This is a genomic window from Streptomyces sp. M-16, from assembly GCF_052114405.1.
Taxonomy (GTDB): domain Bacteria; phylum Actinomycetota; class Actinomycetes; order Streptomycetales; family Streptomycetaceae; genus Streptomyces.
This window is the reverse complement of sequence record NZ_JBFRER010000013.1, coordinates 1-94,290: the sequence shown is the minus strand read 5'-3', so window position 1 is coordinate 94,290 and position 94,290 is coordinate 1. Positions and strand designations below refer to the sequence as shown.

72 protein-coding genes, 1 tRNA gene and 2 pseudogenes are annotated in these 94,290 nt (G+C 73.7%); 41 read left to right on the top strand and 34 right to left on the bottom strand.

Annotated elements, in window-relative coordinates:
• The first annotated feature begins 184 nt into the window (after nt 1-184).
• Nucleotides 185-1,144: a hypothetical protein gene (locus AB4039_RS09050; RefSeq protein WP_266839042.1), complete on the top strand. Its 960-nt coding sequence runs from the start codon at nt 185-187 to the stop codon at nt 1,142-1,144.
• On the opposite strand, the gene AB4039_RS09045 is transcribed toward AB4039_RS09050, so the two are convergent.
• Nucleotides 1,120-2,019 carry a pyridoxamine 5'-phosphate oxidase family protein gene (locus AB4039_RS09045; RefSeq protein WP_442270454.1) on the bottom strand — a complete coding sequence of 300 codons (900 nt, stop codon included), beginning with the start codon at nt 2,017-2,019 and terminating at the stop codon, nt 1,120-1,122. The genes AB4039_RS09050 and AB4039_RS09045 overlap by 25 nt on opposite strands.
• Nucleotides 2,020-2,042: 23 nt before the next feature.
• Entirely contained in the window at nt 2,043-2,504 is a 462-nt protein-coding gene (locus AB4039_RS09040; RefSeq protein ID WP_351030820.1) for a VOC family protein, read from the bottom strand.
• A 109-nt stretch (nt 2,505-2,613) separates the two neighbouring features.
• Here AB4039_RS09040 and AB4039_RS09035 point away from each other — a divergent pair, with 109 nt between their 5' ends.
• On the top strand, nt 2,614-3,183 hold the full coding sequence (locus AB4039_RS09035) for a CGNR zinc finger domain-containing protein (protein WP_030229604.1): 570 nt from the start codon (nt 2,614-2,616) through the stop codon (nt 3,181-3,183).
• Between the two features lie 274 nt (nt 3,184-3,457).
• On the top strand, nt 3,458-6,790 hold the full coding sequence (locus AB4039_RS09030) for a S8 family serine peptidase (RefSeq protein ID WP_442270453.1): 3,333 nt from the start codon (nt 3,458-3,460) through the stop codon (nt 6,788-6,790).
• 93 nt (nt 6,791-6,883) lie between these two features.
• Here AB4039_RS09030 and AB4039_RS09025 read toward each other — a convergent pair whose 3' ends face one another.
• Nucleotides 6,884-8,383, bottom strand: a complete 1,500-nt coding sequence (locus tag AB4039_RS09025; protein WP_442270452.1) for a M28 family metallopeptidase — start codon at nt 8,381-8,383, stop codon at nt 6,884-6,886.
• Between the two features lie 259 nt (nt 8,384-8,642).
• Between AB4039_RS09025 and AB4039_RS09020 the strand changes: the two genes are divergently transcribed.
• A complete protein-coding gene (locus AB4039_RS09020; protein ID WP_266839047.1) occupies nt 8,643-9,674 on the top strand; it encodes an aspartate-semialdehyde dehydrogenase in 1,032 nt (343 codons plus the stop codon).
• A 57-nt stretch (nt 9,675-9,731) separates the two neighbouring features.
• On the opposite strand, the gene AB4039_RS09015 is transcribed toward AB4039_RS09020, so the two are convergent.
• Complete coding sequence (locus AB4039_RS09015) at nt 9,732-10,262, bottom strand: DUF1203 domain-containing protein (RefSeq protein WP_266839049.1); 531 nt, start codon at nt 10,260-10,262, stop codon at nt 9,732-9,734.
• Nucleotides 10,263-10,401: 139 nt separating this feature from the next.
• On the opposite strand from AB4039_RS09015, the gene pepN reads away from it, so the two are divergent.
• On the top strand, nt 10,402-12,981 hold the full coding sequence (pepN, locus tag AB4039_RS09010) for an aminopeptidase N (RefSeq protein ID WP_442270451.1): 2,580 nt from the start codon (nt 10,402-10,404) through the stop codon (nt 12,979-12,981).
• Between the two features lie 550 nt (nt 12,982-13,531).
• Here the strand turns inward: pepN and AB4039_RS09005 are convergent.
• From AB4039_RS09005 to AB4039_RS08995, 3 genes are read right to left on the bottom strand one after another with little or no spacing between them, the layout of a single operon-like run.
• Nucleotides 13,532-14,425 (bottom strand): LysR family transcriptional regulator, encoded by an 894-nt coding sequence (locus tag AB4039_RS09005; RefSeq protein ID WP_442270450.1) that lies wholly within the window; start codon nt 14,423-14,425, stop codon nt 13,532-13,534.
• Between the two features lie 10 nt (nt 14,426-14,435).
• Nucleotides 14,436-15,377, bottom strand: coding sequence for a DMT family transporter (locus AB4039_RS09000; RefSeq protein WP_266839052.1), 942 nt, complete (start codon nt 15,375-15,377; stop codon nt 14,436-14,438).
• A 43-nt stretch (nt 15,378-15,420) separates the two neighbouring features.
• Nucleotides 15,421-16,386 (bottom strand): EamA family transporter, encoded by a 966-nt coding sequence (locus tag AB4039_RS08995; RefSeq protein ID WP_442270449.1) that lies wholly within the window; start codon nt 16,384-16,386, stop codon nt 15,421-15,423.
• Nucleotides 16,387-16,519: 133 nt separating this feature from the next.
• On the opposite strand from AB4039_RS08995, the gene AB4039_RS08990 reads away from it, so the two are divergent.
• Nucleotides 16,520-17,038 (top strand): MarR family transcriptional regulator, encoded by a 519-nt coding sequence (locus AB4039_RS08990; protein ID WP_266839054.1) that lies wholly within the window; start codon nt 16,520-16,522, stop codon nt 17,036-17,038.
• A gap of 155 nt (nt 17,039-17,193) precedes the next feature.
• Here AB4039_RS08990 and AB4039_RS08985 read toward each other — a convergent pair whose 3' ends face one another.
• Genes AB4039_RS08985 through AB4039_RS08975 form a run of 3 tightly spaced genes read right to left on the bottom strand, consistent with a single transcriptional unit; the run spans nt 17,194 to nt 19,720 of the window.
• A complete protein-coding gene (locus AB4039_RS08985; protein ID WP_266839055.1) occupies nt 17,194-17,424 on the bottom strand; it encodes a hypothetical protein in 231 nt (76 codons plus the stop codon).
• 20 nt (nt 17,425-17,444) lie between these two features.
• A complete protein-coding gene (locus AB4039_RS08980) occupies nt 17,445-19,439 on the bottom strand; it encodes a 4-alpha-glucanotransferase (protein ID WP_266839057.1) in 1,995 nt (664 codons plus the stop codon).
• Nucleotides 19,440-19,480: 41 nt separating this feature from the next.
• The gene (locus AB4039_RS08975) at nt 19,481-19,720 is read right to left on the bottom strand and encodes a hypothetical protein (protein ID WP_442270448.1); all 240 of its coding nucleotides are present in this window, start codon (nt 19,718-19,720) and stop codon (nt 19,481-19,483) included.
• 200 nt (nt 19,721-19,920) lie between these two features.
• Between AB4039_RS08975 and AB4039_RS08970 the strand changes: the two genes are divergently transcribed.
• Nucleotides 19,921-22,911, top strand: a complete 2,991-nt coding sequence (locus AB4039_RS08970) for a beta-N-acetylglucosaminidase domain-containing protein (RefSeq protein WP_442270447.1) — start codon at nt 19,921-19,923, stop codon at nt 22,909-22,911.
• 14 nt (nt 22,912-22,925) lie between these two features.
• On the opposite strand, the gene AB4039_RS08965 is transcribed toward AB4039_RS08970, so the two are convergent.
• Complete coding sequence (locus AB4039_RS08965; protein ID WP_266839061.1) at nt 22,926-23,462, bottom strand: HNH endonuclease; 537 nt, start codon at nt 23,460-23,462, stop codon at nt 22,926-22,928.
• 263 nt (nt 23,463-23,725) lie between these two features.
• Here AB4039_RS08965 and AB4039_RS08960 point away from each other — a divergent pair, with 263 nt between their 5' ends.
• From AB4039_RS08960 to AB4039_RS08895, 14 genes are all read left to right on the top strand, one after another.
• On the top strand, nt 23,726-24,796 hold the full coding sequence (locus AB4039_RS08960; RefSeq protein ID WP_442270446.1) for a mechanosensitive ion channel domain-containing protein: 1,071 nt from the start codon (nt 23,726-23,728) through the stop codon (nt 24,794-24,796).
• Nucleotides 24,797-25,001: 205 nt separating this feature from the next.
• Nucleotides 25,002-26,234, top strand: coding sequence for an ROK family transcriptional regulator (locus tag AB4039_RS08955; RefSeq protein ID WP_266839063.1), 1,233 nt, complete (start codon nt 25,002-25,004; stop codon nt 26,232-26,234).
• 80 nt (nt 26,235-26,314) lie between these two features.
• A complete protein-coding gene (locus tag AB4039_RS08950) occupies nt 26,315-27,652 on the top strand; it encodes an extracellular solute-binding protein (RefSeq protein WP_266839064.1) in 1,338 nt (445 codons plus the stop codon).
• 64 nt (nt 27,653-27,716) lie between these two features.
• Nucleotides 27,717-28,598, top strand: a complete 882-nt coding sequence (locus tag AB4039_RS08945; protein ID WP_442270457.1) for a carbohydrate ABC transporter permease — start codon at nt 27,717-27,719, stop codon at nt 28,596-28,598.
• 1 nt (nt 28,599) lies between these two features.
• Nucleotides 28,600-29,499 carry a carbohydrate ABC transporter permease gene (locus AB4039_RS08940; protein ID WP_266841627.1) on the top strand — a complete coding sequence of 300 codons (900 nt, stop codon included), beginning with the start codon at nt 28,600-28,602 and terminating at the stop codon, nt 29,497-29,499.
• A gap of 5 nt (nt 29,500-29,504) precedes the next feature.
• Nucleotides 29,505-30,770, top strand: a complete 1,266-nt coding sequence (locus tag AB4039_RS08935) for a 6-phospho-beta-glucosidase (protein WP_442270445.1) — start codon at nt 29,505-29,507, stop codon at nt 30,768-30,770.
• Nucleotides 30,761-31,777: an N-acetylglucosamine kinase gene (locus tag AB4039_RS08930; protein ID WP_442270444.1), complete on the top strand. Its 1,017-nt coding sequence runs from the start codon at nt 30,761-30,763 to the stop codon at nt 31,775-31,777. The genes AB4039_RS08935 and AB4039_RS08930 overlap by 10 nt, the downstream gene beginning before the upstream one ends.
• Before the next feature lie 197 nt (nt 31,778-31,974).
• Complete coding sequence (locus AB4039_RS08925; protein ID WP_442270443.1) at nt 31,975-33,390, top strand: hypothetical protein; 1,416 nt, start codon at nt 31,975-31,977, stop codon at nt 33,388-33,390.
• Nucleotides 33,391-33,395: 5 nt separating this feature from the next.
• Entirely contained in the window at nt 33,396-34,469 is a 1,074-nt protein-coding gene (locus AB4039_RS08920) for a glutamate ABC transporter substrate-binding protein (RefSeq protein WP_442270442.1), read from the top strand.
• 56 nt (nt 34,470-34,525) lie between these two features.
• Nucleotides 34,526-35,800: a hypothetical protein gene (locus AB4039_RS08915; protein WP_266839071.1), complete on the top strand. Its 1,275-nt coding sequence runs from the start codon at nt 34,526-34,528 to the stop codon at nt 35,798-35,800.
• Between the two features lie 5 nt (nt 35,801-35,805).
• Nucleotides 35,806-38,586, top strand: a complete 2,781-nt coding sequence (locus AB4039_RS08910; protein ID WP_442270456.1) for a tetratricopeptide repeat protein — start codon at nt 35,806-35,808, stop codon at nt 38,584-38,586.
• A gap of 3 nt (nt 38,587-38,589) precedes the next feature.
• Entirely contained in the window at nt 38,590-40,077 is a 1,488-nt protein-coding gene (locus tag AB4039_RS08905; RefSeq protein WP_442270441.1) for a PP2C family protein-serine/threonine phosphatase, read from the top strand.
• Nucleotides 40,078-40,114: 37 nt separating this feature from the next.
• On the top strand, nt 40,115-41,434 hold the full coding sequence (locus AB4039_RS08900) for a VWA domain-containing protein (RefSeq protein WP_266839074.1): 1,320 nt from the start codon (nt 40,115-40,117) through the stop codon (nt 41,432-41,434).
• Nucleotides 41,435-41,478: 44 nt separating this feature from the next.
• A complete protein-coding gene (locus tag AB4039_RS08895) occupies nt 41,479-42,591 on the top strand; it encodes an FHA domain-containing protein (protein ID WP_442270440.1) in 1,113 nt (370 codons plus the stop codon).
• A gap of 3 nt (nt 42,592-42,594) precedes the next feature.
• Here the strand turns inward: AB4039_RS08895 and AB4039_RS08890 are convergent, their stop codons facing one another.
• Nucleotides 42,595-43,650: a methyltransferase domain-containing protein gene (locus AB4039_RS08890; protein WP_442270439.1), complete on the bottom strand. Its 1,056-nt coding sequence runs from the start codon at nt 43,648-43,650 to the stop codon at nt 42,595-42,597.
• A gap of 111 nt (nt 43,651-43,761) precedes the next feature.
• Between AB4039_RS08890 and AB4039_RS08885 the strand changes: the two genes are divergently transcribed.
• Nucleotides 43,762-44,166 carry a globin gene (locus AB4039_RS08885; protein ID WP_266839076.1) on the top strand — a complete coding sequence of 135 codons (405 nt, stop codon included), beginning with the start codon at nt 43,762-43,764 and terminating at the stop codon, nt 44,164-44,166.
• Nucleotides 44,167-44,197: 31 nt separating this feature from the next.
• On the opposite strand, the gene AB4039_RS08880 is transcribed toward AB4039_RS08885, so the two are convergent.
• From AB4039_RS08880 to ettA, 3 genes are read right to left on the bottom strand one after another with little or no spacing between them, the layout of a single operon-like run.
• Nucleotides 44,198-44,917 (bottom strand): hypothetical protein, encoded by a 720-nt coding sequence (locus AB4039_RS08880; protein WP_266839078.1) that lies wholly within the window; start codon nt 44,915-44,917, stop codon nt 44,198-44,200.
• Entirely contained in the window at nt 44,914-45,369 is a 456-nt protein-coding gene (locus AB4039_RS08875; RefSeq protein WP_266839080.1) for an acyl-CoA thioesterase, read from the bottom strand. The genes AB4039_RS08880 and AB4039_RS08875 overlap by 4 nt, the downstream gene beginning before the upstream one ends.
• Before the next feature lie 9 nt (nt 45,370-45,378).
• Entirely contained in the window at nt 45,379-47,043 is a 1,665-nt protein-coding gene (ettA, locus tag AB4039_RS08870; protein ID WP_266839082.1) for an energy-dependent translational throttle protein EttA, read from the bottom strand.
• A gap of 309 nt (nt 47,044-47,352) precedes the next feature.
• Here ettA and AB4039_RS08865 point away from each other — a divergent pair, with 309 nt between their 5' ends.
• Nucleotides 47,353-48,018, top strand: a complete 666-nt coding sequence (locus tag AB4039_RS08865) for a hypothetical protein (protein WP_266839084.1) — start codon at nt 47,353-47,355, stop codon at nt 48,016-48,018.
• Here the strand turns inward: AB4039_RS08865 and AB4039_RS08860 are convergent.
• The 5 genes from AB4039_RS08860 to AB4039_RS08840 all read right to left on the bottom strand — a co-directional run bounded on the left by AB4039_RS08860 (nt 48,003) and on the right by AB4039_RS08840 (nt 55,126).
• The gene (locus AB4039_RS08860; protein ID WP_266839086.1) at nt 48,003-49,487 is read right to left on the bottom strand and encodes a bifunctional phosphatase PAP2/diacylglycerol kinase family protein; all 1,485 of its coding nucleotides are present in this window, start codon (nt 49,485-49,487) and stop codon (nt 48,003-48,005) included. The genes AB4039_RS08865 and AB4039_RS08860 overlap by 16 nt on opposite strands.
• Nucleotides 49,488-49,520: 33 nt before the next feature.
• A complete protein-coding gene (locus AB4039_RS08855; RefSeq protein ID WP_442270438.1) occupies nt 49,521-50,723 on the bottom strand; it encodes a TQXA domain-containing protein in 1,203 nt (400 codons plus the stop codon).
• Between the two features lie 317 nt (nt 50,724-51,040).
• Nucleotides 51,041-51,448, bottom strand: coding sequence for a single-stranded DNA-binding protein (locus tag AB4039_RS08850; RefSeq protein ID WP_266839090.1), 408 nt, complete (start codon nt 51,446-51,448; stop codon nt 51,041-51,043).
• 95 nt (nt 51,449-51,543) lie between these two features.
• Nucleotides 51,544-53,508 (bottom strand): GTPase, encoded by a 1,965-nt coding sequence (locus AB4039_RS08845; protein ID WP_266839092.1) that lies wholly within the window; start codon nt 53,506-53,508, stop codon nt 51,544-51,546.
• Between the two features lie 4 nt (nt 53,509-53,512).
• Nucleotides 53,513-55,126, bottom strand: coding sequence for a dynamin family protein (locus AB4039_RS08840; protein WP_442270437.1), 1,614 nt, complete (start codon nt 55,124-55,126; stop codon nt 53,513-53,515).
• Between the two features lie 332 nt (nt 55,127-55,458).
• On the opposite strand from AB4039_RS08840, the gene AB4039_RS08835 reads away from it, so the two are divergent.
• Nucleotides 55,459-55,531 (top strand) — tRNA-Arg (locus tag AB4039_RS08835).
• Between the two features lie 169 nt (nt 55,532-55,700).
• Here AB4039_RS08835 and AB4039_RS08830 read toward each other — a convergent pair.
• Nucleotides 55,701-56,174 (bottom strand): phospholipase, encoded by a 474-nt coding sequence (locus AB4039_RS08830; RefSeq protein WP_266839095.1) that lies wholly within the window; start codon nt 56,172-56,174, stop codon nt 55,701-55,703.
• A gap of 345 nt (nt 56,175-56,519) precedes the next feature.
• On the opposite strand from AB4039_RS08830, the gene AB4039_RS08825 reads away from it, so the two are divergent.
• The gene (locus AB4039_RS08825; RefSeq protein WP_442270436.1) at nt 56,520-57,056 is read left to right on the top strand and encodes a hypothetical protein; all 537 of its coding nucleotides are present in this window, start codon (nt 56,520-56,522) and stop codon (nt 57,054-57,056) included.
• A gap of 49 nt (nt 57,057-57,105) precedes the next feature.
• On the opposite strand, the gene AB4039_RS08820 is transcribed toward AB4039_RS08825, so the two are convergent.
• Nucleotides 57,106-57,882 (bottom strand): alpha/beta fold hydrolase, encoded by a 777-nt coding sequence (locus tag AB4039_RS08820; RefSeq protein ID WP_442270435.1) that lies wholly within the window; start codon nt 57,880-57,882, stop codon nt 57,106-57,108.
• 81 nt (nt 57,883-57,963) lie between these two features.
• On the opposite strand from AB4039_RS08820, the gene AB4039_RS08815 reads away from it, so the two are divergent.
• The 5 genes from AB4039_RS08815 (at nt 57,964) to AB4039_RS08795 (ending at nt 63,643) form a co-directional block, all read left to right on the top strand.
• Nucleotides 57,964-58,665 carry a 4'-phosphopantetheinyl transferase superfamily protein gene (locus AB4039_RS08815; protein WP_266839101.1) on the top strand — a complete coding sequence of 234 codons (702 nt, stop codon included), beginning with the start codon at nt 57,964-57,966 and terminating at the stop codon, nt 58,663-58,665.
• 488 nt (nt 58,666-59,153) lie between these two features.
• Nucleotides 59,154-59,564, top strand: coding sequence for a GNAT family N-acetyltransferase (locus AB4039_RS08810; protein ID WP_266839103.1), 411 nt, complete (start codon nt 59,154-59,156; stop codon nt 59,562-59,564).
• Between the two features lie 88 nt (nt 59,565-59,652).
• The gene (locus AB4039_RS08805) at nt 59,653-61,014 is read left to right on the top strand and encodes a S8 family peptidase (protein WP_442270434.1); all 1,362 of its coding nucleotides are present in this window, start codon (nt 59,653-59,655) and stop codon (nt 61,012-61,014) included.
• Between the two features lie 219 nt (nt 61,015-61,233).
• Nucleotides 61,234-62,526 carry a hypothetical protein gene (locus AB4039_RS08800; protein ID WP_442270433.1) on the top strand — a complete coding sequence of 431 codons (1,293 nt, stop codon included), beginning with the start codon at nt 61,234-61,236 and terminating at the stop codon, nt 62,524-62,526.
• An 85-nt stretch (nt 62,527-62,611) separates the two neighbouring features.
• A complete protein-coding gene (locus AB4039_RS08795; protein WP_442270432.1) occupies nt 62,612-63,643 on the top strand; it encodes a WxL protein peptidoglycan domain-containing protein in 1,032 nt (343 codons plus the stop codon).
• 213 nt (nt 63,644-63,856) lie between these two features.
• Here AB4039_RS08795 and AB4039_RS08790 read toward each other — a convergent pair whose 3' ends face one another.
• The 4 genes and pseudogenes from AB4039_RS08790 to iolC form a co-directional block, all read right to left on the bottom strand.
• On the bottom strand, nt 63,857-65,356 hold the full coding sequence (locus AB4039_RS08790; protein ID WP_266839111.1) for a CoA-acylating methylmalonate-semialdehyde dehydrogenase: 1,500 nt from the start codon (nt 65,354-65,356) through the stop codon (nt 63,857-63,859).
• Nucleotides 65,357-65,366: 10 nt separating this feature from the next.
• Complete coding sequence (gene iolD, locus AB4039_RS08785) at nt 65,367-67,343, bottom strand: 3D-(3,5/4)-trihydroxycyclohexane-1,2-dione acylhydrolase (decyclizing) (protein ID WP_442270431.1); 1,977 nt, start codon at nt 67,341-67,343, stop codon at nt 65,367-65,369.
• Nucleotides 67,238-67,912, bottom strand: a pseudogene (gene iolB / locus AB4039_RS08780) (5-deoxy-glucuronate isomerase); the annotation flags it as partial. The gene iolD and the pseudogene iolB, both read right to left, overlap by 106 nt.
• 595 nt (nt 67,913-68,507) lie before the next feature.
• Complete coding sequence (gene iolC, locus AB4039_RS08775; RefSeq protein ID WP_442270430.1) at nt 68,508-69,479, bottom strand: 5-dehydro-2-deoxygluconokinase; 972 nt, start codon at nt 69,477-69,479, stop codon at nt 68,508-68,510.
• 105 nt (nt 69,480-69,584) lie between these two features.
• Between iolC and AB4039_RS08770 the strand changes: the two genes are divergently transcribed.
• The 5 genes from AB4039_RS08770 (at nt 69,585) to AB4039_RS08750 (ending at nt 74,798) form a co-directional block, all read left to right on the top strand.
• Nucleotides 69,585-70,499 (top strand): sugar phosphate isomerase/epimerase family protein, encoded by a 915-nt coding sequence (locus AB4039_RS08770; protein ID WP_266839115.1) that lies wholly within the window; start codon nt 69,585-69,587, stop codon nt 70,497-70,499.
• A gap of 19 nt (nt 70,500-70,518) precedes the next feature.
• Nucleotides 70,519-71,544, top strand: coding sequence for a Gfo/Idh/MocA family protein (locus AB4039_RS08765; protein ID WP_266839117.1), 1,026 nt, complete (start codon nt 70,519-70,521; stop codon nt 71,542-71,544).
• A 262-nt stretch (nt 71,545-71,806) separates the two neighbouring features.
• A complete protein-coding gene (locus AB4039_RS08760; RefSeq protein WP_266839119.1) occupies nt 71,807-72,007 on the top strand; it encodes a MarR family transcriptional regulator in 201 nt (66 codons plus the stop codon).
• A 186-nt stretch (nt 72,008-72,193) separates the two neighbouring features.
• On the top strand, nt 72,194-72,427 hold the full coding sequence (locus AB4039_RS08755; RefSeq protein ID WP_266839120.1) for a cation transporter: 234 nt from the start codon (nt 72,194-72,196) through the stop codon (nt 72,425-72,427).
• Nucleotides 72,428-72,521: 94 nt separating this feature from the next.
• Complete coding sequence (locus AB4039_RS08750) at nt 72,522-74,798, top strand: heavy metal translocating P-type ATPase (protein ID WP_266839121.1); 2,277 nt, start codon at nt 72,522-72,524, stop codon at nt 74,796-74,798.
• A gap of 356 nt (nt 74,799-75,154) precedes the next feature.
• On the opposite strand, the gene AB4039_RS08745 is transcribed toward AB4039_RS08750, so the two are convergent.
• Both AB4039_RS08745 and recD2 read right to left on the bottom strand, forming a co-directional pair.
• On the bottom strand, nt 75,155-76,444 hold the full coding sequence (locus AB4039_RS08745) for a citrate synthase (RefSeq protein ID WP_266839123.1): 1,290 nt from the start codon (nt 76,442-76,444) through the stop codon (nt 75,155-75,157).
• A 182-nt stretch (nt 76,445-76,626) separates the two neighbouring features.
• Nucleotides 76,627-78,873 (bottom strand): SF1B family DNA helicase RecD2, encoded by a 2,247-nt coding sequence (gene recD2, locus AB4039_RS08740; protein ID WP_442270429.1) that lies wholly within the window; start codon nt 78,871-78,873, stop codon nt 76,627-76,629.
• Between the two features lie 266 nt (nt 78,874-79,139).
• Between recD2 and AB4039_RS08735 the strand changes: the two genes are divergently transcribed.
• Nucleotides 79,140-79,685 (top strand): DUF937 domain-containing protein, encoded by a 546-nt coding sequence (locus AB4039_RS08735; protein ID WP_266839125.1) that lies wholly within the window; start codon nt 79,140-79,142, stop codon nt 79,683-79,685.
• Nucleotides 79,643-80,332 (top strand): annotated as a pseudogene (locus AB4039_RS08730) (GNAT family N-acetyltransferase); the annotation flags it as partial. The gene AB4039_RS08735 and the pseudogene AB4039_RS08730, both read left to right, overlap by 43 nt.
• On the opposite strand, the gene AB4039_RS08725 reads toward AB4039_RS08730, so the two are convergent.
• On the bottom strand, nt 80,283-81,206 hold the full coding sequence (locus AB4039_RS08725) for an EamA family transporter (protein ID WP_266839127.1): 924 nt from the start codon (nt 81,204-81,206) through the stop codon (nt 80,283-80,285). The pseudogene AB4039_RS08730 and the gene AB4039_RS08725 overlap by 50 nt on opposite strands.
• Nucleotides 81,207-81,288: 82 nt before the next feature.
• On the opposite strand from AB4039_RS08725, the gene AB4039_RS08720 reads away from it, so the two are divergent.
• Nucleotides 81,289-82,245, top strand: coding sequence for a LysR family transcriptional regulator (locus tag AB4039_RS08720; RefSeq protein ID WP_266839129.1), 957 nt, complete (start codon nt 81,289-81,291; stop codon nt 82,243-82,245).
• A gap of 55 nt (nt 82,246-82,300) precedes the next feature.
• Entirely contained in the window at nt 82,301-84,082 is a 1,782-nt protein-coding gene (locus tag AB4039_RS08715; RefSeq protein WP_266841637.1) for a glycoside hydrolase family 3 protein, read from the top strand.
• Nucleotides 84,083-84,108: 26 nt separating this feature from the next.
• Here the strand turns inward: AB4039_RS08715 and AB4039_RS08710 are convergent, their stop codons facing one another.
• Both AB4039_RS08710 and AB4039_RS08705 read right to left on the bottom strand, forming a co-directional pair.
• A complete protein-coding gene (locus tag AB4039_RS08710; RefSeq protein WP_266839131.1) occupies nt 84,109-85,545 on the bottom strand; it encodes a S28 family serine protease in 1,437 nt (478 codons plus the stop codon).
• Nucleotides 85,546-85,629: 84 nt separating this feature from the next.
• On the bottom strand, nt 85,630-85,995 hold the full coding sequence (locus AB4039_RS08705) for a hypothetical protein (protein WP_266839133.1): 366 nt from the start codon (nt 85,993-85,995) through the stop codon (nt 85,630-85,632).
• A gap of 304 nt (nt 85,996-86,299) precedes the next feature.
• Between AB4039_RS08705 and AB4039_RS08700 the strand changes: the two genes are divergently transcribed.
• Nucleotides 86,300-86,854: an EF-hand domain-containing protein gene (locus tag AB4039_RS08700; RefSeq protein WP_266839135.1), complete on the top strand. Its 555-nt coding sequence runs from the start codon at nt 86,300-86,302 to the stop codon at nt 86,852-86,854.
• Between the two features lie 10 nt (nt 86,855-86,864).
• On the opposite strand, the gene AB4039_RS08695 is transcribed toward AB4039_RS08700, so the two are convergent.
• The 3 genes from AB4039_RS08695 to speB form a co-directional block, all read right to left on the bottom strand.
• Nucleotides 86,865-90,731, bottom strand: coding sequence for an ABC transporter ATP-binding protein (locus tag AB4039_RS08695; protein ID WP_442270455.1), 3,867 nt, complete (start codon nt 90,729-90,731; stop codon nt 86,865-86,867).
• 144 nt (nt 90,732-90,875) lie between these two features.
• Entirely contained in the window at nt 90,876-92,543 is a 1,668-nt protein-coding gene (locus tag AB4039_RS08690; RefSeq protein ID WP_266839138.1) for a thiamine pyrophosphate-binding protein, read from the bottom strand.
• Nucleotides 92,544-92,582: 39 nt separating this feature from the next.
• The gene (gene speB / locus AB4039_RS08685) at nt 92,583-93,548 is read right to left on the bottom strand and encodes an agmatinase (protein ID WP_266839139.1); all 966 of its coding nucleotides are present in this window, start codon (nt 93,546-93,548) and stop codon (nt 92,583-92,585) included.
• Between the two features lie 116 nt (nt 93,549-93,664).
• Between speB and AB4039_RS08680 the strand changes: the two genes are divergently transcribed.
• The coding region (locus AB4039_RS08680) for a PucR family transcriptional regulator ligand-binding domain-containing protein (protein WP_442270428.1) at nt 93,665-94,290 on the top strand (626 nt) is incomplete at its 3' end.

The window sequence follows — 94,290 nt, the reverse complement described above, 5'->3', positions numbered from 1 at the left end:
TCCGGCCCCGCCGACGCGGCGACGCTGCGACGCGCGACAGGCGACAGGCGACAGGCGACAGACGACAGGCGAGGGCACGTCATCGGCACTCGAACGCCCGTACTTTAGCCCCAGCTTGTCCGGATTTGTCGACGAACGTGTAACAGGCGTTAGCAAGGCCATGGCCTGAGGGAATCACCGCGTCATGAACCAGAACGCACCCCTCCCCCTGGCCCACCTCACCGCCAGCCGCCCCCGCGTGCTGACCCTCGCGCAGCTGCGCGAGCACGGCGTCAGCGCCGCCGAGGCCGCCGGGCGCCCCTGGCAGCAGGTGCTGCCAGGGGTGTTCCTCCTGCACTCCGGCCCCGCGACGAGCGAGGAGCGGCTGCACGCCGCCCTGCTGTACGCGGGCCGGCGCGGCGGCGAGGTCATGATCACCGGGCTGGCGGCGCTCGCGCTCTACCGGTTCTCCGCCGCCCCCGCCCTGCTCGGCCTCTCGCACATCGACGTCCTCGTGCCCGGCACGCGCCGGCTGCGTTCCACCGGCGACGTCCGGATCGTCCGCGCCCACACCCCGCCCCGGCCGCTGGAGGTGACGGGCCTGCCCGTGGCCCCGGTGGCGCGGGCCGTCGCCGACGCCATCGCCCAGCTCTCCGACGCCGACGCCGTACGCCGCCTGCTGAGCGAGGCCGTCCGCGCCGGCCACTGCGAACCGGCGGCCGTCGTACGGGAGCTGACGGTCGCCCGGCTGCTGAACCGGCCGCACGTGGTGGACGCCGTGGAGGCCCTGCTCGCCGAGGGCCGGGCCATCGCCGAGGACCGGCTGTACCAGCTCGTCCGGGGCTACGAACTCCCCGAGCCCGTCTGGAACGTGGACCTGCGGCTGCCCGGCGGCCCGCACCTCGGCGGCGTGGACGCCTACTGGCCCGAGCAGGCCGTCGCCATCGAGATCGACACCCGCGCACCCCGCCAGGGCGAGGACGAGGACTGGGCCGAGGCCGTCCGCAAGCGGGAGACCCTGGAGCGCCTCGGGGTGACCATGCTGCACCTGACCCCGCGCAAGCTGCGCGACTGGCCCGAGCAGCAGGCCGCGGTCGTCCGGACCGCCCTGACGGCCTCCGCCGACCGCGAGCCCGCCGCCTACCTGGTCGTACTGCCCCGGTGAACGGGCGGGTTGGCCGGAGAGTACTCCGGGGCGCTCCAGCGCAGCCGCCCCGGATGCAGGCCCTCCACCACCGCTTCGACCGTGAACCGCACCCGGCGCTCCCCGGCGCCGCCGAACTCGGTCCGGGCCCGCCCGCTGAGCTGGAGCAGCGCGCCGCTCTCCCAGTGGGGGAAGAGCAGCCCGGCCCGGTCGTCGGCGAGGAGGTTGCCCAGGGTCAGGAACATCGCGTTCCCCGGATAGTCCGGCCAGGCCAGCTCGGTCGGCGAGAGCACCTCCACGAAGCCCGGCATACCGCCCCGGTGGCTCGCGTCGGCCCCCTCCGCCCCCGCGGTGGTGGCGATGAAGAAGGTGTCGGCCGCGCGGACCGCCCGCTGCTGGCCGGGGGTGAGCGCCGGCCCGCGCCACAGGACCCCGGGCCCTTCGGCCACCAGCTCCAGCGGCTGTCGCTTCTGGAGGTACTTCGGGCAGTTGGAGAAGACCCGCTCGGCCTCGACCGCGAACCCGCCGGCCGTCACGGCCAGGGACCCGCCCAGCCGCATCCGGCGCCGGGTGCGCGGATCGAGCGCGATGGTGCCGACCCGGGTGCCGGCCACGGCCAGCGCCCCGGCCAGCGGATCCCCGTCGGGCAGGCCGCCCGAGACGGTGATCCGGCCGCGCCCCTCGGCCCGTACGAAACCGGGCGGCCCGGTGAGCATCGAGGCCCACACCCGGCCCTCGCCGTCGGCCGCGCCGGCCACGAGGTGGGGCTGCCCGGCGAGGAAGGCCGCGGCGACGTCCCGGATACCGCTGCCGATCGAGCGGCCGACGTGGTCGGCGAGGTCGCGCACGCCGACCCGTTCCTGCACGGCCAGCGAGCCCCGGTGGTACCGGTCCATGGCGGCTCCCCTTCCTTGAGGGCCTAGAAGAACCCGCAGGTCGGAGCACCTGCGGTCGGGGCGGGTGCGCCCTCGGCGCCGGTCGGCACGGAGATCTCCAGCCGGGTGCCGTCCGGGTCGTGGAAGAAGATCCCGCCGGAGGTGGCGCCCTCGCGGTGGGCGACGACGCCCTCGTAGGCGAAGTCGACGCCCAGGCCGCGCAGCCGCTCCTCGTACGCCCGGACCTCCTCGATCGCGCCGGCGGAGAAGGCCAGGTGGTGCAGTCCGGCCGCCTGAGGGGCGTACCGGTCCTGCGCCTGCTGCCAGAGGGTGAGGACGAGCTCCCCGTCGCGGCCCAGGAAGGCGAAGCGGCGGCCGTCCTCCTTGCCCTCGCCGAGGAGCTCGAAGCCCAGGGCGTCGCGGTAGAAGGCGAGCGAGCGGTCCAGGTCGGTGACGTTGAGGCCCACGTGGCCCGTGCGGAGCGTGCCGACGGCGGTGGCGGTCATGACGGTTCCCTTCAGTGATTCTAACCTTCTAAATTGAGATTAGAGGTTAGAGATCCGGGCGTCAACCGGCCACGTACCCTTGAGGGGTTAGCGGAGCGAGGAGGCGGACATGACGGCAGTACCGACGACGGACCCCCGCCCGCTCATCGGGGAGCCGCTCGCCCTCGACCTGGTGAACACGCGCTGGATGCCGGAGGGCGTGCCCACCGACCTCTTCGCCGGGGCCTTCGGCCTGAGCCGGCTGGAGGGGCTGGCCCTCTGGCTGCGGAGCACGGGGCTGGACGGCCGCTTCCGCGCCGACAAGTCGACCCTGGTCCACCTGCTGACCGCGCGCGAGGCCCTCGCCCGCGCCGTTACGGACCCGGCCGACACCGGCGCCCGCGAGCTGATCGACGCCGTACTGGAGCACGGCCGCATCCGGGCCACCCTCACGGCCGAAGGTCCGGGCGAGCGAGCGGAGTTCGACGACCCTTCCTGGGGACCCGCATGGACCGCGGCCCGCGACTACCTGGAACTGCTGCGGTCGGCGCCCGACCGGATCCGCAAGTGCGCCTCGGAGACGTGCATCCTGCACTTCCACGACACCTCGCGCAACGGCACCCGGCGCTGGTGCTCGATGGCCGTCTGCGGCAACCGCGCCAAGGCCTCGCGGCACTACGCGCGCACGCGCGAGCGCTGAACGGTCGGAATCTGTCACACCCGTCATGAGACGGAGGCCCGCACCCCACCCGGCGCGAGGCTGGTAAGTCGATAAATCAACTCGCATACCGCTGCGAGTCGCCCCGCCTTGCCCCGACATGTCCCTACTGGCGGGTAGTACGCACTGGCGAGAGTCCGCCATGTCAGGTCTCGGTCAATAACAACCCTCCCCAAACAGCTGTCACTTGCGCAAAGCTGACCGGTCATCCGGCACCGAATTCCGGACCGTATCTTTCACTTAGCCAGGGATGCTGATGACCCTCGACTCCCCCAGCTCCACCACCGGGCCCATACCCGGCGCGCGGCGTGCCGCTCGCGTCGCGGCAGCCGCGGGCCTGGTGGCAGCCCTCTGCGCCACCGGCGCCGTCCCCGCCTTCGCGGCGGCCGGCGACGACCCGCGGAACGCCCCGCCGGTCAAGTCCGCCGACCAGAAGCTCGGTTCGGTCGACGCCGAGCTGCTCCAAGAGGCCAAGGCCAAGGGTGACGCGACCGTCACCGTCATGGTCGCCACCGCTCCCGGGCAGACCAAGCAGGTGACCGACCAGCTCGACGCCGTCCACGGCGCCTCGGTGGGCCAGACGTACGACAAGCTCGGCTACGTCCGCGCGACCCTGCCGACCGACAAGGCCGAGGCCGCGCTCAAGGCCGCCGCCAAGCTCGAATCCGTACACGGCATGGACCTGCGGCAGGAGATCCAGCTGCCGGACCCGCGCCCCGACGCGGGCAAGGACGCCGGCTCGGCCAAGAAGACCGCCGACGGGTCCTTCCCGGGGCCGGACAAGAACACCCCGGCGAAGAACCCGTACAACCCGTCCTTCGAGACCGGCGCGGTGGACTTCGTCCAGAAGAACCCGCAGGCCGACGGCCGCGGCGTCACCATCGGCATCCTGGACTCGGGCGTCGACGTCGCGCACCCGGCCCTCCAGAAGACCACCACCGGCGAGCGCAAGATCGTCGACTGGGTCACCGCGACCGACCCGATCCTGGACAACGACGCCACCTGGCGCCCCCAGGTCACCCCGGTCACCGCCACCGGCGGCTCCTTCACCGCGGGCGGCCAGAGCTGGAAGGCGCCCGAGGGCACCTTCCAGTGGAGCCGCTTCAGCGAGTCGATCACCGCCACCGGTGACATGAAGGGCGACGTCAACCGCGACGGCGACACCACCGACAAGTTCGGCATGCTGTACGACCCGGTGGCCGGCACCGTCCGCGTCGACACCGACCAGGACGGCGACTTCACCAACAACGAGCCGATGAAGCCGTACAAGGACGGCTACCAGGTCGGCTACTTCGGCACGGACAACCCGGCGACCGACGTCGCCGAGCGCATCCCGTTCGTGATCCAGATCCGCAAGGACGTCCCGATGGACCCCTTCGGCGGGGACTGGGTGGGCAAGAAGGCCGACTTCGTCAACATCGGCATCATCGAGTCGGAGCACGGCACGCACGTCGCCGGCATCACGGCCGCCAACAGCCTCTTCGGCGGCAAGATGAACGGTGAGGCGCCCGGCGCCAAGCTCGTCTCCTCGCGCGCCTGCTCCTGGTCCGGCGGCTGCACCAACATCGCGCTGACCGAGGGCATGATCGACCTCGTCGTCAACCGCGGCGTGGACATCGTCAACATGTCCATCGGTGGTCTCCCGGCCCTGAACGACGGCAACAACGCCCGTTCGGAGCTGTACAAGAACCTCATCGACACCTACGGCGTGCAGCTCGTCATCTCGGCGGGCAACGAGGGCCCCGGCGTCAACACCATCGGTGACCCCGGCCTCGCGGACAAGGTCATCTCCGTGGGCGCGGCGGTCTCCAAGGACACCTGGGCGGCCAACTACGGCTCCGGCGTGTCGAAGAAGTACAACATGTTCCCCTTCTCCTCGCGCGGTCCGCGTGAGGACGGCGGGTTCACGCCGACCATCACCGCCCCCGGCGCGGCGATCAACACCACCCAGACCTGGCTGCCCGGCAGCCCGGTCAAGGAGGCCGGCTACAGCCTGCCGGCCGGTTACTCGATGCTCCAGGGCACCTCGATGTCCTCGCCGCAGGCGACGGGCGCCAGCGCCCTGCTGATCTCGGCCGCCAAGCAGCAGAAGATCGCGCTGACCCCGGCGAACCTGCGCGTGGCGCTGACCAGCACCGCGAAGAAGATCGACGACGTCCCGGCGCACGCCCAGGGTGCCGGTCTCATCAACATCGTCGACGCCTGGGAGTCCATCCAGCGCGGCGCGAAGGCCGAAGAGTTCACCGTCAAGGCCCCGGTCGACACCGCGCTCGACCAGTTCCTGAAGACCCCGGGCTTCGGCACCGGCCTGTACGACCGCGAGGGCGGCCTCAAGGTCGGCCAGAAGAAGGTCTACGACGTCGTCGTCACCCGCACCACGGGCGTCAAGTACGGCACCCGGCACAACCTGAGCTGGCGCAACAACGACGGCACCTTCAAGGTCGTCGGCGGCTACGACTACGTCACGCTCCCGCTGAACAAGCCCGTCACCATCAAGGTCGAGGCCAACGTCAAGTCGGCCGGCGTGCACAGCGGCATCCTGCAGCTCGACGACCCGACCACCGAGGGCATCGACAAGCAGGTCCTGGCCACGGTCGTCGCCTCCACCCCGCTGGCGAAGCCGTCGTTCACGCTGTCGGACACCTCCTCCGTGCAGCGCAACAGCCACAAGTCGTACTTCGTGACCGTCCCGCAGGGCGCCAAGACCCTTGAGGTCGCCCTCGGCGGTCTGAAGCCGGGCAGCCAGACCCGCTTCATCTCGATCCACCCGTACGGCACGGGCGTCGAGGACAGCGCGACCACCCAGTGCTACCCGAACTACGACAACCCGGCGAACACCTGCCGCCCCGACCTGCGCTCGTACGCCGACCCGCAGCCGGGCGTCTGGGAGATCGAGGTCGAGTCGCGCCGCACGTCGCCGCTGCTCGACAACCCGTTCAAGCTGGACGTCTCGGTCCTCGGCGCGGGCTTCGACCCGGCCGTCAAGGTCCTCCCCGAGGTCAAGCAGGGCACCCCGGCGCCGGTCCAGTGGACCGTGAAGAACGACGGCGCGGCCATCTCCAGCGGCACGCTCCAGGGCGGCCCGCTCGGCTCCGCGAAGGTCGCCAAGCCGACCATCGCGGCCGGTGAGACGCAGACCACCGAGGTCACCGTCGGCGAGGGCGTCTCCCGCCTCGACGTCGCCATCGGCAAGACCTCCGACACCGCCGCGGACCTCGACCTGGAGGTCTACAAGGACGGCGTCAAGGTCGCTTCCTCCGCCGACGGCGACTCCGAGGAGGCCGTGAGCCTGGCCAAGCCCGCCGCCGGTACCTACACCATCAAGGTGATCGGCTACGCGGTCCCGTCCGGCTCCACCACGTACGACTACCGCGACGTGTACTTCTCCTCCGCCCTGGGCTCCGTCCAGGTCGACGAGGCCGCCAAGGTGAACCTCGCCACCGGCGCCTCGGCGAACGTCTCGGCGAACGTCCTGGTCAGCAGCGCGGCCCCCGAGGGCCGTCAGTTCTTCGGCCAGGTCCAGCTGCTCAACGCCCGCGGCACCGCCGCCGGCCTCGGCAGCGTGCAGATCGAGAAGGTCCTCCCGTAACTCCCCCCGGGGTGTGACGGCATGASGGAGGGGCGGGCGCCCGCATCGGGCGCCCGCCCCTTCGCCGTACCCGCCCCCCTGGGCCGGGCCGCGCTACCTGCCGATCGAGCTCAGGTCCTGCGCGTAGGTGCCCACCGCGTGGGCGATGACGTCCAGGTTGGTGTCGAAGGCCTTGAGGTCCAGGTTCTTCAGGGTGTCGCCGGCCCCGTGGTAGTTCGGGTCGTACGGGGCCCCGGCCGTGCCGCCGTAGCGCTTGGCCTGCTCCGCCGTCTTGACGCCCTCGGCTCCGGTGAAGGTGCCGCCCGCCGGGATGCCGTTCGCGATGAACGGGCCGTAGTCGGAGCGGCCGTCGAAGTCACTGCCCTCGTGCGGCTTGCCCTTCCTGTCGAGGAAGCCGTTGATCAGCGCCTCGATCTGCGCCGAGCCGGCCGGGCCCGCGCCCTCGCCGGTCCTGTCCGAGTCGTCGCCGTCGTAGACGAACTGCGCCGGGTTCGGCGAGGCGATCATGTCGAAGTTCAGGTAGAGGGCGATGTCCTTCTTCTGCCGCGCGGACAGCTGCGCCACGTAGTGCTCGGATCCGAGCAGGCCCAGCTCCTCCGCCGACCACCAGGCGAAGCGCACCTTGTTCGCGGTCGCCCCGCCCTTCTTGTTGGCGCCCTCGTCCGCGAGCTTCAGGGCCACCTCCAGCAGACCCGCCGAACCCGAGCCGTTGTCGTTGATCCCGGGGCCCTCGGGAACCGAGTCCAGGTGGGAGCCGAGGGTCACCACGCGGTCGGCGCGGCCGCCCTTCGTCTCCGCGATCACGTTGCGGGTGGTCTTCTTCACGTGCTCCTGGTCCAGGTCCAGGCGCACCTTCACCTCGCCCCGGGCGGCGGCCGCGGTCAGCGCCTCGCCGTCGGCCAGGGTGATGCCCGCGCTCGGGATGACCCCCTCGGCCGGGGAGGAGAAGCCGCCGCGCACCGGCGTGGTGCCGCTGTGGTTGTAGACGATCACGCCGAGGGCGCCCGCCGCGGCGGCGGCCCTCTGCTTCTCCACGAACGTGCAGGCACCCCGCTTGACCAGGGCGATCTTCCCGGCGAAGGCGCCGACCGGGTAGTCGTCGGCGGTGCAGCCGGGGGTCTCGTCGACCCGGGCGAGGGCGAGCGGGGCGACGAGGCCGCCGGCCGGGGTGGACGCGGTGAAGGTGAAGGCGGCGGTCGCCAGCTCGCGCCCGCCCTCGCCGAGGACGGTGGTCTTCTCCGTCCTGGTGTGCGCTTCGTAGATGTCGAAGTCCTGGTACGAGACGTCGTACCCGGCCTTCTTCAGGGTGTCGTGCACGTAGGCGGCGGAGGCCGCRTGGCCGGGGGTGCCCGCGGCGCGGTTGCCGCCGTTGGCGTCGGCGATCTGCTGGAACTTCGCGAGGTGGCGGTAGGCCCCGCGGGCGGTGACCTCCTCCACGAGCTCCTTGGCCAGCTTGGCCCCGCGCCGGTCCCGGTGGTCGTTGTCGTGGGCCGACGCCGGGGCGGCGGCGATCAGGAGCGGCGCGGCGACGGCGGCGGCCGCGAGGGCGGCGAGGGCCGGTATCGACCGGCGGCGGTGGCGGATGTCCCGCACGGTGTTCTCCCCGAGGTGAGCGTTCCGATGTCTGGTACGCCGTGTCCGGATAACGGGCACGGCAGACCGGACGCTAACCGGCCTTGACCAGGCAAAACGGATGTTCGGGGGGCCTGCAACACGCCCGCCACGGACTCGCCACACAGGTTCACATCCCGGACACCGTCCGCGTCTCGGACAATGGATTGGACAATCCTCGTGGGGTCGAACGCATGATGGCCTCACGCGCGCCCGCGCCTACGTACCAAGAGGAGTCACCGTGAGGGTCGGAATCGTCGGAGCCACCGGACAGGTCGGCGGAGTCATGCGCGGCATCCTGGCCGAGCGCAAGTTCCCGGTGGACGAGCTGCGGCTGTTCGCCTCGGCCCGTTCGGCGGGCTCGACCCTGGAGTGGGAGGGCCGCGAGATCACCATCGAGGACGCCTCCACGGCCGACTACTCCGGCCTGGACATCGTGCTCTTCTCCGCCGGCGGCTCCACCTCCCGGGCCCTGGCCGAGAAGGTCGCCGCCCAGGGCGCCGTCGTGATCGACAACTCCTCCGCCTGGCGCGGCGACCCCGAGGTCCCGCTCGTCGTCTCCGAGGTCAACCCGCACGCGATCAAGAACCGTCCCAAGGGCATCATCGCGAACCCGAACTGCACCACGATGGCCGCGATGCCCGTGCTGCGCCCGCTCCACGACGAGGCCGGCCTGACCGCGCTGGTCGCCACCACCTACCAGGCCGTCTCCGGCTCGGGCCTGGCCGGCGTGGCCGAGCTCAAGGGCCAGGCCTGCGCGGTCTCCGAGGCCGCCGACCAGCTGACCTTCGACGGCGGCGCGGTGGACTTCCCGGAGCCCGCCGTCTACAAGCGCCCGATCGCCTACAACGTGGTCCCGCTCGCGGGCAACCTGGTCGACGACGGCTCCTTCGAGACCGACGAGGAGCAGAAGCTCCGCAACGAGTCCCGCAAGATCCTGGAGATCCCGGAGCTCAAGGTCTCCGGCACCTGCGTGCGCGTCCCCGTCTTCTCGGGTCACTCCCTGCAGGTCAACGCCCGCTTCGCCCGCCCGCTGAGCGTCGAGCGCGCCTACGAGCTGCTGGGGGACGCCCCCGGCGTCGAGCTGTCCGAGATCCCGACCCCCCTCCAGGCGGCCGGCAAGGACGCCTCGTACGTGGGCCGCATCCGCGTCGACGAGACGGTGGACAACGGCATCGCGCTGTTCCTGTCGAACGACAACCTGCGCAAGGGCGCCGCGCTGAACGCCGTCCAGATCGCCGAGCTCGTGGCCGAGGAGCTGCGCCAGGGCTGATCCGGGCCCCGGGCGCGGGAGGGCCGGGTGCCGTACGGCGCCCGCCCCTCCCCCGTTTCACGGCCGCCGCACCTCGTAGAGGAAGCAGCCGTACTCCGCCGCGCGGACGTGCACGAGGGCGACCTCCGGGTCGGAGAAGGCCTCGGCCAGCGCCTGCCGGACGACCGCGTCGGGCTCCTCGCCGAGGTCCAGTACGCGCCCGCCGAGGATCCGGCCGCCCGCGTCGTAGCGCCGGGCGACGCGCAGAGCCCCCGGCGTCCCGAACGGCAGGCGGCCGTCCCGCGGCGGACCCGCGCAGGGGCCGGCGTGCACGAACACCGGCCCCTGCTCGTCGTACGCCCCCGGATCGGCGCCGGCCCCGGCCGCCCAGCGGCGCAGCGGCGCGTAGGAGACCAGGGCGATGCGCTCGCCCGCCCGGCTGCGGCGCAGGCAGCAGCGCAGCGGGGCCCCGCCCTCCGGGTCCTCGTACGGCAGGCAGGGCCGGCCCGCATCGTCGCGCCGGCGCAGCTCGGCGAGGGCGTCGGGGGCGAGGGGGCGGGGCAGGACGGCGGAAGGGGTTCCGGCGGCGCGGACGGTGGAGGAGGTCATGACTGCGATCGTGCCCCGCCCGGTCCGCCGGGGCCGGCGGGAATCGGACCGCGCGTTCGCCCGTGGATTAGTCCGGCGCGGTGACGCGGAGCGCGTGGAAGGATGGCGGGGCAACGTCACCATCAAAGGAGATGACCGCGTGCCTGGCACGAATCTCACCCGTGAAGAGGCTCAGCAGCGGGCGAAGCTGCTCACCGTCGACTCGTACGAGGTCGAACTGGATCTCAGCGGTGCGCAGGAGGGCGGCACCTTCCCGTCCGTGACCACCGTGCGCTTCGAGTCGGCCGAGGCCGGCGCCGAGACCTTCATCGACCTGGTCGCGCCGGCCGTGCACGAGGTCGTCCTGAACGGCGAGGCGCTGGACGCCGCCGCCGTCTTCCACGACTCGCGGATCGCCCTGTCCGGGCTCGCCGCCGGGGCCAACGAGCTCCGCGTGGTCGCCGACTGCGCCTACACCAACACCGGCGAGGGCCTGCACCGCTTCGTCGACCCGGTCGACCAGCAGGCCTACCTGTACACCCAGTTCGAGGTGCCGGACGCGCGGCGGGTCTTCGCCAGCTTCGAGCAGCCCGACCTGAAGGCGACGTTCCGGTTCACCGTGACGGCCCCGGAGGGCTGGACGGTCATCTCGAACTCCCCGACGCCGGAGCCGAAGGACCGGGTGTGGGCCTTCGAGCCGACCCCGCGGATCTCCTCGTACATCACCGCGCTGATCGTCGGCCCGTACCACGCCGTCCACAGCTCGTACGAGGGCAAGGACGGGCAGTCCGTCCCGCTCGGCATCTACTGCCGCCCCTCGCTCGCCGAGTTCCTCGACGCGGACGCGATCTTCGACGTGACCCGGCAGGGCTTCGACTGGTTCCAGGAGAAGTTCGCCTACGACTACCCCTTCGCCAAGTACGACCAGCTCTTCGTCCCCGAGTTCAACGCGGGCGCGATGGAGAACGCCGGTGCGGTCACCATCCGCGACCAGTACGTCTTCCGTTCCAAGGTGACGGACGCGGCGTACGAGGTCCGCGCGGAGACGATCCTCCACGAGCTCGCGCACATGTGGTTCGGCGACCTGGTCACCATGGAGTGGTGGAACGACCTGTGGCTGAACGAGTCGTTCGCGACGTACACCTCCATCGCCTGTCAGGCGTACGCGGAGGGCTCGAAGTGGCCGCACGCCTGGACCACCTTCGCCAACTCCATGAAGACCTGGGCGTACCGCCAGGACCAGCTGCCGTCGACGCACCCGATCATGGCGGACATCCGTGACCTGGACGACGTCCTGGTCAACTTCGACGGGATCACGTACGCCAAGGGCGCCTCGGTCCTCAAGCAGCTCGTCGCCTACGTCGGCATGGACGCCTTCTTCAAGGGCGTGCAGGCCTACTTCAAGGCGCACGCGTTCGGCAACACCCGGCTGTCCGACCTGCTGGGCGCGCTGGAGGAGACCTCCGGCCGCGACCTGACCGCATGGTCGAAGGCGTGGCTGGAGACGGCGGGCATCAACATCCTGCGCCCGGAGGTCGAGACGGACGGGAACGGCGTCATCACCGCCTTCGCCGTCCGCCAGGAGGCCCCGGCCCTGCCCGCGGGCGCCAAGGGCGAGCCGGTGCTGCGCCCGCACCGCATCGCGGTCGGCCTGTACGAGCTCCAGGACGGCAAGCTGGTCCGCACGGACCGCGTCGAGCTGGACATCGACGGCGAGCGGACGGCGGTGCCGGAGCTGGTGGGCCGCGCCCGTCCGGCCGTGGTGCTGCTCAACGACGACGACCTGTCCTACGCCAAGGTCCGCCTGGACGAGGTGTCGCTGGCCAACGTCACCGCGCACCTGGGCGACTTCACCGAGTCGCTGCCGCGCGCCCTGTGCTGGGCCTCCGCCTGGGACATGACCCGCGACGGCGAGCTCGCCGCCCGCGACTACCTGGCGCTGGTCCTGTCGGGCATCGGCAAGGAGTCCGACATCGGCGTCGTGCAGTCCCTGCACCGCCAGGTGAAGCTGGCCGTGGACCTGTACGCCGACCCGGCGTGGCGGGAGCAGGGCCTGGCGACCTGGACCGAGGCCACGCGGGAGCACCTGCGGACGGCCGAGGCGGGCAGCGACCACCAGCTGGCGTGGGCACGGGCCTTCGCGGCGACGGCCCGTACCGAGGAGCAGCTCGCGTACCTGGCGGCGCTGCTGGACGGTTCCGAGACCGTCGAGGGCCTGGTCGTGGACACCGAGCTGCGGTGGGCGTTCCTGGAGCGCCTGGTCGCCACCGGCGTCGCGGACGAGCCGGCCATCGCGGCCGAGCTGGAGCGGGACGCGACGGCGGCGGGCGAGCGCCACGCGGCGACGGCCCGTGCCGCGCGGCCGACGGCCGCCGCCAAGGCGGAGACGTGGGCGTCGGTGATCGACTCCGCGGACCTGCCGAACGCGGTGCAGGAGGCCGTGATCGGCGGCTTCGTCCAGAGCGACCAGCGGGAGCTGCTCGCGCCGTTCGCGCAGAAGTACTTCGCCGTGGTCAAGGAGATCTGGGACACCCGCAGCCACGAGATCGCCCAGCAGATCGCGGTGGGTCTGTACCCGTCGTTGCAGGTCTCGCAGGAGACGCTCGACGCGACCGACGCGTGGCTGGCCTCGGCCGAGCCGAACGCGGGGCTGCGGCGGCTGGTGTCGGAGTCCCGGGCGGGGGTCGAGCGTGCCCTGAAGGCCCAGGCCGCCGACGCGGCCGCCGCCACCCAGGGCTGACGCCCCCGGCTGACGCCCCCGGCTGACGCCCCCGGCCCCGCCCGCCCCTTCGCGGGGCCGGGCGGGGCCGTTCCGCGTCCGGAGCTTCGCCCCGGTGCCGGCGTGGCCGGGCCGGGTGCGGGTGGGTTGCCGCTGCGCGGGGCTGGTCCCCTACCCGCCCTTCCACCGTTCCCCGGGCTCCGCCCGGACCCTTCGGGGGCTCCGCCCCCGGACCCCCGCGCCTCAAACGCCGGCGGGGCTGGATTTGGCCGGCCCGATTGCCCGCCCCGCTGGATTGGCCGCCCGGCTGGATGCCCCCGCGCTGGATTCCCCACCCGGCTGGTTTTCCGGCCGGTGGACACTCTGCCCGGTGGGTGCCCCGCCCGGCTGGATTGCCCGCAGGGCAATTCCAGCCCCGCCGGCGATTGAGGCGCGGGCGCGGAGCGCCGTGTCGGGAGCCGCACCCGGCACGGGCACGGGTCGCGCCCGTGTCTTCAGCCGCGCCGGCGTCTGAGGCGGGAACGGAGGAAGGGCGGGTAGGGGACGGCCCCGCGCAGCGGCGGCGCCCCGGTCAGACGGCCGCGGACTGGAGGGCCGTCAGGACGCGGGCCAGGGCGGGGGCCGATTCCGAGCCCCGCCGCAGGGCGGCGATCACGTGCCGCGTGGGCAGGTCCTGGTGYAGGACCCGCACCGCGACCCCCTCCGCCCGCCCCGACACCATCCGCGGTACGAGCGCGACCCCCATCCCCGCCTCCACCATCGCCAGGATCGCCGTCCACCCGGACGCCGAGTGCGCCTGCTCCGGTAGGAACCCCGCCGCCTCGCACGCGCTGCGGGTGATCTCCGACCAGGGTCCGCTGCCCCCGTAGATCCACCGCTCCCCGGCCAGGTCGGCCAGCCGCAGGCCCCGCGCCGCGGCCAGCGGATGGCCGGGCGGCAGCGCGATGTCCAGGGGGTCCTCCAGCAGGGTGACCCGGGTGAAGCGGGGGTCACCGGCGCCCGGGGCGTGGGCGGCGAGGGACAGCGCGAGGTCGACGACCCCGGCGGAGAGGAGTTCGTAGGACTCGGCGGCCTCGGTCTCCCGGATCCGGACCTCGATCCCGGGGTGGCTGCGCCGCAGGGCCGCGACGGCGGGGACGACGAGCACCGGTACGGCGGTCGAGAAGGCGCCGATCCGGACCTCCCCGGTCTCCCCGGCCAGGTACCCGGTGAGTTCGGCGTCTGCCCGCTCCAGCTGGGCGAAGACGTCCTCGGTGTGACGCAGCACCAGGTGGGCGGCGTCGGTGAGCCGGACCCGGCGCCCCTGGGCCTCCAGCAGCGGGACCCCCAGCTGCCGGGCGAGGTTGGTCAGCTGCTGCGAAACGGCCGAGGGCGTCATGTGCAGCGCCTCGGCCGTCGCGGTGACGGTCCCCCGGTGGGCCAGCGTCCGCAGGATCCGCAGCTTCTTGATGTCCCACTCGATCACGCCCCCGAACCTACCTCCGGGTGACACTCGCCAGCCCGACTCCGCCGAGGATCAGCACCATGCTGAGCAGTTCGGCCGGGCCGGTGCGCTCGCCGAGGAGCAGCAGGCCCAGGCCCGCCACGCAGACCGGCTGGAGGTAGTAGACGACCCCCGCGCGGGCGGCGCCGATGATCGAGATGGCCTTGTTCCAGGCGAAGAAGGCGACGGCGGAGGAGAACACGCCGACGTAGAGCAGCGGTCCGACCGTCCCGGCGGTGGCCTCGAAGCCGCCCTGCACGTGGAGGGAGACGGCGTAGGCGGGGGCCAGCATCAGCGCGCCGAGCACGAAGGTGGTGATCAGGAAGGCGAGGCCGCCGATCTCGGCGGGCTTGCGCTTCAGGAGCGCGCTGTAGGTGGCGAAGGAGAGCGCGGCGGCGAACATCCACAGGTCGCCGGCGGTGAAGTCGAAGCCGAGCGATCCGTCTCCGACGAGGAGCAGGACCCCGAAGGCCGCGAGCAGCATCCCGAAGGTCCGCCGGATGCCGAGCCGTTCGCCGCCGAGGCGGGCGTAGAGAGCCATGATGACCGGCGAAGCAGCCATGATCATGCCCATGTTGGAGGCGGAGGTGGTCAGGCCGGCCTGGTGGACGAGGGTGTTGTAGAGGGTGACGCCGAAGAGGGTGGCGAGGCCGACGTAGCCGAGGTGCTTGCGGATCAGGGCCCGCTGCTGCCAGGCCTGCCGGGCCGCGAAGGGGGCGACCGCGAGGGCGGCGATGATCCAGCGCCAGAAGACGGCCTGGACGGGCGGGACGGACCCGGCCATGCCCCGGGTGGCCACGAAGCTGCCGGACCAGACGACCGTCGCGAGCAGGGCGAGGAGGACGCCGACCCCGGCGGCCCCCTTCTTCCCGCGTCCGCTGTCGGACTGCTGCTGTTCCTGCGAAACGGTTCGGGCGCGGTCGGTGACGGCCACCTGGGTGTCTCCCCCTCGGTTCTGGAGCCGGTCTGGATGTGCCCTACCGTCGCATCTCCGCATTGCTCAGGTCCATCGAAACATTTCGATCGGTTGCTTCAGGAGAACTGAACGGTTCCTCGGGTGTCGCGACCGCCCGGGCCGCGGAGGCGCGGTCGGCGCGGCCCGGGAGCTGCCCGAAGACGGTGGCTCCGAAGGCGATCGCCATGCCCACCAGCTGGATCGGGGTCAGCGCCTGGCCCAGCGCGGCCCAGCCGATGACGGCGGCTGTGAGCGGGGAGAGCGGGCCGAGCAGGGTGACGGAGGTGGCGGAGAGCTTGCCGATGCCGCGGAACCAGAGGACGTACGCGGCTCCGGTGTTGATCAGCATCATGTAGCCGTAGCCGAGGAAGGCCTTGCCGTCGAGGGCGGGCGGGGCCCCTTCGACGAGGGCGGCGATGGGGATGATGACGAGTCCGCCCGCGGTGAGCTGCCAGCCGGTCACGGCCAGCGGGCCGACGCCCTCGGGGCGCCCCCAACGCTTGGTCATCACGGTGCCGGCGCCCATGGAGGCGGAGGAGACGATGCCGGCGATGACGCCGATGAGGTCGAGCTCCGCCTCCGCGGTCAGCACCACCATGCTCACGCCGAACGCGGCGACCACGGCGGCGAGCACGTGGCGCAGCCTGGCCCGTTCCCCCAGGAGGAGGGCCGCGAGGCCCACGACGAACAGCGGGCCCGCGGCGCCCAGTACGGCGGCGACACCGCCGGGCAGCCGGTAGGCGGCGAGGAAGAGGAGGGGGAAGAAGGCCCCGATGTTCAGGGTGCCGAGGACGGCGGACTTCCACCACCAGGCGCCCTTGGGGAGGGTCCTGGAGAGGGCTATCAGCAGCAGTCCGGCGGGCAGGGCCCGCATGGCCCCGGTGAAGAGCGGCCGGTCGGGCGGCAGTAGCTCGCTGGCGACGACGTACGTGGAGCCCCAGGAGATGGGGGCCAGCGCGGTCAGTGCGATGGTGGCGACGCGGTTCACGGCGACTCCTCGGCGGCGGCGACCGGGAGCCCGCTGCCCCCAACTAGATCGCTCGTAAGTAGCTTACTACTAAGCTAGTTTTCCGCAAGCTACTTCCTTGCGAACGAGGAAGCGGAACTTGGATACTTCGGACATGAACCAGGCCATCAGGGAAGAAACCAGCAAGGACGCCGTCGACGCGATCACCGCACAGTGGTTCGCGGTACGACCGGACCTGGACACCGCCCCCATGAGCGTCTTCGGCCGGATCTACCGGATCGCCCGGGCCATGGGCGACGCGATGGAGCGGGTCTACAACCGCTACGGGATCTCCACCGGGGAGTTCGACGTCGTCGCCACGCTGCGGCGCTCCGGGGCCCCGTACACGCTCTCGCCCCGCCAGCTGTCGGCCACGCTCATGCTCACCACCGGCGGCATGACCGGGCGCCTGGACAAGCTGGAGAAGGCCGGACTGCTCACGCGCAGCCCGGACCCGCACGACCGCCGCGGCCTCCAGGTCACCATCACCGAGCGCGGACTCGCGCTCATCGACGAGGCGGTCGGGGCCGGCCTGGAGACGCAGGCCGCCGCCCTCAAGGGGTTCGACGCCGAGGAGGTCGACGTCCTGACGGGACTGCTCCGCAAGCTGCTGGCCGACGTCCCGCAGCCCTAGGTGCACCGGACCGTCCCTTCCGGGCGGCCGCGGACACGACGGGGCGCCGGAGGTCCGCCCGCGCCGGGCCGGAGCCGGGCGGGTGGACCTCCGGCGCCCCGGAAGTCTTCAGGAGTGGCGCCGCCCCGTCGGGCCGGCCCACGTCCGTTCTGGTGTTACTGCTGCTTGCGCGACTTGTCGCCGACCATCACGAGACCCGCGATGACCAGGAACAGCACGATCGGCAGGGCCACGTAGAGGCCGAGCGTCTCGCCAATGCTCAGGCCCGGACCCGGGTCGTCGCCGTCGTCGCGGGTGAGCGCGAGGGCGGGAGACGTCATCAGCAGCATCATCAGCGTCGATCCGGCCGTGACGGCGCCGGCGCGCAGAGCGTTCTTCTTGTCCACGGTGCCAAAGTAGCGAACACCTAAAGCGGGCGCGCGCCCGGGGGTGCCGTACGGGTCCCCGCCCCCTCCCGCACCGCGCTCAGCAGGGCGTTCGCCCGGGGCGAGGCCGTCAGTGCCTCCAGGGTCAGCGGACGGCCCGCCTCGTCCGCGACCGGCAGCCGCCAGTTGGGGTACTGGTCCCAGGTGCCCGGCAGGTTCTGCGGCCGCCGGTCCCCCACCGCGTCCGGCAGCCACACGCCGACCAGCCGGGCGGGAGTGCGCAGCAGGAAGGCGTACAGGGCCTGCACGGCGGCCTCTTCGCCCTTGGTATCCAGCCCGAGCCCGTCCAGTACCCGCAGCCACTGCGCGGTGTCGGCGGCGTCCTCGGCCCGCTCCCGCTCCGGCGGGCGGGTCAGCAGACCGAGCCGGTCGCGCAGTTCGACGTGCGCCCCGGCCAGCTTCGCCGCGCTGGGCGGCAGGTCGTGGGTGGTGGCGGTGGCCAGGCAGTCCTCCCGCCAGGCCCCGGGCGGCAGCGGATCGCCGTCGCCGGACCAGTCCCGCTCGAACCACAGCACGGAGGTGCCCAGGATCCCGCGCCGGGCCAGCGCGCGGCGCACCCGCGGCTCCACCGTCCCCAGGTCCTCCCCGACCACCGGCGCCCCGGCCCGATGGGCCTCCAGCACCAGGACGGCCAGCATCGCCTCGCCGTCGTAGGAGACGTACGTGCCCTCGGCGGGCGGGGCTCCCTCGGGGATCCACCAGAGCCGGAACAGGCCCATGACGTGGTCGACGCGCACCGCGCCCGCGTAGCGGAACACACCGCGCAGCAGGTCCCGGAAGGGCGCGTACGCGGACTCCTCCAGGACGTCGGGGCGCCAGGGCGGCAGCCCCCAGTCCTGGCCCCGCGCGTTGAAGGCGTCCGGCGGCGCGCCCACCGAGACGTGCCGGGCGTGGAAGGGCCCGGTCCGGGCGTCGGAGCCCTCGGGGTGCACTCCCACCGCGAGGTCGTGCACGATCCCGACCGCCATCCCGGCCTCCCGGGCGGCCCGCTGGGCGGCCGTGAGCTGCTCGTCCGTCAGCCACACCAGCCAGGCGTGGAAGTCGGCGCGCTCCGCCGGATCCTCCCCCGCGGCCGCCGCGCACCAGGCGGCGTGCCGCTCCAGCGGGGCGCCCTGCCCGGCGCGGAACTCCTCGTAGGCGGCCTGCCGTACGGGGGAACGCGGTACGGCGTACAGCAGTTCCAGGGCGGCGCGCTTGAGGTCCCAGACGGCGTCCCGGTCGATCAGGGCGCCCTTCTCCAGCACCTCCCGGCGCAGCCGCCCGCCCCGGGAGGCCAGTTCGTCGAGTGCGGCCCGCTCCGGGCAGTGCGCGTACTCGGGGACGTCTTCGACCCGCAGGTACACCGGGTCGGGGAAGCGGCGCGAGGCCGGCCGGTACGGGGAGGGGTCGGTCGGCGTGCCGGGAACGGCCGCGTGCACCGGGTTGACCTGGACGAACCCGGCGCCGTGGGTGCGGGCCGCCCAGCGGGCCAGCTCCGCCAGGTCCCCGAGGTCGCCCATGCCCCAGGAGCGCTCCGAGAGCAGCGAGTACAGCTGGACCAGGAGCCCGTGGGCCCGGCCGGGGGTGGCCGGCGCCCGGTCCGGGGCCACGATCAGGGTGGCCCCGGCGGTGCGCCCGTCGGGGGCCCGCGCGGTGAGCCGGTGGACCCCGAGGGGCAGCTCCGCGTCCCAGTCCCGCTGCGCCGCCCCGTCCTCGGGGGCCACCCGCAGCCGGGTGCCGGGCGGCAGCGCGGCCAGGGCGGCCGGGACGGCCTCCCCGCGCCACTGCACGACGGTCGCCGGCAGCAGCCGCGCGGCCCGCTCCCGTTCGGCGGAGTCGGCCAGGCCCCGGACGTCCCCGGCGGTGTCGACCGGTACCCCGATCAGCCCGAGGACGGCCCGGACCGTGGCCTCGGGGACGTCGACGGTGACGTCCTCGGCGGGCTGGTAGCGGGTGGCGACGCCGTGCAGGGCCGCGAGCCGGGCGAGGTCGTCCATGGAGCTCCCTTGTCGTGGGGTGGGGCGGTCCGCCCGGTGCCCTAGAGGCCCGCGGCGGACGGTGCGGGGGTGGTCGGCTCGCTCGTGAGCGGGGCCTCCTCCAGCAGCGGGGGTTCGCTGGTCAGCGGCGCGTACGCGGAGCCGGCCAGCGGGGGCTCGCTGGTGAGGGGGCCCTGCGCCGGCCCGGACGGGGCGGGCAGGTGGGCGAGCGGGGCGTGGGCACGGGCGGTGGTGCGGACGGCGGTTCGGGCGGCGGTTCGGGCGGCGGTTCGGGCGTTCATGGGAGCACTCCTTCGTGCGGGTCCGTCGGACGCGCCCATGCAACACCCCCGGTGAACACCGCAGCCATACCCAGTCGGGGGCATCGCATTCCTGGCGGATCCAGGTCAGATCACCCGCCCCGATTGACACTTCAGCCGCGTGGGTGGTGGGCTCTGGCTCGTTCGTACGAGCGGGGGACGACTCGGGACGGGGAGGCTCCGTGCAGCTCAGGGGCAGGAAGCGGAGCACCGCGGCGGCGGTCGCCGTCATCGGGAGCCTGCTCGGCGGGGCGGTCGCCGCGACCCCGCAGGGCATCACCGCCTCGCCGAAGACCTCCGGTACGCCGCGTCCCGACGGCGGCTCGGCCGCCGCTTCCGCCGCGGTCCCCGTACCGTTGCTCGACCCGGGCTCCGATCCCCCGCGAACCGCCGCCGAGGGGCCCGCCGTGTGGCCCCGGCCGCAGTCGGCCGTCGCCGATCCGGGACGGGAGCTGCCGGTGGGGGCGGAGGCCGTGCTGGTCGCGCCGCACGACGTGGACCCGTACGCCGCCGAGGTGGTGCGCACCGCCCTGCGCGGGGCGGGCGTACGGACCCTGCACGAGCGGACCCCCGGGGCCGCGCTGCCCGAACGGGCCCTCGTCGTACGGCTCCAGGGCCCCGACGCCGAGGCCGCGCTGCGCTCCCTCGGCGCGGCCGCGGCCGGCGACCTGCCCGACGGCGGATACCGGCTGGCGGTGGGCCGCACCGGCGGCCGGGACACGGTCGCGCTGGCCGGGGTGGGCGAGGACGGGTTGTTCCACGCCGCGCAGACGCTGCGTCAACTGCTGGCGGCCGGGCCCGGGAAGGTGCCCGGGATGCTGGTGCGCGACTGGCCGATCGCCCCCGTGCGCGGGGTCACCGAGGGGTTCTACGGGCAGCCCTGGTCGCGGGAGCAGCGGCTCGCCCAGATCGACTTCCTGGGCCGCACCAAGCAGAACCGCCTGCTGCTGGCCCCCGGCGACGACCCGTACCGCACGACGGGCTGGCGCGACCCCTACCCGCCGGAGCGGCAGGAGGAGTTCCGGGCCCTGACGGAACGGGCCCGCGCCAACCGGGTGGTCCTCGCCTGGGCGGTGTCACCGGGGCAGTCCATGTGCCTGGCCTCGGCGGACGAACGGGCGGCGCTGCTGCGCAAGGTGGACGCCATGTGGGAGCTGGGCTTCCGGGCCTTCCAGCTGCAGTTCCAGGACGTCAGCTACACGGAGTGGGGCTGCCGGGCCGACCGGGTCCGGTACGGCACGGGTCCCGCGGCGGCGGCGAAGGCGCACGCGGAGGTCGCGGGCGAACTGGCGGCGCACCTGGCCGCCCGGCACCCGGGGTCCGCCCCGCTGTCGCTGCTGCCGACCGAGTACTTCCAGGACGGCGCCACCACCTACCGGACGGCGCTGGCCGGCGCGCTGGACCCCCGGGTGGAGGTGGCCTGGACGGGCGTGGGCGTGGTGCCGCGCACCATCACGGGCAAGGAGCTGGCCGGAGCCCGGTCCGCGCTCGGGCACCCGCTGGTCACCATGGACAACTACCCGGTCAACGACTGGGACCCGGGCCGCATCTTCCTCGGCCCCTACGCGGGCCGCGACCCGGCGGTGGCCGGAGGCTCGGCCGGGGTGCTGGCCAACGCCATGGAACAGGGCACCCTGTCGCGGATCCCGCTGTTCACGGCGGCGGACTACGCCTGGAACCCGCGCGGCTACCGGGCCGGGGAGTCCTGGGCCGCGGCGGTGCGCGAACTGGCGGGCCCCGACCGGCGCACCCGCGAGGCGCTGGCCGCCCTGGCCGGCAACACCGCCTCCTCGGGGCTCAAGCTGGAGGAGTCCGCGTACCTGAAGCCGCTGGTGGAGGAGTTCTGGCGGGCCCGCGCCACCGGTGACCCCAAGGCGGGCGAGCGGCTGCGGGCGGCCTTCACCGTGCTGCGGGAAGCCCCGGCCCGGCTGCCCTCGTACGCCGCCGAGGCGGGCCCCTGGCTGGAGCGGCTCTCGCGCTACGGGGCCGCGGGCGAGCTGGCCGTGGACCTGCTGCGGGCCGAGGCCCGCGGCGACGGGGCCGCCGCCTGGCGGGCCTCGCGGGAACTGGACGCGGCACGGCGGGCCCTGGCCGAGAAGGGCGGGGCCCGGGTGGACACCTCCGTGCTGGACCCCTTCCTGAAGAGGGCGGCCGAGGAGTCCGACGCCTGGACGGGCGCGGCCCGCCAGGAGGGCACCGTGGAGCACGCTCCCGGCTCCTGGACGGTCCGGCTGGACTCCGCGCGCCCGCTGTCCGCGGTCACCGTCATGACGGACCCGCCGGCCGCCGACGCGCGGGGCGCGGTGGTGGAGGTGCGGGTACCGGGCGAGGGCTGGCGCCGGATCGGCGAGGCGACCGTCTCCGGGTGGACCCAGGCCGACGCGGCCGGGGTGCGCGCCGACGCCGTGCGGCTGTCGTGGACGGGCGCCGACCCGGTGGTCCACGCGGTGGTGCCGTGGTTCGCGGACGGGCCGCGGGTCCGCCTCGACCTGGCCGACGGGGCGCCGGCCGACGTGGAGATCGGTGGCGGCCCGCGGACGGTGACCGCGCAGTTGTCGGCCCTGGGGCCGGGCGAGGTGCGCGGCCCGTTCACGGCGGCCCCGCCGGCCGGGGTGGGCGTCCGGGTGCCGGGAGACGTGGTGGTGCCGCGCGGCACGCGGGTGTCCGTCCCGCTGGAGGTGACCGTGCCGGCGGGCACCCCGGCCGGGACCTACGCCGTCCCCGTGGCCTTCGCCGGGGAGACGCGCACCCTGACCGTGCGGGCCGTGCCGCGCACCGGCGGGCCGGACCTGCTGCGCGGCGCGCGGGCCTCCTCCTCGGCGGACGAGGGTCCGGGCTTCCCGGCGTCGGCGGCGGTGGACGGTTCGGACGCCACCCGGTGGTCCTCGCCGGCGGTGGACGGCGCCTGGTGGCGGGCGGAACTGGCGGCCCCGGCCCGGATCGGGCTGCTGCGCCTGCACTGGCAGGAGGCGTACCCCTCCGCCTACCGGGTCGAGACGTCCGCCGACGGCGTGAGCTGGCGCCCGGCCGTCGCGGTGACCTCGCGGGGCGGTGTGGACACCGTCCGGCTGGACGCTCCGGACACCCGGTTCGTCCGCGTCACCTGCGACCGCCGGGCGACCCGCTTCGGCTGCAGCCTCTGGTCGGCCTCGGCCTTCTCGGTGGTCCCGTAGTCGGGTACGCGCCCCTATGACGCGGCGACCCCGATGCGCTCCAGCGCGTCGTCCGCACCGTACGGCTGGAGGTACGGCATCCAGCGGGGATCCCGGTGGCCCGTTCCGATGATCCGCCAGGCCAGGCCGGACGGCGGGGCGGGCTGGTGGCGCAGCCGCCAGCCGAGCTCCAGCAGGTGCCGGTCGGCCTTGACGTGGTTGCAGCGGCGGCACGCGGCGACGACGTTGTCCCAGACGTGCTGGCCGCCCCGGCTGCGCGGGATGACGTGGTCGACGCTGGTGGCGACGGCCCCGCAGTACATGCAGCGGCCACCGTCGCGGGCGAAGAGCGCGCGGCGGGTGAGTGGAACGGGCCCCCGGTAGGGGACCCGCACGAAGCGCTTGAGCCGGACCACGCTGGGAGCGGGGACGGCTCTCGTCGCGCTGTGCAGAAAGGCGCCCGATTCTTCCAGGGAGACCGCTTTGTTCTCCAGGACGAGGACGAGCGCGCGGCGGAGCGGTACGACGCCGAGGGGCTCGTACGACGCGTTGAGGACCAGGACGTGCGGCACGGACTGCCTCCTTGTACGCCGGCGGCGCGTGGCTCGCGCCGGGACGATCTGCTCTCCAGTTTCCCCTTACGGCTGGTCGAAGCGCCACCACGCGCCCGTAACGGGTCCGAGGTGTTTTCGACCACACCCCCTGTCATCCCCCGGCGAGTCGGGGCTCTCCCTCGAACACGACAACGGCGTCGGGCCCGTGCCCCGTTAGTGTGGTTGGTCTGTCCCGCACCCACGTCCCGCGGGCAGACCGCTATGCCTGGAGGTTCCCCGCCGTGCCCTCGCCCGCCACCCTGCTCCCGTTGGCAGCGAACACCACCGACGACGCCGCCGAGAGCGTGACCAACGCCGCGAGCTTCATCGAGGAGAACTGGGCCACCTGGCTGAGCATCGGCCTGCGCATTCTGCTGATCGTCGTGATAGCGGCGCTGCTGCGTTCGGTGGTCCGCAAGGCCCTGACCAAGCTCATAAGCCGGATGAACACCAGCGCCGAGGCCGTCGAGGGCACCGCGCTGGGCGGGCTGCTGGTCAATGCCGAGCGGCGGCGCCAGCGGTCCGAGGCGATCGGTTCGGTACTGCGGTCGGTGGCCTCGTTCCTGATCCTCGGCACGGCGGCGCTGATGGTACTGGCCGCCCTGAAGATCGACCTGGCCCCGCTGCTGGCGAGCGCCGGTGTGGCGGGTGTCGCGATCGGTTTCGGTGCCCGCAACCTGGTGACGGACTTCCTCTCCGGCGTGTTCATGATCATGGAGGACCAGTACGGCGTCGGCGACAAGATCGACGCCGGGGTGGCCTCCGGCGAGGTGATCGAGGTCGGACTGCGCGTGACGAAGCTGCGCGGCGACAACGGTGAGATCTGGTACGTCCGCAACGGCGAGATCAAGCGGATCGGCAACCTCAGCCAGGGCTGGGCCACCGCCGGCGTGGCCGTGCAGGTCAAGCCCACGGAGAACCTCGCGCACATCCGCCGGGTGGTCCAGGGTGTCGCGGACTCCCTGGCGAAGGAGTCCCCGTGGGACGAGCGCTTGTGGGGGCCGGTGGAGGTGCTGGGCCTGGACGAGGTGCTGCTGGCCTCGATGACGGTGAAGGTGTCGGCGAAGACCATGCCGGGCCAGCAGTTCGCCGTGGAGCGCGAGCTGCGCTGGCGGATCAAGGAGGCCTTCGACGCCGCGGGCATCCGGATCATCGGCGGTCTGCCGGACTCCTCCGAGCCGGAGGAGAGCCCGGACCCGGCCGCCTCCGTCGCCCCGCCCTCGGCGCTGGCCAACCCCTCCTCCCCGCAGTCCATGGCCACCACCCCGATCCCGGCGCCGGCCTCGCCCGGCAACCCCCGGATCTCCAAGTAGCCCCGGAGGCCCCTCGCGCTCCACCCGCTGCCCCGCCGGTCCCCACCGGCGGGGCAGCGGCGTCTGCACCCCCCGGTCCGGCACACCCCCCTGCACCGCCCCCCGCACGGCCCGCTGCACCGCACCCGGCACCGCCATTGACACGGCTCAGACGCCAATAGGAAACTTACCTAACAGTTCACCTCGGTGAGGGAGACCCAGCCCCATGCCCGCCGCCACGCCCGGAACCCCCAGCCTGCTGCGCGCCATGAACGACCGCGCCGCCCTGGAGCTGCTGCTGACGCACGGCCCGCTCTCCCGGACCCGGATCGGGCACCTGACCGGCCTGTCCAAGCCCACCGCCTCGCAGTTGCTCGCCCGTCTGGAGGCCGCCGGGCTGGTCGTGGCCACCGGCACCGACGGCGGCCGCCCCGGGCCGAACGCCCAGCTCTACGCCCTCAACGCCCGCGCCGCCCACGTCGGCGGGCTCGACGTGACCCCCGAGGGGGTGGTCGCGGCCGTCGCCGATCTGAGCGGCACCGTCGTCGGCTGCTTCGAGCTGCCCTACGCCGAGGGCGCCGAAGCCGTCGCACAGGTCACCGCGGCCCTCGACGGAGCCGTCGCGGCCGCCGGACTCCACCGCGAGGACCTGCACCGCCTCGTCATCGCCACCCCGGGCGCCTTCGACCCGCAGACCGGCCGGCTGCGCTACGCCAGCCACCTCCCCGGCTGGCACTCCCCCACCCTGCTCGACGAACTGGCCGCGGCCCTGCCCATGCCGGTCGAGTACGAGAACGACGTGAACCTCGCCGCCGTCGCCGAGCAGCGCCTCGGCGCGGCCCGCGGCCACGAGGACTTCGTCCTGCTCTGGAACGAGGAGGGCCTCGGCGCCGCCCTGGTGCTCGGCGGCCGGCTGCACCGCGGCTGGACCGGAGGCGCCGGCGAGGTCGGCTTCCTGCCCGTCCCCGGACACCCCCTGGTCCGGCAGGTCACCCGGGTCAACTCCGGTGGCTACCAGGAGCTGGCCGGTGCCCAGGTACTGCCCCGCCTCGCCCGCGAACACGGCGTCGCGGTCCCCGAGGTGCCCGGCGCGGGGACCGGAACCGGCCCCGCCGCGCCGGGACCGCAGGTGGCCGCCGCGGTGGCCCTGCTGCGGCGGGCCGCCGCCGAACCCGAGGGGCCCCACCTGGACTTCCTGCGGTCCTACGCGACCGTCCTCGCCACCGGACTCGCCTCGATGGTCGCCGTCCTCGACCCGGAGCTCGTGGTCCTGTCCGGGGCCGCGATCAGCGCGGGCGGCGACCCCCTGCGCACCCTCCTGCGGGACGAGCTCGCCGAACTCGCCCCCTCCCGGCCCCGGCTGGTCGCCGGCGAGGTGCACGAACGGCCCGTCCTGCGCGGCGCGCTGGAGAGCGCCCTGGCCGCCACCCGCGAGGAAGTCTTCGACACCTCCCGCTGACCCCGCACCCGCACCCGCCCCCGCACCCCCCTCACCGGCAATCCCACCGGAAGTTCCTCCCCCAGAGAGCGAGCACCGTCATGCCCAGAACCGGACGACGACTGACCACCGCGGCCACCGCCCTGGCCGCCCTCTCCGTACTCGCCACCTCCTGTACGGGACAGAGCGCCGGCACCGCCTCCGACGACCCGAAGGCGGACGTCACCCTGAAGTTCTGGCACGGCTGGGCCGCGCCCTCCGAGGTGAAGGCGATCGAGGAGAACATCGCCCGCTTCGAGAAGGCGCACCCGAACATCAAGGTCGAGGTCACCGGCGACATGACCGACGACAAGGTCAACCAGGCGCTGCGCGCGGGCGGGGACAAGTCCCCCGACGTGGTCTCCTCCTTCAGCACCGACAGCGTCGGCAAGTTCTGCAACTCCGGCGCCTTCGCCGACCTGAACCCCTTCCTCGACAAGTCCGGCGTCGACAAGACGAAGGTCTTCCCCAAGATCCTGCTGGAATACACCCAGTTCAAGGGCAACCAGTGCGCGCTCCCGCTGCTGCACGACGCCTACGGCCTCGTCTACAACAAGACCGCCTTCGCGGACGCGGGGATCACCGCCCCCCCGGTGACCTGGAGCCAGTTCGTCGAGGACGCCCGGAAGCTGACCAAGCCCAACGGGGACTCCTACGACCAGCTCGGCGTGATGCCCACCTTCCACGGCTACGAGACCACCCCGATGCGCCTGGCCGCGCAGTGGAGCCCCACCTACTTCGCCGCCGACGGCAGCTCCAACCTCGCGAAGGACCCGGCCTTCGCGAAGATGCTGACCGCCCAGAAGGACCTGATCGCCCAGCTCGGGGGCTACGAGAAGCTGGAGAGGTTCCGCGCCGGCTTCGGTGACGAATGGAGCACCGCACACCCCTTCAACAAGGGCCAGGTGGCCATGCAGATCGACGGCGAATGGCGCGCCGCCATGGCCAAGGAGGCCGGGGTCGGCTTCGAGATCGGCACCGCCCCGCTGCCCGTACCGGACGACCAGGTGGGCGACTACGGCAAGGGCTACCTCTCCGGCACGATCATGGGCATCTCCTCGGCGAGCCGCAAGCAGAACGCCGCCTGGGAGCTGGTGAAGTACATGACCACCGACACCGCGGCCGTCGTCGCCTTCGCCAACTCCATCCACAACCTGCCCTCCACGCTGGCCGCCCTGCAGTCCCCGGACCTCAAGGTGACCCCCGAGCTGAAGACCTTCCTCGACATCGCCGGGAACTCGAAGTCGAACACCACCCCGGCCCAGCCGGACGGCGGCACCTACCAGCTGACCCTCCAGGACTTCGCGTACCGGTTCGAGAAGGGCGACGTGCCCGACCTCCAGGCCGGTCTCGCCGCCACCGACCGGCAGATCGACACCGACATCGCGAAGGCGAAGTAGCCCGGTGGCCCCGTACACCCCGCGGGCCAAGCGGCGCCGGGCGGCCCTGCGGACCGCCGCGTTCATGTCGCCCTGGCTGATCGGCTTCGCCGTCTTCTTCGCCTACCCGCTGCTGTCGACCGTGTACTTCTCCTTCACCCGCTACGACGGCTTCCGCCCGCCCGTCTTCAACGGCCTGGCCAACTGGAGCTACGTCTTCACCGACTATCCGCTCTTCTGGCCGGCCATGCGCAACACGCTCTGGCTGGTGGTCGTCATGGTGAGCTGCCGGGTCGTCTTCGGCCTCGGCGTCGGCCTGCTCATCACGAAGATCAAGACCGGGGCGGGGATCTTCCGCACCCTGTTCTACCTGCCCTACCTGGCCCCGCCGGTGGCCGCGACCCTCGCCTTCGTCTTCCTCCTCAACCCCGGCACCGGCCCCGTCAACACCCTGCTCGACGGCATGGGGCTGCCGACGCCCGGCTGGTTCACCGACGCCTCCTGGTCCAAGCCCGCGCTCACCGCCCTCGCGCTGTGGGGGGTCGGCGACCTGATGGTGATCTTCATGGCCGCGCTGCTCGACGTACCGAAGGAGCAGTACGAGGCCGCCGAGCTCGACGGGGCCGGCGCCTGGGCCCGCTTCCGGCACATCACCCTGCCGAACATCTCCCCGATCGTCCTGTTCGCCGTGGTCACCGGGGTCATCCAGGCCATGCAGTACTACACGCAGCCGCTGGTCGCCGGAAAGGTGGCCGCCGGTGTCATCGGCGGCTCGGGCCAGCAGTTCGAACCGGGCTACCCCGACAAGTCCACCCTGACCCTGCCCCAGCTCGTCTACAACGTCGGCTTCCAGCGCTTCGACTACGGAGCCGCCTGCGTCGTCGCCCTGGTGCTGTTCGCCCTCTCCATGGCCTTCACCGCGCTCCTGATGCGCCGCCGTGGCGGACTGATCGGAGCCGGTGACTGAGATGACCCTGACCGAGAAGGCCCCCCGCACCCGGCCGCCCGCCGACGAGCCGGCGCCGCCGGCCCGGCCGCAGACCCGCAGGGCCGTCCTGAACTGGATCGCCGTCCACGCCCTCGGCGTGGCCGCCGCCCTGTTCTTCGTCCTCCCCTTCGTCTTCCTCTTCCTCACCTCCCTGATGAGCGACCACCAGACGCTCACCCGCGACCTGTGGCCGCGCACCTGGGAGTGGGGCAACTACGCCAAGGTCTGGAACACCCCCGGGTTCCTCACCTGGTGGCGCAACACCCTCCTGTACGCGGGCCTGGGCACCCTGCTCACCGTGGTCTCCTCGCTGCCCGTCGCCTACGCCCTCGCCAAGTTCCGCTTCCGCGGCAGGCGGCTCGCGCTGCTGCTGGTGATCGCCATGATGATGCTGCCGCCGCAGGTGGTCGTCATCCCGATGTACCTCTTCTGGGCCAGGCAGCTCGACCTCACCGGCACCCTGTGGCCGCTGATCGTCCCGATGGCCTTCGGCGACGCCTTCTCCATCTTCCTGCTCCGCCAGTTCCTGCTCACCATCCCCGACGAATACCTCGACGCCGCCCGGGTCGACGGCTGCGGCGAGCTGCGCACCCTGCTGCGCGTGGTGCTGCCCATGGCCAAGCCGGGCATCGCCGCCGTCGCGCTGTTCCAGTTCTTCTACGCCTGGAACGACTACTTCGGCCCGCAGATCTACGCCTCCGACAACCCGGCCGCCTGGACCCTCAGCTACGGCCTGGAGTCCTTCAAGGGCGCGCACCAGACCAACTGGAACCTCACCATGGCGGCGACCGTGCTCGTCATGGCCCCGGTGATCGTCCTCTTCTTCTTCGCCCAGAAGGCGTTCGTCGAAGGCGTCACCCTGACCGGAGTGAAAGGCTAGGCCCGATGAAACTCGCAGTGGTGGGCGGCGGTTCCACCTACACGCCCGAACTGATCGACGGCTTCGCGCGCATGCGCGACACCCTGCCGGTCACCGAACTGGTGCTCATCGACCCCGCCACCGAACGACTGGAGCTGATCGGCGGCCTGGCCCGGCGGATCCTCGCCCGCCAGGGCCACCCGGGCGTCGTCACCACCACCTGCGACCTCGACGCCGGGGTCGCCGGGGCCGACGCGGTCCTGCTGCAACTGCGCGTCGGCGGGCAGGCCGCCCGGCTCCGGGACGAGACCTGGCCGCTGGAGTGCGGCTGCGTCGGCCAGGAGACCACCGGCGCCGGCGGCCTGGCCAAGGCCCTGCGCACCGTCCCCGTGGTGCTGGACATCGCCGAACGGGTCCGCCGGAGCGCCCCCGACGCCTGGATCATCGACTTCACCAACCCCGTCGGGATCGTCACCCGGGCCCTGCTCGGGGCCGGCCACAAGGCGGTCGGACTGTGCAACGTCGCCATCGGTCTCCAGCGGAAGTTCGCCGCGCTGCTGGACGTGGCCCCCGCCGAGGTCCACCTCGACCACGTCGGGCTCAACCACCTCACCTGGGAGACGGGGGTGCGCCTCGGCGGCCCCGACGGCACCGACGTGCTGCCCCGGCTGCTGGCCGCGCACGGCGACGCGGTCGCCGCCGACCTGCGCCTGCCGCGCGCCCTCCTGGACCGGCTCGGCGTCGTGCCCTCGTACTACCTGCGCTACTTCTACGCCCACGACGAGGTGGTCCGGGAACTGGGCGAGAAGCCCTCCCGGGCCGCCGAGGTCGCCGCGATGGAGAAGGAACTCCTCGCCCTGTACGGGGACCCCGCGCTCGACGAGAAGCCCGCGCTGCTGGCCAAGCGGGGCGGCGCGTTCTACTCGGAGGCCGCCGTGGACCTGGCCGCGGCCCTGCTGGGCGACGGCGGCCCGTCCGTGCAGGTGGTCAACACCCGCAACGACGGCACCCTGCCCTTCCTGCCCGACGACGCCGTCATCGAGGTCCAGGCCCGCGTCGACGGCTCCGGTCCCGCGCCGCTGCCGGTGCCCCGCCCGGACCCCCTGTTCGCCGGACTGACCGCGCACGTGAGCGCGTACGAGGACCTCGCGCTCGACGCGGCGCTGCGCGGCGGACGCGAACGGGTCTTCAAGGCGCTCCTCGCGCATCCGCTGGTCGGGCAGTACGACCTCGCCGAGGGGCTGACCGACCGGCTGCTCGCACACAACAAGGAGCACCTGCCATGGGCGTGACCGGCGCGACCGGCGCGACCGGCCCCTCGGCGGCCGTCCTCGCCATCGACGCGGGCAACAGCAAGACCGACGTGGCCCTGATCGGCGCCGACGGCACCGTCCTCGGCACCGGGCGCGCGGGGGGCTTCCAGCCGCCCCGGGTCGGGATCGAGGCGGCCGTGGACGTGCTCGCGCAGGCCGTCGCGGAGGCCGCCGGGGCCGCCGGGCTGCGGCCCGGCGCGCCCTGCGCCGACCTCGTCTCGGCCTGCCTGGCCAACGCCGACCTCCCGGTGGAGGAACGGCAGCTCACCGCCGCGGTCGGCGCGCGGGGCTGGGGCAGGCGGACCGAGGTGCGCAACGACACCTTCGCGATCCTGCGGGCGGGACTGTCCGGCGCGGACCTGCCGCGCGGGGTCGCGGTGGTGTGCGGGGCGGGGATCAACTGCGTCGGGATGCTGCCCGACGGCCGGACCGCCCGCTTCCCCGCCCTCGGGGTGATCTCCGGCGACTGGGGCGGCGGGGGCGGCCTGGCGGAGGACGCCATGTGGTGGGCCGCGCGGGCCGAGGACGGACGCGGGGGCCCCACCCTCCTCGCGGAGGCCCTGCCCGCGCACTTCGGGCTGGCCTCGATGGCCGCGCTGATCGAGGCCCTCCACCTGGACGCGGTGGCCCGCGGGCGCATGCACGAACTGGTACCGGTCCTGTTCGCGGTGGCCGCCGGGGGCGACCCGGTGGCCTCGGCGATCGTGGAACGGCAGGCCGGCGAGGTGGTGGCGCTGGCCGCGGTGGCGCTGGAGCGGCTGGGCCTGCTGCGGGAGGAGGCGCCGGTGCTGCTGGGCGGCAGCGTCCTCGCGGCCCGGCACCCGCAGCTCAACGACCGGATCGGGGAACTCCTCGCCGCCCGGGCCCCGCTGGCCCGGCTCTCCGTGGTGACGGCCCCGCCGGTCCTGGGCGCCGCCCTCCTCGGCCTGGACGCCGTCGACGCCCCGCCGGAGGCCCACGCGAAGCTCCGTGCCCACTTCGGGTGAACCCGCCTCCCGGGCGGGCGAGTCGGGAACCGCAGGGCGTGGCGCGGCGTATTGAGGGGGAAGGGGGACGGGAAGCCGCGGGGGCGGCAGGGGGCGCACGGGGGCGTCGGATCGCCCAAGATCGGGCTCCGGGTGCTGTGGTCGGGCGCCACTACGGCCATACTGCTCCGGAGCAGAGGACCGAGGGGGAGGTCACGGTGGCCATCACGACACGCGCGGCCGCGCCCGGGAGCGCCGCCTCCGGGCTGCCCGCCGGGCCGGACGCGGGACCGCCCGCGCCGGCGGGGCCGCCGGGGCGGAGCACCGCCTGGGCGGAGGGCGTGGAGCGGCTGCGCGCCGCGGCCACGACCGAGCCGGGCCGCCTGCGGATCATCGGCGCGGTGCTGGCCGCCCTGGTCGTCCTGTTCGGCACGGTCGCGGTCTGGGAGGTCTCCGGCCGGGTCACCGCCGCGGACGACGTGGTGGGCCGCAGTCAGCCGCTGAGCGCGGACGCGGCGAGCATCTACCGCTCCCTCGCGGACGCCGACACGGCCTCCTCCAGCGGCTTCCTGGCGGGCGCCCAGGAGCCGCGCGAAGTGCGCCTGCGCTACGAGAAGGACATCGCCAACGCCTCGCGGCTGCTGGTGAGCGCCGCCGCGAACACCGGCGCCGGCGGGGACTCCCGCAAGGAGATCGCCCTCCTCGGCGAGCAGCTGCCCCGCTACACGGGCCTGATCGAGCAGGCCCGCGCGACCAACCGGCAGGGCCTGCCGCTCGGCGGCGCCTACCTGCGCTACGCCAACGAGCAGATGAGCACGGTCCTGCTGCCCGCCGCACAGCGCCTGTACGAGGCGGAGACCGGCCGGCTCTACACGGACTACGACGAGGCCCGCTCCTGGCCCCTGGCCTCGACCGGTGCGGGGCTGCTGGCCCTCGCCGCCCTGGTGTGGGCCCAGCGCCGCAACTACCTGCACACCCACCGGGTCTTCAACCACGGGCTGCTCGCCGCGACGGCCGCCGCCGCCGTCGTGCTGCTGTGGCTGACGGTCGGCCAGACGCTCGCCCGGTCGGGTCTGAGCGAGGCGCGGACCGACGGCCAGGAGTCGCTGAAGGTGCTCAACGACGCGCGGATCGCCTCGCTCCAGGCGCGGGCCAACGAGAACCTGACGCTGATCGCGCGGGGCGCCGTACTGGCCGCGGACAAGAAGTCCGACAAGTACGACGTGGACTACGAGAAGAACATGAAGCAGCTCGACGAGGGGCTGGCGCGGGCCCTGCGCCTGGCCGACGACACGAGCGGCCGTGAGCCCGTCTCGCAGGCCGTGGCCGGTGTGGCGCAGTGGAAGCAGCGGCACGCGGCGGCCCGGGAATCGGACATGAAGGGCGACTACGAGCTCGCCCTTCCCCAGGTCATCGGGGACGAGCGGCACCCGGACAGCAGCGGGGCCTCGTTCGACACGGTGGACGCCTCCCTGGAACGGGCCGTGGCCCACGAGCAGAACCAGTTCACCCGAGCCGCCCGGGGCGGGCTCGGCGCACTGGGCGGGCTGATCACGGGCTCGGCGGCGCTGGCGGCCGTCGGCGCGGCCGCCGCCCTCCTCGGCATCGGTCGCAGGCTTTCGGAGTACAGGTGAGATCGATGCGGATACGGCGGACACGGGCGGGGCACGAGGCGGCGTCGGCCACGGCCGGGGCACCCTCCGGGGCCGGAGCGCCCGGGGCGGTCCGGCCCCGGCGGGCCGTGCACCGGCTGCGCGGCTGGGGCGGGGTGAGCGCGATGGCCGCCGCCTGCGCGGTGACGGCGGCTGCGGTGCTGCTGCCGCTGGCCAGGACCTCGCCGGGCACGGCGCACCGTACCGCGGTCCAGGATCCGGCCACGATGGCGGCGGCCCCCTTCGCCCCCGCCGACACCTGCCAGGACCCGGAGGCCAGCCTGGCCCCGTCCGGTCTGGACGGTCCGACGATCGAGCGGATCCGCAAGGCGGGCAAGCTGGTGGCGGGTGTGGACCAGAACAGCTTCAAGTGGGGGTACCGCAATCCGGACGGCCACCTCGACGGCTTCGACATCGACCTGGTCAAGGCCATAGCCAAGGACATCCTGGGCAGGGAGGACGCGGTCATCTACCGGGCCATCCCCACCAGCCAGCGCATCCCGGCGCTCCAGGAGGGCCGTGTCGACATCGTCGTGCGGACCATGACGATCAACTGCAAGCGGCTGGAGGACGTGGCCTTCTCCACGGCCTACTTCGAGGCCGGGCAGCAGGTGCTGGCCCCCAAGGGTTCGCACATCACCGGCTACGACGCCTCGCTGGAGGGCCGCCGGATCTGCACCGCCGCCGGTTCCACGGCGGAGGCGGCGCTCAAGACCAAGTCGTACGGCGCGCTGCCGGTGTCCGTGCCCAACCAGCTGGACTGCCTGGTGCGGCTGCAGCTGGGCGAGGTGGACGGCATCATCACGGACAACGCCCTGGCCGCCGGCCAGGCGGCGCAGGACCCGTCGGTGCAGCTGGTCGGCGCGCCCTTCACCCGCGAGTTCTACGGGGTGGCGATGAACAAGGACGCCTCCGACCTGGTGCGCCGGGTCAACAAGGTGCTGGAGAACTACCGCGCGGGCGGCGAGCAGAGCCCCTGGGTGACCTCCTACCGCAAGCACTTCGAGAACGTGCTGCCGAGCCCGGCCCAGCCGCCCGCGCCCAAGTACCGGAACGGCTGAGGCCGGTGTCGGAATCGAAGCGGTACGCGAGCCATCCGGGGACGGGGCGGGACGTGATGGACCGGGACGAAGTCGACCGCGCGCTGGCGCGGCTGGGCGCGGAGCACGAAGCGGTGGAGACCTCGCTGCTCGCGCTCCAGGACCACGCCGGCCGCCGGCTGCTGGAGGGCGCCGCGCTGAGCGGGGTCACCGAGGAGCGCTGGGCCGCCGCCGACGCGGCGGTCACCCGGCTGTGGACGTACTTCGACGCCTACAGCGGGGCGCTGGCCGCCGCGCGCGAGATCCGCGAGCGGCGCCGCTGGCCCACCCGGGAGGACCTCGCCGAGCTGACCGAGAGGCTGCGCGGTCCCGGGGTGGTGATCGCCGGGGCCGGAGCCGGGGGCGCCGCGCTCACGGAGCGGTTCTCGCTGGCCGAGCTGGTGGCCCGGATGAACGAGCTGTACGCCGGCTCGCTGGACGTGGTGGTCGCCGCCGACTCGGTGTGGTCGGCGCTGCCCGCCCGGATCGACCTGCTCGGTGCAGAACTGCACCGCACGCGCGCGCTCGCGCACTCGGTGGGGGTGCGGCCGGGCGAACACCCTTCGGGGGACGACCTGGAGGAGATCACCGCCGAGCTGGCGGAGCTGCGCGCGCGGGTGATCGCGGACCCGCTGGGGTTCTGGATCCCGGTGGCGGGGAGCTCCGCCCCCGGCGGTGGCCGGCCCGACACCGGCCGTTACGACCGGGCGGCCCGCGCGCTGGACGACGTACGCCGTGAGGTGGAGGCGGTGCTGACCGTGCGGCAGGACGCGGAGGCGCGGCTGATCGGTGTGCGGGACGTGCTCTCGCGGGCCGACCGGACCCTGGCGGAGGCGCGGACGGCGCGCGGCGAGGTGCTGGCGAAGATCGCGGCGTCCGAGGTCCCGGCGGTCAGCGGTCCGCCGACGGCCCTGCAGGAGCAGTTGGCGGCGGCGGCCGAGTACCGGCGGCGGTCCCAGTGGCACCGGCTGTCGCCCCTGCTGGACTCCCTGGAGGACCGGGCCGAGGAGGAACTCCAACGGGCCCGCGCATCGTTGACCGCGGTGACGGCGCCGCTGGCGGTGCGGGCGGAACTGCGCGGTCGGCTGGACGCGTACAAGGCGAAGGTGGCCCGGCACGGCATGGCGGAGGACCCGCTTCTGATCGAGCGGTACGACACGGCACGGCGGATGCTGTGGAGCGCGCCGTGCGACCTGCGCGCCGCCGAGCAGGCCGTCCTGCGCTACCAGAGGGCGACGGCCGAGACACTGGTGCCGAGGCAGCCCCTGCCGGAGGACCACCGGCCCGCCGGGCCGGGGGAGGAGGACGCGTGAGCCTGATCGGAACGCCGTGCGTGCGTCCCGGCTGCCCGGGGACGTACGAGGACATGGGCGGCGGGGAGGTCTACTGCGACACCTGCGGGCTCGCGCCGGTCGGCGCGGTCGCGGCGGGCGCGGAAGAGCTGGTGTCGCCGCCGACGGGGATGACGAGCGCCGCCCGGCACGGGGATTCCCGGGGGTCGGCGGGCTCGCGCGGTTCGGCCCGCTCCTCGGCGTCGGCGCGTTCCTCGCGGTCCTCTCGCTCCTCGTCCTCGCGCCGTTCGGTGTCGGGGCGGCTCTCGCGGTCCCTGCCGGGGGCCGCGTCCACCCGTTCGGTGTCGGTGCGCAGTTCGGGCTCCTCCGCCCCGTCCTCGGGGCGCGGCCGGCTGGGCGCCGGGCTGGTCACCATGCCGGAGGTGCCGCGTCCTGATCCTTCGGCGGCCGTGCTGGAGAACCCGGAGGTGCCGGAGCGCAAGCGGTTCTGCTCGCGTTCGGACTGCGGGGCGCCGGTGGGCCGCGCGCGCGGCGACCGGCCGGGCCGGACGGAGGGGTTCTGCACCAAGTGCGGGCACCCGTACTCCTTCGTGCCGAAGCTGCGTGCCGGTGACGTGGTGCACGGCCAGTACGAGGTGGCGGGCTGTCTGGCACACGGCGGCCTGGGCTGGGTCTACCTGGCGGTGGACCGGGCGGTCTCGAACCGGTGGGTGGTCCTCAAGGGCCTGCTGGACACCGGCGACCAGGACGCGATGGAGGCGGCGATCTCCGAACGGCGCTTCCTGGCGGAGATCGAGCACTCCAACATCGTGCGGATCTACAACTTCGTGGAGCACCTGGACCAGCGGACGGGTTCGCTCGACGGGTACATCGTCATGGAGTACGTGGGCGGCAAGTCGCTGAAGGAGATCGCGAACGAGCGGCGCCGGCCCGACGGACGGCGGGACCCGCTGCCGGTGGAACAGGCGTGCGCGTACGGGATCGAGGCGCTGGAGGCCCTCGGCCACCTGCACAGCAGGAACCTGCTGTACTGCGACTTCAAGGTCGACAACGCCATCCAGCAGCAGGACCAGCTGAAGCTGATCGACATGGGCGCGGTCCGGCGGATGGACGACGACGAGTCCGCGATCTACGGCACGGTGGGCTACCAGGCGCCCGAGGTGGCGGAGCTGGGCCCCTCGGTGGCCTCGGACCTGTACACGGTGGCGCGCACCCTGGCGGTGCTGACCTTCGACTTCCAGGGCTACACGAACGTGTTCGTGGACTCGCTGCCGGACCCGGAGCACATCGAGGTCTTCGGCCGGTACGAGTCCTTCTACCGGCTGCTCGTGCGGGCGACCGACCCGGATCCGGGGCGGCGGTTCGCCTCCGCGCAGGAGATGGCGGACCAGCTGACGGGTGTGCTGCGGGAGGTGGTCGCGCTCCAGACGGGGCGGCCGCGGCCGCAGCCGTCGACCCTGTTCGGGCCGGAACTGCGGGTGCCCGACACCCGGTTGTACGCCGACGCGGACGGGGCGGAGGTGTCCCGGCTGGGCGTGCGGGAGATCCCGCGCCGCGTCTGGGGGCGCCGGAGCCGGGCGGTGGCGGCGGTTCCCGGGCCGGCTCCGCTTCCGTCTCCGGGCGGGTCTGCGGGGGCCGGGGCGGCCGGCGCGGGTGTGCCGGGGCCGTCCGGGGCCGGGGGTTCCGCGCCCGCCCCGGTGACGGCGTCCGGAGCCGGGAGCGTGCCCGCGCTCGGCACCACCGCCACGCACGTGGCGGGCGCCGGGGTGCCGACGCCCCGCCGCGGGAGCGCGGTGCCGGACCCGCTTCCGGTTCCGGTTCCGCTTCCGTCGGGGGTCGGGGCCGGGCGGGCCGCGGCGGCCGCACCGGCCGCGGCGACCGGGCCCGCCCCGCTCGACGCGCACGACACCGCGCTGGCCCTGCCGGTGCCTCTGGTGGACCCGGCCGACCCGAACGCCGGTTTCCTGGCCGGACTCCTCGCCTCCGCCCCGGCCGACCTGCTGGGCGCGCTCGGCTCGGCCCCGGCCGACTCCGCCGAGCTGCGGCTGCGCGAGCTGCGCGCCCGGCTCGAACTGGGCGAACTGGCCGTCGCCGGAGAGGCCCTGACCGAACTGGAGGAGCGGCACCCGGACGACTGGCGGGTGGTGTGGGCCCGCGGGATCTCCTCGCTGGCCACCGGCGACGACGAGATAGCGGCCCTGTCCTTCGACGCCATCTACGACGCCTTCCCCGGCGAGCCCGCCCCGAAGCTGGCCCTCGGGCTGTGCGCGGAGGTGCTGGGCCAACTGGACAACGCCGCCGAGTACTACCGGCTGGTCTGGATCACCGATCCGGGGTTCGTCAGCGCGGCCTTCGGGCTGGCCCGGGTGCAACTGGCCGCCGGGGACCGGGCGGCGGCGGTGCTCACCCTGGAGTCCGTGCCGGAGGCCTCGATCCACTACACCGCCGCACGGGTGGCGGCCGTACGGGCACGCCTGCGCGACCGGTCGCCTCACGAGGCCCTGCTGGCCGATCTCTCGGCCGCGTCGGACCAGGTGGAGGCGCTGCGCCGGTTCGGGCTGGATCCGGAGCGGCACGAGCGGCTGGTGACGGAGGTTCTGGGCTCGGCCCTGGACTGGGTACTGTCGGGTAGCCGGGGTGCCGACCCCGGCCGGACCTCGCTGCTCGGCAGTCAACTGGACGAGCGGGGACTGCGCTTCGGCCTGGAGCGCTCTTACCGCGTCCTCGCCCGGCTGGCGCAGCGGGGCGAGGAGAGGATCGAACTGGTGGAGCGGGCAAACCGTTTCCGACCCCGGACGTGGGTGTGATTGATGTCGATGCATCGGCTGTCGGGCTGCCCCGGCTGCGCGGAGCCCCTCGAAGAGGGGGACCGTTTCTGCGGCGTGTGCGGATACGCCCTCTCCTCGCCGCCTCCTGACCCGGATCCGACGCCGACCCTCCCGGTCACCCCGGTGGCCGGAGCCGGTGACAGGGACGGAGCCGGGGCCGCCCTGGTGTCGGCCCCGGCGTCGGCGGGCGGGGTCCCGGCCGGGGACACCGCCGCGCACTCCGGCTCCTCCGGGGTGCCCGCGCCCGGATGGGGCAGCACCGACGAACACGCCCCGACCCTGGCCGGGGACGCCTCCGCACTGCCCGGCGGCGGCGCGTGGGGTTCCGCCGGCTCCGGGCACGAGACCCCGTACGGCGCGGATCCCGTCCGCCACGACCTCCCCGGCGGGACCGGAACGCCCCCCGGGGGGACGCCCTGGGGCCGGCCCGCGCCCGAGGAGCCGTACGCCGCCGCCCCGCAGGGGCCGCCCGCGCCCGAGGACCCGTACGCGGGCGCCCCTCAGGGGGACGGCGGGAAGACCTGCGTCGCCTGCCGGGCCGGGCACGTGGACACCGACGGGTACTGCGAGCACTGCGGCCACGCACAGCCCCGCGAGCGCGACCACCTGGAGGAGGAGCTCTGCAGCGTCGCCGCGGTCAGCGACCGCGGACTGCGCCACCACCGCAACGAGGACTCCTTCGCCGTCGCGGCCACCGCGCTGCCCGACGGCTCCGCCGCCACCGTGGCCATCGTCTGCGACGGGGTGTCCTCCGCGAGCCGCCCCGACGAGGCGTCGGCGGCGGCCGCCGGCGCCGCCAACGAGTCCCTGCTCGACGCCCTCCCCCGCGGCGCCCACCCGTCGGAGGCCATGCACGGGGCGATCCTGGCGGCGGCCGCCGCCGTGAACGCCCTCGCCCCGGAGACCCCCGGCGCGCAGAACGCCCCGGCCTGCACCCTGGTCGGCGCCGTCGTCAGCGGTGGGGTGCTGACCATCGGCTGGGTCGGCGACAGCCGCGCCTACTGGGTCCCGGACGACCGGGCCGCCCTGCCGCGCCGCCTCACCGAGGACGACTCCTGGGCCGCGCAGATGGTGGCGGCGGGTCTGATGGGCGAGGCCGAGGCGTACGCCGACGTCCGCGCGCACGCCATCACCGGCTGGCTCGGGGCCGACGCCTACGACCTCGACCCGCACACCGCCAGCTTCCGGCCGGACCACCCCGGCGTGGTCGTGGTCTGCACGGACGGCCTGTGGAACTACGCCGAGTCCGCGACGGACATGGCCCAGATCCTCCCCCCGGACGCCGCGGCCCGCCCCCTGCACAGCGCGCAGGTGCTGGTCGGGCACGCCCTCGACGGGGGCGGGCACGACAACATCACCGTCGCCGTGGTGCCCTTCGCCGCGGAACCGGAAGCAGCACAGGAAGCCGAAGCGGAAGCGGAACCGGAACCGCCGGCGCGAGCGGAGACGGAACCGCGCACCGAGGCCTGACCCGCCCTCCCCCAGCCAGCCCCGAGGAGTCCTGTCGATGGCGAACTTCGCCAAGCCGAGCGCCCCGCGCTTCAGCGTGGAGGTGTACCAGAACGAGTTCCTTCCCGTGGGCGGGCGGGACGTGCACGCCATCGTGACCGTCACCTCCACCGGCGGCGCCACCGCCACCCGCGCCCTCGGCCAGGACGCGGCCGTCGTGATCATGGTGGACTGCTCCGGCTCGATGGAGTACCCGCCGGACAAGATGCGCGGCGCGCGCGAGGCCACCGCCGCCGCGATCGACACCCTCCGCGACGGAACCGCCTTCGCCGTGATCGCCGGTACCCATGTGGCGAAGGAGGTCTACCCGGGCCAGGGCCGCCTCGCCACCGCCGGTCCGGACACCCGCGCACGGGCCAAGGAGGCCCTGCGCGGCCTCGGCGCGGGCGGCGGCACCGCCATCGGCACCTGGCTCCGGCTGGCCGACGGCCTGCTGCGGCAGTCCACCGCCACCATCCGGCACGGCATCCTGCTCACCGACGGCCGCAACGAGCACGAGGAACCGGCCGTGCTGCGCGCCACCCTCGACGCCTGCGCCGGCCGCTTCACCTGCGACGCCCGCGGGGTGGGCACCGACTGGGAGGTGAAGGAGGTGACCGGGATCGCGCACGCGCTGCTCGGCTCCGCCGACATCGTCGCCGACCCGGCCCACCTCGCCGGGGACTTCACGCGCATGATGGAGAACGCCATGGGCAAGGAGGTCGCGGACGTCGCGCTGCGCCTGTGGACCCCGGTCGGCGTGGAGATCCAGTACGTCAAGCAGGTCTCGCCGTCCGTGCGGGACCTCACGGACCGCCGCACCGGGGCGGGTCCCCGCGCCGGGGACTACCCGACCGGTTCCTGGGGGGACGAGTCCCGCGAGTACCACGTGTGCGTCCGGGTGCCGGGTGCCTCGGTCGGCCAGGAGATGCTGGCCGCCCGCGCCTCGCTGGTGCTGCCCGGTCCGTCGGGAGAACCGCGGCCCCCGCTCGCCCAGGGTCTGGTGCGGGCCGTGTGGACCGACGATCTGGCCGCCTCGACCGCCATCAGCCCGCAAGTGGCGCACTACACAGGGCAGGCGGAGCTCGCGCAGGCTATCCAACAGGGGCTGGAGGCCCGCAAAATGGGTGATGTCGACGGCGCCACGGCCAAACTGGGTCGTGCCGTGCAGCTGGCCAGCGTCTCCGGGAACGCGGACACTGCCAGACTGCTGGCGAAGGTGGTGGATGTCGTGGATGCCGTGGCGGGTACTGTGCGGCTGAAGGCGAAGGTCGCCGATGCCGACGAGATGACCCTTGAAACGCGTTCGACGCAGACCGTCCGAGTGAAGAAGACCTGAGAAGACCTGACGCCTTGACGCAGGGAGAAGGGGGAAGCGCCGCGATGCCGACCTGCCCGAACGGGCACCAGTCCGCCTCCGACGACTGGTGCGAGGTCTGCGGCCACCGCATGGCTGCCCCTACGGGCACCCCCGCGGCGCCCTCCTACGGCTACGGCTACCCTCCCACCTCGGGTGAGCCGACCGCCCAGGCCGAGCTGTGCCCGCAGTGCCGGACCCCGCGCGAGGCCATGGCGCCGTTCTGCGAGGAGTGCCGGTACAACTTCCTGACGCGCAGCGCGACCTCGTACGCCTCGGCCCCGGACGCCGGTCCGAACGGCGGCCCGAACGGCGGCCCGGGCAATGCGGCGGGCCAGGGCCACGGCTCGGGCCAAGGCCAGGCGGCCGGCGCGGGAACGGCCACGGGCACCCCGCCGCCCCCGCCCCCGGCGCCGCCCCAGCCGGTCTACTCCCAGGACCACTTCGACTACCAGGGCTCCCGGCCCTCGCGGGTCAACCGCCCCGCCGAACCGCTCCAGGGCGAGGACGACTGGCTGCTGCCGCCGCCCGCCTCCGAGCGGCAGCCGCAGCCGGTGCAATCCGAGCCGGCGCAGCCGCAGCCCGTGCACCAGGAGTACCAGCAGCCGCACTACCAGCAGCCCCCACCGGAGTACCCGCAGCAGCCGGTCCAGCAGCCCGCTCCGCCGCAGCACGAGTACCGGCCCCCGCAGCCCCAGCAGGCGCAGCAGCCCTTCCCGCCCCAGAACGGCACCGGCTCCTGGACGGCGACGATCGGCCCCGACCGCTCGTACTTCATGGCGATGATGCAGCGCAGCGGCCCCGAGGCGGCCGGGCTCAACCTGCCCGCGTACTCACCGGAGCAGCACCTCCCGCTCTCCGGCGGCCAGATCACCATCGGCCGTCGCCGCGCCTCGACGGGCGAGTCCCCGGACGTCGACCTGTCGGTGCCCCCGGAGGACCCGGGCGTCTCCCACCAGCACGCCGTGCTGGTGCAGCAGCCCGACGGCGGCTGGGCCGTGGTGGACCAGAACTCCACCAACGGGACCACCATCAACGGCGGTGAGGAACCGATCCAGCCGTACGTCCCGGTCCCACTCGCCGACGGCGACCGCGTCCACGTGGGGGCCTGGACCACCATCACCGTCCGCCGCGGCTAGCCGCTATCCGACGGCCTCCCCCAGGGGCCACACGTAGGGCCCCTGGGGATCGTCGAGCCAGGACCACTGGCCCTCGGCCGTGACGGTGACGCCGAACCGCTCGCGCGGCGGCCGGCCCTCGCGGCGCCACAGGTCCAGCGCCTCGCGCGGGTGCAGCACGCCCGCGGTCAGGATCAGCAGGAACTGGAAGCGCTCGTTCTCCACCATCTCGTACGGCACCCCGTGCAGCGGCCCCGTCGCCCCCGCGGGCAGCGGTGAGGCCGTGGCCCCGCGCAGCGGGACGAAGTAGGCGGAGGTGTGCAGGAACCGGCCCTCGGCGAAGTCGGCGTCGCGGACCGTGAGGGCGATCAGCCCGGTCGACAGGGGCGCCAGGATCCGCGCCCCCGGCCGGCACTGGCCCAGCCAGGCGTGCGGGATCAGCGGCAGGGTGCAGGTCACCAGGATCCGGTCGAAGGGGGCTCGGGCGGGGCAGCCCCGCGCGCCGTCCCCGGTGACCACCGTCGGCCGGTATCCGAGCAGGGCCAGATGGGCCCGCGCCGCCTCGGTGATCTCCTCGTCGAGGTCCACCGTGGTGACGTGCTCGTCGCCGAGCCGGTGGCACAGCAGCGCGGCGTTGTAGCCGGTCCCCGCGCCGATCTCCAGCACGTCGTCCCCGTCGCGCACCTCCAGGCTCTCCAGCATCTTCGCCATCAGGGAGGGCTGGCTGCTGGAGGAGACCAGCTCGCCGTCGCGCAGCCGCGTCGCCAGGGGGGCGTCCGTGTAGACCCCCCGCAGCCATTGGGCCCGCCGTTCCGGATCGGGGTCCTCGCCCCACAGCCGTTCGTGCCCGGCGCCCCGGCCGGTCCAGAAGTACGGCACGAAGAGGTGCCGGGGCACGGCCGCGAAGGCCGCCCGCCAGGCCGGGTCCTCCAGCGCGCCCGCGGCGGTGAGCTCCCGTACCTGGGCGGCGTGCGCGGTCGCCCGCAGGTCCCGTGCCGCCGGGGTGCCCGGCGGGGTGCGGGGTGTGCGGGGATCGCGTGGAGTGCGTGACGCGTGAGCGCCCGTGCCGCCCGTGCCCATGTCTCCACTGTGCTGCGGGCGGCTTCCGGGTGCGACCCCTCGCCCGCCCGGGCGGGCATCCGTGGTCTTAGGACCGGGGTCCTCCGTCCGGGCGTCTGAGACGATGGTCGGGTGAATGACGATCCGCAGAGCACGGTCCAGGAGACGACCTTCTACGAGCAGGTGGGCGGGGAGGAGACCTTCCGCCGTCTGGTCCACCGCTTCTACCAAGGGGTCGCGGGGGACCCGCTGCTGCGTCCGATGTACCCGGAGGAGGACCTCGGGCCCGCCGAGGAGCGGTTCGCGCTCTTCCTGATGCAGTACTGGGGCGGTCCGACGACGTACAGCGACCACCGCGGCCACCCGCGCCTGCGCATGCGGCACGCCCCGTTCCAGGTGGACGCGGCCGCCCACGACGCGTGGCTCGGGCACATGCGGGTCGCGGTGGACGAGCTGGGCCTGGCGCCGGCGCACGAGGCGCAGCTGTGGCGGTACCTGACCTACGCGGCCGCCTCGATGATCAACACCGCGGGTTAGCCGGGACGCCCCGGACGCCCCGGACGCGCGTTCAGACCGGCCGTACCTGGAGGGCGCCCAGCCCGCCGGTCCGGCCGGGGCGCCGGGTGGCGACGGAGCCGTAGGGCGTGGCCAGCCGCAGCCAGCCGCCGGAGGCGAACAGCGCCACCGGTGTGGGGGTGCCGGCGGGGGTGGTGGCCGGCGGGACGGTGGCCCGCACCGGCCGCAGGAAACCCAGGGAGTGGGCGGCGTGCACGGCGCGCAGCGGGAGGTCGGTGTCACCGAGCGTGCGCGACCAGATCTCGCGGCCGATGCGGTCCCGCTCGGACCGGGTGCGGTGCTGCGGGGGCAGGGCCTCGTCGCGGGCCCGGAACTCGGCGACGGCGGCGGCCACGGCCGCCCGTACCGCCTCGGGCGCGGGCAGTCCCGGCACGGGCTGCCAGCCGCCGCGCGGCGGGAGCACCCCGGCCCAGGGCGGGCCGGTGACGGGTCCGGGGACGAGGAGTCCGGCGCCGGTCTCGTCGACCGCCTCCAGCAGCTCGCCGACGGACACGGTCACGTCCAGCGGGGTGTCGAGGGGTGCGGCGAGCCGTGCCGTGCGGACGGCCAGGACGTCGAAGGACGGCGGCCGCCCGAAGACGGCGAGCGCGCCGCCGCCCGCCCGCGCCTGGAGGCGGACGGCGGCGGCGCGGTCGTAGTGCACCAGCCGGCCCAGGAAGGCGGCGAGGTCCGCCGCCTCCCCGGAGTCGGCGAAGTGCAGCTGCTCGTTCATGCCGCGAGGCGCCCTTCGGCCGCCGCGGGCGCGTCGAGGTACTGCTCCAGGAAGTGCCGCTCCTCGGCCGTGATGCGGCGGGGCCGCCCCTCGGCGAGGTTGTAGGGCACGACCACGGTCTCGGCCCGGACGTACACCGTCTCGGGAGCGTCGGCCGTCGCCTCGTCCTTCACCTCGTAGCGGATGGTCAGGGACGCGGCGCCTATCCGGGTCACCCAGGACTCGATGAGCACCGGCTCGTGCCGGTGCACGAGGGGCAGCTTGTAGTCGATCTCGTGACGGGCCACGACGGAGCCGCCCGTGAACGAGTCGCTGCCCTCCCCCGGCGCCAGACGGAACATGAAGTCGATGCGCGCCTCCTCCAGGTAACGGAGGAAGACCACGTTGTTGACGTGCCCGAAGGCATCCATGTCCGCCCAGCGGAGGGGGCACCGGTAGTGGTGTCTGGCCATGGTCTCGGCCTAACCCCGGGTGAGCTTCTTGTAGGTGGCGCGGTGCGGACGCGTGGCGTCCGGGCCGAGCCGCTCGACCTTGTTCTTCTCGTAGGACTCGAAGTTGCCCTCGAACCAGAACCACTTCGAGTCGCCCTCGTACGCCAGGATGTGCGTGGCGACCCGGTCCAGGAACCAGCGGTCGTGGGAGACGACCACGGCCGCACCGGGGAACTCCAGCAGCGCGTTCTCCAGGGAGCCCAGGGTCTCGACGTCGAGGTCGTTGGTGGGCTCGTCGAGGAGCAGCAGGTTGCCGCCCTGCTTGAGGGTGAGCGCGAGGTTCAGGCGGTTGCGCTCACCGCCGGAGAGCACACCGGCCGGCTTCTGCTGGTCCGGGCCCTTGAAGCCGAAGGCGCTGACGTACGCGCGGGACGGCATCTCGACCTGGCCGACGTTGATGTAGTCCAGCTCGTCCGACACGACCGCCCAGAGGGACTTCTTCGGGTCGATGTTGGCGCGGCCCTGGTCCACGTACGAGATCTTGACGGTCTCGCCGACCTTGATCTCGCCGGAGTCCGGCGTCTCCAGGCCCTGGATCATCTTGAAGAGCGTGGTCTTGCCGGCGCCGTTCGGGCCGATGATGCCGACGATGCCGTTGCGCGGCAGCGTGAAGGACAGGTCGTCGATGAGGACCTTGTCACCGAACGCCTTGGAGAGGTTGTTGACCTCGACCACGATCGAGCCCAGACGCGGGCCCGGCGGGATCTGGATCTCCTCGAAGTCCAGCTTGCGCATCTTGTCGGCCTCGGCCGCCATCTCCTCGTAGCGAGCGAGACGGGCCTTGGACTTCGCCTGGCGGCCCTTGGCGTTGGAGCGGACCCACTCCAGCTCTTCCTTGAGGCGCTTGGCGCGCTTCTCGTCCTTCTTGCCCTCGACCTTGAGGCGCTCGGCCTTCTTCTCCAGGTAGGTGGAGTAGTTGCCCTCGTAGGGGTGCGCGCGGCCGCGGTCGAGTTCGAGGATCCACTCGGCGACGTTGTCGAGGAAGTAACGGTCGTGGGTGACGGCCACGACGGCGCCCTTGTACTGGGCGAGGTGCTGCTCCAGCCAGTTCACGGACTCGGCGTCGAGGTGGTTGGTGGGCTCGTCGAGGAGCAGCAGGTCGGGGGCCTCCAGCAGCAGCTTGCAGAGGGCCACGCGGCGCTTCTCACCACCGGAGAGGTTGGTGACCGGCCAGTCGCCGGGCGGGCAGCCCAGGGCGTCCATGGCCTGCTCCAGCTGGGCGTCGAGGTCCCACGCGTTGGCGTGGTCCAGGTCGTCCTGGAGCTTGCCCATCTCCTCCATCAGCTCGTCGGTGTAGTTCGTCGCCATTTCCTCGGCGATCGCGTTGAACCGGTTGAGCTTGGTCTTGATCGGGCCGACGCCGTCCTCGACGTTCTCCAGGACGGTCTTGCTCTCGTCGAGCTTGGGCTCCTGCATGAGGATGCCGACGGAGTAACCGGGCGACAGGAAGGCGTCACCGTTGGACGGCTGCTCGATGCCCGCCATGATCTTCAGGACGGTGGACTTGCCGGCGCCGTTCGGGCCGACGACGCCGATCTTCGCCCCCGGCAGGAAGTTCAGGAAGACGTCGTCGAGGATCACCTTGTCACCGTGCGCCTTGCGCGTCTTGCGCATGGTGTAGATGTACTCAGCCAAGAGAAACCGTCCGGCAGATCGATGGTGGGCAGATACACCCCATACTGCCGTACGTCCATCCCCCGGGGGAAACGCGTATGGTCAGCGGCCCCCGGGCCGGGGCGCCGCCCGGGGCCTATCTCACGCTCCGGTCACCACCGGTCGCCATCGGTGGATTCCGCCGACGCCGATGTGCCGGAGTGCCGCCGCCCCCGCCCGGTCGCGGGCCAGGATGCCCCTGGGGTGCCGGACCGACCCGGCATCGGCACCGGTCGAGGCGCGGGGGCGCCGTAGCGGTGGAGCGCAGGTGCTCCGGGGGGACGGGGAAGAGTGGACAACGCACTACTGGCGCTCGCCAGCGCGATCGTGGCGGTGACGGGCACCCTGCTCGCGCCGGTCCTGTCGCAGCGGATCACGGGCCGGGTACAGGCCGAACAGTTCGACCGCCAGGAACGGCTGGCGCGGGCCCAGTGGCAGCGGGAGCGGCGGGTGGCCGAGCGGGAGAGGCGGCGCGACTGCTACGTACACGCCAACGCCGGGTACCGCCGCTACCGGGTCGAGCTGATGAACCACCTGTGGGCCGTGCACCGGGACGAGGTCACCGACGAGGGGCGGGGGGCCCTGCAGGAGGCCCGGCACGCCATGCACTCCGCCTTCGCGGAGGCCCAGATGATCGCCTCCGACGCGGTCATGGCGGAGCTGGACACCCTGACCGGGGAGCTGGCGGGCGCGTACGCCCGGACGATGCGGCTGGAGCGGGGGCACCCGTCGCCGGGGTGGGGGTTCGACGAGATACTGGCCGCGCTGCTGGACCTGGGCGACGCCTGGCTACGGGCGCGGGCCGTGATGCGCACCGACCTCGGGGTGGAACCGGGTCCCGTGGTTCCGGACGACGCGGTGGACGGCGACGGCTCTGACGGCGACGCCCCGCGCGGCCCGGACGGACGGTCCGGGGAGGCGGGGGCGCCGTCCGCGGGCGGTCAGCGGGGGCGATAGACGGTCAGGGCGTCGGGGAGCGCGGCGAGCACGAGGGAGCCGGGCGCCTTGGCGTACTCGCCGTCGTAGGCGAGCGGGGTGCCCGGCGGGATGTCCTCGACGCGGAGACCGTGCCGGTGGGTGGCCACGTGGAGCGGGGAACGGCTCAGGGGGCCGGTGAAGGCCGCGGCCAGCAGGCGGGGGCCCGGCCGGCCTCCGCCGTGGACGAGCCGGAGGTCGAGGAGGCCCTCGCCGACACCGTCACGGCGCCGGGGCGTGGGGCCGGTGCCGTGGTAGGTGCCGTTGCCCGCGAAGAGCAGCCAGACGCTGCGGGGGCGTCCGGCCAGGGTGAGCCGGACGGGCCGCTCGGCCCGCAGCACCCGCCAGGCGGCGAGCACGGCGGCCGGGCCGCCGCCGATCCGCGGGGCCCAGCGCAGCCGGTGGCGCAGCAGCTCCGGGTAGGCGCCGATGCTGAAGTTGTTCAGGAAGTACCGCGTGCCACCGTCGCCGGACCCGTCCGTCGGGGTGATCCGGCCCACCGAGACCCGGACGGCATGGCCCTCGGCGATCGCCCGGCAGGTGTCCTCGGCGCCGCCGAGCCCGAGGTCGAGCGCGAAGTGGTTCAGGGTGCCGCCGGGGAACAGGGCGAGCGGCACCCCGGCGCGCAGGGCCGCCGTGGCCGCGGCGTTGACGGTGCCGTCACCCCCGCAGGCCCCCAGCACCTCGGCCCGGGCGGCGGCCGCGGCCAGCTCGGCCTCCAGCTCCTCACCGGCACATTCGACGATCTCCGCCTTGGGCAGCCGCTCGCGCAGCACGTCGAACCCCGCCGACCCGGCCGTGCCCGAGGCGGTGTTCACCACGACCGTGAGCCCCTCCCCGTCCGGCAGGGCGGGTACCCCGGGCGCGGGGCGCTCGTCGCCCGGTACGGCCCTCGCCCGCTCGGCCTCGCGCGCGAGGCGGCGTACGGCGAACGCCGCGGCCACCCCGAGCGCCGACCCGACCGCCACGTCGGAGGGGTAGTGCACCCCGGTGTAGACGCGCGAGAAGGCCACCGACGCGGCGACGGGGACCAGCACGGCCCCCCACCCCGGGGATTCGAGGGCCACACCGGCGGCGAAGGCGAAGGCCGAGGCGGAGTGCCCGGACGGGAACGAGGTGGTCCGCGGCGGCACGGCCGGCTGCCGCAGCACCGGAACCCCGTCCAGCACGGGCCGGGGCCTGCGCACCGACCACTTCCCGACGGTGTTGATCGTGGCCGAGGCCAGCGCCAGCGAGCCGATCCCGCGCAGCGCCGCCCTGCGGGCCCGGGGTGAGCCGAGGACGGTGATCGCCACGGCGGCCCCGCCCCACAGCACCCCGTGGTTGGCGGCCCGCCCGAGCCGCGGCAGCACCCGGTCGGCGCCCGGCCAGTGCCGCCGGGCCACCGCGTCGAACAGCCCCCGGTCCCACCGCGCGACCGTGCCCCGCCAGGTCAGTTCCTGATCAGCCATTGCCTGCGCCTACCCCGCGACGACGCTCAGGAATCAGCCTTCCGCTCCCTCCGACCCCCCTGCGTCCTCCTCTCCCTCCAACGGACGCTTGCGCAGCAGGAGGACCACCATGCCTCCCAGTACCACCAGTCCCACCGCGAGCGTGGCGATCACCGGCGTGGCGGCGGAGCTGCCGCTGGTGGCCAGCCGCTCGTCGTCCGGGGACTCGGGCGAGACCGTCGCGGACGCCTCGGCGCCCAGCACCTCCGAGGCGCCCGCCAGGGTGCCCACCGTCCCCGCCGGGCCCTGCGCCGACGGCTGTGCCCGCGGCCAGACGGCCGTGGCGGTGGCCGTCGCCGCGGCGTCGCTGGAGCCGGCCACGATCTGCGCCTCGGCCGGGATCCCGCTGGTGAAGACCCTCCCGACGGGCACCTTCGTGGAGCCCTGCACGACGACCGACGCCGTCCCGTCCGGGGTGCCCGCGGGCACCTCGAAGTAGAGCCGGCTCCCGTTGCCCGCGGAGTCCAGCGGCCGCCCCTCGGCGTCCACCACGCGCACCCCCATGGCCGCGGCCGCCGCGTCCGGGGTGACGGTCACGCTCTGCGCCCCCGTCCGGACCGTGACCGGCCCGAGCCGGCTGCCGGTCGGCCCCGACACCGGGCCGGACACCTGCCCGGGGTCCAGGTCCAAGGAGGCCGGGGGCTCCGGCAGCCGCCCCGCCTCCCGCTGGAGGTAGTCGGCCAGCCGCTCCGCCGCCGGGTCGGCCGCCTCGACCTGCGCCCCGTCGGCCAGCCGCCAGATGGCCACCTGGGTCCCCGCGGCGGCGCTCTCCACGGTCAGCGTCCCGGCCCCGGCCTCCTTCGCGAGCCCGGCCAGGTCGTTGTGCTGCGGATAGGAGTGCTCCAGGACCCAGCGGACCCGTCCGGCCTCGGCGTTCCCCGCCAGGGAGCTGCCGTTCCAGCCGCTCTCCGTGTACCGGGCCTGCGGCTGCGCCGAGCCCGTGATCCCGACCCCGTAGGTCTGGAGCATGCCGCCGCCGTCGACCCGCATCTCGTAGAGCCCGGCCTGGATCTGCCGGACCGAACCGTCCCCGGCGCGCAGGACCGCCTGCCCGTACGTCTTCAGCCCGTCCAGCACGGCGCTCGCGCCCTGCGCCGCCCGGCCGGCGGCCGGGTCGGGGTCCGTCGCGGCGCGGGCCCCGGGCCCGCCGGCGAGGGCGGCGGCGGTGAGCAGGGCGACCGCCAGGGGCCGCCGCACAGACCCCCGCGCCGGGCCCCCGGCCCCCGCGTCCGGATCCGGAACGGGCCGCGCGGGCCCCCCGGGAACAACTCCGGGATCCACGGGCCCGGCGGGAAGCGGAATCGCCGCGCGGGCCACGGCGACGGCCGGTGGCGCGGCGGACGCGGACGGTGATCCGCCCACGGGTGCGGACGGCGATCCGCACGCGGACGCGCGGGGATCGGGGGACGCAGAGGATGCAGAGGACGCGGGAACAGCAATCGACACAGTCTTCCCCTTCGGGCCAAAGACCCAGGTGCCCGTGAGTACCGGGGAATCCTAGCCTCCTCGAACACTCAGACCACCGCCGCCTTCTGAGGCCCCATCAGTGGCGTGTCCGTCTTGACCACCCGCCGGAACGCGGCAGTTCCGCGGTTGAGGTCGTGTCCGATGGCCACCGCGTCGATGTCGGCCGAGAACCACCGCACCCCGTCGCCGTCGGGTGGATCCTCCCGGACCCGCAACCGCCCGTGGACGACGAGGGGTTCCCCCACCGAGACGGAACTGGCCAGGTTCAGTGCCAGCACTCGTCGCGCCCAGACCGTGTAGAAGCTGGTCGCGGCATCCGTCCAGGTGTCCGTGCGCCGGTCGAAGTACCTCGGGGTCACCGCGAAGCGGAACCGTGCCGACGGGCCGGCCGGCGTCTCCTTGAAGTCGATCTGCGTCGCCACGTACCCCACCAGCGTCACCAGGGTGTCGTTCATCCCGGCAGCCCTCCCCACGTCGTACCCGTCCGGACCGTCCGCACGGGATACGACCATGCTGGCGCGGGGCCGCCGTCCCCGCTCGGGCCTGTGGACTACTGGCGGGTTGTGGACAACTTCGTCCCCCCTGCGGCGACGGTGGCGTACTGCTCGCGCACTTCGCGGTAGCGCAGCAGCTCCGCCGCCACCGGCTCCAGCACCCTGGCCCGCCCGCAGCCGGCCGCGGCCTGCCGCAGTTTGCGCTCGGCGTCCTGCCCGTAGCGGCGCGCGGGACCGCGGGCCGCGAGCGAGCACGCCCACTCCACGAGCGGCCCGCCGACGATCCCCGCCACCATGAACAGCACCGGCGGCAGCAGCTTCGGCTCCAGGACCCCGGCGATCTGTCCGACCAGCCAGAGCCCGCCGAAGATCTGCACCAGCGTCATGGCCGCCTGCGCCAGCACCGCCACGGGCCACCAGGTGGGCCGCGGAGGCCTGGCGGCGGGCACCGCGACGGCCGCACCCAGCGTGACCGCCAGTTCGTCGAGCGCCTCCGGCAGCCGTTCGGCGCCGCGTACGGCGGTCTCCCGTACGGCCTGGGCCCAGGGGTCGGGCAGCCCGACGACCGCTTCGTCCGCGACGGTCCGCACGGCCTGCTCCACCCGCTGCCGGGCGGTCACCTCCTGCTCGACCGGAGCCTGCTCGGAAGCCGCCGGGGTACGGCCGATCGCGGCGAGGGCGGCCAGGCCCGCCAGCGTGCGGGGGGCGCGCCGGCTCTCGTACCAGCGCCACAGCCGCAGCCAGGGCGTGCCGCAGGCCTTGCCGGCGTTGCGCCGCCAGGCCCGTTCGGCGGCGAGGCCGGCCGCGTAGGCCCCGACGGCCTCCGCGAGCCGGTCCTCGAACTCGGCGCGGGCGGCCTCGCCGATCTCGGGTCCGGCGTGCCCGTCGGCGACGTACAGGGGCCGCAGGCGTCCGGCGGCCCGGTCCACATCGGCGGAGATGCGGCGGGTCGCGGCGCCCTTCTCCTGGGTGAACTGTCCGAGCAGTTCGCGGAGTTCCCCGACCCCCTCACCCGTCAGGGCGGACACTCCGAGCACGGTGGCCCCCGGCTCGCCGTGTTCGCCGAGCGCGATGCCGTCGTCGTCCAGGAGCCGGCGCAGGTCGTCCAGGACGAGGTCGGCGGCCTCGCCGGGAAGCCGGTCCACCTGGTTCAGGACGACGAACGTCACTTCCGCGTGGCCGGCCAGCGGTCGCAGGTACCGCTCGTGCAGGACGGCGTCCGCGTACTTCTCCGGGTCCACCACCCACACCACGGCGTCGACCAGCGCCAGCACCCGGTCCACGTGGTCGCGGTGCGCGCCGACCGCCGAGTCCAGGTCGGGCAGGTCCACGAGGACCATCCCGCGCAGCGCCTCGGCCTCCGAGGTCTCCCGGGGCCTGCGCCGCAGCCGGCCCGGGATCTCCAGCCGGTCCAGCAGTCCCGCGGCCCCGTCGGACCAACTGCACGCGATCGGCGCGGCGGTGGTCGGGCGGCGCAGACCGGTCTCGGAGATCTGCACTCCGGCGAGTGAATTGAAGAGCGTGGACTTGCCGCTTCCGGTGGCTCCGGCGATGGCGACGACCGTGTGCTGCGGGGACAGGCCGCGTCGCGCGGCCGCCTCGTCCAGCACCCGGCCGGCCTCGGCGAGGGTCTTGCCGTCCAGCCGGGTCCGGGACAGCCCGACGAGCTGGCGCAGGGCGTCCAGGCGCAGTCGCAGGGCCCGCGCCTCGGGGCTGAGCGGCAGGGCGGGGGCCTTGCCGCCGTCGCTGCCGGCGCCGGAGACGGCCCGGACGAGGGCCTCGTCGCCCTCGCGCCGCTCCACGTCCGGCTCCTCGCCGAACATGTCGTCGAGGTGGTCGGGGTCGACGCCGTCGAGGCCACCGCGTTCCTCGCGCGGCCCCGACGCCCCCGGGGAACCGGACCGCGGTCCCCCTCCTCGCGCCCCCGCACCGCCCTTGCGGAGGCTCCGGTGGCGCGAGCGCGCGATGAAGCCGTCGTCCCAGCGGTCGTCGGTGCGGTCGCGGTCGGTCAGCGCGGTCACCGCGTCACCTCTCCTTCTGCAGTAGGGACAGTGCGGCGATCAGCTCGGCCTGCGGTTCCGGGGTCACTTCGAGCGCTTCCAGCGGGGCGATCCTGCGGTCGCGTTCGGCGCGCAGCACCTGGTCGAGGTGTTCGGCGACCAGTTCCCCGCCCCGGTCCCGCAGCCGTACGGCGGCCTGTACGCCGATCCGCTCGGCGAGCTTCTCCCCCGCCGGCCGGGCCCGCTTGCCGCCCAGGAGGGCGGCGACGAGGAGGGCGGCGACGGCGTCGGGGTCGGGCGCCGGCTGCCGGTCGAGCCGGGCGACCTCCTCCTCGGCCAGCTCCTCCAGGACGCGCCGCCAGCGCCGTACGGCCACGCCGATGCGTTCCGCCGCCTCGCGGTCGGGCGCGGGCAGCGTCACCGCCCCGGCCGCCGGCTCGCGCCGCCAGGCGGCGGCGATGCGTTCGTCGGCGGCGGCCACGGCGCACTGCAGGAGCGCGGCCAGCGATTCGGCGAGGGAGTCGAGCAGTTCGTCGGCACTGGTGTCGAGGGGGTAGCCGCGCCATCTGGTCAGCGCGTCCCCGGCGAGCACGGCGCCCCGGTCCAGGCGGTTGCGCACCCGCCGGCCCTCCTGCTTGTACGCGTCCTCGACGGCGGACGTCAGCCGTACGGCGGCGGCGTGCTGCGCGGCGACGGCGGAGGCGAGTTCCGGCATCCGGCGTCCCAGGGAGTCGAGGGCGCCCAGCGCGGTCCGCCCGACGGCGTACTGCCGGGCGGCCGGGTCCTGGACGTGGTGGGTGAGCCAGGCGAGCAGCGGCGCGACGGCGCTCGCCGGCAGCAGCCCGCCCCCGCCCGCCGACTCGGGCAGCTCCGGCACCGTGAACCGCGGTACGTCGCCCAGCCCGGCCCGGGTGAGCAGGGCCCCGTACTGCCGCGAGACCTCGGCGAGCACCTGGTGCGGGACCCGGTCCAGGACGATGACCAGGGTGGCCTTGTACTGCTTGGCGGTGCGCAGCATGTGCCAGGGGACGGCGTCCGCGTACCGCGAGGCGGTGGTGACCATGACCCAGACGTCGGCGGCGCAGATCAGCTGCGCGGCGAGCGTCCGGTTCTCGACCACGAGGGAGTCGACGTCGGGGGCGTCGAGGACGGCGAGCCCTCGCGGGAGGGTCGAGACGGTCTCGATCCTCAGTTCGCCCGTCACGGTCCGCTGGTTGGATCCGAGTGGAGAGTGCTTCTTGGGCGCGGGAAGCAGTTCGTCCTCGCCTTCGGGCGCCCAGACGCGCAGGAGGTCGGGCAGGATCCGCATCCCGGCGAACCAGTGATGATCATCCGGATGGCAGACGAGCACGGGGGTGCGTGTCGTCGGCCGGAGCACCCCGGCTTCACTCACCTGGCGTCCGACGAGGGAGTTGACGAGGGTGGACTTGCCGGCACCGGTGGACCCGCCGACGACGGCGAGCAGGGGCGCCTCGGGCGCCTTCAGCCGGGGTACGAGGTAGTCGTCGAGCTGCGCGAGCAGCTCGGCTCTGGTCTGGCGGGCGCGCGGGGCGCCGGGCAGGGGCAGCGGCAGACGCACGGACGCGACCCGGTCGCGCAGGGCGGACAGGGCATCGAGCAGCTGAGGCCGAACATCCAAGGTCACCACATGCGAAGAATGCCCAATTTGGGACCATTTTTGAAGCTTATACGCCCTCTGCGCGCCGACCGCCACCTCGACGGGACATCCTGGACACGGAGGACGAGTGGGACGCAGGCATAACGAGTGCACAACACCCAGGCCGACGCGGCGCAAAAGCGATGCGCGAATCGCACCTGCCTGCGATTATCGGGACCGCTTCACCGAACCTCCACATCGTGGCACGCGGGTGAAGCAACCGGGACAAGGCGACCGGAGCCCTATCCTTGACCCGGCACGGACCGCAGTCCCACCCCCACCAAGGGGCTCCAGGCCACCACGGTCACCTTCCGGCCCCCGTAGCTCAGTGGATAGAGCAGGCGCCTTCTAAGCGCTTGGCCGCAGGTTCGAGTCCTGCCGGGGGCACTCTCCGCACCACGACGGAAGCCCTCCCACCGGGAGGGCTTCCGTGTTTCCCGCGAAGGGGGGCCGTCCCGCCCGACGGGGGCGAGGGCGGGACGGGGATCGGGGGGCGGGGACAGGACGGGGCCGGGGCGGGGCAGGGCGGAGGCAGGGCCGGGACGAGCCGGGGCCGTCAGGCGGCCGGGGCGTCCTGCGGGGAGACTCCGAATGCCTTGACCGCTTGGTAGTAGGTCCAGGCCGTGCTGTCGCAGGAACCCTTCTTGACGCCCGAGTACTGCGAGCACACCCGCTTCAGGTCGGCATACAGGGCGTCGTCCAGCCGGGACTTGTTCGCCGGGAAGGAACCCGCCGCCTTGTAGTTGCGGTAGCCGAAGTCGTGGCGGGCGCAGGCCGTCTGGAACGGGAAGCCGAAGGGGTTGTCCGGGGAGGACGAGCAGTAGTCCGTGGACCAGTCGAAGCCGTACGCGGCCCAGTTGCCCTGGCTGCCGCGCGCCGCGACCCAGGCGTTGTAGCTGGACGCGCTGGTCTGCGTCCAACTCCCGAGGACCTGCGGCTTGTCCGCCGGGGCGGCCGACGCGGGCGTCGCGAGGGCGAGCAGACCCGCGGCCGCCGTGGCGGCGAGCAGGGGAGCGAGACGAAGACGCATGGCGTTCCTCCGGGCGGCGGGGGGAGTGGGGGAGAGAGCGGGCCGCCCCGTCAACTTCGCGGTGCGGCTTGTGGGTTCACTCTCGGAGCGCGGCATATCTGCGATCCCCAGCGCACCTATAACGAGGCCCCGCGGGTCCGGCGGGGCCGTTGGGTCCGGCGGGGCCGGCGGGCCGTTGGGTCCGGCGGGGCCGCCCTCGCCCGGTGTCCCGGGGGAAGGACCGTGGACCTACGCCGGCCGCCCGGACCGGCACTCAGGTATGACGGCGTATGCGACTTCAGGCAGAGTCACGATTCGTACTGCGGAGGGACGCGCAGACGGGCTTCGATCCGAACACTTATAGCTATGAACCGCCGTCCGCTCGTCATCGCCGCCGCCTTGGCGGGAGCCTTCGCCATCGCCGCGCTCGCCCTGCCGAACCTTCCGCCCAACCCGGTCACCAACACCCTCAACGACCGCTTCTTCAAGGAGAAGGGCAGGCACTTCGCCACCGCCGCCGACGCGCCCAAGCGCGGTGACCTGGCGTTCGTCCTGCCGAGCTGGATACCGAAGGACGCCACCGATGTCCGCGTACGGGTGCGCACCACCGGCGAGGACCGGCTGATCCGGTTCACCCTCGGCAAGACCCCGCTCGATGGTCCGCAGTGCGCCGTCAGCGCCCCGAAGAAAGCGGGCGGGCCCCATCTGAACGCCCGTTGGTGGCCCGGCGACACGCGCTCCGAGGAACGGCCCGAGTGCCGGGACCGGTACCAGTACCAGGTCGCCGTGCGCGGCAGGAAGGTCTACGCCTGGACCGACGGCACGCCCTCGCCGGGGGCGCGAATACCGGACGGACAGCCCTCCGTGGCACCGGCCTCGGCCGTGCCGGCCGGGCGCCGCTGACCCCGCCACCGTCCCGGCCGCTCCCCCGGGGCCGCCCGGCGGGGACGGGTCAGGGGGCGGTCGGGGCGGGGGCGGCGGCGGTGGCGCGGACGAAGGCCTCGGGGTTGTCCAGCATGATGTTGTGCCCGCAGTCCGGCACCGCGACGACGGCGACCCCGGCGGCCTCCAGGGCCTCGGCCCCGGCCAGGGAGCCGTCGGCCTCCGGGTAGAGGAAGGTGCGCGGGAGCTTCAGGTCCAGCAGGAGCTCGCGCATGGTGGGGGTGGTGCCCGCGGCGAGGTGCACCGCGCTGCGGTGCAGGGCGGTACGGTCGGCCAGCCGCATGGTCGACCACCAGTGCGCGCCCACCCGGTCGCGGACCTCGGCCCAGCCCCCCGCCAGGAACTCCTCCTCCGTGTAGGAGGCGATGCCGCTGCTGCCCGGTGCGCGGGGAACGGTCGGGACCGGGTCCAGGTTGGCGTCGACCAGCACGAGCCGGGAGACCAGCCGGGGGTGCCGGGCGGCGAGCACGATGGCCACCGCCCCGCCCATGCTGTGGCCGATCAGCTCGGCCCCCTCGACCCCGGCCTCGGTGAGGGCCCGCGCGACGGCGTCGGCGTGCGCCTCCAGGGTGTACGTGAACGCCTCGGGCCGGTCGCTGTGCCCGTGCCCCAGCATGTCGACCAGCAGCGAGCGCCGCCCGGCCAGCAACGGGTGCGCGGCGACGGCCGCGAAGTAGGCCGGCGAGGTGGCGCCGAGCCCGTGCAGGCAGACGCGGACCGGCCCCTCCCCGGCGAGTTCGACCCAGCGGATCCGGTCGCCTTCCGGCGTCACGACAGCACTGTGCACGGCGAGTTCCCCCTGGACTCGGAAAGATCAATACCGGACGAGGGTAGCCGGGCCCGCCATCTCCTCGTCTACCCTCATCGGGTGATCGAGTACGTGAACCAACTCGGCGAGGGCATACCCCGGACCGGCGCGCTCCCGGTGGGCGCCGCCGTGACCGTGTGGTCGCTGGACACCACGCGCGAGGTGGTCGGCGGCCACGACGTCGCCGGTGCCGTCGCGCTGCTGGACGCGTCCGAGCGGGACCGGCTCTCGCGGCTGCTGCGCGCGGGCGACCGCCGCAGCTACCTCGCGTCACACCTGGGGCTGCGCGTACTGCTCGGCGGTTACCTCGGGCTCCCGCCGGAGCGGGTCGCCCTGGTGCGGGAGGACTGCCCGTGCTGCGGCGGGCCGCACGGGCGCCCCGCCGTGGCCGGGGGCGCGCTGCACTTCTCGCTCTCGCACAGCGACGACATGGCGTACTTCGCCTTCGCGGGGGTACCGGTCGGCGTGGACATCGAGGGTCTGCCCGGAGCGGGAGCGGTGGACGACGTCCTGGGCACCCTGCATCCGGCGGAGACGGCCGAGCTCGCCGGCCTCCCGGTGGCGGACCGCCCGGCGGCCCTCGCGCGGGTGTGGTCCCGCAAGGAGGCCTACCTCAAGGCCACCGGCACGGGACTGGCACTCGGCGTGGCCGACCCGTACGTGGGCTCGGCGGCCACTCCGGCGCCGGTCCCGGGCTGGGCCCTGCGCGACCTCCCGGCACCGTCCGCCTTCGCGGCCGCCCTGGCCCTCCGCGCCCCCTGATCCACCCGAAGCCGCCGTACCGGCCGGTCCCGGCGCCCGGCCCCAGCCGCCGATCGGGCCCGCGGCACCCGGCCCACGGGGGTCCCCTCGGCGCTGAGGGGCCGAGGGGCCGAGGGGCCGAGGGGCCGAGGGGCCGAGGGGCCTGAGGGGCCGAGCGGCCGAGGGGCCGAGGGGCCGAGCGGCCGAGGGGCCTGAGGGGCCGAGGGGCCTGAGGGGCCGAGGGGCCGAGGGGCCGAGGGGCCGAGGGGCCGAGGGGCCTGAGGGGCCGAGCGGCCGAGGGGCCGAGGGGCCGAGCGGCCTGAGGGGCCGAGCGGCCGAGGGGCCGAGGGGCCGAGCGGCCGAGGGGCCGAGGGGCCTGAGGTGGAGCGGCCGAGGGGCCTGAGGTGGAGCGGCCTGAGGTGGAGGGGCGCGCGCGTACCGGACCCGTTCCGGGCCCCGGCCACGGCGTGGGCGGGCGCCGCTCGGACGGCAGGGCCTAGGGTCGGGCCATGGACATCCGCCGCGCCCGCAGCTGCTCCGAACTCGTGGCGGCCGAAGGACTCTTCGACGGTCCCGCCCGTGAGGACTGGGCCCGGCGTTTCCTCGCCGCGCCCGGTCACCTGATGCTCATCGCCTACGTCGAGGACGTGCCGGTCGGCATGGTCTCCGGCGTCGAGATGACCCACCCCGACAAGGGCACCGAGATGTGCCTCTACGAACTCTCCGTGGACGAGGCCCACCGGCGGCGCGGGATCGGCCGCGCCCTGACCCTGGCCCTCGCGGACGAGGCCAGGGCACGCGGCTGCTACGGCATGTGGGTGGGGGTCGATACCGACAACGGGCCGGCCCTGGCCACCTACGACTCGGCGGGCGCCGAGGACGAGGGCGTCTTCACGATGCGCGGCTGGGCGCTCGGCTAGCCCGCCGCGCCCCCCGCGGCGGCGTGTCGTGCGGCCAGTCGGCGCACCCTCCGCGCGCCGTCGCCGGTGCGGCCCGAGCATCGGCGGCATGACCGCCATGACCGCGCTCCTCCCGGCCGCCGCCCTCCTCGCGGCAGCCACCGTCCTGCCGCCGCACACCGCCGACGCCGCGCGTGCCACCGACGTCCCCACCGCCCCCTACGTCGTCGTCCTCAAGGACACCAGCTCCCGCGCCCCGGCCCGTGCGCTCGCCGCCGAGGTGGCGGAGGCGGGCGACCAGGTCTCGGCGGTCTACGACACCGCCCTCAACGGCTTCGCCGTACGCACCACCGCGGCCCGCGCCGCCGAGCTCGCCGCCGACCCGAGGGTGGCCTCCGTGGAGCCGGACGGGCTGTACCGGATCTCCGACGACCCGACGCCGCCCCCGCCCTCCGCTCCCGCGGTGCCCGCCCCTACCCCCGACCCCGCCCCCGCCCCCGCCGCCGCGGTCCCGGCACCCGCGGCACCCGCGGCACCCGCCGCCGCCGTGCAGCGCTCCGCGCCCTGGCCGTTGGACCGGATCGACCAGCGCGAGCTGCCGCTCGACGGCTCGTACACGTACGCCTCCCAGGGCCGGGGCGTCACCGTCTACGTGGTCGACACCGGAATCAACACCCTCCACCAGGAGTTCGGCGGACGCGCCCGCGCCGGCTACAACGCGGTGTTCCTGGAGGGCGCGTCCGACTGCAACGGCCACGGCACCCACGTCGCGGCGACCGTCGGCGGGGCTACGTACGGGGTGGCGAAGGGGGTCTCCCTCGTCGGGGTGAAGGTGGCCGACTGCCGGGGTGACGGGCGACTCTCGGCCATCCTGCGCGGCCTGGACTGGATGGTGAAGGACGCGGTCAAGAACGCGGCGAAGGGCCCGTTGGTGGCCAACATGAGCATGGGCGGCTCCCGTAGCCACGCCATGGACGCGGCCGTCATCCGCGCCGTGGCGTCCGGGATCACCTTCACCGTGGCCGCCGGGAACGAAGGCAAGGACGCCTGCGCCGGCTCCCCCTCCGGGGTCCCGCAGGCCCTCACCGTCGGCGCGACCGACGCCACCGACCGCCGCCCCGCGTTCTCCAACCACGGCCCCTGCGTGGACATCTCCGCGCCGGGCGTGTCCGTCGTCTCCGCCTGGAAGGGCTCCGCGACCGCCCTCGCCCGCGCTTCCGGCACCTCCATGGCCGCCCCGCACGTGGCGGGCGTGGCCGCGCTGATCCTGTCGGACAAGGGGGACGGCACTGCCGGGACCGGCGGCGCACCGGTCACGCCCGGCACCGTCGGCCTGCCCGGCGTGACCGGCATGCACCCGTCCCCCGAACAGGTGCGCCAGGCCCTGGTGCGCGCCGCTGTTCCGGACCGGATCACGAACCTCCCGGCCGGAACCGCGAACCTGCTCCTGCACGTCCCGACGGACCGCTGACCCCTCCCGCCCCGGGCGTACCCGCCACCGACCAGTCGGTATCCGATGTCCCATCAGACCGGGTCTGATGGGACATCAATGTCTGTGTGCTTCGGGCGAAAGCAAGCCATTGACTTCTCATGACCGCGACGCGTCAATGACGGCCATCCGCACCGGCTCAACCTCCTCCCCACAGCGGGTGGGGGGAGGGGTTTCGTCTGACGAAGGAGTCGCGACCCAGTGAGTACAACGTTCCGACGAAGAGTTCTGGCCGGGGCGGGCGCCCTTTCCCTGGCCCTGACGGGCGGTGTGGTGGCCCTCACGGGCACGGCGCAGGCCGCGACCAAGACCACTTCGGTCCCCGTGAAGTGCGTGGCCCCGGCGCCCCAGCCGGGCGCCAACGGCAACCAGGACTACACGATCACGCTGCCGGACACCGCGAAGGCCGGCCAGAGCGTCCCGATCACCATCGACCCCGGTGAGACCCCGGTCGTCCCGATGTTCACCATCGACACGGTCAACACGATCAAGGCGAAGCTGCTCGTCGGCGGGGTCGCCCAGACCGTCACCAGCGCGGCCGTCCCCAGCCACCAGGAAGCCGGCAAGAAGGCCGACCCGCCCGCCTTCAGCGGGAACATCACCGTCCCGGAGGGCACCGAGGGCACCACGGTCCAGATCACCATCGATCAGGTGATCACGGACGCCGACCTCGGCGGCACGGTCTACACGACGACCTGTACGCCGGATCCGCGTCCCAGCGCCTCCGTCGGCTCGGTGGCCGTCGAGGCCCTGCCCAAGGACCCGGTCACCACCAGGCTGACGCCCAACAGCGGCAAGGCGGGCACCGCCGTCACCGCCGCCGGCGCCAACTTCCCGGCCGGCGCGGTCACCTGTTCCGCCCTCCTCGCGGGCGCCGCGACCGGTGACACCGGTACCGGCACGGCGGACGCGACCGGCGCCGCCACCTGCGCCATCACGGTCACCAAGAAGGCCGACGCCATCAAGATCGACGGTTCGGTGCCCCCGGCCAAGCCCTTCGTGTTCGTCGAGGAGCAGGCGGGCGTGCAGAACCCGGTGGACGTCGAGGTGCTGCCCGGACCGCTGGCCCTCGGGCCGAAGGACGGCCAGCCGGCCGTCAGCTTCGGCGCGGTGACCATCAACGGCAAGGCCCAGTCGGTGTTCGGCGCGTTCAACGCCGCCACCGTCCAGGACTTCCGCGGCGGCAGCCTCGGCTGGGACGTGACGGCGACCCGTACGCCGTTCCTGAACCAGACGACCGGCCACTCGATGGCGAAGGCGCAGATCGGCATCCAGCCGTCCTGCACCGTGACCAACCCGGACAGCCCGAGCACCTGCACCGCCGGTGCGCCGGGCGCGATCACCGACACCCCGATGAAGGTCGCCTCCCAGGCGGCCGGCGGTGACGAGCTGACCGGCGGCGAGTTCGCCGTGGGCGGCGCGGCGATGCTGCAGCTGCCGCCGTTCATGTTCGCCGACACCTACCGGTCGGTCGTGACCTTCTCGATCGCCTGACCGGGCCCGGCCCCGGGGTGGTGCGGCGCCACGGCGTCGCACCACCCCTCTTCCCGTTCCGCGCCGTGACTGGAGAGACCCGCCCATGCGCCTGCGCACCCTCCCGCACGTCCTCCTCGCCGGACTGTGCGGGCTGCTGCTGCTCCCCGTCCTGTCCGCCGCCCCCGCCACGGCCGCGGACAACGGCACCTGGGGGGTGTTCCCCACGCCCGCCGCGGGCGCCGCGATGACCGACCGCGCGTACTTCTTCCACCAGGGCGCCGCCGGGGCCACCGTCAGCGACAGCGCCACGATCCTGAACTCCTCCGACAGGGAGCTGACCTTCCAGGTCTTCGCCACCGACGCCGTGAACACCCCGTCGGGGGGCGCCTTCGCGCTGCTGCCCGCCGAGACGAAGCCCAAGGACGTCGGCACCTGGATCGCGCTGGCACCGCAGGCGTCGGGCACCGTGACCGTGCCGCCGAAGGGCCGCGCCGACATCCCCTTCACCGTCAACGTCCCCCGGGACGCCACGCCGGGCGATCACGTCGGCGGGATCGTCGCGCTCAACACCGCCGTCGAGGGGGTACAGAAGGACGGCAAGGTACAGGTGGGGGTGAAGCGTTCGGTGGGGGCCCGGCTGTACTTCCGGGTACCGGGACCGCTGACCCCGGGGCTGAGCGTGGAGGACGTACGGGTCACCCGGGGGGCACCGCTGCTGCCGTGGGTGAAGGACGCCCGCGCCACGGTCTCGTACGCGCTGGTCAACCGGGGCAACGTGGTGGTGGGGCCGAAGGTGGCGGTGTCCGCGCGGGGACTGTTCGGGCGCCGGGTGCTGGACCGGCCGGCCCGGGAGCCGAAGCTGGTGCTGCTGCCGGGGCAGCGGGTGGAGATGACCGAACCGTGGCCGGAATCGCCCCAGTTGGACTGGGTGAGCGTCAAGGTGTCGGTGGGCGCGGCCGCCTACCCCGACCTCTCCTCCGAGTCCGCCACGGACTTCCTCGCGGTCCCCTGGACGGCGGCGGGAGCGGTCCTGGTGCTGGCGGGGGCCGGGACGGCCGTGCTGGTACTGCGCCGGCGGCGACGCCCGGATCCCCCACGGCCGCAACCCGCACGGGACTTGGCGCAGACGCGCTGACCGGCGAGGCCCCGGGCGGCCCAAGCAGTCCGGGCAGCCCGAGCGACCTGAGCTCCGGGCGGCCCGGCGGGCGAACGGCAGGACCCCCCGGCCGGTGAGGGTTGGCCAGGGGGTCCTGCTGTCCGGGGACGCGCCCGCCGACGACGGCGGCGGCCGGGGAACCGGAGGCCGCCGGGGAACCGGAGGCCGCCGGGCGTCACCGGCTGCCGGGCGTCAGTGGTTGCGGGGGAAGCCCAGGTCCACGCCGGCCGGGGCGTCGGCCGGGTCGGGCCAGCGGGTGGTGACGACCTTGCCGCGCGTGTAGAAGTGGATGCCGTCGTTGCCGTAGATGTGGTGGTCGCCGAAGAGCGAGTCCTTCCAGCCACCGAAGGAGTGGTAGCCCACCGGCACCGGGATCGGCACGTTCACGCCGACCATGCCCGCCTCGATCTCCAGCTGGAAGCGGCGGGCGGCGCCGCCGTCGCGGGTGAAGATCGCGGTGCCGTTGCCGAACGGCGAGGCGTTGATGAGCGCCACGCCCTCCTCGTAGGTCTCGGTGCGCAGCACGCACAGCACCGGGCCGAAGATCTCGTCGCGGTAGGCGTCGGAGTCGGTCTTGACGTTGTCCAGGAGGGACAGGCCGATCCAGTGGCCGTTCTCGTTGCCCTCGACCGTGTAGCCGGTGCCGTCGAGGACGACGTCGGCGCCCTGGGCCGCGGCGCCCTTGACGTAGGAGGCGACCTTGTCGCGGTGGGCGGCGGTGATCAGCGGGCCCATCTCGGACGTCGGGTCGTTGCCGGGGCCGATCTTGATCTTCTCGGCGCGCTCGCGGATCTTCTCGACGAGCTCGTCCGCGATGGAGCCGACGGCGACGACCGCGGAGATCGCCATGCAGCGCTCGCCGGCCGAACCGTAGGCCGCGGAGACGGCCGCGTCGGCGGCGGCGTCCAGGTCCGCGTCCGGGAGCACCAGCATGTGGTTCTTGGCGCCGCCCAGCGCCTGGACGCGCTTGCCGTTGGCCGAGGCGGTGGTGTGGATGTGGCGGGCGATCGGGGTCGAGCCGACGAAGGACACGGCGGAGATGCCCGGGTGCGCGAGGAGCGCGTCGACGGCCACCTTGTCGCCGTGGACGACGTTCAGGACGCCCGCGGGCAGACCGGCCTCGGTCATCAGCTCGGCCAGCTTGTTGGCGGCCGACGGGTCCTTCTCGCTGGGCTTGAGGATGAAGGTGTTTCCGCAGGCCACGGCCAGCGGGAACATCCACATCGGGACCATCGCCGGGAAGTTGAAGGGCGTGATGCCCGCGACGACGCCCAGCGGCTGGCGGATCGAGGAGACGTCCACCCGGTTGGAGACGGAGGTGGACAGCTCGCCCTTGAGCTGGGTGGTGATCCCGCAGGCCAGCTCGACGATCTCCAGGCCGCGGGCGACCTCGCCCAGCGCGTCCGAGTGCACCTTGCCGTGCTCGGCGGTGATCAGTTCGGCGATGGCGTCGCGGTTGGCGTCCAGCAGGGCGCGGTAGGCGAACAGCACCTTGGTGCGGGCGGCCAGCGAGGACTGGCCCCAGGACAGGAACGCCTCCTGGGCGACCCGTACCGCGGCGTCGACCTCCTCGGCGGAGGCGAGGGCGACCTGCGTGGTGACCTCGCCGGTGGCCGGGTCGGTGACCGGGCCGTAGTTGCCCGACGCGCCCTCGACGGTCTTGCCACCGATCCAGTGGTTGACGGTCTTCATGCTTGCTCCTTCACAGATGGCGACGTCGCTGCGCGGCTTGCCGGTCGTACTCGTCACGGGCCAGGGCCGCCGACGCACGGGTCGCGGTCTCGGCCACAGGAACATCCCACCACGCCTGTGCCGGGGGTGGGCCCGACACAGTGTCGGGTGTTCGGGTCTGTGCGTAGACACATGTGGGACGGTCCGCCGCACGCGCTTCGGAGAGGGCTTTTCGCAGGTCACCGATGGTGCGGGTACGGATGGTGGCCATCCCCAGGGAGGCCGCGTTCGCGGCGAGGTCCACCGGGAGGGGGGCGCCGTCGTACGCGCCGTCGGGCCCCCGGAAGCGGTACGCCGTGCCGAAGCCCTCGCCGCCCACGGCCCCCGACAGGCCGCCGATGGAGGCGAAGCCGTGGTTGTCGAGGATCACCACCTTGACCGGGACGCCCTCCTGCACGGCGGTGACGAGTTCGGTGGGGTTCATCAGGTACGTCCCGTCGCCGACCAGGGCCCACACCGGGCGGCCGGGCGCGGCGAGGGCGGTGCCGAGGGCGGCGGGGATCTCGTAGCCCATGCAGGAGTAGCCGTACTCGACGTGGTACTGGTCGGCGGAGCGGGCCCGCCAGAGTCTGTGCAGGTCTCCGGGGAGCGAGCCGGCGGCGTTGACCAGGATGTCGGTGCCGTCCACGAGCGCGTCGAGGAGGCCGAGGACCTGGGCCTGGGTGGGCGGCAGGTCCTCCCCGTCGGCGGGTACGGCGTACGCGGCGTCCACGCGGGCCTCCCACCCGGCCTTGGCCGCGGTGTACGCGGCCTCGTACGCGGGCGCGACCCGGTACCCGGAGACCGCGTCGAGCAGCTCCGCCAGCCCCTCGCGGGCGTCCGCCACCAGCGGCAGGGCGGCGAGCTTGTGGGCGTCGTACGGGTCGAGGTTGAGGCCGAGGAAGCGGACGGCCGGATTCTGGAAGAGGGTCGAGGAGGCGGTCGTGAAGTCGGTGAGCCGGGTCCCGGCGGCGATGACCAGGTCGGCCTCCCGGGCCAGCGCGTCGGCGGTGGCCGTCCCGGTGTGGCCGACGCCGCCCACCTCGGCGGGGTGGTCGTACGGGAGGACCCCCTTGCCCGCCTGCGTGGTGGCGACCGGGATCCCGGTGGCCTCCGCGAGGGCGGCGAGCGCCGCCCCGGCGGCGGCGTGCCGGATGCCGCCGCCGGCGACGATCAGGGGGCGCGCGGAGCCCCGTACCGCCTCGGCGGCGGCGGCCAGCTCGTGCCGGTCGGGGCGCGGGCGGCGCACGGTCCACACCCGCTCGGCGAAGAACTCCTCGGGCCAGTCGTGGGCCTCGGCCTGCACGTCCTGCGGCAGCGCGAGGGTGACGGCCCCGGTCTGCACGGGGTCGGTGAGCACCCGCATCGCCTGGAGGGCGGCCGGGACCAGGGCCTCGGGGCGGGTGATCCGGTCGAAGTGGCGCGAGACGGGTCGCAGGGTGTCGTTGACGGAGACGTCGCCGGCGTAGGGGACTTCGAGCTGCTGGAGCACCGGATCCGCGGGCCGGGTCGCGAAGGTGTCGCCGGGCAGCAGGAGCACCGGGATCCGGTTGATCGTGGCGAGGGCGGCGCCGGTGACGAGGTTGGTCGCGCCGGGCCCGATGGAGGTGGTAACGGCGTGCGCGGAGAGCCGGCCGCTCTGGCGGGCGTAGCCGACGGCGGCATGCACCATGGCCTGCTCGTTGCGCCCCTGGAGGAAGGGCATGGCCTGCGGGCCGCTCTCCAGCAGGGCCTGCCCGATCCCGGCCACGTTGCCGTGCCCGAAGATCCCCCAGGTGGCGGCGATCAGCCGGTGGCGCCGGCCGTCGCGCTCGGTGTACTGGCCGGCCAGGAAGCGGACCAGGGCCTGGGCGGTGGTGAGCCTCACGCGTCGTCCTCCGTGCGGGGGAAGGGGAGCCGGGGGTCGACGGCCAGGCCGGGCCAGGTGCCGCGGATCCAGCCGTGGTCGGGGTGGTCCCGGATCAGCCATTCCCGCGTGGCGTCCGGCCCGGCCATCACGTTCAGGTAGTACATGTCGTGGCCGGGCGCGGCGATGGAGGGGCCGTGCCAGCCGTCCGGGACGAGGACGGTGTCGCCCGTCCGCACCTCGGCGAGGACGTCGGTCCGCCCGGCCGGGGAGGGGCTCACGCGCTGGTAGCCGACGCCGGGGACGCCGTTGTGAGGGGCGATCTCGAAGTAGTAGATCTCCTCCAGGCGGGACTCCTCGCCGGGGTGGTGCTCGTCGTGCTTGTGGGGCGGGTACGAGGACCAGTTCCCGCCGGGGGTGAGCACCTCGACGGCGATGAGCCGGTCGCAGGGGAACACGTCGGCGGCGGCGAAGTTGTGGACCTGCCGGGAGCAGGTGCCGGCGCCGCGCAGCTCCACGGGTACGGCCCCGGCGGCCCCGTACCGGGCCGGCAGCCGCCGCTCGCAGCGGGCCCCCACGAGCGCGAACCGGCCGCCGCGCGCCGAGGTGAGGTCCGCGTGGCCGTCGCGGGGCAGGTACGCGAAGTCGCTCGGGCCGTCGAACACCCCGCTCCTGCCGCCGAGCCGGAAGACCCGCGTCCCGCTCCCGGCGGCCCCGCCCGGCCCGCCGGAAAGCCGACCCGCGCCGTGCCCGGGAACCGGCCCGGGAGGCCGGTCCGGGAACGGCTCTGGGTCCGGCTCGGGCTCGGGGTCCGGCCCGGGAGGCCGGTCCGGAAACGGCTCCGGATCCGGCTCCGGATCCGGCTCGGGCTCGGGATCCGGCCCGGGACGCCCGTCCGGAAACGGCTCCGGATCCGGCTCCGGGTCCGGCTCGGGCTCGGGATCCGGCCCGGGACGCCCGTCCGGGAACGGCTCCGGATCGGGCTCCGGGTCCGGATCCACCCCGGGCCCCAGCCCTGGCCGCCCGTCCGGGAACGGCTCCGGATCGGGCTCCGGGTCCGGAGCCGTTCCGGGGGCAAGCCCGGGGGACCCTTCCCGGGCCGGGCCGGGGTCTCGTGCCGGGGCCGCGCCGGGACGCCCGTCCGGGCCCGGGGAAGCCTCCGCGCAGCGGACCTCGCAGCCGCCCGCGAGGGGGAGGACGATCCACTCCGCGTCCCCGCACGCGAAGGCGTACGTCTCCCCCGGCGCGAGTGCCAGCACCCGCAGCCGGGTGAACTCCATGACCGACTCAGACACCACCGGCACGGCCCAGCACCTCCTCCACCTCGTCCGGGAACGGCATCGCCGACGAGCACGCCAGCCGGGAGGCCACGATCGCGCCGGCCGCGTTCGCGTGGCGCAGCACCCGTTCCAGGTCCCAGCCGGCCAGCAGTCCGTGGCACAGCGCGCCCCCGAACGCGTCCCCGGCGCCCAGCCCGTTGACCACCGTCACCGGCACCGGCGGCACCTCCACCACCGTCCCGTCCCGGTGCACGGCCAGCACGCCCTCCGGCCCGCGTTTGACCACGGCCAGTTCCACCCCGGCGGCGAGCAGCGCCCGCGCGGCCGGGTACGGCTCGTCCCGGCCGGTGGCCACCGCGCACTCCTCGGTGTTGCCGACGGCGACGGTCGCCAGGGCGAGGGCCCGCTCGTACCAGGGCCCCGGCGGTTCCTCCCAGAGCATGGGCCGCCAGTCCAGGTCGAAGACGGTCGTCCCGGACTTCGAGCGGGCCTCCAGCGCGCCGAGGGTGGCGCTGCGGCTGGGCTCCGCGCTGAGTCCGGTGCCCGTCATCCAGAAGACCCGGGCCGCGCGCACCGCCTCCCGGTCCACCTCGTCCGCTTCGATCTCCAGGTCGGGGGCCTTGGGGAGCCGGTAGAAGTAGAGCGGGAAGCGGTCCGGCGGGAAGACCTCGCAGAAGGTGACGGGCGTCGGGTACCGCTCGACCTCGCCCACCCACCGGTCGTCGACGCCGAAGCCGCGCAGCTCGGCGCGCAGGTACGCCCCGAAGGGGTCGGCCCCGGTCCGGGTGATCACGGCCGTGCGGCGGCCCAGCCGGGCCGCGGCGACGGCGACGTTCGTGGGCGAGCCGCCGAGGAACCTGCCGAAGGTGTCGGCCTCGCCGAGCGGTACACCGGTCTTGAGCGGGTAGAGATCCACCCCGATCCGTCCCATGGTGATCAGGTCGTACGCGGACCCGTCCGCGCCGTTCACAGCCGACACTCCCGCGACTCCTGCCACTTGCGCCGCTCCTCCCGCTCCCCGTGCCCGTGCCCGTCCCATTCGCCTTCCCCGTTGCCTTGAGCCTCGCACCCTAAGGTGGCCGTCATGAGCTCCTCCCCACCCGCGTTGACCCGTATCCGTGTCGGTTCGGCTCCGGACTCCTGGGGTGTCTGGTTTCCGGAGGATCCCCTCCAGACCCCCTGGGAGCGCTTCCTCGACGAGGTGGCCGACGCCGGGTACGAGTGGATCGAGCTCGGCCCCTACGGCTACCTGCCCACCGACGCGGCCCGCCTCGCCGACGAGACCGCGAAGCGGGGCCTGCGGGTGTCCGCCGGCACCGTCTTCACCGGACTCCATCACGGGCCCGCCGTCTGGGAGGAGACCTGGGGGCACGTGTCGCGGATCGCCGCGCTCACCCGGGACACGGGCGCGGAGCACCTGGTCGTCATCCCCTCCTTCTGGCGCGACGACAAGACCGGCGCGGTGCTGGAGGACCGGGTCCTGACCCCGGACCAATGGCGCGAACTGACCTCCCAGACCGAGCGGCTGGGCCGGGAGGTCCGGGACCGCTACGGACTGCGGATCGTGGTCCACCCGCACGCCGACACCCACATCGACACCCCGTCGAACGTGGCCCGCTTCCTGGACGCCACCGATCCGGCCCTGGTCTCGCTGTGCCTGGACACCGGGCACTACGCGTACTGCGGCGGGGACAGCGTCGAGGCGATCGAGAGCTTCGGCGAGCGGATCGGCTACCTCCACCTCAAGCAGGTGGACCCGCGGGTGCTCGCCGAAGTGCGGGCCGAGGAGCTGCCCTTCGGGCCGGCCGTGGCCCGTGGGGTGATGTGCGAGCCGCCGTCGGGAGTGCCCGCGCTGGAACCCGTACTGGCGGCAGCCCAGCGGCTCGGCGTGGAGCTCTTCGCCATCGTGGAGCAGGACATGTACCCGTGCCCGCCCGACCGGCCGCTGCCCATCGCCCGGCGCACCCGGGCCCATCTGCGCTCCTGCGGCGCCCGTTGACACCCTGGAGGAGAGACACATGAGCGGCACGCTCGGCATCGCGGTCATCGGCACCGGGAGGATGGGCTCCGATCACGTCCGGCGGATCGGCAGCACGGTGGGCGGAGCGCGGGTGGTGGCCGTCGCCGATCCGGACGGGGACCGCGTCAAGGAGGTCGCGGCGGGGCTGGAGGGGGCGGGCGCGTACACGGACGCGGGCGCCGCGATCGCGGCGCCCGGGGTGGACGCCGTACTGATCGCCTCCCCCGGTCCGGCCCACGAGGAGGCGGTCCTGCACGCCCTGGACCGCCGGCTGCCGGTGCTCTGCGAGAAGCCCCTGACCCCGGATCCGGAGGGGGCCCTGCGGATCATGGAGGCGGAGCGGCGGCTGGGGCGGCGGCTGGTGCAGGTGGGGTTCATGCGGCGCTTCGACGCCGAGTACGAGCGGCTCAAGGAGCTGCTGGACGCGGGCGGGATCGGCCGGCCGCTCTTCCTGCACTGCCGCCACCGCAACGCCTCCTCGCCCTCCTTCTTCACCGGCGACATGCTGATCAGCGACTCGGTGGTGCACGAGGTGGACGCCGCCCGCTGGCTGCTGGGCCAGGAGGTCACCGCCGTGACGGTGCTCGCGCCCACCCCCACCTCGGCCGCGCCGGAGGCGCTGGGCGATCCGCGCTTCGTCCTGATGGAGACCTCGGGCGGCGCGATCGTGGACGTGGAGATCTTCGTCAACTGCGGTTTCGGCTACCAGGTGCGCTGCGAGGCGGTCGGTGAGTCCGGCACCGCCCGCATCGGCGACGGCCACGCGATGGTGGTCGAGTCGGGCGGCCGGTGGGGCGGAGAGGTGGTCCAGGACTACACGACCCGGTTCGCCGACGCCTACGACCGCCAGCTGCGGCGCTGGGTGGCCGCGGCGGCGCGGGGCCGGGTGGCGGGACCCGACGCGTGGGACGGGTACGCGGCGGCGGCCGTCTCGCGGGCGGGGCTGACGGCCGCGCGCAGCGGCGTACGGACCGAGGTGCGGCTGGCGGAGCGGCCGGAGCTGTACGCGGCCGGGCGGGACTGAGCGGGCCCGGAGCGCCCCGGACGCCCCGGAGCGCCCCGGACACCCCGGTGACTCCTGTGTCGTATTCCGTCACAGGAGTCACCCTCCTGTGACGGATGTCCGCATTTCGCGGGTTTTCCGTCACAGGCCGTCGACAGCCGCTCCCCCGCACTCACCGGGCGTCGTTCTCCGGGCACAACCCGAGTGATCGTCACTGTCCACGCGCCGGCTCCCCCGACGGCCGTCCGGCCGGCCCCGCGGCGTGGACCAGGAGGTGTCGTGAATGAGCGACCGAACGCTGTGGTCGTACAAGGAGATCGCCGCCCATATCCAGGTCCAGCCGGACACCGTGCGCTCCTACCGGAAGCACGGGCTGCTCCCCGCGCCCGACCACGTGGAGGGCTCGAAGCCCTACTGGTACGCCGACACCATCCGCGCCTGGGTGGCCCGCCGCCCGGGCAACCGGGGGCGCCACGACGGCTGACGGCCCCGGCGGCCACCATCGGCGGCTAGCGTGCCGCATGCACCGCACACGCCGTTCACCGGGATTGCAGCGGTCTTGCCCCCGCACGCTCCACTGAGATCCCGCCAAGTCCCGCCAGATGCTCGCTCAATACCCCCTAGGGGTATAATCTGGGAGCAGAGAGACACCCCGATGAAGGAGAACGACATGACCGCCGAGACGGACACCCAGACCACCGCCGTGTACAAGGTCACCGGCATGACCTGTGGGCACTGCGAGGGCGCCGTGGCCGCCGAGCTGACCGCCCTGGCGGGAGTGTCCTCGGTCAAGGCCGTCGCCGCCACCGGTGAGGTCACCGTGGTCTCCGCCGCCCCGCTCGCCGAGGAAGACGTCCGCGCCGCCGTGGACGAGGCCGGCTACGAGCTCGCCGGCCGGGTCTGAGCCGCGCGCCCCCACCCCGCAGCACCCAGCCGGTCCGTACCGTTCAGCTCATACTGGTCCCGTACGGGCCGGCCCTCCCCCTGGAGCCGGAAACATGACCAGCACAGTGCACGACGGTCCCATAACGGCGGTCGAGCTCTCGATCGGCGGGATGACCTGCGCCTCCTGCGCCGCCCGGATCGAGAAGAAGCTCAACCGGATGGACGGCGTCGAGGCCACGGTGAACTACGCCACCGAGAAGGCCCACGTCTCCTGCACGGGGGACGTGCGGGTCGCCGACCTGATCGCGACCGTCGTGAAGACCGGGTACACCGCACAGGAGCCCGCGCCCCCGCCCCCGCCCCCCGCTGCGGCCGACGGGGCCGGACCGGAACGGGAAGCGCGGGCGGCCGCCGGGCCCGACCCGGAACTCGCCGCGCTGCGGGAGCGGCTGCTGGTCTCCGCCGTCCTCACCGTGCCCGTCGTCGTACTCGCGATGGTCCCGGCCCTCCAGTTCGACAACTGGCAGTGGCTCTCGCTGACCCTGGCCGCGCCCGTGGTCGTCTGGGGCGGCTTCCCCTTCCACAAGGCCGCCTGGACGAACCTGCGGCACGGCGCGGCCACCATGGACACCCTGGTGTCCGTCGGCACCCTCGCCGCCTTCGCCTGGTCGCTGTGGGCCCTGTTCTTCGGGCAGGCGGGCACGCCCGGCATGCGGCACGGCTTCGACGTGGGCGCCTCGCATGCGGACGGCTCCTCCGCCATCTATCTGGAGGTCGCCGCCGGAGTCGTCACCTTCATCCTGCTCGGCCGCTATCTGGAGGCCCGCGCCAAGCGGAAGGCCGGGGCCGCCCTGCGGGCCCTGCTGGAACTGGGCGCCAAGGACGTGGTGGTGCTGCGCGCGGGCCGGGAGGTCCGCATCCCGGTCGCCGCGCTCGCGGTCGGCGACCTGTTCGTCGTCCGCCCCGGCGAGAAGATCGCCACCGACGGCACCGTCGTCGAGGGCTCCTCCGCCGTGGACGCCTCGATGCTGACGGGGGAATCCGTCCCGGTCGAGGTGGCCGTCGGGGACCCGGTGACCGGCGCCACGGTCAACGCCTCCGGGCGGCTCGTCGTCGAGGCCACCCGGATCGGGGCCGACACCCAGCTCGCCCGGATGGCCAAGATGGTCGAGGACGCGCAGAACGGCAAGGCCGCGGTGCAACGGCTCGCCGACCGCGTCGCCGGCGTCTTCGTCCCCGTCGTCCTGCTCCTCGCACTCGGCACCTGGGTCGCCTGGCTGCTCATCACCGACGACGCCACCGCCGCCTTCACCGCCGCCGTGTCCGTCCTGATCATCGCCTGCCCCTGCGCCCTGGGCCTGGCCACGCCGACCGCGCTGATGGTCGGCACCGGACGGGGGGCCCAGCTCGGCATCCTGATCAAGGGCCCCGAGGTGCTGGAGTCGACCCGCCGGGTGGACACCGTAGTCCTGGACAAGACCGGGACGGTCACCACCGGCCGGATGACCCTGGCCGCCACCCATCCCGCCGAGGGGGTCGACGCCGCCGAACTGCTGCGCCTGGCCGGCGCCCTGGAGCACTTCTCCGAGCACCCGATCGCGCGGGCCGTCGCCGCGGCGGCCGCGGAGCTCACCGACGGGCTGCCCGTCCCGGAAGACTTCCGCAATCACGGCGGGCTCGGCGTCGAGGGCACCGTCGAGGGACACGCCGTCCTCGTGGGGCGCGAACGGCTGCTGGCCGACCGGTCGGTGCCGCTGCCCGCCGCGCTCGCCGCCGCCAAGGAGGCCGCCGAGGCCGCCGGCGCCACGGCCGTGCTGGTGGCCTGGGACGGAACGGCGCGCGGGGTGCTGAGCGTGGCCGACGCGGTCAAGGGAACCAGCGCCGAGGCCGTGACCCGGCTGCGCGCACTGGGCCTGACCCCGGTCCTGCTGACCGGCGACAACCGGGCCGTGGCCGAGACGGTGGCCCGCGAGGTGGGCATCGACGAGGTCATCGCCGAGGTGCTCCCGCAGGACAAGGTGGACGTGGTCCGCCGGCTCCAGGCCGAGGGCCGAACGGTCGCCATGGTGGGCGACGGGGTCAACGACGCGGCCGCGCTGGCCCAGGCCGACCTCGGCCTGGCCATGGGCACCGGTACCGACGCGGCCATCGAGGCCGGGGACCTGACCCTCGTACGGGGCGACCTGCGGGTGGCCGCGGACGCCATCCGGCTCTCCCGCCGCACCCTCGCCACCATCAAGGGCAACCTCTTCTGGGCCTTCGGCTACAACCTGGCGGCGCTGCCGCTGGCGGCGGCCGGGCTGCTCAACCCGATGATCGCGGGGGCCGCCATGGCCTTCTCCTCGGTCTTCGTGGTCACCAACAGCCTGCGGCTGCGGTCCTTCCGCTAGCGGCCTTCCTCCCCCGGCCCTCCACAGTTCCTTCACTGGAGACGCAGATCACAGTGATCGCAACGTAACCATCCGGGGTCGACACGGGTCTAATAGGGCGATGCCAGAAACGTCTTGGGGGATGTTTCACGGAGGTCTTGGGGGACGTCCTGGGCATCTGCCGGCCGGGACGCGTGCCCTCGGGAAGCCTTGAGCGGCCCTCCCGACCCGAACGGGTCCCGGCACACACCGACGCCCCGGCGCGGATCCCGTGGGGGGAATCCGCCGCCGGGGAAAGGAAAGCGCCCCGACCGTCGACCCGTGGGGGGATCGACGGCGGGGCGCTTTTCGTACGCTCAGGCCGCGCGGGCTCGCAGTCAGCGGGCCTCGACGGGGACGAAGTCGCGCAGGACCTCGCCGGTGTAGATCTGGCGCGGGCGACCGATGCGGGAGCCGGGCTCCTTGATCATCTCGTGCCACTGGGCGATCCAGCCGGGGAGCCGGCCGAGCGCGAAGAGCACGGTGAACATCTCGGTCGGGAAGCCCATGGCCCGGTAGATCAGACCGGTGTAGAAGTCCACGTTCGGGTAGAGGTTGCGCGCGACGAAGTACTCGTCGGCCAGCGCGTGCTCTTCCAGCTTGAGCGCGATGTCCAGCAGCTCGTCGCTCTTGCCGAGCGCCGAGAGGACGTCGTGCGCCGCCGCCTTGATGATCTTCGCCCGGGGGTCGAAGCTCTTGTAGACGCGGTGCCCGAAGCCCATCAGGCGGACGCCGTCTTCCTTGTTCTTCACCTTGCGGATGAAGGCGTCGACGTCGCCGCCGTCGTTCTTGATGCCTTCCAGCATCTCCAGGACGGACTGGTTGGCGCCGCCGTGCAGCGGGCCCCACAGCGCGGAGATGCCGGCGGAGATCGAGGCGAACATGTTCGCCTGCGAGGAACCGACCAGACGCACGGTGGAGGTCGAGCAGTTCTGCTCGTGGTCCGCGTGCAGGATCAGCAGCTTGTCGAGCGCCGAGACCACGACCGGGTCCAGGTCGTACTCCTGGGCCGGCACGGAGAAGGTCATGCGCAGGAAGTTCTCGACGTAGCCGAGGTCGTTGCGCGGGTAGACCACCGGGTGGCCGACCGACTTCTTGTACGCGTACGCGGCGATCGTCGGGAGCTTGGCCAGCAGGCGGATCGTCGAGAGGTTGCGCTGCTTCTCGTCGAACGGGTTGTGGCTGTCCTGGTAGAACGTCGACAGCGCGCTGACCACAGAGGACAGCATCGCCATCGGGTGCGCGTCGCGCGGGAAGCCGTCGTAGAACCGCTTGACGTCCTCGTGCAGCAGCGTGTGCTGGGTGATGTCGTTGCGGAACGACGCGAGCTGGTCGACGGTCGGCAGCTCACCGTTGATCAGCAGGTAGGCGACCTCGATGAAGGTCGAGCGCTCCGCCAGCTGCTCGATCGGGTAACCGCGGTAGCGCAGGATGCCCTGCTCGCCGTCGAGGTAGGTAATCGCGGACTTGTAGGCGGCGGTGTTTCCGTAGCCGCTGTCCAGCGTGACGAGCCCGGTCTGGGCCCTCAGCTTCGAGATGTCGAAGCCCTGGTCACCGACAGTGCTTTCGACCACCGGGTAGGTGTATTCACCGTCCGCGTACCGGAGTACTACAGAGTTGTCGCTCACGTCATCCCTCACCGACGTAGTGCCTCTTCTTCGAGGTGCCCTGACTGCCTCTACCTTCCCCCATTTGGCGCAGGAAAGTGCACTCGGGGTCGGCCTTTGGTCTATTTGACGGCACTGAGTGCCTTCAACCTGCTCATCCTGCCCCCTCCACACCGTGGCGGATACCCCAAATGATCGATCATTTAGGTGATGTTTCCCACCGGTATCCGACCGGACAGCCTGGCGGCGACCGCCGTGTACCTCCTGCCTGCGGAAACGGTACGCACCGCCTGCCCGAGGGCCTTGCGGGACCCGACCAGGACGACCAGTTTCTTCGCCCTGGTCACCGCCGTGTAGAGCAGATTTCGCTGGAGCATCATCCAAGCTCCGGTGGTGACCGGGATCACGACGGCCGGATATTCACTCCCCTGGGAGCGGTGGATGGTGACGGCGTACGCGTGGGCGAGCTCATCGAGCTCGGCGAACTCGTACCCCACCTCCTCATCCTCCTCCGTCCTGACGGTCAGCCGCTGTTCGTCGAGGTCGAGCGCGGTGACCACGCCGACGGTGCCGTTGAATACACCGTTGGCCCCCTTCTCGTAGTTGTTGCGGATCTGGGTGACCTTGTCACCCACCCGGAAGACCCTGCCGCCGAACCGCTTCTCGGGCAGGTCGGGCCGGGCCGGGGTGATCGCCTGCTGCAGCAGGCCGTTGAGGTTCCCGGCGCCGGCCGGGCCGCGGTGCATGGGGGCCAGTACCTGGACGTCACGCCGCGGGTCCAGACCGAATCTGGCCGGAATTCGACGGGCGGCCACGTCGACGGCGAGCAGGCCGGCCGCCTCGGTGTCCTCCTCGGGGAAGAGGAAGAAGTCCGGCAGCCCGTCGGTGATCGGCGGGACCCCGGTGTTGATCCGGTGCGCGTTGGTGACCACGCCCGACTGCTGGGCCTGGCGGAAGATCCTGGTCAGACGGACGGCGGGGACCGGGCCGCCCTCGGCCAGCAGGTCCCTCAGCACCTCTCCCGCCCCGACCGAGGGGAGCTGGTCCACATCGCCGACGAGCAGCAGGTGCGCGCCCGGGGCCACGGCCTTGACGAGTTTGTTCGCCAGGAGCAGATCCAGCATCGAGGCTTCGTCCACCACGACGAGATCGGCGTCCAAGGGCCGGTCCCGGTCGTAGGCCGCGTCCCCGCCCGGCTTCAGCTCCAGCAGCCGGTGCACGGTGGAGGCCTCGGCCCCCGTCAGCTCCGACAGCCGCTTCGCCGCCCGGCCGGTGGGGGCGGCGAGCACCACCTTGGCCTTCTTCGCACGGGCCAGCTCCACGATCGAGCGCACGGTGAAGGACTTGCCGCAGCCCGGCCCGCCGGTGAGGACGGCGACCCGGCGGGTGAGGGCGAGGCGGACCGCGTCCCGCTGCTCGGGCGCGAGGGACGCCCCGGTGCGCCCGGCCAGCCAGCCGAGCGCCTTGTCCCAGTCCACGTCCCGGAAGCCGGGCATCCGGTCCTCCTCGGCGTTCAGGAGCCGCCGGACCTGCCCGACCAGCGACAGCTCCGCCCGGTGGAAGGGCACCAGGTACACGGYGGTGAGGGGGTCCGGGCCGCCCTGGGGATCGGGCACGGACTCCCGTACGACGCCTTCCGGATCGGCGGCGAGTTCGGCCAGGCACTCGATGACCAGGCCGGTGTCCACCTGGAGCAGCTTGACCCCGTCGGCGATCAGCCGCTCCTCGGGGAGGAAGCAGTGGCCCTGGTCGGTGGACTGGGACAGGGCGTACTGGAGGCCGGCCCTGACCCGCTCGGGGCTGTCGTGCGGGATGCCGACGGCCTGGGCGATCCGGTCGGCGGTGAGGAAGCCGATGCCCCACACGTCGGCGGCGAGCCGGTAGGGCTGGTTCTTGACCACCGAGATGGAGGCGTCACCGTACTTCTTGTAGATCCGCACGGCGATGGAGGTGGAGACGCCGACGCCCTGGAGGAAGACCATGACCTCCTTGATGGCCTTCTGCTCCTCCCAGGCGGCGCCGATCATCTTCGTCCGCTTGGGGCCGAGGCCGGGGACCTCGATCAGGCGCTTCGGCTCGGCCTCGATGACGTCGAGGGTGTCGGTGCCGAAGTGCTCCACGATCCGGTCGGCGATCTTCGGGCCGATCCCCTTGATGAGGCCGGAGCCGAGGTAGCGGCGGATGCCCTGGATGGTGGCGGGCAGCAGCGTCGAGTAGTTCTCGACGCTGAACTGCTTGCCGTACTGGGGGTGCGAGCCCCAGCGGCCCTCCATGCGCAGGGACTCGCCGGGCTGCGCGCCGAGCAGCGATCCGACGACGGTCAGCAGGTCCCCGGCGCCGCGGCCGGTGTCGACCCGGGCGACCGTGTACCCGCTCTCCTCGTTGGCGTAGGTGATGCGTTCCAGCACCCCCTCGACCACCGCCAGTTGCACCACCCCGTTGGTTGTCATGGCACGAAACTACCGGCAGCCGCCGACAGGGGGCCGGTGGCTGTGCAGAAACGGAAGGGGGTCCGGCCTTCCGGCCGGACCCCCTCACGGTTACCCCTCCCTCGTCGGACTTCCCGATCCCCCCGGATCCCCTCCCGGAAGTGCCGACGCACCGTACGACCCCCGATCGGCCCGCAGGGTTGCACTGCGACCGCCGGATTTGCCTTTCCGTTACCAAACGCCTACCCAAGGTGCCAGCGAATCAGGACGGAAGTAGCGTTTCCGGCATGAGCGAATCTTCATTCCAGGACGACGTGCTGGGCGAGCTCGGCCACGACGGGCTGACCGAGATCGCGGGACTGCTCGGCACCGACGCCGACGGCGCTCGGGGCGCGGTGTCCGAGACCGTGGGCGCCATGACCGGCGACCTGCGCCAGAAGGCCGCCGCGGACGACGACGCCGGCGCCGAGGTGCGCCAGGCCTTCGCGGAGGTGGCCGAACCCCCGCTCCAGGGGGTGGCCACCCTCGGCGGCCTCGGCGGGCTGCTCAGCGGCGGCATGATGGCCGGAGTGCTGGCGAAGGTGAGCAAGCCCGTCGCCAACGCCGTCTCGAAGAAGACCGGCATCCCGGCCGCGACCGTCGGCCGGGTCATCGAGGTGCTGATCCCGGTGGTGCTGGCCGTCTTCGCCAAGCGCGCCGCGGAGGGCAAGGCGGGCGCGGGCGCCCCGACCGCGGACGGCGCTCCGGCCCCCGGCGCGGCCCCGGCGGCGGGCGCGGGCGCAGGCGGGCTCGGCGACCTGCTCGGCCAGATCCTGGGCGGCGGCAAGAAGTAACCCGTACGGCACGGCGCGTGGCGCGGACCGGGACGTACGTGCGGGCCGTCCCCCGGTCCACCGCGCGCCGTCCCGCCGGTACGGGCCGCGCGCTATCCTCGGGCGCCATGAAGCCCCCTGCGCTCCCTGAGGACAGCCCCGGCCGGCCGGTGCGGCTGCGGGACCCCGAGCCCGGCGACCTGGGCTGGATCGTGCAGCGCCACGGCGCGCTCTACGCGGCCGAGTACGGCTGGAACCAGGAGTTCGAGGGCCTGGTCGCCCGGATCGTCGCGGACTTCGCCGGGGACCACGACCCCCACCTGGAGCGGGTCTGGATCGCCGAACACGAGGGCCGCCCGGTCGGTTCGGTGATGTGCGTGCGCGAGGAGGGCGCCCCCGGCACCGCCCGGCTGCGGCTGCTGCTGGTGGACCCCGCCGCGCGCGGTCTGGGGGTGGGCGCCCGGCTCGTGGACGCCGTCGTCGCCTTCGCCCGTTCGGTGGGCTACCGCGAGCTGGTGCTGTGGACCAACGACGTGCTGGTCTCGGCCCGTTCCCTCTATCTGCGGGCCGGGTTCACCCTGGTCGCGGAGCGCGCGCACCGCTCGTACGGGGCCGACCTCACGGGGCAGGACTGGCGGCTGTCGCTGCGGGAGGACGCCCCGCGCTGACGGCGGCCCGCCGGCCGGCCCGCGCGGGGGTCAGGGAGGTCAGCCCGACGCCGCCGACCAGCAGCACCGCCGCCAGCCAGCGCGGCCCCGAGATCCCCTCGCCGAGCACCAGCGCGGCCGAGGACATCCCGAAGACCGGCACGAGCAGGGAGAACGGCGCCACGGAGGAGGCCGGGTAGCGGCGCAGCAGGTATCCCCAGGCGCCGAAGCCGAAGACGGTGGACACCCAGGCGACGTAGCCGATGACGGCCACCCCCGACCAGTCCAGGGCGCGCAGCGCGGCCAGGTCCCGGTCGGGCCCCTCCAGCAGCAGCGAGAGTGCGAACAGCGGGATCACCGGGACGGTGCACACCCACACCATGAAGTTCAGGGCGTCCGGCGGGGCGGCCCTGCGGGTGAGCACGTTGGACACGCCCCAGCAGGCGGCGGCCGCGACGACCAGGACGAAACCGGTGACCGGCCCCGAGACGCCCCGGTCGACGGCGGCTACCCCGATCCCGGCCAGGGCCACGGCCATGCCCAGCACCCGCACCGGGCCGGGCCGTTCGCGCAGCACGACGGCGGCGAGGACGGCGGTGAAGACGGCCTGGATCTGCAGGACCAGGGAGGACAGCCCGGCCGGCATCCCGGCGGCCATGCCGGTGAACAGCAGCCCGAACTTGGCGATGCCGAGGGCGGCGCCGACCCCGAGGATCCACTTCCAGGCGACCTTGGGGCGCCCGACGAAGAACACGGCGGGCAGGGCGGCGACCAGGAAGCGCAGCGCGGACAGCAGCAGCGGCGGGAAATGGCCGAGGCCGATCTCGATGACGACGAAGTTGAACCCCCAGACGGCGGCGACGAGTACGGCGAGTGCGGTGTGTACGGGACGCATTCCCCGAGCATCGGCGACCCGACCATGTAGCACCAGCGCGGATCTCTTCCCCGTTGGATGAAGCGATGCTTACGATTGGCGCATGCTCGACCTCTCCCGGCTGCGCGCCCTGCACGCCGTCTCCGTCCACGGCTCGGTCGCGGGCGCGGCGGCCGCCCTCGGCTACACCCCATCCGCGGTCTCCCAGCAGATCGCGAAGCTGGAACGGGAGACCCGCACCACGCTGCTGGAACGGCGCGGCCGCGGGGTCGCCCTCACCGAGGAGGCCCGGCACCTGGCCGATACGGCCCGGGAGCTGCTGGCCATCGTGGAGCGGGCGGAGACCACCCTGGAGGAGCGGCGCGGACAGCCGAGCGGTCTGCTGACGGTGGCCGCGTTCGCCTCGGCGGCGCGCGGTCTGCTGCCGGGGGTGCTGGCCGACCTGGCCCACCGGCATCCCGCGCTGGACGTACGCCTCACGGAGGTGGACCCGCACCTCTCGGTGGACCTGGTGGCCCGCGGGGTCACCGACCTGGCGGTGGCGCACGACTGGGACATCGCCCCGCTGCCGGCCCCCGAGGGGGTGGAGCAGGCGGTGATCGGGGACGACCGGTGCGACCTGGTGGTGCCGGCCGGACACCCCTTCACCACCCGCAAGGTGGTGCGGCGGGCGGACCTCGCGGGGCAGCGGTGGGTGTGCCAGCCGCCCGGACGGGTCTGTCACGACTGGCTGGTGCGGACCCTGCGCACGGCCGGGCTGGAGCCGGACATCGCGCACGTGGCCGAGGAGAACCACACCATCGTGGCGCTGGTCGCGGCCGGGCTGGGCATCGCCGTCGTGCCGCGGCTGGGGACGGGTGCGCTGCCGCCGGGGGCGGTGGCGGTGGCACTGGAGCCGGGCCCCGTACGCCGGTTGTACGCCCTGTGGCGGACGGGGGCGGCCCGCCGGCCGGCGATCACCGAGGCCGTGCGCGCCCTCCAGGAACACTGGCCCGTCGCGGCCCCCCTTCCGGGGGACGTCCCGAGTGTCCCCCGGGCGGACGGAGCGGCCCGCCAGTAGGGTCCGGCGGGTGTCGTACCAAGCCTCCCGCCGGGCCCTGCTCGCCGCCGCCGCCATGGCCGCCGTCACGGCCGCCGGAGCCTCCTCCGCCGCCGCGGGCTCCCGCGGCACCGCACCGGACGACTCCCGCTCCCCGCAGGAGCCGCTCGGCCGCCACCCGGACCGGGCCCGGCTGCGCGCGGTGGTCTCCCGGATGAGCCTGCCCGAGCAGGTGGGGCAGCTGTTCGTGTCCCGGGCCTACGGGCACTGCGCGACCGATCCCGACGCGGCGGACGCCGAGCTGAACCTGGCCCAGTTCGGGGTCCGCACGGCCGCCGAGGTGGTCACCCGCTACCGCTTGGGCGGGGTCGTCTACTTCGGCTGGGCCCACAACACCCGGACCCCGCACCAGATCGCCGAGCTGTCCGACGGTCTCCAGCGGGCGGCGGCCGGCTCGGGCGCCGGGATCCCGCTGCTGCTCTCCACCGACCAGGAACACGGGGCCGTCGCCCGGATCGGCCGGCCGGCCACCCTGCTGCCGGGGGCGATGGCGCTGGGCGCGGGCGGGTCCACGGCCGACGCCCGCCGGGCGGCGCGCGTGGCGGGGTCCGAGCTGGCGGCGATGGGCGTCCGGCAGGACTACGCCCCGGTGTCGGACGTGAACGTGAACCCGGCCAATCCGGTGATCGGCGTACGGTCCTTCGGCGCGGACCCGCGGGCGGTGGCGGCCCTGGCGTCGGCCCAGGTGCGCGGCTACCAGGGGGCCGGGGTGGCCGCGACGGCGAAGCACTTCCCGGGGCACGGGGACACGGAGACCGACAGCCACGTCGGGCTGCCGGTGATGCGGCACACCCGGGCACAGTGGGAGGAGCTGGACGAGCCGCCGTTCCGGGCGGTGGTGGAGGCGGGCGTGGACGCCGTGATGACGGCGCACATCGTCTTTCCCGCGCTCGATCCCTCGGGGGATCCGGCGACCCTCTCGCGGCCGATCGTCACCGGCATCCTGCGCGAACGCCTCGGCTTCCGGGGGGTGGTGGTGACCGACGCCCTCGACATGGCCGGGGTCCGCCAGAAGTACGGGGACGACCGGGTCCCGGTGCTGGCCCTGAAGGCGGGCTGCGACCAGCTGCTGAACGCCCCGGACCTCGCCCTCGCGCAGCGCAGCGTGCTGGCGGCGGTGGAAGCGGGCGAGCTGACGCGGGAGCGGATCGCGGAGTCGGTGCTGCGGATCCTGGAACTCAAGGCCCGCCGCGGCCTGTTCGAGGACCCGTACTCCTCCGCGGCCCGGGTGGACGAGGTGGTCGGCACGAGCGGGCACCTGGAGGCGGCGGACGAGATCGCGGCGGCCACGACCACCCTGCTGGCCAATCCGCGGGGCCTGCTGCCGCTGGACGCGGCGGCCGGTCCGAAGCTGCTGGTCACCGGGACCGACCCGGTCTCCCCCACGGGTACCACCGGCCCCCCGACGACGGTCCTGGCGCGGGAGCTGACGGCGCTGGGCTGCCGGGCGACGGCGCTCGCGCCCGCCGGGGCGCCGGCGGCGGCCCCGGGCCACGCGGCGGTGCTGGTGTGCACGTACAACGTCCCGGAGGGGGAGAGTCCGCAGCGCACGCTGGTGGCGGACCTGGTCGCGACGGGCGTCCCGGTGGTGCTGGTGGCGATCCGCAACCCGTACGACCCGGCGCGGCTGCCGCAGTGCGCGGCCGAGCTGGCGACGTACTCCTGGACGGACGTGGAGATGCGGGCGGCGGCCCGGGTACTGACGGGTGCGAGGCGGCCCGCCGGCCGCCTCCCGGTCCCCGTCCCGGGCCGCTACCCCCTGGGCCACGGGCTGTCGTACCCGCCCGTGGCCCGGTAGGCCGTACTCCTGGGAACGACCGCGGACTACGGCCGCAGCTGCGGCTCGTGCCTGAGGTCGACCTGGTCGAGCACCGGGTCCGGCGCGGCCAGCGGCGCGGGCGCCTGGGCCCGGCCGGAGAGGGTCTGGGCGGGGGCGACCCCGGCCCACTGGAGGATCTTCGCGGTCGCGAGGGCCTTCTCGCCCTCCTGGAGCTTGGCGACGTTGGCCCCGTGGTTGGCGCCCGGCGCGATCATCACGTAGCTGTCGCGCACCGTGTACCCGAGGTGGAAGGGCTCGGCACCCCACGGGTCGTTCTGCCCGTAGACGAAGAGCATCTGGTTCGCGTTGTTGCGGACCCAGTTGTCCACGTCCGCCATGACGCCCGGCTGGAAGGTCATCGGGATGTCGCGGGGCACGAAGGTGCGCGGCGGCTGGTAGCCGTAGCGGCTCAGGCCCTTGAGGTGGGGCTGCTTGATGTCGGGCGAACCGAGCTGCGTACCGGCCTGGTAGTAGTACGGCGTGTAGGTCTCCAGGCCCTGGTCGGCGTAGGCCGAGAAGCCGGAGATGGTGTCCACCGTGTCCCAGATCTCCTGGTCGCTCGCGGTGGCGGCGGTCGGGATGGCCGCGCAGTCGCTGAGCAGGCTGTACTGCCAGAAGGCCCAGGTGTAGTCGAGGACGACGGCCTCGAAGGCCCTGTCGAGGCTGCCGACGGTGGTGAAGGTCCAGCCGTTCGCGGCGGCGGCGGCCGTGTACTTGGCCTCCAGCGGCTCGCGGCGGATCAGGGCCTCGCGCTGCACGGCGTTCAGCTTGTCGCGGCACTCCTTGGTGCCGACCTTGGTGAAGAACCGGTCGTAGGCCGAGTCCTCCTTGTTGACGACGTCGTTGGGGGCGACGTACGCGACGACGCCGTCCATGTCACGCGGGTAGTAGCGCTCGTAGTACGTCGCCGTCATACCGCCCTTGCTGCCGCCCGTGGCCAGCCAGTTCTTGGGGTAGATCTTCTTCAGCGCGGTGAAGATGCGGTGCTGGTCGCTGGCGGCCTGCCAGATGTCCAGGTTCCCCCAGTTGGCCGGGTCGGGCCGGGAGGGGGTGAAGAATCGATACTCCAGGGAGATCTGGTTGCCGTCGACGATGGTCGTCGGCTCACTGCGGCGCGGGCTGGTGTTGACGTTGTAGCCCGAGGTGAAGAAGACCGTGGGCCGCGAGACGTCCTTGTGCAGCAGGGTCATGCGCTGCTTGAAGGTGCCCTTCCACGGCTGCCGGTGGTCGACCGGCTGCTCGTAGTTCAGTACGAAGAAGCGGTACCCGGGGTACGGCTTCTCCTCGATCAGGCTCATCCCCGGAATGCTGAGGATCTGGTCCTTGATGTCCGTGGCGGCGGCAGGCCCCGCGGCGGTGGCCGCTTGTGCCGTGGCGCCGGCCGCGCCCATGGTGCCGATCAGCACCACGAGCGACAGCAGCCATCCGAGCGTCTTGCGCATTCACCCTCCCCTTGAGTTCACTGTGGTCGCCGTGAACCTAGCGGGGGCAACACGCCCATGAACAGTCCCAGTTGGGCCGCGAGCTCAGCACAGGATCCAGCCGGAATCGACGGATCCGGACGCCACTCCGCCCTTTACATACACACATCGGCTGATCGCACCCACACTGACGGGGCCCGCGTACCGGGTGAATTGCCCCGCATCGCCCACCGGGACGCCACCACGTGGCTGAATACTGACCCACATGTGACGGCGCTCTCCGGCCCGCAGGGCCACCGTCACCGCGCACGCCCGGTCCCGGCTCTTGTACACGCGCACCTCGCCGGTGACGAAGGGCAGCGCCTTGACCAGCTCGCCCTCGCACCCGCCGGTCGCGGCCTGCGCCGGAGCGGCCGCGAACACCGCCCCCACGACGAGCCAGAGCGCCGCCCCGAACGCCCCCAGGGACACGGCCCTCCCCCGGCCACGCCCCTCCCTGCCCCGCACCTCGCGCACCTTCTGCCCCTGACGCAGCACCCTGACCCCCCCGCTCGGCCGTACGCAACACGTACGCACGTACGACGCGCAGGCGCGGCGGAAGGTTGCGCGCGACAACCGGACCTGGGCCCCGCACCTACGGGCCCGGCCCTACCCCGTAAGAGTGCATCCCCGACTCCCCGGCGGGAGAGCGGGAGTTCGTGATCAGCGGACAGATTACGCTAGGTGGCCGAGTGACCGCTCAGCGTATCCGTGGTAGCCGTGAAGGGCATCTGACATGACGAACGACCTGCTCGACCGCAAGCTGGAGCGCGCGTTCGCGCATCTGGACGCGGACTCCAACGGCGTGATCGACGAGCAGGACATGATCGCGCTCGGGTCCCGCCTGCTCTCGGCGCTGTCGGAGCCGGCCACCTCCCCCAAGGCGGCCGAGGTGTTCCGCGGCCTCACGGACTTCTGGGTGGACCTGTTCAACGAGCTGGGCGTCGGCGAGGACCAGAAGCTCACGCCCGAGCAGTACCGGGACGGCATGACCCGCCTGTACAAGGACGGCGGCCCCGCGTACGAGAAGTCCTTCCGGCCGATGATGAAGGCGATCCTCACGGTCGTCGACACCAACGGCGACGGGCACATCAGTCCCGAGGAGTTCCACAAGGCGCAGCTGGCCTTCGACACCAAGCTGGAGCCCGCCGACGCGGACGTCCTCTTCGCGAAGATCGACAAGAACCACGACGGCTACCTGTCGCTGGACGAACTCCTCGACGCCGTACGCGAGTACTACACCGGGGACGACGAGGACGCCCCCGGCAACCTGCTCTTCGGCGAGCTCTGACCGGACGCCCTCACGCGGCCGCCGCGGGCTCGTCCTCCCCGGCGAAGGTCCGCCACAGCTCGGCGTACCGGCCGCCACGGGCCAGCAGTTCGAGGTGGGTGCCGTCCTCGACGACCCGGCCGCGGTCCATGACCACCACCCGGTCGGCGCGGGCGGCGGTGGTCAGCCGGTGCGCGACGACCAGGGTGGTGCGCTTGCCCGCGAGCCGGTCGGTGGCCTGGTTGACCTGCGCCTCGGTGGCCAGGTCCAGGGCGGCGGTGGCCTCGTCGAGGAGCAGGACGTCCGGGTCGACGAGCTCGGCGCGGGCCAGCGCGATCAGCTGGCGCTGGCCCGCCGAGAGGTTGCGGCCGCGCTCGGCGACGGCGTGCAGGTAGCCGCCGTCGAGGGTGGCGATCATGTCGTGGGCGCCGACCGCGCGGGCGGCGGCCTCCACTTCGGCGTCGCTCGCGCCGGTCCGCCCGTAGGCGATGGCGTCGCGGACCGTACCCGGGAAGAGGTAGGGCTCCTGGGGGACCACGCCGAGGCGGTGGCGGTACGCCGTCAGGTCCAGCTCCCGCAGGTCGGCGCCGTCGGCGGTGACCCGGCCGGAGGTCGGGTCGTAGAACCGGGCGACCATCTTGACCAGCGTGGACTTTCCGGCCCCGGTCTCGCCGACGAAGGCGACGGTCTGCCCGGCGGGTATCCGCAGGCTGATCCCGGCCAGCGCCTCGCCCTTCTCCCCGCGCTCCTCGGCGGTGCCGTAGCGGAAGCGCACGTCCTCGAAGGCGATCTCGCCGCGCAGCTTGGGCACGTCGACGGGGGCGGCGGGACGCGGGGTGGTGGTGGGCTCGCGCAGCAGCTCCTGGATCCGGCCGAGGGAGACGGTGGCCTGCTGGTAGCCGTCGAAGACCTGGGAGAGCTGCTGGACCGGGGCGAAGAAGAGGTCGATGTACAGCAGGTACGCGACCAGCGCGCCGGTGGTGAGGGTGGCCGCCCCCACCCGGCCCGCGCCGACGATCAGCACGGCCGCGGCCGCGCCGGAGGACAGCAGCTGCACGAAGGGGAAGTAGACGGATATCAGCCACTGGCCGCGCACCCGGGCCTGGCGGTAGGAGTCGCTGCGCTCGGCGAAGCGGGCGGCGCCGGTGGACTGGCGCCGGAAGGCCTGCACGAGGCGGAGCCCGGCCACGGACTCCTGGAGGTCGGCGTTGACCACGCTGACCCGGTCGCGGGCGAGCTCGTAGGCGGCGACCGACTTGCGGCGGAAGACGACGGTGGCGAGGACCAGTACGGGCAGGGTGGCGAAGACGATCAGCGCGAGCTCGACGTCGAGGACGAGCAGGGCGATGAGGATCCCGAAGAAGGTGAGGACGGAGACCACGGCGGTGACGAGCCCGGTCTGCAGGAAGCTGGACAGGGAGTCCACGTCGGTGGTCATCCTGGTCATGATCTTGCCGGTGAGCTCGCGCTCGTAGTAGTCCAGACCGAGGCGCTGGAGCTGGGCGAAGATCTTGACGCGCAGGGCGTACAGGACGCGCTCGCCGGTGCGGCCCGTCATCCGGGTCTCGGCGAACTGGGCGGCCCACTGGGCGAGGACCAGCAGGAGGGCGAGGCCGGAGGCCGCCCAGACGGCTCCGAGCGCGGCCTGCTCGACGCCCTGGTCGATGCCGTGCCGGATCAGGACGGGCAGCAGCAGTCCGGAGCCGGCGTCGAGGGTGACCAGGCCCAGGCTGATGGCGAGCGGCGCCCAGAAGCCCCGCAGCAGGCGGCGCAGGCCGTAGCTGTCCTCGGCGGCGGCGGCCCGGACCTCGTCCACCGCCGGTTCGTCGGCGGCGGGCGGCAGGGCCGCCACCTGGGCGAGGAGCTCGGGGGTGGCCGGCATGCCGGGGGCCGCGGCGGTGGAGGCGGACCTGCCGCTCTCCTCGCGCCGCCACAGCTCGGGGGTGACCCCGTCCGCGACCCGGCGCTTGGCGTTGACCGGCTCGGAGTCGATCTCCGCTTCGAGTTCCAGGTCCCGCTCGATGTCCCGCTCGAACTCGGCCATCGCCGGTGCGTCGGGGGTGCGCGGGGAGGCGGCGCCGAGGGCGTCGGGGTCGGTCAGCAGCCTGCGGTACAGGTCGCAGCGCCGCTCCAGCTCCTCGTGGGTGCCGATGTCGGCGAGCCGCCCGTGGTCGAGTACGGCGATCCGGTCGGCCAGCGCGAGGGTGGAGCGGCGGTGGGCGATGAGGAGGGTGGTGCGGCCCGCCATGACGGCCCGCAGCGCCTCGTGGATCTCGTGCTCGACGCGGGCGTCGACGGCGGAGGTGGCGTCGTCGAGGAGGAGCAGCCGGGGGTCGGTGAGGATGGCGCGGGCGAGCGCGATGCGCTGGCGCTGGCCGCCGGAGAGGGTGAGGCCCTGTTCGCCGACGCGGGTGTCGAACCCGGCGGCGAGGGCCTCGACGAAGCCCTCGGCCTGGGCGGCGCGGGCGGYGGCGCGGACCTCCTCGTCGGAGGCGTCGGGGCGGCCGAAGGCGATGTTGGCGCGGATGGTGTCGGAGAAGAGGAAGGAATCCTCGGGCACCAGGCCGATGGCGGCGCGCAGGGAGTCGTAGGTCAGCTCGCGGACGTCGTGGCCGCCGACGCGGACGGCGCCGTGGTCGGCGTCGTAGAAGCGGGGCAGGAGCAGGGCCACGGTGGACTTGCCGCTGCCGGAGGAGCCCACGACGGCTACGGTCTCGCCCTCGGCGATGGTGAGCGAGAACCCGTCGAGGACGGGCCGCTCGGGGTCGTACCCGAAGCGGACGTCGTCGAACTCGACGGTGGCGGGGGCGTCGGCGGGCAGCTCGCGGGTGCCCTCGCGGATCACGGGCTCGGTGTCGATGAGCTCGAAGACCCGCTCGGCGCCGGCACGGGCCTGCTGGGCGACGGTGAGGATCATGGCGAGCATGCGGACGGGGCCGACGAGCTGGGCGAGGTAGGTGGAGAAGGCGACGAAGGTGCCGAGGGTGACCTGTCCCCGGGTGGCCATCCAGCCGCCGAGGGCCAGCATCGCGACCTGTCCGAGGGCGGGAACGGCCTGGAGGGCGGGGGTGTAGCGGGAGTTGAGCCGGATGGCGCGCATCCGGCCGCCGAACAGCCTGCGGCCGGCCTCGCGGAGCTTGCCGGTCTCCTGCTCCTCCTGCCCGAAGCCCTTGACGACGCGGACTCCCGTCACGGCGCCGTCGACGACGGTGGCCACGGCGGCGGCCTGGGCCTGGGCGTACCAGGTGGCGGGGAAGAGCTTCTTGCGGCTGCGCTTGGCGATGAACCAGAGCGCGGGGGCCATCAGCAGGGCGACCAGGGTCAGCAGCGGGGACAGCCAGAGCATGACGCCGAGGGATATCCCGAAGAGGAGGAAGTTCCCGATGGTCATGGGGAGCATGAACAGCAGGCCCTGGATCAGCTGGAGGTCGCTGGTGGCCCGGCCGACGACCTGTCCGGTGGACAGCTCGTCCTGACGCCGCCCGTCGAGGCGGGCGATCGTGTCGTACATGTCGGTGCGCAGGTCGTGCTGGACGTCGAGGGCGAGGCGGCCGCCGTAGTACCTGCGTATGTAGGTCATGACGTACACGAGCAGGGCGGCGCCTATGAACAGGCCGGCCCAGGGGGCCATGTCCTCGGTCTTGTTCCCGACGACGTCGTCGATGATCACGCGGGTGACGAGCGGTACGAGGGCCATGACGGCCATGCCGGCCAGCGAGGACCCGAGCGCGAGCAGCACGTTGCGCTTGTACCGCCAGGTGTAGGCGGTCAGCCGCCTGCCCCAGCCCTGTTTCCCGCCGGCCGCCGTCACGTGATACCTCCCCGTAGGTCCTGTCCTGCCGCCACCCCAACGCTCCGACCGGCGGATTTCATCCCGCCGCAACAATCGCACGGCCATACGGGGGCGGCGCGCGAGGTTCACCCGGCCGGGGGTCGAGCGGGGCTCGGGGACGCCCGGCGCGTCAGCGGCACGGGCGCGCACGCGGGCGGGCGGTGTCGGGCATCGGCGTCCGGGTGGAGAGCCCGCCCGGGAGGGCGAACCTCAGAGGTGGGTCGGGGCGAACATCTTCAGGGTGGCCGGGAGGACGACCACCGACGGGCCCGGGGTCTTGAGGGCCTGGGTGAGGTCCGCCCGGAGGGCCTGCGGGGTGGTGACCGTCGCCGGGACGCCGAAGGAGGCGGCCAGGGCCGCGAAGTCGGGGCGGGTGAGGTCGGTGCCGGTGGCGCAGCCGTACTCGCGCAGGATGCCGTAGCCGCCGTCGTCGACGATCAGCCAGGTGACGTCGAGGTCGTGCTGGCGGGCGGTGGCCAGGTCGGCGATCGAGTACATCGCGCCGCCGTCGCCCGAGACCGCGAGGACCGGGGTGTCCGGCTCCGCGACGGCCGCGCCGAGAGCCGCCGGGAAGGCGTAGCCGAGGCCGCCGGCCCCCTGGGCGGAGTGCATGGTGTTCGGGTGCCGGGGGTCGAAGGCGGACCAGGCCCAGTAGGACAGGATCGTCATGTCCCAGAAGGACGGGGAGCGGGCCGGGAGGGCTGCGCGGACCGAGGTCAGGATCTCCTGCTCCAGGGTGAGGTCCTGGGCGGCGAGGCGGTCCGAGACCGCGGCGAGGAGGGAGGCGACCCGCTCCGGGGCACCCGGGTCCTCCCGGGGGGTCACCGTTTCCAGGAGGGCCTGGAGGGCGAGGCGGGCGTCGGCGTGGATGCCGAGGGCGGGGTGGTTGGACTCCAGCTTGCCGAGGTCGGCCTCGATCTGGACGACCCGGCCCGTGGGGAAGAACGTGTGGTAGTTCGAGGAGAGTTCCCCGAGGCCGGAGCCGACGACCAGGACGACGTCCGCGTCCTCCAGGAAGTCCGTGGTGTGGCGGTCCTCCAGCCAGGACCGGAGGGACAGCGGGTGCGTCCAGGGGAAGGCGCCCTTGCCGCCGAAGGTGGTGACGACCGGGGCGTTGAGCAGTTCCGCGAGCTGCTTGAGCTTGCCCGCCGCGTCCGCGCGGATCACTCCGCCGCCCGCGATGACCACCGGGCGGGAGGCGTGGGAGAGCCAGTGCGCGGCGAGGGCCGTGAGTTCGGGGCGCGGGGCCAGGTCGTGCGGGGTCGCGTCCATGCCCGTGACCTGCGGGATGACCGTTTCCGCGCGGAGCACGTCCTCCGGGATCTCCACCCACACCGGGCCGAACGGGACCGTGAGGGCCGATTCCCAGGCCGCCGCGATGACGGACGGGATCTGGGACGGGGTCCGGGCGGTGTGGACGGACTTGACCACGTCCCGGAAGGAGGCGGACTGGTCGCGCAGCTCGTGCAGGTGGCCCCGCCGGCCTCCGCCCAGGCCCGGGGACGGGACCTGGGAGGAGATCGCGAGGACGGGCGCGGAGGCCGCCGCCGCCTCGGCGAGGGCCGGCAGGGACATCAGGGCGCCCGGCCCCGTGGACAGGAGCAGCGGAACGGCCTCGCCGGTGAGGCGGCCGTAGCCGTCGGCGGCGAAGCCCGCGTTGTTCTCCGTACGCAGGCCCACGAGCCGCAGGTCGGAGCGGCCGACCGCGTCGAAGAGGGCGAGCGCGTGCTGGCCGGGGAGGCCGAAGACGGTGGTGGCGCCGAGTCCGCGCAGCGTTTCCACGACCAGGTCCCCGCCCGTGCGGCCCGGTGGCGGCGCGAGTGCGGCCGCCGTCTGGGCCTCGGTGGGGCGGAGTACCAGGTCGTGGTCGTGCGTCACGGTGCTTCTTCGCCCTTCGCCTTCGCCGCCGCGTCGTGCTCAGCGACCCTGCCGGGCGGCAGCGATCTGACGGCTCATGATCGTGGTGAGCTCGTACGCGGTGTGCGAGGCCGCGACCGAGGTGATCTCCGCGTGATCGTACGCCGGGGCGACCTCGACGACGTCGGCGGAAACGAGGTTGCAGGAGGACAGACCCCGGATGATCTCCAGGAGCTCGCGGGAGGTCATGCCGCCCGCCTCGGGGGTGCCGGTGCCGGGCGCGTGGGCCGGGTCGAGCACGTCGATGTCGATGGAGATGTAGAGGGGGCGGTCGCCGATGCGCTGGCGCAGCTGGTCGGCGACCTCGTCGGCGCCGCGGCGGTAGACGTCCGCCGAGGTGACGATGCCGAAGCCCATCTTGGCGTCGTCGTCCAGGTCCTGCTTGCCGTACAGCGGGCCGCGGGTGCCGACGTGGGACAGCGCCTCGGTGTCGAGGATGCCCTCCTCGACGGCGCGGCGGAACGGGGTGCCGTGCGTGTACTCGGCGCCGAAGTAGGTGTCCCAGGTGTCCAGGTGGGCGTCGAAGTGGAGCAGGGCGACCGGGCCGTGCTTCTTCGCGACGGAGCGCAGCAGCGGGAGGGCGATGGTGTGGTCGCCGCCGAGGGTCATCAGGCGGGAGCCGTTGCCGAGGAGCTCGTCGGCGGCGGCCTCGACCGTCTCGACGGCCTCGTTGATGTTGAAGGGGTTCACCGCGATGTCACCGGCGTCCGCGACCTGGGCGAGGGCGAAGGGGGAGGCGTCCTGGGCCGGGTTGTACGGGCGCAGGAGGCGGGAGGCCTCGCGGATGGCGTTGCCGCCGAAGCGGGCGCCGGGGCGGTAGGAGACACCGGAGTCGAAGGGCACGCCGACGACGGCGACGTCGGCGGAGCCGACCTCGTCGAGGCGGGGCAGCCGGGCGAAGGTCGCCGGGCCCGCGTAGCGCGGGATGCGGGAGGAGTCGACGGGGCCGCGCGGCTGCGTGCTCATGGGGGGTGCCCTTCTGGTGGTCCTACGGGTGCGGTCCTTCGAGCGTAAGCGGGCGTCGACGGGGCGCGAAGTGTACGTTTCATCCACTGTTCGGCACCGATATGTACGGAGTAGCCATGGAGGCCCCGCTCACCCCGCCGGTTCCGCTGGCCGCCCTGACCGCCGACCGGGAGCTGGGGCTGCGGCTCCTGGCGGGGCCCGCCGACGCTGACGTGTACGGGGTGCACGCCTCGGAGATGGCCGACCCGTCGCCCTACCTGCTGGGCGGCGAGCTCCTCCTGACGGCCGGGGCCGGGCTCGCGGGCGCGGCGGGCACGGGGGCGGCTCCGGGGGGCGCGGCTCCCGCGGATCCGGCGGATCCCGCGGAGTACGTGGCACGGCTGGTCCGGGCCGGTGTGGGCGCGGCCGGGTTCGGGGTCACCCCGGTGCACGAGACGGTGCCGCCGAGCCTCGTGGAGGCCTGCGAGCGATACGGGCTGCCGCTGGTGGAGGTCCCGCCGGGCACCCCCTTCACGGCGGTCGGCCGGGCGGTCTGGCGGCTGATGGCCGAGGCCCGGACCCGGGAGCTKCGCCGGGTGACCGACGCGCAGCAGTCGCTGGCGTCGGCCGCCGCCCGCCCCCACCCGGTGGCGGCGGTCCTGTCCCGCCTGGCGGCCAGCCTGAACGGCTGGGCGGCCCTGCTGGCCCCGGGCGCGGGCGCGCCCACGGGTCCGGCCCCGGCGGAGCCCTCCGCCCCCGCGGG

What these genes read in the sequence shown, in the direction of transcription:
- AB4039_RS08930 (WP_442270444.1), top strand. Translation starts at nt 30,761, where the DNA reads ATGGGCGTGACCGGCGCGACCGGCGCGACCGGCCCCTCGGCGGCCGTC.
- AB4039_RS09030 (WP_442270453.1), top strand. Translation starts at nt 3,458, where the DNA reads ATGACCCTCGACTCCCCCAGCTCCACCACCGGGCCCATACCCGGCGCG.
- AB4039_RS08895 (WP_442270440.1), top strand. Translation starts at nt 41,479, where the DNA reads ATGCCGACCTGCCCGAACGGGCACCAGTCCGCCTCCGACGACTGGTGC.
- AB4039_RS08805 (WP_442270434.1), top strand. Translation starts at nt 59,653, where the DNA reads ATGACCGCCATGACCGCGCTCCTCCCGGCCGCCGCCCTCCTCGCGGCA.
- AB4039_RS08890 (WP_442270439.1), bottom strand. Translation starts at nt 43,650, where the DNA reads ATGGGCACGGGCGGCACGGGCGCTCACGCGTCACGCACTCCACGCGAT.
- AB4039_RS08955 (WP_266839063.1), top strand. Translation starts at nt 25,002, where the DNA reads ATGCCCGCCGCCACGCCCGGAACCCCCAGCCTGCTGCGCGCCATGAAC.
- AB4039_RS08790 (WP_266839111.1), bottom strand. Translation starts at nt 65,356, where the DNA reads ATGAAGACCGTCAACCACTGGATCGGTGGCAAGACCGTCGAGGGCGCG.
- AB4039_RS08860 (WP_266839086.1), bottom strand. Translation starts at nt 49,487, where the DNA reads ATGGCTGATCAGGAACTGACCTGGCGGGGCACGGTCGCGCGGTGGGAC.
- AB4039_RS08875 (WP_266839080.1), bottom strand. Translation starts at nt 45,369, where the DNA reads ATGGCCAGACACCACTACCGGTGCCCCCTCCGCTGGGCGGACATGGAT.
- AB4039_RS08850 (WP_266839090.1), bottom strand. Translation starts at nt 51,448, where the DNA reads ATGAACGACACCCTGGTGACGCTGGTGGGGTACGTGGCGACGCAGATC.
- AB4039_RS08990 (WP_266839054.1), top strand. Translation starts at nt 16,520, where the DNA reads ATGAACCAGGCCATCAGGGAAGAAACCAGCAAGGACGCCGTCGACGCG.
- AB4039_RS08830 (WP_266839095.1), bottom strand. Translation starts at nt 56,174, where the DNA reads ATGCGTCTTCGTCTCGCTCCCCTGCTCGCCGCCACGGCGGCCGCGGGT.
- AB4039_RS08720 (WP_266839129.1), top strand. Translation starts at nt 81,289, where the DNA reads ATGCTCGACCTCTCCCGGCTGCGCGCCCTGCACGCCGTCTCCGTCCAC.
- AB4039_RS08940 (WP_266841627.1), top strand. Translation starts at nt 28,600, where the DNA reads ATGACCCTGACCGAGAAGGCCCCCCGCACCCGGCCGCCCGCCGACGAG.
- AB4039_RS08905 (WP_442270441.1), top strand. Translation starts at nt 38,590, where the DNA reads ATGTCGATGCATCGGCTGTCGGGCTGCCCCGGCTGCGCGGAGCCCCTC.
- AB4039_RS08755 (WP_266839120.1), top strand. Translation starts at nt 72,194, where the DNA reads ATGACCGCCGAGACGGACACCCAGACCACCGCCGTGTACAAGGTCACC.
- AB4039_RS09050 (WP_266839042.1), top strand. Translation starts at nt 185, where the DNA reads ATGAACCAGAACGCACCCCTCCCCCTGGCCCACCTCACCGCCAGCCGC.
- AB4039_RS09035 (WP_030229604.1), top strand. Translation starts at nt 2,614, where the DNA reads ATGACGGCAGTACCGACGACGGACCCCCGCCCGCTCATCGGGGAGCCG.
- AB4039_RS08735 (WP_266839125.1), top strand. Translation starts at nt 79,140, where the DNA reads ATGAGCGAATCTTCATTCCAGGACGACGTGCTGGGCGAGCTCGGCCAC.
- AB4039_RS08765 (WP_266839117.1), top strand. Translation starts at nt 70,519, where the DNA reads ATGAGCGGCACGCTCGGCATCGCGGTCATCGGCACCGGGAGGATGGGC.
- AB4039_RS08825 (WP_442270436.1), top strand. Translation starts at nt 56,520, where the DNA reads ATGAACCGCCGTCCGCTCGTCATCGCCGCCGCCTTGGCGGGAGCCTTC.
- AB4039_RS08950 (WP_266839064.1), top strand. Translation starts at nt 26,315, where the DNA reads ATGCCCAGAACCGGACGACGACTGACCACCGCGGCCACCGCCCTGGCC.
- AB4039_RS08900 (WP_266839074.1), top strand. Translation starts at nt 40,115, where the DNA reads ATGGCGAACTTCGCCAAGCCGAGCGCCCCGCGCTTCAGCGTGGAGGTG.
- AB4039_RS08880 (WP_266839078.1), bottom strand. Translation starts at nt 44,917, where the DNA reads ATGAACGAGCAGCTGCACTTCGCCGACTCCGGGGAGGCGGCGGACCTC.
- AB4039_RS08975 (WP_442270448.1), bottom strand. Translation starts at nt 19,720, where the DNA reads ATGAACGCCCGAACCGCCGCCCGAACCGCCGCCCGAACCGCCGTCCGC.
- AB4039_RS08725 (WP_266839127.1), bottom strand. Translation starts at nt 81,206, where the DNA reads ATGCGTCCCGTACACACCGCACTCGCCGTACTCGTCGCCGCCGTCTGG.
- AB4039_RS08810 (WP_266839103.1), top strand. Translation starts at nt 59,154, where the DNA reads ATGGACATCCGCCGCGCCCGCAGCTGCTCCGAACTCGTGGCGGCCGAA.
- AB4039_RS08980 (WP_266839057.1), bottom strand. Translation starts at nt 19,439, where the DNA reads ATGGACGACCTCGCCCGGCTCGCGGCCCTGCACGGCGTCGCCACCCGC.
- AB4039_RS08935 (WP_442270445.1), top strand. Translation starts at nt 29,505, where the DNA reads ATGAAACTCGCAGTGGTGGGCGGCGGTTCCACCTACACGCCCGAACTG.
- AB4039_RS08700 (WP_266839135.1), top strand. Translation starts at nt 86,300, where the DNA reads ATGACGAACGACCTGCTCGACCGCAAGCTGGAGCGCGCGTTCGCGCAT.
- speB (WP_266839139.1), bottom strand. Translation starts at nt 93,548, where the DNA reads ATGAGCACGCAGCCGCGCGGCCCCGTCGACTCCTCCCGCATCCCGCGC.
- AB4039_RS08715 (WP_266841637.1), top strand. Translation starts at nt 82,301, where the DNA reads ATGGCCGCCGTCACGGCCGCCGGAGCCTCCTCCGCCGCCGCGGGCTCC.
- AB4039_RS08710 (WP_266839131.1), bottom strand. Translation starts at nt 85,545, where the DNA reads ATGCGCAAGACGCTCGGATGGCTGCTGTCGCTCGTGGTGCTGATCGGC.
- AB4039_RS08945 (WP_442270457.1), top strand. Translation starts at nt 27,717, where the DNA reads ATGTCGCCCTGGCTGATCGGCTTCGCCGTCTTCTTCGCCTACCCGCTG.
- AB4039_RS08750 (WP_266839121.1), top strand. Translation starts at nt 72,522, where the DNA reads ATGACCAGCACAGTGCACGACGGTCCCATAACGGCGGTCGAGCTCTCG.
- AB4039_RS08760 (WP_266839119.1), top strand. Translation starts at nt 71,807, where the DNA reads ATGAGCGACCGAACGCTGTGGTCGTACAAGGAGATCGCCGCCCATATC.
- iolD (WP_442270431.1), bottom strand. Translation starts at nt 67,343, where the DNA reads ATGGCTGATCCGGGACCACCCCGACCACGGCTGGATCCGCGGCACCTG.
- AB4039_RS08915 (WP_266839071.1), top strand. Translation starts at nt 34,526, where the DNA reads ATGGACCGGGACGAAGTCGACCGCGCGCTGGCGCGGCTGGGCGCGGAG.
- AB4039_RS08920 (WP_442270442.1), top strand. Translation starts at nt 33,396, where the DNA reads ATGCGGATACGGCGGACACGGGCGGGGCACGAGGCGGCGTCGGCCACG.
- AB4039_RS08770 (WP_266839115.1), top strand. Translation starts at nt 69,585, where the DNA reads ATGAGCTCCTCCCCACCCGCGTTGACCCGTATCCGTGTCGGTTCGGCT.
- AB4039_RS09045 (WP_442270454.1), bottom strand. Translation starts at nt 2,019, where the DNA reads ATGGACCGGTACCACCGGGGCTCGCTGGCCGTGCAGGAACGGGTCGGC.
- AB4039_RS08795 (WP_442270432.1), top strand. Translation starts at nt 62,612, where the DNA reads ATGCGCCTGCGCACCCTCCCGCACGTCCTCCTCGCCGGACTGTGCGGG.
- AB4039_RS09015 (WP_266839049.1), bottom strand. Translation starts at nt 10,262, where the DNA reads ATGACCTCCTCCACCGTCCGCGCCGCCGGAACCCCTTCCGCCGTCCTG.
- AB4039_RS09040 (WP_351030820.1), bottom strand. Translation starts at nt 2,504, where the DNA reads ATGACCGCCACCGCCGTCGGCACGCTCCGCACGGGCCACGTGGGCCTC.